Below are 95,478 nucleotides of genomic sequence, written 5' to 3'. Positions count from 1 at the left end.
AAAGTAGCAAAGACACTTAGCTTGAACGAAGAGAAAGCAGCGTCATTTAGGCGCAGTCGGTAATAAGCCCTTATAGGGCAAGAGCAAACCACCCGTTTTACGGGTGGTTATGATTTAATTAATTTGATGCTGAAAACCGAGTAATAATTGCTCTAACCCAAATTCGAAACGGCTTGTGAAATCATCGGCAAAAAGTACATATCTTGCTTGCCAAGTTTGAGGGAATTTATCTTGGACTAATTGCTCAAATGCTTCTCTTTTATTCATTAATTCTACTTTTTCAATGAGCATAACGGATTGTTGTTCAATACAACATCCTAAAATAAAATAGAGTAACGCCATTGTCATCTTGCTGGCTAATTGAGCAGAAGCACCTGACTGCATAATTGCATTAATAAAAGTATTATTTATACGTAATACATTTTCAGAAATGACATAAGTACCTGCAAATACTCTTGCTCCGTCTCGATGAAGTAAAAATGCATTTCTTAAATCAGCAGAAAGACGTGCTATATCTTTTTTCCAATCATTATGAAATTCAAAATCTATAGCAACATCGCTGACTATTCTATCCGCGATCCCTTCAATTAACGTCTGTTTGTTATCAAAGTGCCAATAGAGAGAGGCTGCTTTTATTTGTAAAGCATCCGCTAGTTTACGCATTGTTAAGCCTTCAATACCTTCTGTTTCTAGTAATGTAAGGGCGGTATCCAATACTTTCAGCCGTTCAATTTTAGGTGTTTTCATAAATAATTCTCATTTCCCTCTTTTCTATCTAACATTGTTAGTTTACCATATTTGTAAAACCTAACAATGTTAGATTGAAGATTAAATGAGTGGAAATATCGTTATTTGGGAATGAAATATGAAAAATATGCTATCAAGAAAAGAAAAAATAACAGAATTTATAATGACTTATACTCCTTGGATTGCTGTTATTTTAGTTATTGTATTGATTACAACTGCAACGTTAGATTGGGATAAATGGTGGAGTGATGCACGATATCAATCCACTGATAATGCCTACATAAAAACAGACCCTACAATATTAAAATCAAGAATGACGGGATTTATTTCTGAAATAAAAAAGGAGGATTATCAGTTTGTTAAACAAGGAGATATTATTGCTCTTATTAATAATAACGAACAGTTACTTAATAAAGAAGCTGCTATTGCCGAGTTTAAAAAAGCACAATTACAGCTTAATAATTTAAAAGAAGAGATAAAAGCGTCTGAACTTAATATCGAAACTTTACATAATCGCTATGAAGCGACTGTCATTGATGTTGCTCAAGCGAAAAGAAATCCTTTATTACGAAAAGATTTGATTCGAAGTGGGGCTATAACTCAACAAAATTACCTTGACGCTCAATCTGATTTACAACGTTTAATAAAATTACAAAGCGCAGCTAAAAATGAATGGGAGCAAGCTAAACAATCATTGGTATTACTTAAAGCTCAAGAAGAAATACGTCTAACAGAAAAAAATATTGCTCAAACACGTTATCAACAAACAGAAACAGAACTTACTTATACAAGAATAGAAGCCCCTTTTGATGCTCAGTTAAATAAAATAAAAGTCAATCTTGGTAGTTTAGTTACGCCTGGCACAGAAATAGTCACACTGACTCCTCTAAATCATATTTACATCATTGCGAATTTAAAAGAGACACAGATAAAAAAAATTCTTCCTGAACAAACTGTTTCTATCAATATAGATGCTTTTCCTAATGAAATATATCAAGGAAAAGTTCGTTATATTGGCGCGCAAAGTAGTGGAGAATCGGCACTAATTCCTGCCGATAATGCGAGTGGCAATTTTACTAAAGTTGTTCAACGTATTCCTGTTTACATCACTTTTGATAGTAATAATAAATTATTAGCAAAATTGCGTGCTGGTATGTCTGCCGAGGTAAAAATAGACACAGAAAGTTTATCTATAGAGGAGGTTGATGATGACGCTTAATTTCTTGTCAGGAGCACAAGAAAACAGGCCTTTATTTATAGTATTTTCTGTTTTTCTTGGTGCTATTTTATCTACGCTATTTATTCGTATGTTTTCTATGTCTTTAGCTGATTTACGCGGTATTTTTGCTCTAGATATAGTGCAAGGTTCTTGGTTAAACGTAGCAATTAATTCTGCTCAGTTAATCAGTATGACATTAGTACCTTGGTTTATGGTGATTTATGGTGCTGAGAAAATATTAATTAGCTCAAGCTTGTTACTTTTTTTCTGTTGTATTTTGGTCTCTAGTAGTGGTGATTTTATTGGGCTACCTTTTTTATTAATACTGCATTTTTTGATTGGTTTTTGTTTGGGAGTCTATTTGCCAATGACAATATCTTTGGCATTAAGAAGTTTAAATCCTAATGTTTGGCTAATCGTTATGGCAGCTTATAGCCTACGAGTTTCAGTCGGAATGGATGCAGGAGTAGGAATATCTGGTTCAATATTCGAAATCTTAAATTGGCGCTGGCTCTATTGGGTTTCAATGTTATTTTCGTTAGCTATTATGTTTTTTGCTTGGCGTGGAATGCCAATTACACCTATCAATAAAGAGCAACTTGCACAAAGTGATTGGGGAGGAATGACATTAAAATGTCTAGGTTTAACTCTATTATATATTAGTGTTATTCAAGGTGAATTACTTGGATGGTGGGATTCAGGACTGATTATTTCTTGTTTACTTGGTAGTGCTATTTTAATACTTACTTTTATTATTAGAGCTGTAATTTATAGCAAAAGTTTTGGATATTTAAATTGGCTTACAAATTATAATTTAAGGGTCTGTTTTGTCATTGCTTGTTTATACGGTTTTTTAATGTTGCCCAACTCATTATTTGTTCCTTCTTTTTTGAGTATTGTTGCAGGCTTTAAAGCACAACAAATAGGAGAAATAAGCAATGTTGGTTTTATTACCTATCTTCTTTGTAGTCCTCTAGCCATTATTATCGCACGTCGGCTAGAACCTCGTTTAGTGATGATGATCGGAATTACTATTATTGGTGTTTCTTGTTTACTTGGTCATCAAATTACTTATCAGTGGAGAGCGGACGATTTCTTTTTGCTTATTGTGGTACAAGCTATTGGAGAATGTATTTTATTAATTGGTTTAATTGCTTCATTTGTGACCAATATTAAACCCAGTGAAGCGTTGCATCTTGGGGCTTATATTTCAATAGCAAGAGTATTAATGCCAGCGCTAGCTGGGGCCTTAATGAATACGTATTTAAGAATATCTTATGATACACATCAAGGGTCATTAAGAGGGTATGTGCAAACAGGGGAGCAAAAACTATTAGGAAAGGGGCTTGATAACGTTCAAGATGTCATGGCTTTAATAACAAGAGAGTCTCATGTTGCATCCTTTATAGATGGATTTCATTTAATAACATGGTTTGTTGTTTTAGGATTGATTTGTCTATTTTTTTTAAAACCTTCACCTGCTAATCCTATTGTGCCAACATTATTTACTATTCAAAAATAAAATACTGCCTGTAAACGGAATACAGGCAGAGGAAAATAGCACTATCGGAGAGATATATCGCTATTAAAACAGCATTATAGTAAGAACAAACAAGTACAAAAAAACTAGTTGTAAGATTTAAATAGAGATTGGTTACCTGACTTATCAAAAGCGATAACTTGGTAAGGCTCTTTATAATCACCAGCATACATACCTAAACTTCCCGCAGGCATTCCACCAACAGCAATACCGGATTTAGATTTATCCACTAAGTCGATATTTTTTAAGCTATCAACCGGGATATGTCCGACTAAGTCTTTACCTTGATAAGTCGCAAAGTGGCAACTTAATAAATTATTAGGTACACCTGCTTGTTGGTACTTTTCCATTAATTGTGTTTCTGAAACTATATTCACTTTAACGTTAAATCCTGCTTCTTTTACACCATCAGCCCATAAAGTACAGCATCCACAACTCTCTGTTTTATAAACCTCAACAACATTATGGTTGGAAGCATAAGCTGTACTTGTAAAAGCAGAGATTGCAATAAGAGAAGGCAGTAATAACTTTTTCATTGTTTTATTCCTTTCATTAAGTTGATAGACGAAACAATAATCTTTCCCCCTACTGGAAGGTCAATTTAATTAAGGTATAAACGCGTAGAGTTTTGTAAAAAAATATTTATAGAAAACAAAGGTATAAATAATACTTTGCTTATCCTTTTTTGATGTTTTTCGAGAATATGACTTGATATAAGTAGAAAAAAAGCCTGCATAGCAGGCTTAAAATGGAGAAAACAGGGTAAACGTAGAGTAGTTAGGATGTAAACGACTATGAGGGTATCTCATGAGTTAAATCACCTCTTGTGAAGAGTAGCTGTGTTTTAACTGATAATAACTATAAACCTAAACTTAACTTGAGGTTAAAGCGGAGAAATTTGTATAAAGGATCCAATTTTATTGATTAAACTAAAATATAAAAAAGTGAAAAATAAAAAGCTAATATATTTCAATATATTAGCTTTTATAATAATTAATTTGTATTTAATTTAAAGACAAATTATTTGATGATAATTATTTAATAATAGTAATTTGTTTTACGTCGATCTCGGTACTTGTCCACTCTTTATCAACTTTACCTTCAATTCTGACAGTATTTTCTGGTGTCACTGTTTGTCCGCGCCATCTTTTATTATCAATATCTACATTGATACCGCCGGTGGTATCTTCAAAAACATACAGCTCATCACCAATTTTTTTGGTAATTTTTCCCGTCAAGATAACCCAAGTGTCATCAGAAAGATCTTTTGCTTTAGCAACGGTTGTTTCACTAATAGAAGGGCCTTTAAATCCACCTTGCTCTGTGGGGGGCTGAATAGATCCTTGAAAGCCACCTTCATGTGTTGTACTTGCTTGAGATGCAAAAGCCAAAGTACTACCGATTAATAATACAAGTATTTTTTTCATAACAAGCTCGCTTATAGGTTAATAATTAAACTAATTAATGTATTAGATTTTATTTCATTTCTATGTATAAAACCGCATTTTAAGGTAAATTTAAGTATTAATATATCAACTGATTGATATTAACATTTAAATTATAGACCTTTATTTTGCTTTGTTCTTTTTGTTGATATAAGCATCTATCACTAAATACTTATTTTCTCTAAGTTAAATCTACTAGTTATTTCTCCTTGGGATCGATGTTGGCGGTTATTCAAAAATATACCCTTTGGGATCATTGTTTTTGGATGTGTTACCTCTTATCATCCAGCGCCTTCAAATTTTTTTTAATTTTCCCCTATTATTTTTAGAGGTTTTAGGTTTTATGACTAACGAACGTATTGCCAATCCGGGTCCATTAGGTTTAATGGGTTTTGGTATGACAACGATTTTGTTGAACATACATAATGCCGGTTTTTTCCCAGTTGTCTCAGTCATTATGAGTATGGGAATTTTTTATGGTGGGATTGCTCAAGTTATTGCTGGAATTTTTGAGTTTAAAAAAGGCAACACTTTTGGCGCCACTGCATTTACCTCTTACGGCTTCTTTTGGGTAACATTGGTAGGAATTTGGTTATTACCAGTAATGGGTTTAAGCGAGCCAACAACACCTCTCTTTTTAGGTGTGTTTTTAGCGCTATGGGGAATATTTACCTTTTTCATGTTTATTGGCACGTTAAAAGCCAATAGAGCGCTACAGTTTGTCTTTTTAAGTCTGACAGTTTTATTTGCTTTACTGGCGATAGGAAATATCACCGGCAATGCACTAATTTTAAAAATTGCAGGTTTTGAAGGTATTATTTGTGGTGCCAGTGCTTTTTATCTTGCAATGGCTGAAGTATTAAATGAGATGTATGGCAGAACAATACTGCCAATTGGTCATAAGTAACTGTTTTATAGAGAAGTGGCTATTTAGCCACTTCTACTACTCGGCTTTTACGGCGAATTAGCTTTCTTGCACACCATGCATAAAGTAGCCCTGCAACAACACCTGAAATATGTGATTCTGTTGATACACCTAATTGTCCTGGGATTAATCCGTAGGCCATTGACCCATAATAGAATAGAACAAAGAGTGCGATCACTATATCGATGATTTTACGTCGAGTAAAAGCGTGAGCAATAAGCAAAGACCACAATCCAAAAATCCATCCACTTGCACCGACGTGAATAGCACTTCGTCCAAAAATCCAAACTAATAAACCGCTTACGATAATGATAAATATACTGGATAACACATATTCTCGTAGAGATTGGGTCATGGATAAAAAGCTAAGAATAAGAAGCGGGAGTAGATTACTAAATAGATGAGACCAAGATCCATGAATGAAAGGCGCGATAAAAATACCAATTAAACCTTCACCTGTTCTTGGAATAATGCCCCATTGAAGAAGAGAGATGGGGAGTAGTGAGTTAATAAGTTGAAGTAAGACTAATATGATAGTTAACCCACCAAGAAAGGTGAGTCTTTTTTTAAACCAAATCTTATCCATACCGATAGCCTTAATAATGTGATGGTGCTGATAAAACACTATAAGCTATAAATAGAAGAGCCTTTAAGAAAAAAGAAGAAAGGCTCTTTTTTATTTATCAGTCTAATAAATTAAGGCAAGCAGCTCCACGAGCGCCACCTGCATCACCATGACGTGCTTTTTCTATTAATGGAATTTGTGCATTGCCGTAAACACAGTGTGAGAGATATTCAGGTAATAGTTCATACAGGGCGTTAAATTGTGATAATCCACCACCAATAACAATCAAATGAGGGTCAAGTACAGTAAGAATATTGCTAAGGTAAATCGCAAGTACTTTCATATAGCGATCAACATGTTCTTGAGTTTTTTCATCGCCTGCATAATATTGCTCAACAATATCAACCGCTCTTTGTGGGGTATGATTGAAGGCTTTATACATACGTTCAAAACCACGGCCCGATAAATAGGTTTCAAAACACGCTTTTTTGCCACAGCCACAAATAATTTTTGGCATCGTCTCACCGATCACATTATCTGCATCTACATTCAGATTCATATGACCGATTTCACCAGCAATCCCATTCTTACCAGACAATACTTTGCCATCAATAACAAATCCGCCACCCACTCCCGTGCCTAATATAAGACCTAATACAGAAGGGTGATGACGAAACTCAGGATCCCAAGCTTCTGATAAAGCAAAGCAGTTAGCATCATTTTCGACTTTAACGGGTCTATTGAGTATATGTGCGAGATCGTGAACCATAGGTTTGTATTTAGCTGCCGGAACATTAGTGGTAAACACCGTTCCTTCTGTAGCATTCACAATACCAGGAACACCCACACCTACTTTTCCCTTACAATCTAGTTCATTGTCAGCTTCTAAAGTCAGTTCCTTAAAAACATTCAATAATGCCTGATAGTCATTTTTAGGTGTAGGAACACGTTTTTGCCATACTTGAGTCAGATCTTTATCAAAAACGGCAAGCTCAATTTTTGTGCCGCCCATATCAAAACCATAATACATATCAGTCTCTTAATTATTCTGTAAATATTATTTATAGTAACGACAAGGTTGTCGTTACATGGCCATTTCTATTTCAGTCAATACTTAAGTTATCTCTACTGCTTATATACACTAGGTTAAAGAAGAACAGTGATTGGTGACAGTTGAGTTTTCTTTATCTATTGATTACTACTTTCAATCAAAACACTACGTACACTCATTAGAGCAAAGCCTAATAAATTTAATCCATTCCAAAGAAGAGGATTGTTAATCTCGTTATCTTGCTCACTTAAACCGACTCCCCATATTTTATCAACGGGGCTTGCCTCAACAAGCACACGATTGCCTGTTGAAATCAGAAATTTACCGAGTTCTTCATTTTGGGAAAATTTTGCGATATTGGCACGAATAACAATATCCATACGGTGTTGTTCCCAAATGCTTTGGTCAAACCCTTTTACTTCTCTGCCTAATGCTTTTGCTGAGCCCGGATTAGATGTAGTGATAATCCGCTCTCTGACTTCTATATCATTAAATAATTTCGCTTTTTCAGCCATCATATAGTGTTCAGCACTGATGTAACGAACATCATCTAAGATAAAGGGTGCTGGGTACCATTGGCTAAAGCAACTTTTTGTGACTTCATCTGTTTTACTTTTGTGTCCCCAAAAGTAAACAAATTTTATTTTCTTACCTGTACGGAAATCTTTCTTTAATTGTTCTAAATCCATTTTTTTTCCATTATCACGAAGGCTTTTTGCTTATCTAATAAAGATAGCATAGAAGTAAAGAAGGATAGAGTGCCTTTTTGTGATTCTGTGAGTAGGTGAAGCGATTCCGCTATTTGATCATATTGATATAATTAAACGTCTTATTTTGATTAGTTTCTATCGAATAATAAAAAAATAGAACTTAAACTCGTAGGATTGTTCTTAAAAAAAAACATCTAAAAAGTATATTATTTTATATGATTACATAAAAAGATTATCTTAAAATGATATAACTTTATTAGTATAAAGATGTAGTTGGTTAAGTATTTTTAATATAAAAAAACATAATAATGGGTATTTATACTAATTATTAGTATATATAACTATTGTTTTGTTTGTTTAATATAAAATTCAATAGGTTAAATGAATGATAACGTATTTTTTCATTGTTACATTTATAATTTGAACTAGATCACGCTTGTTGGTTTGTTAAGCTAAATTAACAATACTGTTTTAGGTATAAAATATAACTTAAGTTAATTATCCTGAAATACGGGTTATTCTTAGTGGTATTTACTATAAGTAAATAGTGATACTACTCATAGTTAGATAATCTATTTTTGTCTGTTTTCTTAGGGTGTTTTTTCCAAAACTTAACCAACACTGATGTATTTTATTTTTTTTCAATAAAAACAGCCTATCTTTATATGATAAAAAGCAATAAATTCACCTTTTGAGTGTAAAAAATAAATCATTTTTGATGATGATCAATATGGATTAATAATATTTAACATTTTTTCTGCTCTTTTTTAGAGGGTAAATTTAATGAAAATATGAAGATTTTTTTTATTTGATCTTGAAAGGTTCTTTAGTTCTTAGAGGAAATAATATTAATTAAGGATTATTTTAGAATTTTATTTTTATAAAATTTATACAAATTGTTATTAGTTAATAGTAGTTATTATCCGGTTTTTAACCGTGTTTTTTTGGGTGAAAAATACGCTATTTTCGATGGTGATAATGAATATTAAATTAAGTAAAAATACCCAACTTTATGAAGTGAAAATGAGTAATATTTAAATTTTTATACTTTTTTTGATGTTGTCTTTTTCATTAAAATAATTATACAATTTAATTTAAATAATCATTACTCCTAATCGGATGATGCTTATTTGTAATTAAATAAATCGGTGTTTATAAGATTATTTTACCCTACATAGTTGATGTTCATTAATTGATGATTTAATGAGAGTTTAAATATGAATTTATAAAGATATATTTTTAACTTGTTGTAAAAATTATCTATAAGGTTCTCTCTTCCTTATTTTGGATGAGCATCAAATTATTGAACGAGGTTTAGAGTACAGTTATTAAAGGGGCCACACTATGTATGATGATATTAGTAACCTAAAAGATAAGTTTCAGGAAGATGCCTTTGCTTTTCAGGAGTTTTCTTCCTCTACAATACAAGATGTTGATAATAAAATAGAACCAGTAGTTATAAATAAAGAAGATAATAATAAAATTAGTAATTTAAGTAATAATACGTTTTCTGAAACTTCACTTGTTGTGAAAAACGAACCAAAACAGCCTGTTACTTCATCGTCTATCTCTTCTTATCACCAGGATGCTTTAGTTGTTAAAGCAAAGAAAGACAGTTTAATTAAGAGTAAGAAAAATTTGTTAGCAGATAATAAAATATTTGATAGCAAAGAAACAGATAGAGTTCATGCTCATGAAAATATATCACTAAAAGATATATTGTCATTTATTGCCTCTGTCTAATCTAAATAAGTAAAACTCTTTGTGTAGATAAATAATATTGACTGGTGTCAATCGTTAGCCATTGTTATTTTATTTTTTAAGATAGGTTTATTTCTTTTCGATGTTTATTAATGTCGATGGGATGCCTTTGTCTTAAGAAAAGATCTATGGCGATGACAAAGGTATGGGTTTATGAATAAAATATTTAAAACATTAATTACGGCTTTTCTATTGATAACAATGTTTTCACTCATTGTTATGCCAATGAGTGCCGAACAACAATATATATTCGGTATTATCAATATATTGCTGTTATTTGTTATCGGTTTTAAAAAATCAAAAAAACGATTGTTAACAATGGTTTTTATTTCATTGTTGATGTCAACGCGTTATCTCTACTGGCGTGCAACAAATACCTTAAATTTTAATACAACTATCGAGGCTGTTTTAGGTAGTGGTTTATTTATGGCTGAAATTTATTCTTGGATAATATTAGTCCTAGGATATTTCCAAACATCATGGCCATTAAATAGAAAAATAGCACCTTTACCTAAAGATATTTCTCAATGGCCTACTGTTGATATTTATATTCCAACCTATAACGAAAGTTTGGATGTAGTACGTGATACTGTCTTAGCTGCACAAGCTATCGATTATCCACAAGATAAAATGAAAGTTTATATATTGGATGATGGTAGCCGTGAAGAATTTAAACAATTCGCTGGTGATGTTGGTGTAACTTACATTGAACGTGAAGTTCATGATCACGCAAAAGCGGGTAACTTAAATCATGCGATGGGATTAACAGACGGTGAGCTAATTTGCGTTTTTGACTGTGACCACATTTCAACACGTATTTTCTTGCAGGCAACAGTCGGTAGCTTCCTTGAAGATCCAAAATTAGCGCTGATCCAAACACCACACTATTTCTACTCGCCAGACCCATTTGAACGTAACTTAAGTGCGGCTAAAGATGCACCGCATGAAGGTGCGCTTTTCTATGGCCCTGTTCAACGTGGTAATGATAACTGGAATGCGACATTCTTCTGTGGTTCATGTGCTGTTATGCGTCGTAGTGCCCTTGAAGAAATCGGTGGTATCGCTGTTGAAACAGTAACTGAAGATGCGCACACTGCGCTTAAATTACAACGCTTAGGCTGGAACTCTGCATTTATTGATATTCCTTTAGCTGCAGGTCTTGCGACTGAACGTTTAGCATTGCACGTTAATCAACGTATTCGTTGGGCGAGAGGAATGACACAGATATTCCGCGTAGATAACCCAATGTTAGGTCGTGGTTTAACATTCCCTCAGCGTTTATGTTACCTCAATGCCATGCTCCATTTTCAGTACGGTTTACCTCGTATCATCTTTTTGACTGCACCGTTACTGTTTATGTTATTTAACCTCAATATTATCGCTTCATCCGCCAGCATGATATTTGCCTATGCGTTACCACACTTAATCATGTCGGTTTATGTAAACTCGAAAAATATCGGTAAATACCGTTACTCTTTCTGGGGCGAAATTTATGAAACTGTTATGGCATTTAGTTTGGTGTTACCTACTTTATTGAGCTTAGTTTCACCAAAATTAGGTAAATTTAACGTAACAGATAAAGGTGATTTGCTTGATAAAAGCTATATGGATTATCTCACTGTACGTCCATTAATTATTACTGCACTTCTTCTGGTTACTGGGATTTCATGGGTTGTTATCCGTTACCTATTAAATGACTTCCAAGGTATTGATCCACTGGTTATTGTTTTAAACCTTTCTTGGGCAACTTACAGTTTATTTATCATTCTTGCCTCTATTGCAGTAGGTAAAGAGACTCGACAAATTCGTAAGCATACACGGATCAACGCGTCTCTCCCTATTACCTTACATTTTGATGATGGTGCTGAGTTAACGACAACCACTGAAGATATTTCAATGGGGGGCGTTCGCATCGCCGTGAATAAGATGTCTGAACTTCGCCAACGTAATGTCACTTCAATCACTCTGAATGTACAACGAGATGAAGTTACTGTTCCTGTTGACATGGTGAGTTTAGAAAGCAATCAACTACGTCTTGAATTCTTGCCTATTGATTTAAATCTTCGCCGTAAATTAGTGCGTATTGTCTTTGGTCGTGCTGATGCATGGATCCATCAAGCGGATTATAAAGACAAACCATTTAAAGAATTGGCAGGCATTACGCGTTGTATTTTTGAACTGTTCTTTGGTCGTCGCCAAAAAGTGAAAGCACCAGCAACAAGAACGAAAGCAAAAGCTTCACTCTCTGTGCAATCTATTAACGGGGATGACTAAGCATGAAAAAGAAACTGACATTAATGCTAAGCCTAACGGCGATGGCGATCGCAAGTATTAATCTTTCTCAAGCAGATACCGGAATGTTAGAGCTAGGAGGGGAGTTTTTACCTGACCCAACTTCTTATACACATTCGCCAGTGCAACAAAATACGAATAACCCGCTCCAACTTGAAAAGGGTGTATTGTCTGAAGCGCGTAATATCGAAGAGCAATTAACATTGGCACAGATGGGAAATCCATCACCTATCGTATTATCAGGAAGAAAATTACTTTCTGGTGTAACTTTTAATATGGCGAATGATTTATTTATTGATAACGCCACATTAACGATGAAAGTGAAAGCGTCTCAAGGATTAATTCAATCTGATCAAACACTTCACTTAATGCTAAATGGTCAACCTATGGGATTTCTGCCTTTAGAAGAAGGTGGGCAAGAGCATGAATATGTTTTAGAAATCCCTGAAATGATGTTGACGAATGTAAATAACCTCAGTTTTCGTTTAGCCAATCGTGATGCATTGGATGAAAACCAATGTATTCCTCCATTGGCAGAAGGATTAAGTCTGGTTATTTCACCAGATTCATCATTAGATTATCGAGGTCGCTGGATTAATGGCGGGTATAGTCTGGAGCGATTGCCCCTACCGTTCTTTGATCCTGACAGAATGACAGCGACCTCGTTACCCATCATATTGTCGGATAAACCTGACCATGCAGAAGTAACAACAGCAGCTATTGCTGCATCATGGTTTGGTAGTCTCAGCCATGATATTAAGCAAGTTGATTTACCTGTTTTAATGAATCAGCTACCTGAAAGTGATGGTATTTTAGTGGGCTATTCAGGACAGACTATTGCGGGTATTACACTACCTTCAGGAAATAGTGGGCAATTAACCATTGTTGATAATCCGGTCGATCCTGTTTTCAAATTATTACTGATCAGTGGTGATAATGAGAAATCTCTTCGCCAAGCAGTATGGGCGTTAAACAACGGTAAATTGCCACAAAATGATCACTTAGTGGTGCCGTCTCAAACGCTTGCTATGCGTAAAGATTATGATGCACCTCGTTGGTTAAATACCAATAAACCTGTTTCGTTAAGTCAAATTTCCAATAGTAGTGATGATTTTTCGCGTCAAGGTATTAACCATGCTCCGAACCAGTTTTCGTTTCGTGTCTCACCCGATCTCTTTTGGTGGGATGGTGATGCGTTACCTTTAGATTTGAAATATGTTTTCCCTCATTCGGATAAACTAAATAGTCGTCGCTCTTCATTAATTGTTTCTTTGAATAACCAATTCTTAGGTGCATTGTATCCGGCGCGTTCAGAACCTTTAGGTATGTTAAGACAATGGCTGGGAATGGAGAGTGAACAGCAAAATAGCACACTCTATTTAAATCCTCGTCAGATCTACAGTCAGAATCAATTGCAGTTTTATTTTGACTTACGTGAACCTGAGGATGCTCCTTGTATTTTAGCGGATGGCAGTGGTTTGATTAGCCAAATTGATCCGCAATCAACGCTGCAATTTAAAAATACTTGGCACTATTCAAGAATGCCAAACTTGGCTTATTTTTCAGGGGCGTCATTCCCATTTAGTCGTCGTGCGGATTTTTCACAAACCACACTGCTATTACCTGAAAATCCAACAATTGAAGAGCTTTATACCTTAGTGAACTTAATGGCGAGATCAGGTTATGCCACAGGTACACCAGTTTCTCATGCATCAGTTTTCTTAGGTGCTAAAGAGCTTGAGAAAAATAATCTCTCTCAACACGATGTGCTAGCGATTGGCTCATTAAGTAGTGACGGTTTTTTACCAGCACGTTTTTCACAACAAACGTTCTCATTTTTAAATAAAAACGTCGAAGTCAAACCACAATCATTGATTGATAAAGCAAAAGGTTGGATGGCTGGTGATTATTTATCTCAAAGTAGTGATGCTGCAAGTTACTTATCTTCGGTGAAAGATTGGCGTGGCATGATGAGTTTTATCTCACCTTGGGCAAGCGATAGGGTTGTCGTGTTAGTTACTGCTAAAGGTAATGATTCGATAAAAACCATTATCAATGATTTAAATTTAGCTCAAATAAATGCGGCGATTAAAGGCGATATCACTCTTATTAGTGGTAAAGATACTGTAAAAAGCTTCCATTTAGGTGAACACTTCTCGCAAGGTGACTTACCTTTCTTACAACAATTCCTTTGGTATAGCTCTAGACACGTCTATTTGCTGGGTCTTTTAGCGGTTGGTTTTTGTGCGTTGACGGGCTTCGTGACTTATTACTGGTTACAACGTCGTTCAACTCGTCGTTTACATCAGATATCACAGCATCGTTCAGACAAATAAGGGGGGATATGAGATGAAAAATCACGCACTTAATATCATCGTTCAAGTCATCTATGCAGGTTGCATTCTAGGGGCTTCAAGCCAAGTACAAGCAACCGCAGTTGAGGCAAATACAACAGCAACTGATCCAAGTATTGTCAGTTCTCTTATTGAACAAGCTAATTATTGGCATGGTAGAGCTCACGATGAACGTGCAGTAGAAGCATTACAAAAAGTTTTGATTATGGAAAGCAATAATCAGGATGCGCTGTATTTAATGGCATTCTTTACTGCACAACAAGGTAATGAAAAACAAGCAACTTATTGGCGAGAAAAACTTGCGCAAATTGCACCGCAAGATCCACGAATTGAAGGATTAAAAAACATCCGTTCATCACAATTTAGTGAACAACAATTAGGATATGCCAGAGAGTTAGCGAAAAAGGGGCAACACGCAGAAGCGATAAAAGCGTACCAACGTTTATTTGTAAGCAGTGAGCCGCCTGAAACACTGGCGTTAGAATATTATCAAACGATGGCAGGTGTACCCACAATGTTGCCTCAAGCCATTACAGGATTAAAGCAACGTGCTGCATTGATGCCTGATAATAAAGAAACGCAAAAAGCATTAGGATTAACATTGACTTATAACGAAGAGACTCGTCGTGAAGGGATAACTATTTTAGGGAATATCTCGGGTGATGAGTCGGCCAAAAAAGGTCTGCGTCAAGCACTGTTATGGTTGAATGTTCGTCCTGATGATGAAGTGTTATATAAAACTTATTTGCAAGCAAACCCGAACGATAAAGCGGTTGCAGAGCATTTCCAAGGTGCTATTCAAGGTAATGCACGCCAAGCAGGTTATACCGCATTAAACAAAGGCAAATTGAAAGAAGCCGAAGGTTATTTCAAACAAGCTTTGGCGTCAGATAACAATGATGCGCAAGCCTTAGCAGGTTTAGGTTATATCGCATTACGTTCAGGTGATTTAACCACCGGTCAGCGTTTATTAAATCAAGCTGCGCAATCGGGTGGCGAACAAGGCAGTAAATGGAAGCAACAAGCGGAAGATGCGGGTTTTTATGCGCAATTACGCAGCGCACAACAACGCGCTAAACAAGGAAATATTCAACAAGCTATTGAACAATTAGCCCCATTAACCAGTGCTTCAGGTGAAAAAGGGTTATCTGCCAATTTATTACAAGCTGACTTATTGCGAAAGCAAGGTAATTTACCTGCTGCCCACCAATTGTTGTCAGGGATTTATCAGCAAAATAGCCGTAATGAAAAAGTGATTTCTGCTTATTACTATTTATTAGTTCAGGAAGGACAGAATACGAAAGCAGAACAATTACTGGCTCAACAATCTGCTTCTTTGCGTCAAAAATTGACTGCGAATACCGATCCTTCTGAGAAATTACGCCGTGAAGCGCAAAAAGCATTAGAAAGTGGTGATCGTGTTCAAGCAAGACAATTACTTTTACAAGCACAGCGTAAAAACCCGCAAAATAACTGGGTTTACCTTGATTTAGCACGCCTAATGGTGGCGGATGGCGATAGTGTTGGTGCAAAAAATATTATTTCACAACTACAAAACCGCAGAACAAGAGATTCTGATTATGTGGCATCTCTATTTTATGTTGAGCAAAAAGAGTGGGATAAAGTTTTTAACTTACTAAGTAGCCATAATCAACAAACTGAAGCTGAAAAAGAGTTATTACAACGAGCTCGTTTCCATCGCCAACTTGCGCAAGCTGACCATTATCGTCAGGCTGGAAACCTTGTGGCCATGCGTAATATTTTACGTCCATTAATTAATCAAGTTGCTGATTATCCAAATGATGTGGGTGAATTAGCAGAGAAATTAGTTAACAGTGGATTAAACGATGAAGCGTTACAATTAGTTGAAAGTGATATTGCAAAAGGCACTAAAGGCTCGGTAGGTAACTACGCAGGTCACATCAACGTTCTCAATGAGTTAGGTCATTATACACAGGCGTCTAGCTTGATTAATGATCCTGCTTTACAACAAGAAACACCGATTGTTGAGAAAAAACGTTTAGAAGCTGCGACTAAAGTTGCGCAAGCCGATAGTTTACGTGAAAAAGGCGAAATTAAAGCGGCTTACGACACGTTAGTCGTTGCTTTAAAAGCATCACCTAATGATCCCGATTTATTAATGGCATTAAGTCGTGTTTATTTAGCGCAATCCATGCCTGAACAATCAAACAAAATTCTTTCTTACTTAGAAAAAGAGCAAGGAAAAGATAGCAAATTAATCCAAGCTCAAATTGAAGTGGCATTAGCACAGAAAGATGGAAGAAAAGCACAGCAGTTGTTGCAACAACTCCCATCTTCTTCACAGCCAGCTTATTTATTACAAGCTGCACAAATTGCGCAACTAAATGGTGAGAATCGCAAAGCATTAACGTTACTGCGTAGTGCGCAATGGCAAAATAGTGATAGCTCATTGAAAACTTCAGCAGGCCAATTAAAAGCATTAGGTGACAGTGATAATGCCACGATTGCGGGGTCTATTTATGAACGTAAAGAGATGGCATCGGTTCAACGCTCTATTCGTGAATTAGAAGAGAAAGTTTCACCTTGGGTACAAGGTGGTGTTGCTGTTCGTCATCGCAATGGTGATAAAGGATTATCTAACGTCACTGAAATTTCGGCACCAATGAGTATTTCAAGTGTACCTGGTGAAGAATTCCGTTGGGAATTTAGTGTTAACCCAGTTTCGATGACCAGTGGTTCGGTTTCTGGAGAAAGAGCTAACCGCTTTGGTACTGGTCAGCTTCAACATGCTGAACGCTTTGCTAAGAATAGCGATAACCATGATGAGAAAAACAAAATTAATGCCGATGAAGCCGGTAGCCAACGTGCTTCTGGTGTTGAATTAGGACTGCGCTTATCAGACAAGGATGTCAGCTTTGATGTGGGCTCAACGCCATTAGGTAAAGATACGGCAACGGTTGTCGGTGGCCTCACATATTCACCTCAAATTAGCCAAAATGGGCAACTAACACTGACCGCAGAGCGCAGAGCCATAAAAGATAGTCTACTTTCTTATATGGGGCGTACTGATCCAATGACTGGCGAAAGTTGGGGGCGTGTAACTCGTAACGGCGCTAAAGTTCAATATGCTTGGGATGATGGAAAAATTGGGGCTTATGCTGGTGGTGGTTTCTATAACTACGAAGGTAAAAGTGTTGCGAGTAATGATGAAGTGAAAGCGTGGATTGGCTCTTATGCTAAGTTCTATAAAGATGATCAACAAGAAGTAAAAGCCGGTGTGCATGTTGATTATATGAACTTTAGAAATAACCAAAACTACTTCTCTCTAGGACATGGTGGCTACTTTAGCCCACAAGATTATGTGTCTGTTACATTGCCTGTTGCTTATACCCGCCGTTTTGAAAAAGGTGAAGTCTCACTAAATGGTGCAATAGGGATACAAAGTTACAAACAGAAAGGCAGCGATTATTTCCCAACACATGGTTATATGCAAAACGCATTAAATAAAAAGAATGCGAGCGATCCTCGTATTAAATCTCAGTACGAAGAAGAAGACGAAACGAATTTTACTTATAGATTAGGTTTAGACGCGAAATATTATTTAAACAAAGAAACCGAGTTAGGTGTCAGCTTATCGCATGATACATCGGGTGATTATGCTGAAGATAATATGTGGTTACACTTAAAATATACCCCAGACTTCCTGTCTAAATAATTAAGGAGACAAATAATGAATAAGCATGACAGTGATATCTTACAATTACCTTTTGAAAGTGGCTGGCAAGATCTAACTCAATTATTATTTTTTCAAATCTTAAATGACAATGATATTTCTACTGCTGGAAATAAATTAAGGAATATAGGTAAAGATATTGCCTTACGTTATCCTTTACCTGAAAGCGAAAATATTCAATTACTTGAATCACATATTAATCGCGTATTAACACTTTTTAAATGGGGGTTTGTCACGATATCCCCGGCAATGAGTGAACTTTTATTGGTTCATTGTGCATGGCCTCATTTTACGCAAAGCCAAGATGATGCTCAGTGGCGTGTTGCAAGTGCCGGTGTTTTAGAAGGGTTATATGAAGGCTGGTTAACGAATCAAGGTGGTAATGACAAAATGCAAGTGCATCGTCAACCTACTGATGCAAAAGATGTCTTTATTTTCCGCTATGCGCATAACTCATCAGCCGAATAATAATATATATGCTTTATTGATGAGCATAGGAGGTCAAAAATGAATGAAATGATATTTAATGATGATAATTCTAAATGCTTATTAATAAAGCAATTTACTAATAATGTTTTCATGATGTTAGTAACAGATATTAATGGCATCATTATTTATGCAAATGAAAAATATTGCGAATTTAATAATGTTCACTTTGAAAATATAAAAGGTAAAAAATACAGCTTATTTAACTTAGTTGATGAGAATCAAATTAATTGTTGTGTAAATGGTAATAATGATAATAAGGGAGTATATCGATTAGAAGCCAAAAGAAATAACGATACACAACAAGATGTATGGGAAGATATTAGTATTATTCCTGTTTTTGATGAAAGTAATTTAATTTCTCATTATGTATTTATTAGCTTGGATATTACTGATAAGGTAGAGCTAAGAAATGAGTTATTTAATAAAAGCTATATTGACTCATTAACTGGAATATCTAATCGATTAAGTATTGTTGAAAAAATCGAAAATGAACGCTTAAATATTTCACAGCCATCTTCATTTTGTCTGGGTATTATAGATTGCGATAAATTCAAATCTATTAATGATCAATTCGGGCATCATGCTGGCGATAAAGTATTGTGTGAAATATCAAAACGATTGTCACAATTAGAAAATAGTGAAGTCTATTGTGGCCGGCTTGGTGGCGATGAATTTGCTGTGCTTTTCCCTAAAGGATTACGTTCTTGTTCTGTGATTTTGTTAGAAATAATAGAATCACTTTGGAAATCAATGGAAAAGCCTATCGATATTAATTCGGATTTTATGTTAACCCCTTCAATTAGTTTAGGTATTGCTGAATATCCTAAAGACGGAAAAACATTATCTGAATTATTAAAATCTGCAGATGAAACACTTTATTCTATAAAAGAAAAGGGTGGTAACAAATATGGATTTTATTCTGGATTTTAAATAGAAAAATTTTTAAATAAAGATATATAAAATAACGTTATCTCTTTTTAACGAAGAGGGAGGTGACTGTCTTTAAAATATATCTAGCATTCCTAATGAAATATAAGAGTAACTTTAAAATAACACTAAATATTAGTTTTAGATAAATATCTATTAGAGGATTTTATTATGATGAAAGCGGTTATCCCTGTTGCTGGATTAGGTACTCGTATGTTACCTGCAACGAAATCAATTCCTAAAGAAATGCTGCCAATCGTTGATCGCCCTTTAATTCAATATATTGTTGAAGAGTGCGCTCAGGCAGGTGTTGAGGAAATTATTTTAGTGACTCACTCTTCTAAAAATTCAATTGCGGATCACTTTGATACCAGCTTTGAATTAGAAAATATGCTGGAACAGCGTATTAAAAATAAATTATTAGAAGAAGTGCGCTCAATTTGTCCTGACAATGTCAAAATTGTTCAAATTCGTCAAGGTCATGCTTTAGGTTTAGGCCATGCAATTTGCTGTGCACGTCCAGTTATTGGCAATAATCCATTTATTGTTTTACTGCCAGATGTTTTATTAAATGCACACTATTGTGATCCTCAACATGATAATTTATCAGCAATGATAAAACGTTTTGAAAAAACAGAACGTAGCCAAATAATGGTTGAACCTGTGCCAATGAGCCAAGTGCAACAATATGGTGTTGTAGATTGTGAAGGGGTTTTCTGTCCTCAAGGTAATTGGGCTCCTATTCGTCGTATCGTAGAAAAACCAAATCCTGAAGATGCGCCTTCTAATCTTTCTGTTGTTGGCCGTTACGTTTTTTCTGAAGCTATCTGGGAATTATTAGATGGTCTACCAGCTGGCGTAGGTGGTGAAATTCAATTAACGGATGCGATTGATTTATTATTGAAAAAAGAAGTCGCTGAAGCATATACCTTAGTGGGTAAATCACATGACTGTGGTAATAAGCTAGGATATATGAAAGCCTTTGTTGAATATGGCCTACATAATTCTGTGTTAAAAGAAGAATTTGCTTCTTGGATGCAGGACTTTTGTGAAAAAACATTGTTACCCAAAACAGAAGTCATAGAAGAAGATGAAGTAAGTGAAGCACAAAAGATAGTTGCTATCTTTTGAGTTTATCTTGAAATAATATGCAATATGCCGACCGAACTAAGATGGCGGTCGGCAATAGCAGGAGAGAAAGGCAATGTCTTTTAGGCACTTATCTCGTTGTAATTTTCTATTTTCCACCTTTTTTATTTTAGGTTTGTTGCTTATGGTTTCACCCTCAATACAGGCAGCAGATACTCAATTAGGATGGCAACAGTTTAAAGAGCGCTACATTAAGGATGATGGGCGAGTTATAGACAGCGCTAACAAAAATATTTCACACTCTGAAGGTCAAGGCTATGGCATGTTAATGGCTGTGATGAGTGATGATCATGAAACATTTAATAAGTTATGGCGCTGGACAGCAGCTTCTCTTTATCGTGGCGATTTAGGCTTATTTAAATGGCGTTATGAGCCTGAAAATAGTGAACATACCCCTGATCCTAATAATGCGACAGATGGTGATATCTTAATTGCGTGGGCATTATTAAAAGCTGGCGAAAAATGGAATGATGAAAGTTACCTTTCAGCTTCTGATTCTATTCAACACGCTATTTTGGAACATACTTTAGTTAAGACAAAAAATTATACCGTACTTTTACCCGGTATTAATGGGTTTAAAACGCCAGAAGAAATTATTATTAACCCATCCTATTTTATTTTCCCTGCATGGAAAGATTTTTATCGCACAAGCCAAGATGTTCGTTGGAAAGCGTTAATTAATGATAGCCAGTCTTTACTTAGAAACATGCGATTTGGTGAATATCAATTACCCACTGACTGGGTAAGTTTATATCCAGATGGAAAGATAGAACCGAGTGAAAAATGGCCTGCACGATTTAGCTTTGATGCAATACGCATTCCACTTTATTTAGCTTGGGCACATGACGAATTAGCGCTACAACCTTTTGTGCAGTATTGGCAGCAATTTGATCGTTATAAAACCCCAGCTTGGGTAAGTATTGATGCTCAAGAGCGCGCTGAATATAACCTTACTCCCGGCATGATGGCGGTGAGAGATTTAACGATGAAAACACCTATTGAAGATGTCGATTTAAGTAAAGATACGGACTATTATTCTTCAGCTTTACATTTATTAGCGGCTTTTGCTCAAAACGGGCAATAAGTATATTTAGTTAATTTTAATGATGGATAGCTTAAATTCCTTTTAATACAGAAAGGCATTAAGTTATCTATTTTTTTATATTGATAGTGCTAAAAAAATAACTTTCTAAATTATTTATACTTATTCGATTCTAATAAGTTAATAATAATTCGTTATCTCCATATTTTTTATAACGCTATGTTTTTAAATAATAAATAAACTTTAAACCATGATCTGAAAATAATTTATTTGATGATGTTTATGCTAAAGTTATCTCAGTAATTTGATAGTGTTATTAATATGATTTCTCATCAATAATAGAATAGAGGTGAATAAATGAAAGTTTCAGCACGTAATCAGCTAGTTGGTAAAGTTGTTGATATTATTGACGGTGCCGTTAATAGCGAAGTGATTTTATCTTTAGCTCATGGTGAAAAACTTGCCACAATTATTACTAAAGAGAGCTGTGACAGTTTAAAGATCAAAAAAGATGGCGAAGCAATTGCCATTATTAAAGCGCCGTGGGTTGTTTTAGCACTACCTGATTGCGGTTTAAATTTTTCTGCACGTAACCAATTTTTAGGTAAAGTAACTCAAATCGCACAAGGTGCGGTGAACTCTACCGTTCATTTAGAAACAGCTAAAGGTCTAGAACTGACAGCTGTTATTACAAATGAAAGCTTACAAGAGATGAAACTGGCAAAAGGCAGTGATGTTTTAGCGCTAGTGAAAGCATCAAGTGTGATTGTTGCGACACGCAAATAATTGCAAGTTTATTTCTTGAAATAAAAAAGAGGCTAAATATTTAGCCTCTTTCTTTTTGATATTAATTATTTTTTTGAATTTATTATCCCGATCATCTTTTATTCAGGTAATAAAAATTAATTATCTGTACTACCTGCAACTTTCAGTTTGTCATAGATATAATTTTTATAACTGTTAACTAATTTCTCGTCTTCACAATCGTTTAATTTACCTTCACATAAATGGCGCATTTGAATGTTTGCTTTGTAGAAAGGAGATAATGGCAAACGAGCACGCTCCAGTATCATGCCACCTAAAAAGCTAATATCCGTTAACTCACCCGTTGAAAGTGATGCACCTTGCGTTAGGTTATCTCTCAATGTGAATTGAGTGATATGTGTGGGGTTAGTAAATGGTGACTGGTAATTATTTAGCTCAATATTTGGTTGATGATCACCAAAATAGAGAAACATTGTCGGTTTTTCTCTTTGGGCGACAAAATTAGAGAAATCTTTAATTGCCGGATCACTGGTAATTATTTTTTCCATATAGTGGCTAAATTTACCCGGTGCATTACTACTTTCTGTATGACCTGCAATTTGGTACATATCTCTGTGTGATTCGTCATAAGGGCCATGTTCGTACATGGTTAATGAGAATATGAATAAGGGTTTATCTGTGCGTTTCTTCAGTACTTCTTCAACGTAACCCAGCATATCTACTGTCGATATCTTCCAGAGGTTTTCCTCTAATGTTCCCGGGTAGCCAAGCTCTTGAGGTTGAATGATTTCATCAATTCCCATTTTTTCATAAGCGTAACCTGCATGGTAGGCACTACGATTAAACGGGGTGAGTAAAACGGTGTAATAGCCTTCAGCTTTTAGTTGGCGGAATAAACTTTCATTAAGATTATCGACAACAAAATAGAATACAGAGTTTTTACGCGCACCAAAATCATCCGTATTTAGCCCTGTTAATACAGAAAATTCAGAAAGCCAAGTACCACCACCAAAGGTTTGTACACGTAAAGGGCTTTGTGCACTCACACCTTCATCTTTTTGGAACATAAATAAATCAGGCAGTGCAACATCTGTATTAAATTGATAAATATGAGGGTTAACTGTCGATTCCTGTAATAAAACAATAATGTCAGGTTTTATGTCTGTCTGTGTTTCTGGTAACACGGTTTTGTTCGCTTGTTCAAGAAAGTAATCTGCATCTTCCTTGAAATAAGGAGGGTGATAAGCCGTTTGGTAGCCAGACATAATTAAATTAGTGACAGTACCTCGTCCACCCGGAAGTGTGCCTTCCCATTCAGCCTGCCATTTTTCTACGGTGAAATGGATAGTGGTAAACCCAATGACTATTAAGAGTAGACTACTTATACGTAAGGCTGGGCGTGATTTTTGGGAAAAACGCCAAGCGATGGACATATTGATAAGAAGCCATATTAGCATCGCAATCAATGCAACACCGGCTTCCCAATAATGGCCTAATGTCCCTAAATTCGAGCTATCAAAAGCCAGATCAAAGTCAGAGAACATTAATGTTTCTTTGTAATAATGGACTTTGAGCTGATTAATAAACTTAGTTATCAGGAAGAGTGTACCGGTGGTAATAGCCGAAAATAAGACACGAGCAGATAAAATAAAGCAAAGAGAAAAAAGAATAAAATAAGCACCTACAGAAAGAAGTGCAGTATAAATAAACGTTACTTTCTCAAAAACAATAAAGAGTGATGCTATAAGAATAAGTGCAAGATAAGCACTTCCTAATATTTTTTTCATATCTCTTCCGAGTATAGCGATAAAGAATAAAGGGGTATTTTACAAGTATTGTAGGAGATAACATTAAATAGGCTAAATAACTTTATTTAGCCTAAATTAACATCTGTATTTAGAATAACCCTTTGTCTCGTAAAATATGAAGATCTTTTTTGCGACGAGTAAAACCCGTGCGATCAAAATACTCTAAAATTTGCACTGCTAATTTACGCCCAACGGATAATTCATCACGGAAATCCGCTGCGGTAACACTGCCATTGCTTTCATTATATTTCACAATGATAGATGCAAATTTTTCTATTGTTTGGTGTGTATAGTAGCGATCGGCAATAATCGGAATAATTAAACCTAATTGCGCTGCTTTACGTAATAATGAGCGGATCACCTTCTCATCATTTTTCATTTCATTGGCTAGATCACGTACCCACCAAGGTTCAGATTGCTCAAAGTAGACTTTGGCATTTTGCCATAACGCATCTTGTTCTGGGGAAAAAGCAAGACCATGAGTTGGGAGATGAAGCCAACCACGACTTTGACTAATAGCACCTTCTTTACGTAATTGATCTATTAAGTGATAGACCAATTCATCATGATAAGTCGGTAGTGACATCCGTTTTAAACGAGAACGACCCACACCCATTTGATCATTATGTTGTTGATGATATTCCGCAAGGGTATCGAGTAATTTCTGTTTTGCATTATCAGCATTTTCTTTAGAAAGAATAACGCCTGCAACATTGACTAAATCAAAGGTTTCTAATAATTGAGTTAGCGCACTTTCAGTTAATTGCTGAGCCCAAGCAAACTGATTTAGAGAAAGTTCACCTTTTGGTAAACATAACGCTAAATTGGCACTAACGCTGTTTGCGCTATCAAGTTGGTGTAACCAAGTTAAGAACTCAGCTTGTCGTTTACCTCTACGTGGCGAGTGCAAATGTAAGACTTTCGCAGCAGCTAAAGTGCGTTGAGCACTGATATCGCGCAAGATAAGTCTGTCGTTATCCACCAGCCAAAGGGGGTCATCAAGAATAAGCTCAGCTAACTGTGATGTTTCATTAGCATCATTTAAAAGAGCAACACGACCTGTAATATGGCGTGTACCATGGTGAATATGTACAGGCTGCCAATGCTTTAAAGGTTCATCTCCAATTAAACTGACTAATATTTTATGAGATTGATAGTTAGGTACTTGAGAAAGCAACCAGTCACCACGAGAGACGTTTTCTTTACTGACATCTCCTGTGATATTAATTGCAATACGATGACCTGCACCCGCTCTCTCTACGGGCTGATTTTGTGCATGTAAAGCTCTTATTCTTACGGGTTTATCTGCACCAGTTAGCCAAAAGGTATCACCAACAGAGATTTGTCCCGCAAGTGCGGTACCTGTGACAACTAATCCTGCCCCTTTAATGCTAAAAACACGGTCTATTGCTAAACGAAAACGCTTATGCCATTGAGGGTGTTGTTGCTCTTGCTGATGCAACTCAACAAGGTAGTCACGAAGCGCTGGAATACCTTCACCAGAAGGGGCTGAGGTGACAAAAATATCAGGTTGTTGCCAGCCTAAATTGGCTAATACATCAATTGTTTGTGAACGAACTTCTTCAATTCGCTCAGGTGTAACGCGATCTGCTTTGGTGAGAATAATGGTAACTTGAGGACAGCCAGCAAGACGTAAAATAGAAATATGTTCGATGGTTTGTGCCATAACGCCATCGTCACAAGCCACAATTAATAGTGCATGAGAGATCCCACCGACACCCGCGAGCATATTTGAAAGGAATTTTTCATGGCCGGGAACATCCACAAAACCAATTGAGGTTCCATCATCTTGACGCCAATAGGCATAACCTAAATCAATGGTCATGCCTCGTTTTTTCTCTTCAGGTAAATGGGTAGTGTCTACTCCAGTAATGGCCTGTATAAGAGTGGTTTTTCCGTGGTCTACGTGACCAGCTGTCGCAAAAATCATAGTAAAAGTGCCTGTATTAATGCATTTTCATCCTCAAGACAGCGCAGATCAAGCCACAGGCGACCATCAGTAATTCGACCAATAATCGGCTTTTCTAAATTACGCCAATGCGCAGCTAGCGCATCTAACTGGCTACCTTTTCCATCTTTGGCTTCAAAGGTAAGTGCTACGCTCGGTAAACTTTCAATAGGTAACGAACCACTGCCTATTTGAGAAGCACATGAGGATATCGTGATATGGTAGTTATCCCCATAATATGCCTGAAAATGAGGCAATAACCGTTGCGCCATATCATTAATTTCTGTTTGTGTCCGAGTTAACAAACGTAATGTCGGGATCTCAACAGCCATTTTTTCAGGTTGCTGATAAAGGCATAATGTGGCGCCTAAAGCAGCTAATGTCATTTTATCAACACGTAATGCACGCTTTAAAGGATGGCGCTGAATAGCCTCAATCCACACTTTTTTACCAAGGATTATTCCTGCTTGTGGACCACCTAATAGTTTATCACCAGAGAAGGTGACAAGGTCGATGCCTTGTTGCAGATAATCTTGTGGCATTGGCTCTGAAGGTAAACCTAAGGCAGCTAAATTAGTCATTGAGCCACTGCCTAAATCGATAGCGGTTGGTAAGTTCATCTCTTTACCAAGCGCAGCAAGTTCATCACCATGTACTTCAGCTGTAAAGCCTTGAATACAATAGTTGCTAGTATGAACTTTCATTAGCAAACCTGTATTTTCATTAATGGCGTTACGATAATCTTTAAGATGGGTTCGGTTTGTTGTACCGACTTCTTTGAGTGTACATCCTGCTTGTGTCATTACATCAGGGATACGAAAAGCACCACCTATCTCAACTAATTCACCTCGAGAAACAACAACCTCTTTATTTGGAGCCACTGTTGCAAGCATCAGTAAAACAGCCGCTGCGTTGTTATTTACGATACAGGCATCTTCTGCTCCTGTTAATTCACATAACAAGTCAGCGATAGCGCGATCACGGTGTCCTCTTGAAGCACCATCAAGAGAATACTCTAAGGTTGCTGGTGAACGCATAACTTGGCTAACGGCTTCGATGGCGGATTCTGCCATTAATGCACGCCCTAGATTGGTGTGTAAAACGGTACCTGTTAAATTGAAAACAGGTTTAATCGAAGATTTTCGTTGTAATGTAATGCGATTTTTTAATTCATCAGCCCAATGGTTGTGCCATTGTGGTAACTCGTTTTCTTGGCGAATAATGATACGCGCTTCTTCTTGTAACTTTCGTAAATGCTCTGCAATAAATGTCTGACCATAAGAAGTTACAAGGGCTTGAATGTCTGCTTGGTGCAGTAACTTATCAATAGATGGCAGTTGGCTATAAAGTGAGCGCGTATCATTTGTCATGCTAATACCTAATTATTATTCATTTGGGAACAGGAATGGATTAATGCTACTACGAGCAAAGCCTTCTTCTTCCATTTTTGCATCAAGAACAATAGACGCTAAATCATCAGCGACAGCATCCACATTGGCATCTTTTTCTTGATATAAAATTTTCAGATAGCTTCCACAATCACCACAGCTTTCTGCTTTCACAGGGGCATTTTCACTATCTAAAGACCAGTAATTTAATTTGCCGGTTAATTCACAGTTAGTGCACTTAATGCGTACGACATGCCACTGTGTTTCACATAAATTACAGTGTAAATAGCGTAAACCTTGTGTTGTGCCGATTTGTACCATGCTTGCCACTGGCATACTGTTACAAACTGGGCAGAATTGACGATTTTCACCGTATTCTGTTTTAGCTTTGCCTGGAATATTTGCTGCTAATTGTGCCCAGTAAAGAGACAGTGCTGCCCAAATAAAGACAGATTTATCTGCTGAGACTTTTGAATATTCATCATTGAGTAATGCTGTTGCCATCTCTTCTAATTCAGTTTCAGAAGCTTTAGAGAGGTTTTCTAAAGTGATAGTGGCACTTTCAGGCACAACTGGACGTAATTCAGCAATAATCGAGGCTAATAAAGCATGCCAATGTTTACTGCGTTTAAATGTTTTTCTATCTAAAGGCGCTACGCCAACTTGTTGTGCAAGGAGTGGGGCAAGATCAATGACAAGCGGATTGTCATGAAGTGCTTTTTCTTGAGCCTTGACAATTTCTGCTGCAAATTCAAGGTAGTCTGCGAAAGGATTATCTTTTGCTAGTGTTTGAAAACGTTCAGCACGACGTTGATAAAGGTTTTTCAGATTAGGGAATAATACGGGTGGAATAAAACTGATCCCTTTTTCTGATTGCTCTTTACCTAATTGCTCTTTAGGAACGATGCGAATACTCATAACGTTCTATCTTCCTATTATCATAAATTTTATAGTGAATACCCACAGGGTTTGGCTTCAGAATAAATCAAATACAGATACGAAGCCATGACAGTGGGTAATAATAGCGTGATTTTATTGTTTTTTACGCCTTAAAATCAGACGTAAATTGAATAAAAAACGGAGGCTTACAAGCCTCCGTTTGTTCAGAAATACGCTTTAGGGCATTATTTCTCTGACTGTTTTTCGGCTTCTTTTTTCTCTTCTTCGAGAATTTCACGATACCAACGAGGGTGGTGCTTTTTAGCCCAACCACGAGTTACCCAGCCTTCAATCATGCTACGAATTGAACCTTTCACCCAGAATGCCGCATAAGCGTGAACAAATACGGTGATTATCAGTAAGATTGCTGATAATGAGTGAACTAATAAGGCAATTCGGATCACTGGGATCGAGAAATACTCTGCGAAATAAGGACGCCAAATAATAACACCACTGACTGTTAGTAAGATCAGGCTGATACTTAATGTCCAGTAAATGCCTTTCTGACCTAAGTTGTAGTGGCCAATATCGCCAGCTTCTTCATTTTGCAGTACTTTATGAATGTTTTTAGCCCAGACTAAGTCATCTTTATCAATAAAGTTGTGCTTCAGATATCTGAAGAACATAAAGAGAAAGAGGAACGCCATCACGCTACCCACGAATGGGTGTAACAAACGCGACAGTTCTGGTGTACCTAAAATATTCATGAACCAGTTCAGAGATGGGAAGAAGAAACCCAATCCGCTGATAGCAGTAAACAGAAATACAATCACTACTAACCAATGGTTAATACGCTCAGAAGCGGTGTGGCGAAGAATTTTATCGCCTTTCTTCTTCATCATTTCTGCTCCTCCTTATTCACAGAGGTCTGTGTTTTAGAAGATGCTTCCATCTCTTTGAGCGCTTCTTCTTCATCTTCTTCAGTTGTACGGTTTGGACCGACACCTAAATAGTGGAAAATTGCACCCGCGAAGGTTGCGGCAAAACCAACGGCAGCCAATGGTTTCCAAATACCTTTCCAGAATTTAACGGTAGAGCTAATTTCTGGGTTTTCTGGTAAACCGTGGTACAGATTTGGTTTGTCAGCATGATGGAGAACATACATCACGTGTGTACCACCCACACCTTGTGGATCGTAAAGACCAGCGTTGTCGTAACCACGAGTTTGCAGTTCAGAAACACGCTCATTAGCAAGATTGATCATGGCTTCTTTCGAACCAAAATGAATCGCGCCGGTTGGGCAAGTTTTCACACATGCAGGCTCTTGACCGACTTCGACACGGTCAACACATAACGTACATTTGTAAGCACGGTTATCTTCTTCATTAATGCGAGGCACATCGAAAGGACAACCTGCAATACAATAACCACAACCAATACAATGTTCTGATTGGAAATCAACAATACCATTAGCGTATTGAATGATTGCACCTTCTGCTGGACAGGCTTTTAAACAGCCTGGATCAGCACAGTGCATACAACCATCTTTACGAATTAACCACTCCAGTTTGCCGTTCTCTTCAATTTCAGAGAAACGCATCACTGTCCATGATTTCGCGGTTAGGTCAGTTGGGTTATCGTAAACACCGACGTTAGTACCAATTTTATCGCGAATATCGTTCCATTCGGAACAAGCAACCTGACAGGCTTTACAGCCGATACAGGTTGTTACGTCGATAAGTTTTGCCACTTCTTCCTTGTAATCCCGCACCTGAGGCGCGGGAGTAAGGGAATTGGTAGCAGAGCGACGAATAATGTCTTGGGATTGCAGTGACATAATTTATCTCCTTACACCTTTTCCACATTAACAAGGAACGCTTTAAACTCAGGCGTTTGTGTATTCGCATCACCAACGAATGGCGTTAATGTATTCGCAATAAAGCCTTTCACTGCAACACCTTCAAAGCCCCAGTGAATAGGAATACCAATGGTATCCACTTTGCGCCCATCAACATCAAGGGTTCTAATACGTTTAGTGACCACCGCTTTCGCTTTGATATAACCACGTTTTGAGCTGACTTTAACGGTATCGCCTTGAACAATGCCTTTTTCTGCGGCTAAACGCTCACCAATTTCAATAAATTGTTGAGGCTGAATAATCGCATTTAAGCGCGCGTGTTTAGTCCAGAAGTGGAAATGTTCTGTCAGACGATAAGTCGTACCGACATATGGGAAATCTTCTGCTTTACCCATATCTTTCCAGTCATCTTTAAAGATACGCGCTGCTGGGTTTGAAACCACATTTGGATGCAGTGGGTTAGTACCCAATGGTGTTTCAATTGGCTCATAGTGTTCAGGGAATGGGCCTTCTGCCATCTTATCGATAGCAAACAGACGTCCCATACCTTCCGGCTGCATAATAAATGGACCAACATCAGAACCCGGTGCAGCGTTGCTATAGTCAGGTACATCAATACCTGTCCATTTGCTGCCATCCCATTCGATTAATTTACGTTTAGGATCCCATGGTTGACCTTGTGGGTCTGCCGATGCGCGGTTATAAATAATGCGACGGTTAAGAGGCCATGCCCATGCCCAACCTAATGTATTACCCAATCCTGATGGATCTGAGTTATCACGGTTGGCCATTTGGTTACCTTTCTCTGTCCAGCTACCAGCGAAGATCCAACAGCCACTTGCTGTTGTACCATCATCACGTAACTGAGCGAACGAGCTAAGCAGTTGACCTTTTTTCAGAATGATATTGCCATCAGCATCTTTTAAATCTACTAATGCTCTACCATTACTTTCTTGAGCCACTTCTGCCGATGTTGGATTATCAGGATCAAAGTAATCCCAAGTCATATTCAACACTTGCTCTGGCATCGCGCCGCCTTCTTCTTTATAGAGTTGGCGTAAACGATGGAAAATACCTGATAAAATCTCAGCATCAGGGATAGCAATACCTGGGGCATCACCACCTTTCCAGTGCCACTGTAACCAGCGACCAGAGTTAACGATAGAACCGTCTTCCTCTGCGAAACAGGTTGTTGGTAGACGGAAGACTTCTGTCTGGATATCTGCTGTTTTAACGTCGTTCTCTTCACCGTGGTTCTGCCAGAAACACGAAGTTTCAGTGTTTAGCGGGTCCATTGTGATAAGGAATTTCAGTTTTGATAATGAACGAACAACTTTGTTCTTATTCGGGAACGATGCAACTGGGTTAAAGCCTTGGCAGATATAGCCGTTGACTTCACCTTTATCCATCATGTCGAAATATTGTAGAACGTCGTAAGGTTTGTCCCACTTAGGTAACAGTGAGAAGCCCCAATCATTATCACGTTGAGCATTATCGCCATAGAATGTCTTCATCATACTGACGAAGAATTTAGGATAATTGCCCCAGTAGTTAACTTGTCCCGGTACTGTCGCTTTTGGCGTATTCGCAGCTAAGTAGGTTTCTAATGAAGTCTGCTTTTCAGAAGGCAGAGTCATATAGCCTGGTAAGCTTTGAGATAATAGACCGAGGTCAGTTAAGCCTTGAATATTGGAGTGACCACGTAGTGCGTTAACACCGCCACCAGCCATACCCATATTACCTAACAGTAATTGGATCATTGCCATGGTACGAATGTTTTGGGCACCAACGGTATGTTGAGTCCAGCCTAATGCGTACAGGAAAGAAGCTGTTTTATCTTTCGCCGCTGTTTCAGCAATATATTCACAGACTTTTAAGAAATCGTCTTTTGGTGTACCACAAATCTGAGTAACTACATCAGGCGTATAACGGCTAACGTGTTGTTTTAACAGATTCCAGACACAACGAGGATGTTGTAATGTGGTATCGCGTTTTGCGAAACCATTTTCATCCATCTCGTAGTTCCAAGTGGTTTTATCGTATTTACGTTTTTCTGCATCATATCCGCTGAATAAACCATCATCAAAATGATAGTCTTCACGGACAATCAAGCTAGCATTGGTATAAGCCTCAACGTATTCTTTTTGATATTTCTTATTTTCGAGCAGATATAAGATAACGCCCGATAAGAACGTAATATCAGTACCAGAACGGATAGGCGTATAGAAATCCGCAACAGCCGCAGTACGGGTGAAGCGAGGATCAATAACAATGAGCTTGGCGTTATTATGGATTTTAGCTTCCATCGCCCAGCGGAATCCCACAGGGTGTGCTTCTGCCGCATTACCGCCCATAACGACGATAAGGTTGGCATTTTTCATATCAACCCAGTGGTTGGTCATCGCACCGCGACCAAATGTTGGAGCAAGACTTGCTACCGTTGGTCCGTGTCAGACACGCGCTTGGTTATCGACAGCTAGCATCCCAAGAGCTCTTGAGAATTTCTGAGTTAAAAACCCAGTTTCATTGCTTGCTGCTGAGGCGCAAAGCATACCGGTTGTTAACCAACGGTTGACTTCTACACCTTCTTTATTGAATTTTTGGAAGTTGGCATCGCGGTCTTTTTTGATTAAGCGCGCAATACGATCGAATGTTTCTTCCCATGAGAGTTTTACCCATTTATCCGAGCCGGGTGCACGGTATTCAGGGTGTTTTAAACGACCTTCACTATGGATGAAATCCACAAGACCAGCACCTTTAGGGCATAATGCACCACGGTTTACTGGATGGTCTGAGTCACCTTCAATATGGAATATCGTTTCTTTTGCGTTTTTCGCGCCATCGCCCAGACTATACATTAATAGTCCACAACCGACAGAACAGTACGTACAGGTATTGCGGGTTTCGCGGGCTCTCAGTAATTTATACTGACGTGAACCTGCTAGCGCAACTGCTGGTGCAAAACCAAGCGCCGCCGCTGTAGTACCTGCCATACCGCCAGCACAGATCTTAAAGAACTGCCTTCTGCTGACCTGCATGGGGTCTCTCCTCATCATACATTGCTTTTACTGACTCTGATTTTCTTCACGAAAATGGAGCTGATTGTTTTTTTATTCCTATTATCCTTAATAGGATCAGGTTCATTGCCTGATAGGTAGTGTAAAATCGTTTTACCCGTATTGTTATTATGTATTAATAAATTTAGGAATTCATCTTATGGATGAAACAAAATCGACAAAATTGTTAACTAAACGTGTAATCGTTGGCGTAGATCAAACAATTGTGCAACACAAAGGATCGCTTAACAGACAAGAAGACGATTATATTGCACTCGAAGTTCCTGTTGCATTAGTGTACAACGGAATTTCTCACGTTGTTATGATGGCTAGCCCTAAAAATTTAGAGTTGTTTGCTGTCGGATTTTCTTTATCCGAAGGCATTATAGAGTCTTCTAATGAAATTCGCAGTATCGAAATTGTGGAAAGTTGTAACGGAGGCATTGAAGTTCAAGTTGAATTATCAAGCCGACGTTTTATGGGATTAAAAGAGCGTCGCCGCAATATGACTGGCCGTACTGGCTGTGGTATTTGTGGAACTGAACAACTGGAAGAGATTTTTCGACCGATTACGCCGTTACCTTTTACACAAACGTTTTCACTTTCAAACCTTGATAAAGCTTTAGAGCAGATGACAACTGTTCAAGAAATCGGTGAATTAACCGGCTGTACTCATGCGGCTGTTTGGTTATCACCAGAAGGTGAAATGCAAGGGGGATGTGAAGATGTGGGTCGTCATGTCGCACTTGATAAGCTGTTAGGTATGAAAGCACAAGAAAAATGGAAAGAAGGTGCGGTATTAGTCTCTAGTCGTGCCAGTTATGAAATGGTGCAAAAAGCCGCTATGTGTGGTGCAGAAATTTTATTCGCTGTTTCTGCGGCAACCTCTTTAGCTGTTGAAGTGGCTAATAAATATAATGTTACACTGGTGGGTTTTTGCCGTCGCGGAAGAGCAACGGTGTTTACTCATCCACAACGACTGACTGACTAATTAATATCGTGGAACATCCAAAGATTGGGTTCAAGATAAGTACCAGATTGGCGTTGAGTATCAATACTAACCGGTGCAAGCCCCATAGGAATGGCATAATCACCACTCATTGGAAATTGTAGCGAAGTCCATTGCTCCCATGTTTCTTTCGTGGCTTCGATTTTCATAGACTGTGGGGCTATTTTGATAATCGTTGCACCTAATCGCCAATGTGTACGTATCCAAGGATCAAAAGGTTCATTATTATTATTCTGCCACTGGCAATATTCTTCAAAAGAGTGCAGTGGATAGCGGTGTTTTAATGTGGGTCGAACGGGAACCACAACACCTAGATAGCCTTGTTTTTTTGCGTAGGCTTTTAAGGCATTAATTAAATGCTGAGGAATACCTTGGCCACGATAACGGCTATCAACGGTTACGGATAATGCTGAAATAAGTTGGCATGGGAGCTGTTTTTCATCAGCTTGCATACCTAATTCAAATACACAATCCCAGCCATTATCAGGAAGAGCATCAAAACTATTATGTTCCCAAGGTAAAGCGACAGCGTTTATTACACCAACGACTTCTTCTTGATCGTTTTCTTTTAATACTGCGAGAAATTGATAATAAGAAAAAGGAGGTGCATATAAGCGATCCCAATAGCTTTCATTAATCGATGTTCCCATCATAAAAGCTGGCCAATGAGCAGCTATCATTTTTTCTGCTTTTTCGAGTAAATCAGTACGAGACTGAAAATGTGTAATTACGATATTCTTCATAGTTAATTAACTTATTAATAAACGTAGCCAGCCGATTATGGCCACAATGCACCTAATTTATAATCCCACTCTTTAGGTTTGATGGGGATACGTCCTGCATTTGGAGTAAAGGTCATTTCGCTGAAGATCAGCCTATTTTCAGACATTAAAAAATCAACTCGGCAATAATTAAAGTCACTTGCCATTTTAGTGGCTAATTGCAACATATTTTCAAATTGAGCTGGTTTTTCAACATATTCTGGAGTGTTGGGATCTTCTAATGTTATAGGTTGTAACTGCCAATTTGTATCATACACATTAATGTACTCATTCCCTTTGGTGTCAGAAATATCAATTTCAGCATAATGAGGTTGGCCATTAAAACAGTGAAGACGACAAGTCGTTGGTATCATTGGTTTTTTTGTATCAAATAAATCAATATATTCTTCGCAGAGAATTTGTGCCTTGATATTTTTATAATGCCATTCGCGCGTGACAGGATAGAGATTACGTTTTAAATGAAACTGAAGCTTTTTCTTTGCTTTTTCAAAATCAAAAGTGGCTTTATCAAGGCAGATGATTGTACTACCACTGTCATGATTACATTTGAGTACAAAACGTGAAGGAAGTTGAGTAATATCGATTTCATCAGGATGAGAATAGGTGTTAATAATTGGAACAAGATAGTGTGGGCCAATCTTTTCTATCACATAATCTCTGACTTTGATTTTATCAGCTAAGCGCGTATAAATTGGATTTCTATCGAATAGCATACGAGCATTAATTTTTTCATTAAGTGATGTCGGTATTTTAAAGTTAGGCTGATAACCTAAGTTACGTATAAACTTATTCTTTAAGTACACACGATCAGGTAATGCGATAGTGCGAAACTGTTTGAAATAATATTCTATGATTTTCATAAGCTAATGATTATTTTAAATAGATAAGTGAAATAAAAACTAACTTTTCTTTGAATTAAACTTCTATATAAAGAAATAATTAAATTAAATAGAAATTAAGAGAATAATGTCAGTTATTGATATTCTTATATTGTTTATTTATGTAAACTTAGAAAGTATTAACGTAGGTTAATATTCAAAGTACTTATTTTAATAAAAGAAAAAATGACGACATTAAGAGAGAGTTAACAAAAATGAATATTAATTAAGAGTATATTAATTTGATGACCATTTAGTTATATGAATTGGTTTATCCCAATTATTAAAGCGTAATCCTTTGCCGGTTCTATTTCCGTGAGCATCTAATATCTCATAATACTCTTCAACGATTTGGCTACGGCCACGTTGCCATTCATTGGTTGTTGCAAAAGGATCTATCAAATAGATATCGCCAACAACGGTATATAGTTCACCTAAATAGCGAATTTTTTTCGTACTACTATTTGAATAGTGAGAAAACATAATTTGGTAGGTTTTGTAGTGTTCTGGTTGACCATAAGGGCCATATTTCATTGCAATATAACGAATGCCTTGAGGAGGAGTTGAATGGCTTGCACCACCCGGAACGGGCATATCTGGTGTGATATTAAAAAGTGTATATCGAGAACTTGCCGTTGGCTGTCTTAATGCTTGCCGATAGTTTTGTGTATCTAATCCAGAAGCTGGCCATGTTCTATCCACTAAGCCATCTCCTGCCAAACAGGAAACAGATAATCCTAACAATGAAAGAATTATAAATAGGGACTTGGCTGACATAAATACTCCTTTATTGCCATTATGATGCCAAAAAATAAGGTAATTGTTCCGTGAAACAGAGGTGTATAACCCTGTTATTTCTTGCTGTTATCTAATTTCATTCCAAAAGGTTATCAAAAATAGAGAATAAGTGATTATCTTTTAAGCAATAAATACGTTTTTATATTGATAGAGATATCAGGCTTAATAGGTGAAACGTATGAATACATCTAAAACATTACGCGTTGCTACAGTGCAGTTTCAGCATAAAGCAAACGACAAAGCTTATAATTTAGCGAAAATCCATCAATTTATAGATAGTGCAGCCAGTCAGCAGGTGAATGTATTAGTGCTTCCTGAAATGTGTATTACTGGATATTGGCATGTTCCTCAATTGCCAGAACATGCAGTCTATGCATTAAGCGAGCGTGTTTCTGATAGTGAGTCTTTAGCGTTAATCAAACAAAAAGCGATAGCGCATCAAATGGCGATAGGTGTCGGGCTTATTGAGCAAGCAGAAGACAATACACTCTATAATACATGGGTTGTTTGTATGCCTGATGGCTCTTTACATAAGCATCGGAAATTACATGCTTTCGAACATCCAATCATCAAAAGTGGTGAGCAATACACTGTCTTTGAAACCCCTTGGGGCGTTAAAATGGGAGTATTAATTTGTTGGGATAATAACTTGGTAGAAAATGCACGCGCTAATGCATTATTAGGTGCTGATATTTTACTCGCCCCTCATCAAACAGGTGGAACAAATTCACGTAGTCCACATAGTATGAAGCCGATCCCTATGACACTTTGGGAAAATCGACATCAAGACCCCACATCATTACAAGAAGCATTTCAAGGAGAGCATGGAAGAGGTTGGTTAATGCGTTGGTTACCAGCAAGAGCCCATGATAACGGCATGTTTGTGTTATTTAGTAATGGTGTAGGCCGTGATGAGGAAGAAATTCGCACAGGTAATGCGATGATCATTGACCCTTATGGACGAGTAATAAAAGAGAGCAAAGCAATTGATGATGATATGGTGATTGCAGATCTTGATCTTACATTATTAGAAAACTCAACAGGAAGACGCTGGCTAACAGGGCGAAGACCTGAACTTTATTCGATATTAACGACAAGATTAGGAAATGAACAAGATCCTATTTCAGTTCGATTTGGTAAAGAGTAATTCAATAAAAAAACAGCTTTCATTTTGTTGGCTGTTTTTGTTTTGGTTAAAGAATAATCTCAATTTAATTTATTTGTTTTACTTATTAATGTATTGCTGTTGGTTATTAATTTTATTTATTTATTCTATGTTAGAATAATAAAAGGAAAAATAAGATAGGATCAATAATTAATCATGGATACCCGTTTATTGAATGCATTTGTTGTTTTAGCTGAAACAGAACATTTTGGTGAAGCTTCATCAAGGCTTTTTATTAGCCAACCCGCACTCACTAAACAGATAAAAACATTAGAATCTCAGTTGGGTGTCACTCTTTTTCAGCGTGGGCGTCACGGCGCAAAATTAACCCCTGAAGGACAGTATTTACTGAGTCAATCTCAGTCAGTCTTAAGAGAAGCCCGTATTCTAGAAAAACAAGCTCGCCAATTAAGTGCACCTCAAAAAGTAGAGCTGTATGCAGGATTTGGTCTGTCCTCATTAAATTTTATTACACCATTATTGGCAAAATTTAATCGTGTTCACCCTGATATTACTGTTCACATTGATGATATGCCTTCTAACACAATGGAAGACAAATTACTTTTGGGTGAGCTTGATCTGGCATTTTCACGTTTACCAGTTACAGAGCCACTAAAAAGTATTTCATTAGTGCAAGAGCGATTAATGTTAGCAATCCCCACGCAAACTATTATGGTGCTAGAGGCTGATGATGATCCACTCTACTACTTTAATACGCTTGGGCTTATTCAGTTGTCTCCTGAAAAAGGAAAAAAACTGTATCAACAAATCCATGATTTTCTGAAATATCATCAAATCAAACCTCGTGTATTACAACAATCACAAGATATTCAAACGCAGTTAGCATTAGTTGCGGCAGGATTAGGTATGGCATTGGTGCCTAAAAATGCAGAACTTATTTGTGACAAACAAAAAGTCACTTTATTGCCACTATCTGGCTTGTATACACAATGGGAAATAGGTGTTATTTGGAATAATAATATTCAGAATAAAGATCGTGATATCTTTATAAAAATAATTTCTGAGGAAATAAATAAAATATAGTGAATGAAAAAGATTTTTAATTTGAGTAATGATTATATTTATAATATATAATTTATAATAAAGCTAAAATACCTAATAAATATTAATTAGTCTTAAAATGAATAAAGATAAATAATTGCGAGACTGTTCACAGAAATAAACATGAAATATTTATTGGTTTTTTATGTGTTTAAATAAAAAATCAAAGTAAATCATTTAATTAATTTAATTTTCATAACATAAATAGGGTTAATTAAAATCTCTCTAATTAAAATGTGTTATTTACAATAAAAGAGATTTATTTAATATTACCTACGAACAACACAGCAAACTTTATATTCGTAAGTGAAGCTGGAACGATAGATAAAATATCAATATTTCTGTAAGTGGCTACTTGTTATTTCTATTTATAATAAGTAGCCACACCCTTCAATGAATAATAAGGAAGTTATTATGAATAAACGTAATAAATTAGTCTGCGCATTATTTATATTAATGGGCTCTCATACTGTACATGCTGAAATTCACTCTAATCAAAGTGGCCCTTTAACAACGATGGAAGTGGGAGCAAGTGATGCAGTTAATCGAGGTCCTCATCAATCAGCTGGAGGAGAACCGGGTGTTGGTATTAGCACAGTAGGAGGCGGGAAAAAAATTGGTTTTGCTTCGTTAACATCAGCAAGGATGAGTGGTGGAGCGGATAGTAATGGGATTTATACAGTCCAATCCAATCATCAACATAGTGATATGGGTGTTTTCCATTTTGCCAAAATTACTGATGCTAATGTCTATTTTGGTGACTGGGCAAAAACAACATCAACGACAGATGCGACACACCAAACCTATTATATCGGTAAAGATGTTACAACCACATTACCAACAGATAGCGCTACTTATACGGTAACGGGTATTAGTCAATATAGCGGCAGTAACTTACTTTCAGGTACGTTTGATGTTGATTTTTCACAGAAGAAAATCGAAGGTTCGCTGACTAATAGTCAACGTACGGTTGATTTAGCAGGAGGAAATCTTTATACCGCAAATAATGAAGTGACGTTTTCTGCAGATGCAAATGAAGGGTCAACATCAGGGGTTGTTGAAGGCGCTTTCTTTGGTGAAAGTGCTGAAGGATTAGCAGGTATTGTGGTGTTTAGTTCAGACCATAAAAAAGATATTGGTTTTGGTGGTATGAAAAATAGCAGTGACAGTGAATAAATGACAGCAGGCATGAATGCTTCTTGATTTTTTCAAAAATAATATTATAGCTTTATTTGATAAAACAATCGGTTAATTCTTTAAAAGTGGTATTAGTGGTCATTACGCTAAATGTTAGCAACAGATAATCTGGTATAGGGTTATCTGTTTTTTTTTATCTAAATTAAGCCGATTTAAAGGAATTGTTCTTTTGTTTTTATAAGGATATACCATGAATTATTATCGACCTTTAATAAGAGGATTATTGGCTTTATTGCTTATTTTATTTTCATTTAATGGGAGTGCAAAAGAGAGCCGTGACAAGCCATTTTATTATCTTGAAACAACGAATACAGCTGAAATTGGTCAGCAACTTTATCACTATTTGCAACAACAACAGTGGCAAAAAGCAGAAAGATTATTGCTTTATTATCAACAACAATCTCAACATGAAGTATTACTTGTTAATTATGCAAAGGCGTTATTGGCACAAAACAGAGGTGATTTTTTAAACGCTGAATTTTATTATCGGCAACAACTTAAGCAAAAAGCCGATTTTATCCCAGCCCAAACCGGGCTAATTCAACTTTATTTTCATTTACGAGAATATAAAAAAGCACAGCAACAACTTAATCAACTGAGCAATATTGTTGATTTATCTAAAGATATTATCCAGTCTATTGAGTTTTATAAGGTTAAGTTAGCCTCTTATTTTCAAGGCCAACGTTTCTATCAACTTGGCTTTTTTTATGACGATAATATTAATCATGCACCTTACTTATCTGAAAAAATTGTCTCTCAATCCACTCAAGGGAAAACGACGCTAAGAGGTGCAAAACCTATTGCATCTACAGGAATTACCCATTATTTTTCTTTTTATCAACCTTTTATTATTTATTCTCACCATGCTTTTTCTTCTTATACTTATGCTCGATATATAGATTATCACTCTCATCGTAACGCCAATTTTTTTGCATTATATACACAACTGGGTTATCGCTATCAAAAACCTCAATATCAGTGGTCAATAACACCTTATTACGAAATAAAATCATCACGGGAACAATATGAATATCAAGCATGGGGGAATGAAACACAGCTTTCTTATTTTATTAATAAAAAGCAAACTATTAATTTAAGCTTGGATTATAAAATAAAGAAATATCAAAAATCGTTAAATAATTTAAATGATAAGAGAGTAAGTTATAGTGCTTACCATAACTATTATTTTAATAATGGAATACACTTAGTTAATCAATTAAATTATCAGTTAGATCGTAAAAAAAACACTTTATTAAATTATCAGCTGTATGGTATAAAAACTGGCATTTATTATCCATTGTCAGCTAATTGGCATATTTCTCTTTTTTTACAGTATCAATTTAAATGCTTTAATAACTATAATCCTTTATTAAAAAAGAGAAGAAAAGATAATAGTATTTCTTTTACAACCAGTATTAAAAATAAATCACCTTTTATTTTAGGGTTTTATCCCACAATAGAGTTACGTTATACCCGAAGATTAAGCAATGTGGATTGGTTATATCAATATCAGCAACATGAAGTGTTATTTAAATTAGAAAAACAATTTTAATTAAATAAGTGACTTCCTTTATTAATTGAATAGGTAAAACAATGCATGTAATGCTTTTTAAAAAGCGAAAAATTGTTTCAATCTTCGTTTCTCTATCGCTATTTTCACCTTGCTTTTATCTGCAAGCCAAAGAAGATAAAACCGATCTTGGTCATATTCAAATTTCTGATAATAAAGAAAAAGATAAACAAGGTTATTCACAAGTATATGAAAAAGATGTTTCTAATGTTTATTTAGGAAAAGAGCTATTAGAGCGTTATCAAGGTGTTTCTCCCGCTGATTTACTAAAAAGCGCCATTGGTGTTTATAGTGGTGAGGCGCGTAATGGGGGGGCGCTTGATCCTAATATTCGAGGTATTCAAGGGCAAGGCCGAATACCTGTGACTGTCGATGGGACAGAGCAGGCAATTACCGTTTATCGAGGTTATAGTGGTGCATCTAATCGTAACTATATTGATTCTAATCTGATTAGCAGTATCTATATTGAAAAAGGTCCCTCATTAACACCTGATATGAAAACAGGTATTGGTGGCGGTATTGCGATAAAAACCTTAGATATTCGAGATATTGTACCTATAGGTGATTCTTTTGGGATTAATTTTAAAGGAGATATTAGTAATAACTCCACACGATATAAAGAAGTCTATTTAGATATGCTCGGAGATTATCGCAATTATCCTTATTTCTATCATCATGGTTCAAGGGTCGTTGATCCTGCTTTAGAAATAACACCTCAAAAAAATAAAGATTGGAATTTTCATGACCACTCATTTCGACTTGGGGTTGGTTTTGAAGAAGAAAAATTTAATTTATTATTTGCTTATGCATTACGAGAAAAAGGAAATTATTTAGCAGGAAAAAGAAATACAAAAGCTTATCTAGAAACGGATGATATGAAGGCAATCCATTCTATTGATTATAAATTAAGGCTAACGCCTTATGTTCCTTTTATTGCTCATATTTATCGTCCTGGAAATGAAGTCCCTAATACCTCCAGTCGTAATCGTTCCTTTTTAGTAAAAGGAACATTATTCCCTGAATCAACACATCGTTTTTCAATTAACTATCGATACACAGACTTACTGTTTGGCGATATTATGCCTCTGAGATTAGAGTGGGCTCGTTACGAAAAAAATGTCGTGACTCAATGGCCATTAGCAACGATTAATCAACAGGCGGGAATATTAACTTATCAGTGGAAACCAGAAGATAAGCAAGCGGATGTACTGTTACGTTTATGGGGTAATTTAACTTCTGGGCATACGAATACTCGTGGTGGTGAACCCAGAGTCTCAAAGGAGGTTGATTATGAAGAACGGTATTTATCTAAATGGGATGCAAAAGTAGATACCCGTTTTATTGATACAGCATCTCTTTATCAAGAGAATAACCGCTATGGCGTGGATTTATCTTCGATATTTAAATTATCACCTCAATTTTCTATTTCATTTTCTAGTAATTATCAATTTGAAAAATTAGACAGTGATGAATTGGAAGTACCTACAGGACTTGATTTTGTTACCTCAGGGCGAGCAGGGCAGCGTCATGAAATTAATTTAGCCCTTTCCACAGATTGGAAGCCACTTTCTTGGTTAGCCATTACTGCGGGTGGGAAATACCATTATTATCATTTAACAGATACTTTTTTAAATAATAAGCGAAGGAATAACGTAAAAGGTTATGAGAAAACTCCCTCTATTAGAGGATATATAGTAAGTTATAAAAGAACATTGACACAGGAAGAGTGTTATTTAGTTGGCACTCTATGTGGAATTACGGAACAACAGTTACCAGAAAAATATAAAAGAGTAATAAGAGATCCTGAACTTAGAGAAAAAAGAAGGATAGTACAAGCGTATAAATTAACTCATCCAGAGTATGAAAAACTACCTGATAATATAAAAAAAGAAATTAATCGTAAAATAAAAATCTCAAAACAAATGCATTTTGAAAATAGAACATATCTCCGTGATGAGAATGGAAATGTTGTTTTCAACTCTACTACTATGAGACCAATGAAAACAGAGTTATTATATTGGGGTTTTGATGAATATGGAGAGTTATTAAAAAGCAATAATATTTTGTTAAACGGTTATATTAATATTAATGAAAAAGTACCTGATCCAATTACAGGTGAATTAGTTAATAAATATGAAATGGGCGTTTCTAATCCAATACCTATTTATCTTGATGATGATAAAGATAGTTTTGCACCAGAGGCCAGCTATCATCATGGCGCATTTTCACCCTTAGTGTCTGCGACGATATATGCCAACGATATATTGCGTTTTTATGGACGTTATACCGAGCAACTAAGGTTACCTAGTTTATTTGAAGACACCAGTGGTTTTTCTGGGTCAAAAGCGCGTTATTACGGTTTTAAATTAAAACCCGAGCGTGCGAAAAGTGCTGAGTTAGGTGTTGTGTTTGATTTGACTGATTGGCTTAATGTGGATCGCCATGCCGATATTAAAATTAATTATTTTCGTACCAATATTGAAAATGTGTTTGATAGAGATGCGAATTGGCAAATTAGGCAATTTGAAAAGCAAATATTAGAGGGGTTAGAGGTTCAAGCTCGCTTTGATAATGGCTTTATTTTTATGGATACGGCTTTAGTTTATAGTCATAAAAATAAAGTATGTGATAAAAATGCTTTTAGTAACTACGATCCATTTGGTTTCTTGGGTATTAAAGAGTGTATGACGGGCGGTTATCCTGGTGGTTTTTTACGTACCTCTCTTCAACCTAAATATTCGGTTAATTTACATTTAGGTACTCGTTGGTTAGATAATAAATTAGAAATTGGTAGTCGCTGGCTTTATTCATCAGAAGTGGAAAATAAAGATGAAAAATGGCTAAAAGAAAAATTACCACGAGAAATGTATGGCAGAAATAACAACCCAATGCGTTGGGCAAAAGTCTTTACCGTTGATGCTTACATTAACTATCAATATAGCTCTAATTTATCTTTTGAAATAACGGGCAGTAATTTATTAAACGAATACTACATTGATCCTTTAACGCGATCAGGTATGCCTGCGCCGGGAAGAACATTCCGATTAGGTGTGACTGCACAATTTTAATTAAAAGAGAGTAAGGAGCTTTTATTTATGTTGGCACTTTCTGTCAGGCATCCGTTTAATATTTATTATTGGCTGATTGGCATATCGTTAGTTTATATCGCTATATTAAGTTGGGTGTTGCGTTCACTTTCTATGACAGAAAGTGCACACCATATTCATCAGCGACAAGAAAATACATTATCCGTTTACCAAGTGGTATTTTCACCGCCTCAACAATCTACAGTGGTACCCGAGCCTATTGAAGAAATTGGATCTCAGGATACGGCTATTATTTTACCGAGCGCTCAACAAGGCGAATTTGTTGAAGTACAAAAAAAGCCTCCTGAAAAAATAAAAGAAAAACCCATACCTCTAAAACCAAAACAAATTACACCCGTAAAAAAACAGGTGGTGCAAGAAAAAGTAGAGCCGACAGAACAACGTGATTTAGAAAGCCAAATAGCGCAAACGACATCAGATGCATCGGCAGAAAGTTTAACGCAATATACGGCAAGCTCGTTAGCAGGAAGAAGTCATGCATTAAGCGAGAAAGGGATAGGGCAAGGCGAATCTGATAATCACTACCTTAGCTCACTGCGTCGAGAAATAGAGCGTCATAAACGTTACCCATCACAAGCACGTCGTATGCAACATGAAGGTCAGGTGGTGGTGACTTTTTCACTCACATCTGAAGGTGCGATTTCAAGGGTTGAGATAGAAAGTACTTCTGGTATTTCTTCTCTTGATAATGCGGCTATTGCTGCGGTTAAACGCGTAAAACCCATAGGTCCTAAACCCGAAAACTTATTGAACCCTTTGATTGTTTCATTAGATTTCGAATTAAATTGAGGTTTGTCTAAAACACCTAAGTTTACATCGTACTTAGGTGTTTTTTAGGAACAATTATTAGAACATAACAGTAATATCTGCTAATACCGTATTCGGTTTAGAAAAGTGTAAATAGAAATAAAGATTTGATTCATTCTCATGAGTAAATGAACAATCTAATTCAAGCTGATAGGTACGAAAATAGGCTTTATTATTTGTGATAGGGTGATTAAGTAACGGTTTTATATTATAAATAATATTGTCTTGGTTAAGCATAAGAGAAAACTCGTTTGAGGCAATCAATGAACCATTAATCGCGTTACCCGTTCTTATAAATACTGATAATTGTTGTTCGCTTTCAGCTGCACACTGTAATAATATTTTTATCTTCTGGGCGGAGTTGGCTTTACCTATGGGTTCTTCTGAAGGTAAGCAGAAATAAGCATCTTGATTTAATAAAATACAGTTTTTACCTACCAGCATATCGCTATAACCAGATTGGGCGTTACTTAACTTTGTATCAAACCCATGATTTAAATCTAACTCATAGCTTTTTTGCGGTACAGGTAAATGGTTTTCAATTTCTAATAAAAGAGATGCATAGCCATCATAAAAACGAAATATTGGTGCTGACTCTGTTAGCCAAGCACCAGAATCATCATGGCATTGTTTACCATTATGTCGGCTTAAATAAAGGTTTACACCATTAAAACAGTAACCTGGAATATTGAGATAGGATTTGTTCTCTCTGTTACCTTGTCCAAGAGTAAAGCTATTATTATTTACATCATCAAGCACCATATAATGTAAAGCGCCCCAAGGTGTATCAGAAATATAGCGAACAGAAGGTAAAATTTGAGAGGGCGATAAATAGGCTTTATTACTATCAGGTGTGAAGAATGTTTTTGTTTTTACGACATCTTGATTATCACCCGTCACACCATAACAGCCTTCATATTGAAAACTATCAGCTACTTTTTCAACGCTGAAATAGTTGTGTTTAATGCGAATAATGGCATCAATATGGGAATACGTTTCGATACTTTGCAACATTGATGTTCGGTATAATATGTCTTTTCCTATATCAAAATAAGCGTTGTAATAACTGATTTTGGGATCATGACTATAGTCGTTTCCATATAACTCTAAGCTATTCCAGCGAGAAAATGGAGTATTTAACTCAATGGCAAAACTGCGTTTTACCCAAGCCTGATAAAAAGAGAGGCCGGAGGTATAGATACCAGATAAAAAAGTATTACTTTTATTGTAATCATCTTTAAATATCCCAGAGGTTTGCTGATAAATTGCAGTATGAATTTCACGATTAAACTTATCTATACTTTCTCTTAATGTTCTTAGATTACTTTTAAAGTAATTATCACTTAATCCTAGGCTATCTTTATTGGTTAGAATATCGCAGTGTGCTGCAACAAAAAGTGCGCAACAGTGACAGTAAAAAGGGAGTCCTGCTGATTGTGCTAAATTTAAAACCAGCGGTTGTTGAGAAACAACCGTCGTAATAACATCATCGAAACGGTTTAGTACTTGTTCTTGTAAGTCTTTTTTTTGTTGCTCAGAATAATTCGCGTTATGATCAAGATAACGGGAGAGAGTATCAGAAAATAGTTGGTAAACATCAGAAATTCCTTCCGTAGTTAACTTGATAATTTTGACATTATTGTCAGTAATTTTTGCATCAATAATATGAGAGACATGTTCAATAATCTGCTCAGCGAGTGATCTATCTTTCATATTTTTATTCATCATATTAAAGAGCGCTGCAGTGACTTTGGATAATACACCACCAACAATAGGTACTAAGCCAATAATATGTCCAATAACTGTTTGCCCGACAATAATGGGGGCATTGAGTGGATCTTGTTCATTAAATTTATCTACAATTGTAGGCAATACATTACTGTTACGATTAATCATGTCTAACATACCATCTTGTAATTCTTGATAATCGATACAATGTAATGGCTGTGTAGCGGGTAATGATGACGGACTCATGGCGATTTTTAATGGGTTTAAATTCATAACTGAGATTCCTTGTTTGCACTAATTCCAATGCTCGATTAACTTGGGTTGTCCTGATAATCCGTTATAAACCGCAATAGAAAATTGAGAGCCCCGGATGCCGACAGCTAAGTAATCACCTTTAAATAAAGCGCCACTGTTATAAACAGGAATATCACCAAAGATCTCACTTTTCCCATAGAGATTATCCTGCCCAACATAATGGGTATGACCAACAAATACAGCTTTTACACCATAATGCTCAAGCATGTATTTAAAGAATGAGAGTTCCTCTTGTGAAGAGTTTTCAGGAAAGTGTTGGTTACCATCATGAAAGTTTAACACGATGGTTTTATTACGATTTCGTGCTTGAATTAAATCTTTTTCTAACCAATCAATTGAATCGGTGACTGTAATTGTGGATGCGGCCCAGTGATCAAGTACAACATGATAGGTAGGATAGTTTTGTAATTGTACAAAATGAATATCACCATAGTCCCAAGAATAAGCTTTACTGCCGGAATATTCGCTACTATCAGCTTTAAAGTTTTCAGATGTTGCATAATGTTGATATTCTTCAATACGGTAGTGCATATCAAATACCATGCCACGAGCACAGGCATTCATACTGTAATCAGAATTACCCGGCTCAGCGCAATCACCAACATTATTTTGATAGTCATGGTTACCAAGGCCGACATAGGTGTTAAATCCTAATGGGGATGGGGCAAAAAGAGAACGAAAACTTTCTCGTTGGTAACGACGACCAAATTCGGTTAAATCACCATTGATAATGCCAAAAGCAAATGATTTTTCATGGTGTAATAATTTGATGCTATCTCTGACTTTTCTAACGGTAGACTCCCAACGATCTTGGTCATTATTGGGGTCGTTATTATCTAGATCTAGTCGCCAAGGTTGAGGGTCAGACATGACGATAATGTTGTAATCTGTCGATTTTGGGGATGTCATTTCTATATTCCTTTTTACTGAAGTTGAGAACCTCCTTTTTGACTCAATAGATAAATAACTACAATTTCAAAGTTTGTTAGTAATATATGGAAAAAGAAAATAGAAGAAAAATAAAAAGCAATACTTATTATGCGTACCGCTTTTTATTTATATGATAAAAAAATTAAATTACATTTTTTTGTGATTTATTCGCAATCCAAAGCCCACTCATTTTCATGGCATAACCAAATAAAACACCGACAATTAATGAAGGGATGGTTTGAGAAAGATCCCCTTGAGCGGCAAATATAGTGCATGCTCCAATAAAGGTGCCGGGAATATAAGCAAGTAGTACACTTTTAGCTTGAATACACATCACAAAGGCAATAACACCAGTGACAGCATAGCCAAAAATAGAAATATCACTAAAGACTTGGCTACCGTAAATAATCGCCAATGCCCAAATCACGCCACTCATAATGGTAGCCATAGTGACAGCTAATCCTTTAATACCTTCTTTAGGATAAGCAAAATAGGCGGTGCAACCCAAAAAGCCAGCCCAGCTTAATAAGCCAAATTGATTAGCCACAAATGCCCAAATGGCAGAAAGAATGCCAGTTGTCAGCGCAGTAAAATAAAGCGTTCTCACGATAGACTCTTAAATATAAGGGGAATATTTACCCTGTTAACTAAAAACGAAGTTTAGCATTGTCATTGACTGATTTTCTATATTTAGATCATTAAAAAGTACATTTAATAATGGTATTAATACGTGTTGGATATATTGATCTTTATTCAAGATAGAAAAAGCAAAAAGTAAACGATTGCGCTATTTGATCTATGGTTAAATAAAAAATAACTAGATACATCGTTTGATATTTATTATTAATAGTTTAATTAAAGAATGGTATTAAATAATATAAAAATAAAAGAAGATAAGTAATTTATCTTACTCTTTTTGAGAGAGTTTATTAGCTAAGTTGAATGCGCATCTATCATCTTTACCTGCTATAACCGTTAAATTGAAGTTTACACGGTATAGCAGGTAAATGGCTATATGTTGGCTAATCTTGCAGAGCGTGTTTTCATTCCATCCAATATTTTATTGCTAATTTCAGAAGGAAAATCATCAGGTAGTTGTTGTTTTACGCGTTTGATGGCATCGTCCATTTCTTTATAAAAATAACGAAGAATATCTGTCATCAATAAAGGATCGAAACTGGCTGCTTCAGCTGTTTGGTAAAAATGACGAGGAAAAATTTGCTCTATGGCATATTTTTTGCCTCGGCTTGCCTGTAATCCCATAGCGAGTTTTGCATCTCGTGGATTAAGTCCTCGTCCTCCAAAATTGGGATAGATAGACATGATGTCATAAAGAGGTGTGAGGTGAAAACGTCCTTCTTGATTGATAAAAACAGAAAAATTCTTTGCATGTCCATCTGTTGCAGCCAAAAGCCAAAATAGTACTTGTGCCTTCATAAAATGAAAACGGTCTTGATCAGCATTTGATGAACCAAGCAAATAATTCATAATATCAATAATACCAGGGTCCCCTTCATTTTCATATTTTAGAGCTGAAGGTATATTTAGAATTTGGCAAAAATCTTCTTGGGGTAAGCGTATTATCCACGATTTATCTGATGAGTATTTTCTATCAAAGCGTTCTACAGCAAGCGCTTTAATATTTTTTGTTTTAACAATAAAACAGTGAGGAACAGGAAGATCAAATTCTTTGGCAATTAAGGTACAAAGATATTCATTTTCTACACTATCGGACAAATCCATTGTATAGGAATGCCCTTCAATAACACCAATGGGGAGCTTAATAATATGTGTAGTCGGCGTATTACTGTGTGGCACACACCAATGATCATCTTTTAAAAGTAACGCTGTTTTTTCTTGCGCACCAGCAATAGAAATTCTGAAATCAGTATATTCTTCAAGCATACCGAGTGGTGTATTGGATTGATATCCTAATAGTATTTTTTCAAGTTCAGCGTTATCAAGTTTGTTATATTCTATTTTTTTTATATTAGCTGGCGTACTACCACTAGGAAGTAACCGTAATGCACCAACCGTATCTGCACCCACGGCAGTTAATAGATCAAATGGTTGATTTGAGTTTGCATTATAGCGACTCACAATACGATTTCTAATTTCAGGATTATCAGGTAAAAGATTATCAAAGAAATTATAGACACAATCTCCTTGATATTCTTGAAGTTGTAGTGGCATAGAAAGAGATATAGGGCGACTTCCTGGTTGATTAACCCAATCTTCAGCATATTGGAATGAATGTGCACCTGAGCTTTTTTTAGTAAAAATGCCCACATAATATTCATTCATATACACATCAAGGCTCGCCATTTACCACTCCTCTTTCCATTCACTTTTGTGTGCTAAATTATTTTTAGCATCTTTAGGATGAATCTCCATCTCTAAATTTAGTGCGGAGAGTAGTTTAAAAAAAGTTTCTAGCTTGGTGGAATTAGGATTAAGTTCAAAATTGGACACAGTGTCTTGTCGAATTCCCACTTTTTGGGCGACTTTACCTTGAGAAAGTTTTTTTGTTAATCGGACATCTTTTAGATGTACGCTGAGTTGATAGGCGTTAATTATAATCATCATCTTCTACCGGTTATAGGCGTTAACATCTAATATACCGGTTATAGCGTGTAGTTCAAGATTTAGTGGTTATAGCGTGTAAAACAGATTTTACCTGCTATAACCGTTAAGCTAAGGTTTACACGGTATAGCAGGTAAGATTTAATGGTTACTTCCCAATACAGAAGCTTGAGAAAATACGGCCTAATAAGTCATCTGAAGTAAATTCACCAGTGATCTCACTTAATGCTTGCTGAGCCAGTCTTAACTCTTCTGCCAACAATTCACCGGATTTTGCATAAACCAATTGTTCATGGCCTTGCTGTAAATGCTCCGCAGCAGTATTTAATGCCTGTAAGTGGCGGCGGCGAGCCAAGAAACCACCTTCTGTATTGCTATTAAAGCCCATGGCTTCTTTTAGGTGATCACGCAGTAACTCAATACCCATTCCATCACGAGCAGATAAGCGGATCATCGGGTAGTTACCTTGTGCCGTGATCTCGACATTTTCCCCTGTTAAATCCGACTTGTTACGAATAACAGTGACAGGCAAGGTATTTGGTAAACGAGCCATAAATTCAGGCCAGATATCTTCAGGTGTTGTAGCATCGGTTGTGGTGCTATCAACCATAAACAGTACTCTGTCTGCTTGCTCAATCTCTTTCCAAGCACGTTCAATACCAATGCGTTCAACTTCATCACTGGCTTCACGTAAGCCGGCTGTGTCGATAATATGCAAAGGCATACCATCAATATGAATATGCTCACGCAATACATCACGAGTTGTACCCGCAATATCCGTGACAATAGCTGCTTCTCGACCTGCTAATGCATTTAATAGGCTTGATTTACCTGCATTAGGCCGACCTGCGATAACTACTTTCATTCCTTCACGTAACAGGCTACCTTGGCGAGCTTGAGCACGAACGTCATCTAATTCAGCAATAACGGCGTTAAGTTTTCCTTCGATGATACCGTCAGAAAGAAAATCAATCTCTTCATCAGGGAAATCAATGGCTGCTTCAACATAGATACGTAAGTGAGTTAATGACTCTACCATCTCGTTAATATGAGAGGAAAATGCACCTTGTAGCGAATTAATTGCTGAACGAGCTGCTTGTTCTGAGCTGGCATCAATTAAATCGGCAATCGCTTCTGCTTGTGCTAAATCGAGTTTGTCATTTAAAAACGCACGTTCAGAAAATTCACCAGGATTAGCAATACGCACACCAGGGATTTGTAAAATACGTTTTAGCAATAAATCTAAAATAACGGGGCCACCATGGCCTTGTAGTTCTAGAACATCTTCACCTGTAAATGAGTTTGGATTAGGGAAGAAAAGGGCGATACCCTGATCAAGTACTGAGTTGTCATCATTGCGAAATGGCAGATAATCGGCATAACGAGGTTTAGGCAACTTGCCTAAAATGGTTTGTGCTACAAGGGCAGCTTTAGGGCCAGAAACGCGTAGGATACCAACACCGCCTCTTCCCGGAGGTGTGGCCTGAGCGACGATAGTATCAGTGCTATGCATGGTGTACTCGCTTAATCAGAATAATCATATCAATATAAAAAACAGAAGGCGGTCATGGTAGACCGCCTTCGCTATTTTATGTCACTTTCCTTTGAATGTAACCAAGGAAGAGGTTTTCCCTCATGTAACCTTATTTTTTGTCTCTGCTGTGTAAACCACGTTTTTCCAGACCGCGGTAAATTAACTGCTGCTGGATAATGGTCACTAAGTTACTGACGATATAGTACAGAACCAGACCTGATGGGAACCACAGGAAGAATACGGTAAACACAACCGGCATAAAGGTCATGATTTTTTGTTGCATCGGATCAGTTACTGCTGTTGGAGACAGTTTCTGAATGATGAACATTGTCACACCCATTAATAATGGCAGGATGTAGTACGGATCTTGTGCAGATAAGTCTTGGATCCATAACATGAATGGTGCATGACGTAATTCAACAGAGCCCATCAGCATGTAATACAACGCAAGGAAGATTGGCATCTGGATAATCAGTGGTAAACAACCACCCAGAGGATTCACTTTCTCTTGTTTGTATAACGCCATCATTTCTTGGCTCATACGCTGTTTGTCATCACCAATACGCTCACGCAGTGCAGCCAGTTTTGGTTGCAGTAAACGCATTTTCGCCATGGAGGTGTACTGTGCTTTAGTCAGCGGGTACATGATACCACGAACGATAAAGGTGATCATGATGATGGAGAAGCCCCAGTTACCGATAAAGCTGTGAAGGAATTTCAACAGTTTAAACAGTGGCTGAGAGATAAACCATAACCAACCGTAGTCTACAGACAGGTCTAAATGTGGCGCAATGGCTGACATTTCTGACTGAATTTCAGGGCCAACCCATAATGTTGAGCTGATATCAGCACTGCTATTTGGTGCAATTGTCACCGGTGCTGATTTATAACCAATCAGAGCAATAGATTTGTTTTCTAAAGTGATAGAGTAGAAGCTATTGTTCTGACTATCTTTAGAAGGAATCCATGCTGTTGCAAAGTATTGTTGTAACATTGCAACCCAACCATTATTAGTGGTTAGAGATAAGTTTTTATCTTCGATATCACCAAAACTATATTTTTTATAGTTGGTTTCATCTGATGAGTATGCCGCACCACGATAAGTGTGTAGTGCAAAGTTGCTACTACCTGTATCACGGCTTTCTGGCAATTTAACAGATTGTTTTAACTGGCCGTAGAAGTTCATGGTCAGCGTTTTATCTGTTGTATTCTCAATTTTGTAATCAATACCGATATCGTACTGACCTTTCTTCAGAATGAAGGTTTTGACGAATTTCACGCCTTCTTCATTTACGAAAGTCATAGGTACACGTAATTCATCTTGGTTTTCACCAAGTACGAATTCGTTTTTATCAGCACTATAAACTGGGCGAGATTTCTGATCTGGACCATCTGGGCCGATTAAGCCACTTTGAGCCTGATACAGGAATTGTGGTGTAGTTTCCAGTAAACGGAAAGGTGTCTGTGAATTAAGCTCGGCGGGATAGGCTAACAAATCAGCCTCATCGATAGTACCGCCCTGAGTATTGATACGAATATCAAGTACGTCAGTTTTTACGGTAATCAATTTTGCCTGCTCATTGCTGTTACCAGTTACAGCAAGACTATCACTGCTTGGCACGTCCGCTTGTTGCGAGACCTGAGCGGTAGTGGTGGTGTTTTGTGAAACTTTATCACCCTCCCACTGCTGCCAGATCAGGAAAGAAACGAACAGCAAAGCGATGAATAGAAGATTGCGTTGCGAATCCATCGTTAATTTTCTCTGTTATCGTCGTTTTTTCTAGGTGGGACAGGATCATCACCACCTTCGTGTAAAGGGTGGCATTTTAATATGCGTTTCACTGTTAACCAACTACCTTTTATCATTCCAAACCTGCGTAATGCCTCAATTCCGTAATTAGAGCATGTAGGATTAAAACGACAACGAGGCCCCAACAGAGGACTAATCCCCAGTTGATAGCCCCTAATCAGCAAGATCAGGACTTTTGAGCCAAGCGACAATGACGACGCCATAATTTACCCAATACTTCCGTCAATTGATGGTTATCAAGTTCAGCAACCCCTTTTCTTACTAATAGCACAAAATCCATCGGCGGTAATTCATGCTGATGTAAACGAAAGTATTCACGGGCTAATCGTTTAATGCGATTACGCTCATGAGCACGTTTAACGTTTTTCTTTGCGATTGTTAGACCGATGCGGGGATGCCCCAGCTCATTCTGGCGACCCAAAATAGTAACTTCTGGAGAACTCGCACGTTGTGGTTGCTGGAAAACAAAATTGAAATGCTTGGGAGTTAACAAACGTAACTCCCTTGGAAAAGCGAGCTTAACCACGGAATGGTTAGCTTTTATTATTTCGAAGAAACGGTCAGACGAGCGCGGCCTTTCGCACGACGGCGAGCCAGAACCTGACGACCATTTTTAGTGGCCATACGAGCGCGGAAGCCGTGGTTACGGTTGCGCTTCAGTACAGACGGTTGAAAAGTGCGTTTCATGGCGATTTCTACCTACTTAATATTATTACTGATTCAGCAAATGCGTTGACAGACTGGCGTGCAATAAATAAACAAACCGGTACTTCAATCGCAGCATCAATGATGGAAAGATGCGGGATTGTAATAAAATCACTCAAATGCGTCAATGAAGATGACGCTTTAAGTACCGATTTTTGTCGTCTTTTTAGCAAACCCGATAATCAATCCTGACTTATGCGCAACGAGTACGCTTATTAGTGACCTAAATAAAGTCTTAATAAGTGACTTTGTTGGTACAAGCACGCAGGGTGCAAGATTATACGGACTCATGGTGAAAGCGCAAGGATCTTTAGTGGATCAAATGAGAGATATTTGATCACTTACTATAAGAAAGGGAGATTTATGCAAAGAGAAAGTTATCCCCAATTGCTATTTATAGGACGACTCAAGTACACTAGAATGCCTTTGCATATTTCATTTGGTGAATTATCGTAAATCAGCAAGCCTGTGGATAAAAACCATAAAAACTGTGCAAAAGAAAGAGGATCTTCGTTTCATTTTGCGATATGATCCCCCGTCACGATCAGAATAGCCAGTCTGCGATCGTGAGTCACGATGTAAAAAAATCGTTGTCACCAAGAGTTGTTCCTTATTAAGAATTGAAGAGGAACGGTGTTGTGCACTTTGTATTTAGGCACACAGTGTTTAACTGCATTTTTCCTGTTTATTTTTTAGTCTTGTTTTTTTAGGGGAGTCCGCCGTGTCACTTTCGCTTTGGCAGCATTGTCTTGCCCGATTGCAGGATGAGTTACCTGCCACTGAATTTAGTATGTGGATACGTCCCTTGCAGGCAGAACTAAGCGATGATACGCTGGCGCTGTATGCACCTAATCGTTTTGTTTTAGATTGGGTGAGAGAAAAATACATTAATAATATCAACGCATTATTAGTGGATTTTTGTGGCTCTGAAGTCCCTTCTTTACGTTTTGAAGTCGGTAATAAACCCGCATCAGCACGTACTACGGAAAGTATTCCTAAAGCGGTTGTACATCCAACGGTGAATACGGCTCCTACGCATAGTCAGCCTATTCGCCCAAGTTGGGATAATCAACCAGCTTCTCAATTGCCTGAACTTAATTATCGTTCTAACGTTAACCCTAAACATAAATTTGATAACTTCGTTGAAGGTAAATCAAACCAGTTAGCAAGAGCTGCTGCAAGACAAGTTGCTGATAACCCCGGTGGTGCTTATAACCCACTCTTTTTATATGGCGGAACAGGGCTTGGTAAAACGCACTTATTGCACGCAGTGGGTAACAGCATTATGGAACGTAAAGCGAATGCAAAAGTCGTTTATATGCATTCTGAACGTTTCGTACAAGATATGGTAAAAGCGTTACAAAATAATGCGATAGAAGACTTTAAACGCTATTACCGTTCTGTGGATGCACTATTAATTGATGATATTCAATTTTTTGCCAATAAAGAGCGTTCACAAGAAGAATTTTTTCATACCTTTAACGCATTGTTAGAGGGGAATCAGCAAATTATTTTAACGTCAGACCGTTATCCTAAAGAGATAAATGGTGTTGAAGATAGATTAAAATCACGCTTTGGTTGGGGGTTAACGGTTGCTATTGAGCCGCCTGAACTTGAAACCCGAGTGGCGATTTTGATGAAAAAAGCGGATGAAAACCAAATTCAATTACCTGACGAAGTGGCTTTTTTTATTGCCAAAAGACTTCGTTCTAACGTCCGTGAGCTTGAAGGTGCATTAAACCGAGTGATTGCTAACGCAAACTTTACAGGTCGTGCGATTACTATCGACTTTGTACGTGAAGCATTGCGCGATCTGCTCGCCTTGCAGGAAAAATTAGTCACTATTGATAATATTCAAAAAACAGTTGCTGAATATTATAAAATTAAAGTTGCTGATTTACTGTCAAAGCGGAGATCTCGATCGGTTGCCCGTCCGAGGCAAATGGCAATGGCGCTGGCGAAGGAATTAACAAACCACAGCTTGCCTGAAATCGGGGATGCCTTTGGGGGTCGTGATCATACAACTGTACTTCATGCGTGCCGAAAAATAGAGCAATTGCGTGAAGAGAGTCATGACATCAAAGAAGATTTTTCTAACTTAATCAGAACATTATCATCCTAGCGCTATGAAATTTATCATTGAACGTGAACAGCTTCTTAAGCCGCTACAACAAGTAAGTGGCCCTTTAGGTGGTCGTCCAACATTACCTATTTTAGGTAACCTATTACTTAAGGTAACTGAAAACACCTTATCGCTAACGGGGACCGACCTTGAAATGGAGATGGTGGCAAGAGTTAATCTTAGCCAATCTCATGAAATTGGCGCCACAACTGTTCCTGCGCGTAAGTTTTTTGATATTTGGCGTGGGCTACCAGAAGGCGCAGAAATCAGTGTTGAGCTCGACGGTGATCGCCTCTTAGTGCGTTCAGGTCGTAGCCGTTTTTCTTTATCAACATTACCTGCGTCTGATTTTCCTAATTTAGATGACTGGCAAAGTGAGGTTGAATTTACTTTGCCTCAAGCAACATTAAAACGTCTGATTGAGTCCACTCAGTTTTCAATGGCGCATCAAGATGTGCGTTATTACCTCAACGGTATGTTGTTTGAAACTGAAAATACAGAGTTACGCACAGTTGCAACAGATGGACACCGTTTAGCGGTATGTTCAATGGATATTGGACAATCTTTACCGGGACATTCTGTTATTGTTCCTCGTAAAGGTGTCATTGAATTGATGCGTTTACTTGATGGCGGTGGTGAAAGCTCACTGCAATTGCAAATCGGTAGTAACAATATCCGTGCCCATGTAGGTGATTTTATTTTCACCTCGAAGTTGGTTGATGGTCGTTTCCCTGACTATCGTCGTGTATTACCGAAAAACCCAACAAAAACAGTGACCGCGGGTTGTGATATTCTTAAACAGGCATTTTCTCGTGCTGCAATTTTATCTAATGAAAAATTCCGTGGTGTGCGTATAAACCTCACCAATGGTCAATTGAAGATTACAGCGAATAACCCTGAGCAAGAAGAAGCAGAAGAGATTGTTGATGTTCAATATCAAGGTGAAGAAATGGAAATTGGCTTTAATGTCAGTTATCTCCTTGATGTACTTAATACATTGAAATGTGAAGAAGTTAAGCTGCTGCTAACAGATGCTGTTTCAAGTGTTCAAGTGGAGAATGTGGCAAGTTCTGCGGCTGCTTATGTTGTTATGCCAATGCGTTTATAATAGTCACTAACATGATTTTATCCCGTTTATTGATCCGTCATTTTAGAAATATTGAACAGGCGGATCTGCCATTAGCGGATGGCTTTAATTTTCTTGTTGGGCCTAACGGGAGTGGTAAAACAAGTATACTTGAAGCGATTTACACTCTAGGTCATGGGCGTGCATTTCGTAGCTCTCAAGCTAATCGCGTGATCCAGCATGATGAAAATGAATTTATTCTTCATGGCCGCTTAAGTGGACTAAATGAAGAGAGCCGTGGTTATGCGATTGGATTAAGTAAAGATCGCGAAGGAAATAGTACAGTTCGTATTGATGGCAGCGATGGTCATAAAATTGCAGAGTTAGCAAAATTGTTACCCATGCAATTAATAACACCTGAAGGCTTTACACTACTGAATGGTGGGCCTAAATATCGCCGCGCTTTTATTGATTGGGGTTGTTTTCATAATGAACCTCGATTTTTTGCTGCATGGTCAGATTTAAAACGTGTATTAAAACAACGTAATGCAGCACTGAGGCAAGCAACGTCATATCGACAACTGATGCCTTGGGATAAAGAACTTATCTCATTAACAGAACAGATAAGTGAATGGCGAGCTCAATATACCGAAGATATTGCTAAAGATATTGAAGAAACGTGTCGTCTGTTTTTGCCTGAGTTTTTGTTGAAAGTGAGCTTTCAACGTGGATGGGATAAAGAAACAGATTATGGTGAGTTGCTAGCACGTCAATTTGAACGTGATAAAATGCTAGCGTATACCTCACTTGGTGCTCATAAAGCGGATTTACGTATTAGAGCAAACGGCACACCAGTAGAAGATATGTTGTCACGAGGTCAGCTCAAGTTATTGATGTGTGCTTTGAGACTGGCACAAGGTGAATATTTCACTCGTAAGAATGGGCAAAGATGCCTGTATCTGCTCGATGATTTTGCTTCCGAATTAGATGCAAGTCGGCGTCAGTTGTTAGCCGAGCGTCTAAAATCTACGCAAGCTCAGGTGTTTGTCAGTGCGATAACACAAGGGCAAGTGAAAGATATGCTAGATGTAAATAGCAGGCTATTTAGCGTAGAACGTGGCAAAATAGAGGTTAAACCATAGGAATAAAGCGAGAAACGTTGATGTCGAATACATATGACTCCTCAAGTATCAAAGTATTAAAAGGGCTGGATGCGGTGCGTAAGCGCCCGGGGATGTATATCGGGGATACAGATGATGGAACCGGTCTGCATCACATGGTCTTCGAGGTGGTCGACAACGCAATCGACGAAGCCCTCGCGGGTTTCTGTGATGAGATTATTGTCACTATCCATTCAGATAACTCCGTCTCTGTTCGAGATGATGGTCGTGGAATTCCAACCGGCATTCACCAAGAAGAGGGTATTTCAGCAGCAGAAGTTATTATGACGGTTCTGCATGCTGGGGGGAAATTCGATGATAACTCCTATAAAGTCTCTGGTGGACTTCATGGTGTAGGGGTTTCTGTTGTTAATGCGTTGTCTGAAAAACTCGAACTGACTATTCATCGCGATGGAAAAATCCATCAGCAAATTTATCGTCATGGTGTACCTGATGATCGCTTAAAAGTGATTGGTGATACTGAAAAATCAGGAACATTTGTTCGCTTCTGGCCAAGTCTTGAAACTTTTAAAGGTGAGACTGAATTCCAGTATGACATTTTAGCAAAACGTCTTCGTGAGTTGTCATTCTTAAACTCAGGCGTTTCTATCCGTTTAATTGATAAACGTGATAACCGTGAAGATCATTTCCACTATGAAGGCGGTATTAAGGCATTTGTTGAATACTTAAGCCGTAACAAAACGCCGATTCACCAAAATGTATTCTATTTCTCAACTGAAAAAGATGGCATCGGTGTTGAAGTGGGGATGCTGTGGAATGATGGTTTCCAAGAGAATGTTTATTGTTTTACCAACAACATTCCACAACGTGATGGTGGTACCCACTTAGTTGGTTTCCGTACTGCTATGACACGTACGTTAAACAACTATATGGATAAAGAAGGTTTTAATAAGAAGTCAAAAATCAGTGCTACGGGTGATGATGCTCGTGAAGGCTTGATTGCGGTTGTTTCTGTTAAAGTACCCGATCCTAAATTCTCATCACAAACAAAAGATAAACTGGTTTCTTCAGAAGTGAAAACAGCGGTAGAAACGCTGATGAATGAGAAGCTGGTGGAATACCTGTTAGAAAATCCAAACGACGCGAAAATTGTTGTTGGTAAAATTATTGACGCCGCTCGTGCTCGTGAAGCAGCGCGTAAAGCACGTGAGATGACACGTCGTAAAGGCGCATTAGATTTAGGTGGTTTACCAGGTAAATTAGCGGACTGTTCTGAACGAGATCCTGCTTTCTCTGAACTGTACTTAGTGGAAGGGGACTCTGCGGGTGGCTCTGCAAAACAAGGGCGTAACCGTAAAACGCAGGCTATTCTTCCGTTAAAAGGTAAAATCTTAAACGTTGAGAAAGCGCGCTTTGATAAAATGTTGGCTTCTCAAGAAGTTGCAACGTTAATCACTGCATTAGGTTGTGGTATCGGTCGTGATGAATATAACCCAGATAAACTGCGTTATCACAGTATTATCATCATGACGGATGCGGACGTCGATGGTTCTCACATTCGTACTCTGTTACTGACATTCTTCTATCGTCAAATGCCAGAAATTATCGAACGTGGTCATATCTTTATTGCTCAGCCACCACTTTACAAAGTGAAGAAAGGTAAACAAGAGCAATACATCAAAGATGACGACGCAATGGATGAATATCTGATGTCGATCGCGCTTGATGGAGCAGCACTTTATGTGAGTGAACACGCACCAGCAATGCACGGTGAGCAACTTGAAAAACTGGTTGTTGATTACCATGTAGCGCACAAGATTATTCGTCGAATGGAGCGTATCTATCCACTTAGCATGTTAAACAGCTTGGTATATCATTCAACGCTAACAGAAGATGCGTTATTAGATAAAGCTAAAGTTGAAGAGTGGATGAGTGGCTTGGTCAACCGTTTAAATAATGCGGAAGAGCAAAGTAGTACTTATAGTTATACCATCACTCAAAACGATGAAAACCGTTTATTTGAGCCAGTATTACGTATCCGTACTTATGGTATTGATACAGACTATAAACTGGATTATGACTTTATCCACAGTAGTGAATATCAACGTATTACCCATTTAGGTGACATTATTGGTAACCTAATTGAAGAGGGTGCGTTTATTGAGCGTGGAGAGCGTCGTCAGGCGATTTCAAGCTTTGAAGAAGCACTTGAGTGGTTAACAAAAGAATCTCGTCGTGGCCTTGCTGTACAGCGTTATAAAGGTCTTGGTGAAATGAACCCAGAGCAATTATGGGAAACCACCATGAATCCAGATACACGCCGTATGATGCAAGTTACAGTGAAAGATGCGATTGCAACCGATGAATTATTTACCACCTTAATGGGTGATGCGGTTGAACCTCGTCGTGCCTTTATCGAAGAGAATGCGCTGAAAGCTGCAAATATTGATATCTAGTTTTAGATTAAGTTAGATAAAAAAGCGGAGCCATGAAAATGGTTCCGCTTTTTTGTTGGCTAAAACAATAACGCTTATCCGCGTTGTCCGACCAATCGACACAGCATTTCTGTTACTAAATAGCTCTTTTCAAATGAGCTAACAGGTAAAAACTCAAAACGAGAGTGAAAATTCAGTGCACCAGTAAAATAGTTTGGTGTTAGTAATCCTCTTGCAGAAAGTGCAGAGCCATCTGTGCCGCCTCGCATTGGGATCACATTAGGTTGAATATCTAATTGTTTTAATGCCTCAAAAATAAGTTCGATAGCTGTGCGATCTTCCCCTATCGAATCACTGATATTGCTATACACATCGACAATCTCGTAATCGATTTGCGCACGAGGGTGGCGAGCTTGGATCAAAGCAACAGATTGCTTAATAAACTGTTTACGGGCTTCATAACTTTGTTTATCAAAATCACGAATGGCCATTTTAATCACCGCATTATCAGGGTTGGCGATTAAATCAGTGACATAGAAATAACCTTCGCGATGTTCGGTGTGCTCTGGTGTATCAAAGCGGTCAAAACAGCCAATAAAATCATGAGCAACACGAATTGGGTTTAATAATACGTTTTTCGCTGACATTGGGTGCGCAGTAATACCTTTTACAGACACTTTAATTGATGCCGCATTAAAGGTTTCATACACTACTTCGCCTAATGCACAGCAATCTATGGTGTAAGCAAAATCAACGTTGAAGCGAGATAAATCCATCAGTTTAGAACCGCGTAATCCAATCTCTTCATCAGGTACAAACGCAACATAGATATCGCCACAATCAAAATCAGCATGTTGAAGTTTATCCATTAACTCCATAACCACGGTGATCGCTGCTTTATTATCAGCACCTAATACGCTTGTACCATCACTGAAGATAATCTCTTCACCAATATAAGGTTCTGCTTCAGGGTGTTCTTGAGCTTTAAACCAGACATCCTTTTCTTTATTTAAGCAGAGATCTTTTCCTTCATAACGCAGTGTTTGAGGGTGAATATCAGGCGAAATACCCACATCAACAGTATCAAGGTGAGCAACAAACCCAACTTTAGGGGCATTGGGTTTAGTACCCGGTCTCATTGCATATAAAATGGCATGAGAATCGATATAGATATCTTTTAGTCCATAAGTTTCTAGCTCTTTAGCCAGTAACTTTGCTAACTCAAGTTGCCCTTGCGTGCTGGGTACAACAGAAGCAGATGCATCACTTTGGCTTTCAATTGCCAGATAACGGAAGAAACGCTGTTCTAACTTTTGACCTAGGGTGTTCATTATAATGTTGTTCCTAATACAGTTGTTTTTATAAGCGTGAGTTATGATGCCGGTTGCCATGTATATCCACTGTCAAAGCCAAGAGGAATATCGAGTCCCCAGAAGACAAACAGTGTTGTCGTTAACACAATAAGCAAGCCAATAGTGAAAGGGATCATCATTGAGCATAGTGTACCGATACCAGCCCCTTTATAGTATTTTTGGCAATACATCAAAATCAGTGGGTAGAATGGGAACATCGGTGTACTCACATTCATTGCGGAATCACTGACACGGAACGCAGCTTGCGTTAATTCAGGTGAAATTCCGACAGCCATTAACATTGGCACTAATACCGGTGCAATAACAGCCCATTTTGATGTTGCTGAGGTGATCATGATATTTAAAATAGCAGTCAGCAAAATCACACCTAATACCGTCATACCTGAAGGCATATTAAGCGTACGCAGTAACTCTGCACCTGATAGCGCTAATAAAGTTCCTAAATTCGAGTGTTGGAAAGAGTAAAGAAACTGAGCTGCAAAAAAGGCAAAAACGATAAATGGGATCAGCGATTTAGTGATATTTTCCATTGCTTTGACGATATCTTTTGTGGAAGCAAAAGACTTGGTCATATAGCCATAGATTAAACCGGGTACAGAGAAGAAGATAAACAGTAAAGGCACCACAATTTGCATAATTGGCGCTTTAGGGCTGGTTAAGCTCCCTTCTGGTGAACGTAATGGCGAAGTTTCTGGTAATAACAGGGCAAATAAACCAATTCCCATCAACACAACCGCCCAACCAGCAAAACGGAATGCGCGTTTTTCTATTGGTGTGATTTCACCCAACTCCGCATCCTTGGTATCAATCCCTGAAGAGACTGGGCAGTTTTTGTTTAACCAAGGCTCGACAATTTTTTCAGTGATATACCAACAAGTTAAAATAACACCAAATGTACCACCTACACTAAAAAAGTAGTTACATAAAACGTTAACGCTATATCCCGGAGCCATAATTTGCGCCGCTTCTTGAGTAAAGCTTTGCATTATTGGATCAATGATTGACGGTGTATAACTTGCGGTAAATCCACCTGCTAAACCTGCAAATGAGGCGGCGATCCCAGCTAAAGGATGACGACCACTAGCATAGAACATCATCGCAGAGACAGGCATAAGAATAACGTAAGCTGAGTCAGACGCTAAGTGCGCAACAATACCAACAAAGACAACCGTTGGTGTTAGCATTTTAGGAGAAATAAACGAAAGCATCTTTTTTAAAGCTGTTTTAATAAAGCCACTGCTTTCTGCAATACCAATTCCTAATGTTGCAACAATCGTTATTCCAAGTGGCGGAAAGCTAATGAAATTTTTTACCGCACTTGTCACAAATAATATGATTTCTTCATATTGAAACATATTAATAACGGTGATTTTCTCTTTAGTCACTGGATGGAAATAATCAAAATGTACAAAAGAGAGGAGAAATGAAAATATCCAGCAGATCACTAGGGCGTAAACGAACAGCATCGTAACATCAGGCATGACATTACCAATACGTTCTACTCGGTTTAAAAAACCTTTTTTATTGGGTTGTGTTTGTGTTGTCATATTTATAATGCATCTTTTTATAAAAGTAATAAAAATAACCATAAATAAATGACAATATAAAGTAAATTTATTTTTAAATAATAAGTAGTTACCGCAACCTCTCTTTAATAAAGAGAAAAGGGATAATATATTAGAAATTGTTATAATTGGATTTTCTTCGTCATTACTTTTCAGTTGTTAAAAAATACTTTATTTATTTTTGCGCTCTATTTTAAATAAAAATAGGTGAATTATTCTGAATAACCTGACTGAATTCTTTAGCGTTATTTTTGAAAGTATTGTAGGAAACGTATTTTATAAATCGCCATAAAATTAAAAATAAATAAAATATGAAAATTTAAAAAATAGTTTTGTGAAAAAAGAAGAGGAGGGGAAATAAGAAATAAAGCTAATAGCTATTGAGAATAAGAATACCAACCATTTCTATTTTCTAAAAATGGCCGATATTCCAAATAATTAATATTAACGCAGAATATTCAGCATACGACGTAAAGGCTCTGCGGCACCCCATAACAGTTGGTCACCCACTGTAAAGGCTGAAATAAATTCAGGGCCCATATTCAGTTTACGAATACGGCCTACTGGTGTGCTCAATGTACCGGTAACTGCGGCAGGTGTTAATTCACGTATAGTTAACTCACGATCATTAGGAATGACTTTTACCCAATCATTATGGCTTGCGAGTAACTGTTCAATCTCAGTAACAGGTAAGTCTTTCTTCAGTTTTAAGGTAAATGCTTGGCTATGGCAGCGTAATGCGCCAATACGAACGCAAAGACCATCCACAGGAATGATATTTGAACCTGTATTGAGGATCTTGTTAGTTTCTGCTTGTCCTTTCCACTCTTCGCGGCTTTGACCATTTTCTAATTGTTTATCAATCCAAGGGATCAAGCTACCTGCTAGAGGAACACCAAATTGTTCAGTGGGCATCGCACCACTGCGTGTAAAGTTAGTGACTTTACGTTCAATATCTAAGATTGCTGATGCTGGGTTTTCTAGCTCTTTAACCACTTGATTATGTAAAGAACCCATCTGTGACAGTAACTCTCTCATATGGCGAGCGCCGGCCCCAGAAGCCGCTTGATAAGTGGATACGCTTGCCCATTCCACTAAATTGTTAGCAAACAGACCACCTAATGACATCAGCATTAAACTGACGGTGCAGTTACCGCCGACAAAGGCTTTAATACCTTTATTTAAGCTGTCTTGAATATGCTGTCCATTAACAGGATCGAGAATAATCACGGCATCATCATTCATACGCAGTGCGGATGCTGCATCAATCCAGTAACCTTGCCAACCTGCTTGACGCAGTTTTGGATAGATTTCATTGGTGTAGTCACCACCTTGGCAACTAATAATAATATCGAGTGATGCTAAGGTATCAATATCATAAGCATCTTGCAGAGTGCTACGGTGATTACCATAAGCGGGTGCTGCTTCACCTAATTGAGATGTGGTGAAGAAAACAGGGTTTATCCCATCAAAATCACGTTCTTCAACCATTCTTTGCATTAAAACGGAGCCGACCATACCACGCCAGCCCACAAAACCAACATTTTTCATTGTAATTACCCTGTCTTTATCTGTAGGAATAGTGAGAGACCTCACACTAACCTGACAAAATATAGAGATGGGTGCAAGTTAATTTATTGATTATTTACCAAAGAATTAGAAGTGTTTCTTATAGTCTGCGTAGAGTTAACAAAAGAAAGCCACAGAACGAACAAATATCAATGAGTTGTTAAAAAAGAAAATGAACCAACCATAAAAGTGTAAGAATAATCTGCTATATCTTATTTTCTTTTTTAGGATAAATAAAAATATATTCTTGTTTAAGAAAATAGAGTAAAAATAGAAAAATGTAAAATAGTGTAATATATAAGAAAAACGTATTTACTTAGAGATGACTCCAAGCTTTATACTGAAAGTCATTATTCAATAGATGATGTATTTTCATAAATAAAAATAATGATGAATGTTCTTCATTTAATCTAAATTTTATTTTACCTTAATTAAAAGGCACTAGGAGGCGAAGATGGATATATCCACATTCATTCCATTATCTACATACTACTCATATTTAAAACGGTTTGTGATCTCACCAACCACGATGGGTACTATCGCGCCTTCATCTCGTTGGTTATGCTACGAAATGTTAGATAAACTCAATTGGCAACAGGACATTCAGGTTGCTGAGTTAGGTGCCGGTACAGGGGTTATTACTCAACAGATCTTAAAAAGAATGTCGTTGAATTCTTCATTAGATGTTTTTGAAATAGAACCCAGCTTTGCGACAGAATTAGATAAAATTAACGATAAGCGATTAAGGGTCTATACCGCATCAGCAGAAAAATTAAATAGCCATTATAATATGATTATTTCAGGGCTACCTTTTTTATCTATTCCTAAAAAAACAGGTTTAAAAGTTTTAAAACGCGTGCATAAAGAGCTATTAAAAACACAAGGTTGTTTTGTATTATTTCAATATACAACTCGATATGAAAAAACGTTATCTCGTTATTTTCATTTAGAAAAAAAATTGGTAATGCTGAATGTTCCTCCTGCTTGGGTTTATTATTGCACGCCAAAAAATAAAATAGGGTAAATGCAAAGCTTGTTCGACATTTATATTGCAAATAACAAATAAGAATAAATGTTATTTATTTAGATAATGTTTGAGCAAGCAAAATAATACTCTTTTCAATTTCAATAGGATCATGAGCCGCATACCCTAATAATACGCCTTGTTTTGGGTAGGTTTGGATGCAGTAACGGGATAAAGGCTGTATAGCTAATCCAATCTCTCGTGATTTTTTCACAATATATTCTTCTGTATAGCTAGCCTGTAACCAGCAGACAATATGGATACCTGAGTCTGTCGGTTCAACACGGAAAACATGAGATAGATGTGTTTTTATAGCATTAGTTAACACTTGATAACGTTCATAACAGGCTTTGCGTATTCGCCTAACATGACGTGCATAATGCCCTTGAGAAATAAACAGCGCCAATGTGGCTTGCTCTAAAAAGCCAGAATGTGAATCGGTATAGTATTTAGCGGCTTTAAAGGCATCAACTAAAGGTAAAGGAACCACTAAAAAGCCTAAACGAAATCCGGGATACATCATTTTTGAGAATGTACCAGCATAAATAACGCGCTGGTATTTATCTAATCCTTGGAGAGATTGAATGGGTTTAGAGTGATAGCGAAATTCACTATTGTAGTCATCTTCAAAGATCCACACATTATTGGATGACGCCCACTCTAACAACACAATACGGCGTGAAAGTGAGAGTGTATTACCCAAAGGGAATTGATGCGAAGGTGTCGTAAAAACAAGTTTTGCTTCAGGACACTTTTCTATTCCTTGAGAAATATCCATCCCATTAACATCCGAATTTATTGGATGTGATTTTATACCATAAGATGTGAAGATCCCCCGAGCACTGTCATAACCAGGATCATCTAACCAAACTGCATCACCTTCTTTTAATAATACTCTGGTGGTGAGATTAATCGCTTGCTGTGTTCCATTCACAATAATGATTTGTTCAGGTTGGCAAAAAAGCCCACGAGTTGATTGCATATATTGGCATATCATCTCTTTTAAAGGTGTGTAACCTGTTGGCGAATTAAATGTTGCGAGTGCTTTTTTCGATTGTCGCCAAACTCGCCCTAATAACCTTCCCCAAAGCTCATGTGGAAACAGATCAACACATCCAACGCCAACATGAAATATCGGATTATTATTGATATTGGGTTGTGATTGTTGCCAAAAAGCTTGTGCTTTTTGCATATTGGGGTTTAGTGTTTCTAATGGGCTTTCGATTGAGGGTGATGAAATAGAGTGGGTTGTTTTGATCCACTTATCCGAAATAATGGCATCAGGGATTGTACTTGCAACAAAAGTACCTGCACCGCGTCGAGTAAATAAATAGCCTTCATCAATTAAACGTTCAAATCCTGCAATAACAGAATTGCGGGAAATAGACATCATTTCAGCTAAGGTACGGCTTGACGGTAGACGACTACCTGATGTTAAGCGTCCATCTAAAATCGCTTTTCTAATCGCGTGATAAACCTGAGAACCAATAGGTCCTTCTTCTAAAACAAGGTTAGGGAAATAAGCTGTTTTTTTCTGTTTCATAAAGTGGACCCTATAAAAACACAAAAAGTGTACCTTATTGAGAACCAAAATTAAACGTACCATGACCACGATTAAAGGCAGGTGATACCTTTTTATAGCATTTATGAAAGTAGAAGGAAGTGAAGAGATGAGCACAACACCAATCGCTGTTTCAATTCAATTTGTTGAACAAGAGCATTATGCTCAATGGTTGCCACATTGGTTAAATTATCAAGCATTTTATAAAGTTGAGTTATCAGAAGAGACAACATTAAAAACATGGACACGTTTTTTTGATGAAAAAGAACCTGTTTATTGTGCTGTAGCGATGGAAGGTGAAAAGGTATTAGGCTTTGTACATTACCTTTTTCATCGTTCAACATGGGCAGAAAGTGATTTTTGTTATTTAGAAGATTTATTTGTTTCACCAGATACACGTGGTCGCCATGTAGGTAAACAACTTATTGAGTTTGTTAATCAACAAGCAAAACAGCGTAATTGTGCTCGTTTATATTGGCATACACAGGAAACTAATTTACGTGGTCAGCGCTTATATAATTGGGTAGCAGAAAAACCAGGCGTGATTGAATACCGTATGGCGCTATAAAAGAACGTTAGGTAGGACAGACAGGGTATAAAAGAGATGGCGATATTTACCATCTCTTTTCTGAGTTAGGGTGATTTATTAGATTTTGGGTTAATTAAACGCTTGTTGGCAATAAAACTCATTGCCAACTTTTTTTGCTTCTTCACAAGCTTGTTGCATTAATTCATCTGCTTTTTGTTTGTTTGGCTCGATAATATAATATTGACCAGAGAACATAAAAGAAGCCATTGCTTGAGCAAATCCTTCAAAAGTCATTTCATTAGCTTTTGCAAACCACATATTCGCTTTTTCAGTATCTACAGGCACATTACCAACTCCACTATAAAGAACACCTAGCCAAATCGGAGCGTAAACAAGCTCTGGTTGATGAGTTGTTGCAGCTTCTTCTAATAATGTAATTGCTTTTTTGTAATCTGTTTCACCAGATAAAGGTGCTATAAGAGCCGTTGCTAAACTTATTTTTCCTCTTATGCTTCCTTTATTTGCTGCGATTGTTGCTAATTTTCTCGCTTCAACATAATAATTTTTAAAGTAAGGGTCCGCATTAAATAAATAGAGATCAGCAAGTAATGCATAGGCATCAGCATAGTCGTTTTTTATTGCCTCATTTGCCCATAATTGGGCATTAAGAACATTTTTTTCGACACCTGTTCCCATTAAATACATTTCAGCTAATTGATATTGAGCTGGTGCATTGTGATTTAGTGCTTCTTTGCGAGTATCTTCAAATTTTCTTTTGTCTTGCTCTTCAAAATTAGCATGTAAAGAAAAGGAGAAAAAAAGTGTAATTAGGCTGATAAAGGTCGAAATATATTTAATAAGTGTCATGTAGGGTACCGTTTGTAATGATTTTGAAAATCTTACCAATAATAATGGTATAAAAGCAGTTTATTTCTTCGACTTAATCAAATAAATAACAATATTGGGAGCGCGATAATGGCGATTGACCTTAGCAATCTTGTCACAGAAAGTAGAAATCATAACAGTGAAAATATAGACACGCTTTCAACCTTCGATATGCTAAAAGTCATTAATAATGAAGATAAAAAAGTGCCATTAGCCGTCGAGAAAACGTTACCTGAAATTACTCAATTGGTTGATAAAGTTGCGATTGCTTTTTCTCAAGGTGGTCGTCTTATTTATTGTGGCGCCGGTACATCGGGGCGATTAGGGATTTTAGATGCCAGTGAATGCCCTCCAACTTATGGTACACCTCATGAAATGGTGATTGGATTAATTGCTGGTGGACACAAGGCTATTTTTCAAGCTGTCGAGAATGCAGAAGATAATACTCAATTAGGCGAACAAGATTTACGCCAACTTAATTTTAACGAGAAAGATGTTTTAGTGGGTATTGCTGCAAGTGGTAGAACACCGTATGTGATAGGTGCTTTGCAGTATGCGAAATCATTAGGTGCAACAACAGGGGGGATAAGTTGCAATCCAGAAAGCCCGATTGCCAAACTTGCTGACATTGCCATTACACCTATTGTGGGTGCTGAAGTGGTAACAGGTTCATCGCGTATGAAAGCCGGCACAGCACAAAAACTTATCTTAAATATGATAACAACAGGCGCGATGATAAAAATCGGCAAAGTTTTTGGTAATTTAATGGTGGATGTTGAAGCGACTAATGCCAAATTGGTTGAACGCCAAATTCGCATTGTAATGCAAGCAACTGAGTGTGAAAGAGCTATAGCTGAAGAAGCATTATCACAATGTCATCGTCATTGTAAAACGGCGATTTTAATGATCTTAGCAAATGTAGATGCACCGCAAGCCACACAGATGCTTAATCAAAACAAAGGATTTATTAGAAAGGCGTTGGGTGAGTGATTTAATGTATAATTTATAAAAATGAAGCCAATAAAAATTAGAAACTTATTATAAAAAAGCCAGCAAATACAAGGTATCTACTGACTTAATGATGGGCTGTAAACCGCTAAGAAATCTTACTCAATATTTTGAATTTGCTCGTGGATTAGAATGTGTGTTCCAATAAAAATCAACTACTTAGGTTGATTTTTTGCCGTGATTCAATCTTCACACTTACCAGTTCACTCACCATTTGGCAAAAGTGAAACAATACCAGTTTAGAGCATCATTCATGCACAATCATACAGCAAGACTTGCCTTTATTCTGTTACTTCTGCATCCATGCCAACAGGTCCGACAACAGCCATACTGTACTGCCGCCAACTCTTTTCCTTTTGGGTACTTGACCAGCTTTTTCTAGTCTCCACCAGGTTGTTCTGCTGATCGATGTAATGCGCTCTCGCTCGTTCTCTTTTACAAAACGTTCGGACTCACGATAGTCGCTGAGGAGTGCTCCACGCTCGTCTGCTCGCGGGGGAGAGAATCGGTTCACCTGTGTCATGAGGCTTCCCCTTGCTTGTTACGCAGCAACCACTGGTCTATTTCTGTGCGCTTGAAGTAGACCCTTTTTCCCATCGGCTTGAAAAACGGGATCTCTTTCTTGGATGTCAACTTGTAAAGGTACGAGGTGGACAGGCCTGTGTAGATGGCACAGTCATTAATGGTCATGATTTCTTTCGCAGGAATGGCCATTGATTGGATTTTTTCCAGCATGGATACCAGTTGATTCTCGGTCATAATCTTTCTCTTGGGTGGTCAGGAGTTGTTGTTATTTTCTCCTGATCACCTTTCGAGGCTGACCTCTGGAATTGCCTTTTTTGGACAATTTGAGCGTTATTTGGCTCAGTGCTTATCCCGCTTACTGTAAAGGTACAGACTACCTATAGTGACTATTGTAAAGAAGGCAAATAATCCCAAAATCCCCCAGATCAACGGCGTCATCCGTCATTCCTCTCGTTATCTAATATCTATCGTTTATAATAGCTTGGTCTTAAAAGGAGGTCATTATGGCAAGAACGTTAGAGCAGATTCTAGAGCAGGAGAAACCAGATGTTGTTCAGCAAGCTAATGAAAAGGCAAAGGAAATTATAAAAGATATTGATGAGAAGGCTGAGGCGTCAGCCGCTAAGGAGCAATCCGACGGCTGACGATGAAGTGGATATAAAAACTTTTCTAATCTCTAGTACCCGTTTAACTTATGGCCTCACGGGCACAAAGCCGTTTAATTATCTACACCTTTAAAAATAAAGGCGCCCTCATGTTCAAGCTGCTCCAGCTCAGTAGAAAATGCCTCCTCAAGGTTCAGTTCTGCCTGAGCGGTACGTTTCTTACCATTAAAATAAGCCCAGAACGAATTGATAAAAAACTCCTTCTGCAATTTAGAAATCATAGGCTTAACGCCGTCCTGATAAATAATTGTCGGCTTTTGTGTCATCCAGTCGTGCCACTCAATCTCAACCTTACTCAGCACTTGAACAATTAGAGGCTTAACATCCTCAATAGCACTCAAAACTTCTTCATCCTCTGCGCAAGGGTGCGCTGATATAGGAAGAAGAAGGCCTTGGATTGTCTCTTGAGTTGACCAAGCTTGCTCGGAATAAAAATACTCTTTTTTTTCAAAATCAAGATGTAAATGATATGCCATGACCAATCTCCAATTTGTTTAACACAGAGCTATTTTTACTCATAAATTAGTCATAGTTGGCACGCCAAAGTGCCCATTTTGGACAAATCGGTCACTTTTGGTACTAGAAAACTTTCACATGTGAAAGTTTTTAGCCGGTTTTAACTCAGGTTCTTCCACAACCTTGACCTTGCGTCCAGCCGGTGCATAAAACAGATACCATCCCCCAAACTCAGTGGTTTGTTCCGCTAGAACATCTCCCTTTTCAGCGTCAACGAGAGCGACTCGAATTCCGTCTCGATCAAGCTGGCCTTCAACTTCTCTAATTTCAGTTAACGGTAAACGTAACCTATTTACTCCGCCTCTAATCAATCTTGTTGATTCAACTGCTTTGTAACGAGGGGACAAGTTAAAGCCGCTACCTACCTGAATGGTGTAACTTTGATAAGGTGTGAGTGAACCAATGATGGCTGGTGTTACTACTTCCCGCCCAGCGACTGTTGCTTTAATGCCTTCAACTTCTGGCTCAGATGGTTCACAGATGCCGTTAAGGTTTAAATCTTCACAGGTTGATAGCTCCAACTGAGCTTGATTTCGCTGAGGCGTTCTTGAGAATCCCGTGCGGCCAAAGCTACCACTGATTGATAAAGTAATGTTGTTACCCCCACCAGACAAATGATTGAACGAAGCTGACACAGTTGCAAATTTCCAGTTCCAAAGATCAGAACGTAGGCTTTGTTGCTGACCTTCCCACCCATGACCAAAATTGCTTGCCGTGTAGCGGTAGGTGATCCGCCCCAAGCTGAATCGTTTTGATACCTCTCCACTGAAGCGTTCTATATCTCCAATACCATCAAGATCTTTATTTTCACGCTCATAAGACGCCAAAACCTGCCAACCTTCTGCCATGCTAGCAAGCATCCGCCCTCCAAAGATGTTGGATCTGACACCATTGGTTAAACGATTCGAATAGTATGGAGATAAAGAAATTAATGTATTCAGTGCCTCAATGCGCGTGCTGTGATACGTGCGTAGCGTCGTTTCCTGAGTTTCATAGCCGTCGTGCGTGCGGGAGGAGTACTGAATAGTTGGTTGAAACAGAGAGCGTGATGAAACACTAACAGAGCGTAATTGATAGTTGTCTAAATCACTTAGTTGTCCAAAGATCGAAAGATCGTCATCCTGCCAAGAACCGCTCAGAGCGTATCCACTACTGCCATACCAAGCAGGCTCAAATGAAAAGTTATCACTTGAATATAAAGCGGAAAAATACTGTCTTTCCTGCTCATCCTGACCAGCGAAAAGTGACAATTCACTGGTCATCCCGTAGCTCAAGCGTCCAATTAACTTGCTTTCATCAGTGGTTGGAGACTTGCCTAGAGCCACTTGATAGTTGAGCCCTCCTACGGGTGCAAGTCGTCCCGAAATGGCTCTTTCTACTGTTTTGGTGTCCGTTGTGCCATCGGGCAATACAGCGTCAAATTTATATTGATTATTGCTGTAATCCAGTTCGATTTTGTAAGAGAACGGCTCACTATCCAGAACCAAGGATTGTAAATAGGTCCCGTCACGGTATACATCTACCCTTGTTCCAACAGGCCAATAAAGCTCAATTTGGTCATTAGAAAATGATCCAGTGGCAAGGCTACTTTCATTCGTGAGTGAGAAACCATCCAGCCCGTAGCGCTGAACACGACCGACTTCAATGTCTTTGACGTTGCTGTTCTCCTCGTCGTGCCACTGGCTGGAGAAATATGACTCTTGCCCTCCTAGTCCAGCTCTAATATCTGCATCGAGGTTTCCGACTCGGCCTGTTCCCGTGATGCTCCCCGAAATATCACCTTTGCTTTGATAGGTGAGAAAGTAGTCAAAGGATTTTACATCGAGACTGGATACATCTGGCTCAATTGTAACCTCTGGGTTGACCTTTCTGGCTTTGGCTACGCTGTTACGAGGGTAAAAGTAGATGGTTTGTTCTGACCAAACAATTTTGGCATGACCAATGTTGTTTAGCCTTTCCAAGGGAAGTGATGCTGTTGTGTTTACACCAGCTGCTTGCCATAGCCCTGGCTCAGCCGTGATGCTATCTACTTCACGAGAAACAAGGTATTCCCCCTTGTTTTGTCCGTTCACGACAAACTTCATCAGGTAGTCATCCGCACGAGTTGGTGAAGATGTGAGTGTGAAAGCTGCGGCCAACAAGACTGTGGGCACAAAAACTTTCACATGTGAAAGTTTTTTCTTCATCGAGAAACCTCCCTCACCGGGAGTCTCAGCGTGATTCTTGAGTGAACGCCTTGTTTTTCTTCGCTTTGTACGGCATAGGAAAATGCCATCTTTGCATTTTGAGATAAGACTTTCCCATCTCTCTCTCGTGCTTTTACTACTTGCCGCTCTCCTGGCAGCAGTTGGAAGCGTCGGGGAAATACTTGTACCCCATCTGGTGGGGTGATTTTCACTATTATTGGCGAATTTAGGGTATTTGATACTGGGATTTCAGTCGTTGACTTACGACTGATCTCTACGTCATGGGCTTTAAGTTGAAATGCAGTCGCGGGTGCTGATAGAAGAACTGCTAGCGTCACCATCATGATTGAATTAGTAAAGGGCTTCATGAGGACCTCAGTGAATAGCAATGGTCAGGGCCAACGATTTGCTGGCCCTGACACTTTGGAATTATTGGTAATCGACGGTGATATCGACCGTTCCGGAAAAGGTCCCTTCTTCCCATGCACTGAGCTGCATGAATCCTGATGAGGCTGTGGCGGGTTGGCGATACGACCAGGCGATATAAAGCTCGCCAGAAGATGAAGTAGTTGATGTAACTGGTGCCGCGTTTATACCGACGCCTGTACTTGTTTTGGAAATCGCATCTGCGCAGTCAACAGTTGAAGTAGTTAGGTTGATTTTTGGTGTTCCAGAGAAGCTTAAGGTTGCTCCACCCGGCGCTGTGGGATTTGACAGGTTAGTGATGGTAATCCCGACCGATTTATCCATATCTCCTGTCACTTTTAAGCAGCCGGGCTGTACTGTGTCCTCCGGATTTTGCGCCAGATAAGTCGCCCAACTTTTTAAAGAGAACCCGCCTGTTGGGGCGGCTCCGGGCAGGCGTTCCAACGTCATCGTGTACGGCTGAACTTCGACCACAGACAAAGCTGGCGGTGTTGCTGAAATTTGAGAAGTTCCCGTCCCTGTACCAGCAAAAGCGGCAGCGGACGACAGGAAAATAACGGTAGTGAGGGTGGCGTATTTAAAAATTTGCATTTGTTATATCTCCATTTTGAATAGAAAATGCGTTTTCGCATGGAGAATTGTGTATTCAGAAGACTGACATATACGCACGCCAAACTGCCCTTTTTGGACAAAATGGAAAAAAGATTAGGGTTACGAGAATTACGGTATTATCGTAATTATGATAATTACAGTAATGGAAATTTGTTCTGACGGAACAAACTTAACTGAATGAAATGATTGACTAATTTTGGCTTTGGAGTTGTTGACAACTCCCTTCTTCTTGCTATTATTTAGATAGGTAGCTGGCCTTTAAACAGCATATTATTTTAGCTGAGTTCAACTCAGCCCATTCAAGTAGCCTATTCACAATTTGTGATTAGGACATCAGGAAGGCATGGGGTCTTTACCTGTTCATCGTTTAACACTTTGAGCGGGGGCTTTATGCAATCCAACATCTTCAAACCATTACCATTTTTACCAGCTCGACATCATCTTAACCGATGGGCGTTTGGCTATTACCTTGTAAAAAAAGGGTTTTCTACTTGCATTGTCATGGAGGAAACATCCTTTACTTATAAGCAAATCAGAAAAATAAGAGAAGATTTAGCCATCAAGGAGCGTCGCCGAGCGAGTTATGGGCAGGATATCCTGTCAAAGGAGGATTGGATAAAGTACTCGGCGGCAATTAATGTTTATGTTGAACTTAGTGAAAAAATGGCTCACATGGAAGCTGTTATAAAAGCATGTGAGTGGTTAAGAAGTGAAAAAGACTTTGATATATCTGGCTTTTACAAAGCATGTAAAGAAATAAAAAGTGGTGAGGCTTTTTTTGTTGAATGTGTACATTGTCAGAGTGAAGTTTTTAGTGGGCCTGGATTGAGAGATAAAGTTGTCAGTAAATGCTGTCCTACTTGTGGAAAGAGTAATTGGGAGCATCCCAAAGCAGATCATCGCATTGGACATATTGCTACCTGTCCTAAACCTGGTGACCAACAACCGTTGTTTTGAGGAGATTTGTTATGTACACACAAATTACCAAGGTTGAAATGATTATTGCTGGCACAGTAATCGCAAGTTTGTTTGGAGTGGACATTATTAAAATTGTTGGCAAGATTGTGTCAGCAATCCTTGTATCCAGCTTTTAATCGCTTGCGGTAGCTGGCCGCTATATAAAAACAGCATACTAATTTGGGTCAGCGGCCATAGTTTCCCGCCGCAAGTCTCCCCATATGGCGCAGGGAGGCGGACATTACCTGAGAAATCAGTATGCTCTCATGACTCTCGTGCAACAGCGAGAACCCGCGCCTCAACCATATACTGTTGAGGTTTGTCATGAACGTACAAATTCACCCTTCTTATTTCCGCAAGATTGTTTCGTCGGAATCATTTTCATTGATGCTCGATGTGGCGGCTGCAAGTGGCTATTCTTCTCATCGTGCTTATGTGTGCTTATCCATTGCTCGTGCAACAAAACTGTCCACCGCATGTGTAAATCTAGCCGTAGAAGCTGAAATTAATCGTCGTATCAAGACATCCTCTATCCAAGCTGCAAAAGCTGGAGGTGTTGCATGAGCGAATTCATGGAAAATTTTTCGTGGCTCGACCTGCGACACGCCGTAGAACATGAGCCTGCCCCGCTCGATTTTGTATTGCCAGGTTTCAAATCAGGTACTGTGGGGGCACTTGTATCGCCTGGCGCGACAGGGAAAACGATGCTTGCATTACAAGCTGCCATCACAGTATCAGGTGGCCCTGACATGCTTGATTTCTCTGGCATGGACACAGCATGGCAGCGAACTGCTGGCCGAGTTGTATTCCTCACAGGTGAAGATCCATCCGATGTGCTTAATGGGCGTTTTTATTCCATCGGTGAACGCCTTAAAGAAATAGAGAAGGAAACAGTATTTACTAACCTACATGTCGCTCCCCTTGTTGGCTGTGGCGTGGATGTGATGACGATAGAATGGCGGCGCTGGCTTGCCAACGTCACTCGTAATGCACGGCTAGTCATCTTTGATACGTTGCGGCGCTTTCACAAACTGGATGAGAATGACGGCGGCCATATGGCTGGACTGCTAGCCTACATGGAACAACTTTGCCGTGAGAACTCAACAACAGTGCTATTTCTTCACCACACCAGCAAAGCTGGAGCACTGAATGGTGGTGATGCTCAGCAAGCCAGTAGGGGCAGCTCAGTTCTGACAGATAACGCTCGATTTCAGGCGAATTTGATCGGAATGACTCTAGAGCAGGCTAAACAATTCAACATCGATGAAAATTGCCGCCGTAACTTTGTACGACTGTCATTCCCAAAGATCAATTATTCCGCACCGATAGAAGATCGATGGTTCCAAAGGGGTCCTGGGGGTGTGCTACAACCAGCGCAGCTTTCGTATGGGGGCTCTTCAAAATCGACGATGAAGGAGAAATATGGGAAGCCGCGTTTAAGCAAAGTTGTTGGAGGTGATAATGACTGGTAATGAAGTCGTGCCTACCAGCACAGTATTACAAGCGCGAGTCATGTTATATCAGCCGTCGTTACGCCCAAGGGAAATGCAAGGCGATTGGATCACAACATCGTTCGGTCGTTGTCGCGTCAATGGCCGCTTAGGGCAACGACATGCTGATGTGGTTGAGGCAATAATGTACACAGCAGAGCGTAAGAGAGAGATTTCTGACGGGGGTATTGAGTTATTGGTTGACCCCGCCAAAGTCCGTCGAATTTTGTCTGATCATAACTACAGTTTGTCTCGTCTACAGTCGTTGTTAAAAGACCTTAGAAGTGCAACAGTTGAAATTGTCACGCCAGAGTTTGAGCTGTCAGGAGATCGGATTATTGGTGGGCTGATCGATCACGTGATCCCTTCACCTAAAACGCGTTACAACCCACTTACAGGTGGTGAGCGCCACCTCTGGCGAGTAAGACTAGGCATTGCTCTAGTAATGCTCCTAGAGCGAGACCTCAATCTATACTACTCACCTGGACCTATAGCACGACTTCAACATGGGGTTAGTCAAGCTGTAGCTCGTCATGTGTTAACCCATCAAAACAATCCAAGTGGTGGCTGGTACACTGACACTCTACTGCGAGCTGTGTATGGACAGAATATTACAAGCATGGATCTGCGCAATGGCCGACGACGGTTGAAGGAAGATAGAGAGGGTTTAAAGATGGTGGGCATTGAGTTATGCGAAACCGCAACTCGGATAATGCGTGCCACAGCGGCCTGATTGGATTTATTGTGCTGAGAAGATGCTGAGAAAAACGTGTCACAACGGCCCGATAGCGTGTCACTGCGGCCCGATAGCGTGCCATAGTGGCCCGGTTGTGTGCCACAACGGCCCGATTTTGGCAGTATCTTTAGGATATTCAGTATATTCAGGGCGGCATAGCCTTCCGCCTTTATGGCGTTCGGCTAACCGCTAAGCTCTCTGGCCTTGCAAAGCCTTTCCCCTTACCATACTGGCTAGGGGGATTCTTCGAACTTCTCAAACGGTTGAAAAGAATGCTGAAGGGCGGTAAATGATCGCCCTTTATTCGCTAGGCTCTGTAATTTTCACGCCTTATATTTTCTTGTAATTCAATAACTTGAAATCTGAAGTTACTATATTTCTCACTGACCAAATGGAGCCTTTTCTCTGTAATGTCTGAGATTTTATTAAACCCCATTTTTCTTGCTAGATGTTTGACTGGAATTTCACAGTCAGATTCCATCAGAATACATCTTCTTTTCGCGCTGTCAGTTTCATTCAGTTCCGCAACTGCGTGAGCAGTCGTCCCCGAACCAGCAAAAAAGTCGAGGATAAGGGCATTATCAGATGAGCAAACATCAATTATTTTTTTTATGTAAGAAAGTGGTTTAGGCGTATCAAACACCTTCCCGCCGAATAGCTTATTAATTTCATTTGTAGCTCTCTCTGTGTAGAAGTCCGTCTCACTCCAAAGAGAGCGAACTTTCGTTCTCTTTTCCTTCGCAGCATCTCCAGAGTAATTTTTTACGTAAATAACTCCATTTTTACTAGCGTAAAGCTGCCAAGCTCTTTCTCTCGCAGTGTCGGCTCCCCAGAGCCAGCGTCTATCGATACCTTTTGAATCTACGGGATAGGTGATCTTCCATCCATCAACAGGATCAACTGAAACCTCCCCACTTTCAGGATTATAATAAAGTGGGTAGAACATATTTGGTCTATCTGATTTTAGGCTAGCTTCCCCCTTCTTACGGAAAAGTCCATCGACGCGATATTTACCAAATTTATCTTGCTTATCGTAGCTTGTTGCATCAGCCTGGCCGCGAAGATATGCTTTGTCCGATTTTCCATAAATCATCAAATACTCATGGGCGGATGCAAGATTCTTTTTGCTTCCTTTACCATTTTTCGATCTACATACGATTACATTACCGATGAAGTTTTCCTCTCCAAAGATGCAATCCATAAGTATCTTAAGGTAGGCGCATTCATAGTCATCAATACTAATAGCTATAACGCCTGAGTCCTTTAATATCTCTCTAGCAGCAACTAGACGAGGCAGCATAAACATCATCCAACCCGAGTGAGTACCAAAATGCCCACTAGAATCAGATTTCCTAGAATCATTGTATAGAAATTTCGAGCCTGTATTGTACGGAGGATCAATGTAACAAAAGTCCACAATCCCAGAGCGGTGTAACGCCATTTCTTTAAGATATGGCAAGTTGTCGCCAACAAAGAGGGTTGTGTCAGCTTCGCGCAGTTCTTGTACAGCATCGCAGACTTCCCTCTCACGAAGAGGCAGGTGATGCTGAGGCTCAAACCCAAGATCTCTCTCTAACTTGCTGATTTTTAAATCTATTATTGATAACATGTCAAACCCTCTCTATTCGGGCTATTATAGCAAGATTTAGTTCTAATTTTAACAGAAGGATAAAGGATGCGGCTTCGTACTAAAAATCTTGAAACTTCGGAGCAGTTAGCGGAGTTTGATCAATGGCTTACTGCGAAGCTCGAGAGAATCAAAGATAGTGAAAAATTCAACACTGAGATAAATTCTCTCTGCGAGTGTATCCAATCGATATCATGTTACCTTGATAACTTCTCTAGCTATCAATCGTGCAATATTGAGAACTTGTGTGATGCAGTAATAAGTGCCAGCAATGAACTAATTGTTGGTGAATCATTTATTGATGATGAACAAAATATAGCTAATTTTTATGAATCATTTTTTAATCTGCTATTTTTGACGTCTGGTGCTACAGATAATAACCTTAAAAATCACTTTCTTATAAAGCTGAAAGAAGATGATATAAAACCTCTGATTCCAAAGAGAGGTTCGTCATCAAAGGTGGTTAAGTATCGGTTGAATGAAATTCCATCAACAACAAAATCTGATTTTATTGCAAAATCTCTAGCCTCATGCTTTGTCGGCTCTCACACAAAATATGCTTCCTCGGTTAGAACAGAGCCTGTGTTTGACTTGAAACTTTATCTACGAATATTGCTTAAAGAGTATACAAGCCTTATCCTGGAAGATTATGAAGAAGCAATGCAGTTTTGGGCAATTTGCCGCTCTTATATGGACTTGAATAGGCTTCCGAGCGAGTTACCACTAGGAAAATATCTTCTTAACTCTTGTACAATCTTCAAAGTCAGAGGGAGTGTGTCTGCTTCTGGTGGTCACATTACAGAAGATATTCTTCGAGAAAAACTCGTAGGAATGGGCCTTCGCCCTAACTCTGACTTCAACGTTAATGATGTAACCATAGGCGAGGAAGAAATTGTTGAAGATGGCAAAAGGAAAAAGAAGACACGTGCATATGATTTTATACTTCCATATAAAATAGACGGCTGGGAGCCTAGGCCTAAGCTATTTATTCAATCACAGTTTTATGCGGGTGATTCTGGAAGCGTTTCTCATAAAGTTGTAGACCAAACACAAAGCTCTAGAACATTCACTTTAGAGAAATATCCATCCGCTAGATTTGTGGAATATCTTGATGGCGCAGGTTATTACGCATCATTACGTGGCGACCTTGCTCATATGTTGTCATTTGAAGATACTGCCTCTTTTTTCCAAGTGAAAAGCATTTTAGTAAGGTTGCGACGAGAGTTACAAAATATTGAGTTTCTAACTCCTGTAGAGTTTGAACACGCAATTCTAATGAGTGAAGATGGCTCAAAAGAATCTGTTACTTTCGCACTAAAAGAAGATGGTTATCCGGTCGAAGAAATAAATCGGATAGCGTCTGTATGTAATGATCATGGTTATGTTTTAGAAAATGGAAATAGGTTGGAAATTGTTCCGAGTAGAATAGACATAGCCAGAAGACTGTTAATTTTGGATGTCGCTGCGAATAATTCATACGAAATAACCGATGTTCAAAGAGCGACTCTTAAATACTTGCTTGTACCTGGCTATGGCGCAAATCAAGCTATACTTGAGTCAGAACTGTCTCATCTTGTTTGTTCTATATGCAAACAATGTTTAATCACAGCACCAGTTTTCTCTGATGATATTGAATGGCTGTTAGATGAGGGGGTCTTTAAGCGACGGTAGTTAAAATAGAAAATATTGTAGGCTAAGCAACTCATTTTTAGTGTTGCTTAGCGTTTAACAAAATCATTTATTTTTCACGTCACTAATTACAGAACTCTATTTAGAATTTGGATCGATAGCTGATATCCAAGCTGTTTTCTCTAAGAGTTTTTCAAGTTCTTTAGCTGATAATCCTTCCACATGAATGGTTTTGTGTTCCTTAGTTGTGATGATTACCTTACGGCCATTCCTGGCTTTTATGAATGCTATCAGTACTGCGGCAATTGATGCCCAAGCACTTGCATTTAAGGCTACCTCAAGAATGCCAGATGAAGCTAGGATCTCTCCTGAACGTTGTTGCTTCATGGACCAATTAAGACCTTCTTCCCTCAAAAGCGCGGTTACAGGCTGGAAACTGCTTTTAAAAACGTGAATTTCAAGTACAGCCATAGCCATATAGTCACTCCTTAGTCATTCATTGTTTCGATCATACTTCTACTAATACCCAGTTACACACAAAAAACAACCAGTAGGGATATTTTTGATGACTTTGAGGTCTAGGGGGGGGCCTAACCTTTCAGAATGCAACCGAAACACCACCAATAGGTGGCTTTTCGATGACTCTGAGGGACTGAGACGGCCTAAACTCTGCTGAATACCACCAAAACACCACCAATAGGTTGCTTTTCGATGACGACCAAGGAAAGTTGTGGCTGCGCTACATCAGAAAGCCATCAAAAGGTGGTTTTTGGATGATACCTGCCTATTTTTACCTAGCTTCTTATTTGTCCAAATTGGGCAGTTTGGCGTGCCAACAATGACTCCCCTCTAAGTAAAAATAATCCTGATTTTAATCAATCAGGAGATAAACCAATGAAATTGATCACTTTAACTACTGCGCTCGTCGCTGTCGGTATGCTGGCTGGTTGTACAACCAAAAGCATTGATTCAATCACGATGCACCACTACTTCCTTAATGCCCGCGACCTGTTCGTTATTGACGAAAAAAACGGAAATGTGTCATGCATCGTGTCTCACGATACTGGCAACTCGGATCAATTTAAGAAAGATCTTGGTGAGATTCGGGAGACCATTTACAAGTATCAGTGTGACTCCATAGTGATTCATGGCCGGTATCTTAATCCTGAAGTTAAATTTCAATGGGATAATCGAGGTAAGAGACCTGTTTGCTCAGTAACATTAAAAGCTAAAAATGAAGGTAAACATGGTTTATGGCCAGATGAACCAGCAGCCATCAGTCGGTCTTATGAATCAATGGCGGAGCTCAATTTACCAAACTGTGATTCCATTGATATCCGATGGCAGGAGGCTAAGTGATGCGTAATCAATTTAGTCTTAGCAACCCTTATACCTGCCTGCATTGCTGCGGTAGCAGCTATCTAAAAATATTAGAGATCGCTGCTGAATCTAGTACCGCCGTTGATGCAATCAATACCATAGCTTCTCAGTTGGCAGTTTTGGCAGCAGAGCGACGCGAATATTCTACCAGAAAACTAGCGGAACTATTTTCTTCAATCACCCCGAGCTTAGCGCTCGGGGACCCCATCTCACAGCAAGAAAAAACCGTGCTTTGCCCGGATTTTTCTCCACACCCCACTCACCGCGAGTGGTCTGTCTCATCCGGCGCAGTAGCGCCTTCTGAGGGGACTCCCTGCACCTCTGTACACACAGAGTTGCAAGGGAGTTACACGCAAGAGAATCAGGGATAAGGGGGACTACAATGGGAGTTTCTAAGGCGTATCGCGTACAAATATATCCACCTAGGCAAGTACATATTTTGTTGAAGGAATTAGCTAAAGAATCGGGGCAAACGGTTAGTAAAACGGCGGTGTCTTTGATCGAACAGGCGTTAAATAATGACTCAACATTGAGCGAAATCAGAAATGTACAAGTGGATCAGAAGGAGATTTATCAGCAGTTAATTAACCTGCTGTCGATCAACGTGGCAACCACAGATTTTCTGCTCAAAAAGACCTGCTCTGAGGATGAAATGGCTGAGGCTAAACAGGTCATTTCAGCGCGCACAAATGCTCTGCGTTCTCACTTTATTGGAGGGGACGATAATGGCAACGATTAGAAAAGGTCGAGTCGGTGACTTTGTTCGTGGTGCGGACACATGGCTTCATAGCCAGCAGATGTTGTTATTCAGCGGAGTTTGGATCTTTCTGCCTGGTGTTTTGTTGGCGATTGTCGGTGGCCTGTTATACATCGGGATAGACGCTGATAAATGTGTCTTGCAAAACGCTAATACATATATTTGGGCACAATTGAAGGGACTAGTACAACCATTTTCAAGCGTAACTGTAGGAACCTGTGTTGCCCTAGATGGGCGCGACTCTCTGCCATCCTCTGTGGTGATAAATGAACCACTATTCCGGGAAGCTGCTGTTAAGCTTCTCAAATCCTTTGGATGGGCTTTCATTTCGCTCTTTGTATTGTACTTGCCTATTGGTGTTTATCTTGTTGTGAAGGCAGTTAAGAGAGGTGAGGAGATCAAAGAAGACAAATATATTCGAGGTGCGAAACTTGTTTCAGCCGAAAAATTGAAAGGAGAAATCGTAGAAAAGCATGGTGTTTCTGATTTAACCCTCGGCGATTTCCCTTTACCCACAGGATTTTCAAAAAAGCATGCCTTGATTAGTGGCACCACCGGGGCAGGTAAATCTACAGCACTTACTCATTTGCTTAAAGCTATTCGCGCTCGTGGAGACCGAGCCGTGGTGTATGACAAGAAAGGCGAGTTCGTAGAGATGTTCTATCGGGACGGAATTGATCACATACTCAATCCGGCAGATAGCCGCTCACACCAATGGACTCCATGGGAAGAAATGGCCTCACCATTTGATGCAGACTGGATAGCTGAGACACTTTTACCTAGTTCTAATAGTAACAGTGGTTCTGATAAATTCTTCACATCCGCAGCCAGAGCAGTTGTTTCTGCCGCACTTCAGAATTTATATCTAGACGGACCGAAGTCATTGCTTTCACTTCTTCGGGCGACAGCGTGGAATGATCTTGAGTTACTCAAAGAACTAGTTGCAGGTACTCCAGCAGCGACATATTTCAATGAAGATAACGAGAGAACTCTCGAAAGTATTCGTTCAACCATCGTAGATGGTGTTCGTCCACTTCGCCTGTTGAAAGAAGAGAATAAAAAGGGGTTCTTTTCTATAAGAGATTGGATAGCAGAAGGCGATGAACCTAATGCCGATGATAGTTGGTTATTCTTACCAGTACGTGAATCTGAAATAGAAATACAGAAACCTCTCATCTCAACGTGGATACAAGCTGCGGCCAAAGGGTTGATGGCGCGTGGGGTTAATAACGAGCGAACTCTTTGGATTGTTGTCGATGAGCTACCAAGCCTCAAAAAAATTCCTGCTCTTTCAATGTTGATGGCCGAAGGGCGGGGCTTCGGTGCGGCTGTTGTTTTGGGTATTCAGGAAATAAACCAGCTAGAGGAAGAGTTTGGAAGAAATACCTCTAAAACCATACTTGGCCTGTGCTCCACACAGTTTCATTTTCGTTTGAATAATGCCGACACAGCTGAGTGGGTCTCCAAAGTACTTGGTGAAGCTGAGCGTGAGGAAGTTGATGAAGACTTAAACTACTCCGCCGATGACATTCGAGACGGTGTTCGGGTCAGTTCTAAACGCCAAAACCGAAAAATTGTTCTTCCCAGTGAAATCATGGACCTGCCTGATTTGTCTTGTTTTGCCAAAATTTGGGGCGTGGAGAGTAAAGCCCGTATTGATATTCCTTTCTTGAGACTTCCAAAGATCGCTGACGGTTTTATTCAAGGTGATGAGAATGAGACTGTTGGTATGCGTCTGCTCAATGCCGCAAGAACAATGAAAATGGAATCTGATACTGACTTTGTTCCGAAAGAACTTTCTAACGCGCAGGCTACTGATGAGCCTAAAGAGCAAGTGCCAAGCCCAAGTGACATTGAGCAGGAAGTACATTCAGTATTGGGAACGGTCGGAATGGATGATGATTTGGTATTTGGTCTGCTTGGGAAAGGAGGCAAAAAATCATGATGTCACCCAAAGCAATAAAAAGTGCCTCGCAGGCAGGTCATTACTTTGAAAAAGACGATTATTATGTCGATGGCCTGTCTCCGTCTGAGTGGGTTGGCTCGGGAGCAGAAGCGTTAGGTTTATCAGGAGACGTGCAGCGAGAAACTTTCAAATCTCTTTTGGAAGGCCAGCTTCCCGATGGGCAGAGAGTTGGAACTATCAGAGATGGTGAGTGGAAGCATCAACCAGGAACGGATGTAACCTTCTCAGCGCCCAAGAGTGTTTCTATTCTGGCTGAAATTGCTGGTGATCAAAGGTTACTGAGCGCCCACGATAAGGCCGTGCACGCCGCTCTGCGCTATATAGAACAGGAATATATTGTTACTAGGAACCGTAACCGGTTCGAGAATAGAGTCGAGTACGAAAAAACCGGCTCGATGGTGGCCGCCACCTTCAAGCACACAACCAGTCGCGCCCTCGACCCACAGCTCCATACTCATTGCGTCCTGATGAACATAACACAGCGCGGTGATGGGCAGTGGCGTTCCACTGAGAACAAGCCCCTCTTTGTTGATCAGAAGTACTTAGGCCTCGTTTATCGGCAATATCTCGCTGAAGAGGTGCGCTCTTTGGGGTATAGCCTGGATCATGCAAAAGATGGAACTTGGGAAATTACAGGCCTTGATAAAGATGTTGTCCATGAATTCTCGAAGCGTTCAGAGGCTATTGGGGATGCCTTGGAAGCCCGTGGAAAAACCAGAGACACGGCTACAGCCGCCGAGAAAGAGGCTGCTACTCTAGACACTCGGGATAGAAAGGTTCAGGCAGAACGGGGTGAACTTCTTGAACGCTGGCATGCTGAAATCAGCTCTGAGAAGCTGACCGAGTTGAAAGAAGTAATAGCTCTGTCACGGAAGAACATTCCAAGCCTAGAGCGGCAATCCGAGGCGATTTTGGCGCGGGTTCAATTAGCCAACGAAGCCGTCATGTGGGCGACTGAGCACCTTGGAGAACGTGATACGTCTTGGGCACACCACGATCTAGTCAAAGTGGCTAGCCGTTATGCCGGATCGCGAGTATTACTTTCTGATGTAACGAATGCAATTGATGCTGCAATTCGCAGTGGTCAGCTCATAGAGAAGTCGGTTAGAACCTTTAATAAGGTCAGCAAGCAAGAGATTGATGTGCGGGGATATACGTCGAAAGCGGCCATCGCCATCGAGGATGAGGTGATCAAGGAGGAATACCTTGGCCGCGACCGAGTTCAGGCATTGTGCAGCCGGGAACAGGCGGCTGAGGCCATTTCTAATGCCGAGGAGAAAGCCAACGAATTGGGATACGAGTGGAACGCTGACCAAAGGAAAGCTACAGAGGGCATTCTTCTCTCCGAGAATCGGATCGTTGGAGTGCAAGGATTAGCTGGTACAGCTAAAACCAACTCCGTGCTCAGCACTGTTGCTGGAAAAGCACGAGTTATGGGGTACGAAGTAAGAGGTCTTACTCCAACTAACTCGGCTGCTCAAAGTTTATCTGAGGGCGCGAATATTCCCTCCAGTACAATCCAAAGTTTTCTGGGACAAAATCGCAATGAATGGGTAGAAGAGAAACGACTGATCGCCCAAGTAGAGAGAATAGACAGACGGCTGGATCGGATCAAGAAGGCCCTTGAAAACCCAGGAGTAGACCTAAAAACTGGTGCTCAGATCCCTAAAACCTCTCCCATTTACCAAAAGCGACTCGATGAACTTTGTTACGAACAAACAGAGTTAAAAAGTCAACGGGAGGAGTTAGCTAAGGGAATGCAGCGGTCCCCTCAACTTTGGATTGTTGATGAAGCATCTATGATCGGTACAAAATTGATGCGCGATCTACTTCAAAGAGCTAGACAGGTCGGTGCTAGGGTTGTGTTGACTGGTGACGTCCGCCAGCTTGCTTCTGTGGAGGCTGGTGCTGCCTTTCGTCAGCTTCAGGCTCATGGAATGGAAACATATCGACTAGAGGAAATCGTTCGGCAGACGAACCGAGGCACAAGGGATGCGGTATATCTCTCCCTAATGAAAAAAGCCTCTAATGCTCTCTCTCGGTTACAGGAGAGTGGCAGCACGATAAAAGAATTGGTCGCGCATAAGAAAAGTGGAAAAATTGACCATGAGAAAAGCGGTGAAGTCCGCAGACAAGAGCTTGTGAAGGACTACATGGCTCTTGCGCCGGATGAACGAGCCAAAAGTATTATCCTCGAACCAAGCCGTGAGGGCCGACGTCGCACGAATGAATTAGTTCGTGATGCCCTTAAAAAAGAAGGTGCTCTGGGCGAAGAGCTGCATACTAACCAGCTATCACCAGTCGATGCAACCGAAGCTGAACGGCGTGTGGTGACATCGTATCAAAATGGGCAAATCGTCCGGTTTGCGCGTAGCTTCAAGCGTGAGGGCATCAAGAAGGGCCTGTATTATCAGGTTGTTGGTCGAGATAACCACGATATCTTGCTTAAGAAGTTCGGGGCCAATGAGCAGGCTGAGCTGATTCGCTTCTCTCCTGAAAACTATGCGGCCAAGAACATCCAGTTGTTCGAACTAACTGAAAGTGGCTTGGCCGTTGGTGAGAAGATCGTGTGGCGTGATAATGATAAGCCAACTGGACGATTGAACAATGACACGGCCACAGTTGAGAAGATAGAAGGCACGAACGTAACCTTCAGACTTTCAAATGGTAAAACTGGTGAGTTTGACATGTCCAAACTGGCTAATTCCCATTGGGATCACGGTTACGCCATGACGGTTCATGCTGCCCAAGGTAAGACAGCCCAGAACGTGTTTGTGCACGCCGAAACCAACCGGGAAGCTTTATTGAACACGGAACAGTTCTACGTGCAGATATCAAGAGCAAAGGACCGCGTGTATCTATACACCGATTCAACGGAAGGGTTTGTCCGAGCTGTGGAGCAGCGTTCAGGTCAAAAACAGACGGCTAAGGAAAGCCGTTACCAGTCTCTGGAACCGCTGGATCACTTGATTGATAAGCTATGGCAACAACCAGAGTCAGGACGCTCGTCAACGCAGACAACTGGTAAATCTCAGGCTAAAGGTATATCAAGAGGCGACAGTGAACGCAGTCTAACAAGATAATTGCAGTCCATTGTCCAAAAAGGGCAGTTTGGCGTACTAGCTAGACTGCCCTTTTATTTAAAAATGGAATGGATACAGAACCAAAAGGGAGATCTAAAAGTGAAAGTTCTTTTTACGTCAATCGTTGTAATGACTGCACTGGCAGGTTGCTCCGCGACCATGCCTAACATCGCCGGCAAGACTAAGACAGATACGTCGGTCCAAAAAACTGAAAAAACAGAGCCTGACATCCAGGCGGCACTAACCGACATGAAACTCGTTGGATTCAGACAGGAAGACTTCGGCAGTGAGGAGGCATTCAACTCAGCAGCTAAGATGGTGGCAAATTTAGGTGCCGAGTGGCAAACCTTCAATTCTTGGACCGAGGCGTTGCTAGAGCCCGGTTATCAATCAGCAGCCCTGGAGTGCATTCGTACAGCCAACGATGAGCGACGCCAAATAGAAAGGAAGGTGAATTTTTCAAAAATAGATCGCTATTCCGACGAAGCAGATAAGGGCATGGAGTACGGATTCCATGATTGCTTCAATGATTCTGGTCAAATGTTCTCAGTAGACGATTTCATCAGCCATTATGCGCTTACCAATGTTGCCTCTTTCAAAAGCACGGTTGAGCTTTATGAGCGTTGTCTAATTAACGGAGGTAGTGAGTGTACGGAGAACGGTCAGGAACTGAGCTTGGATAAATTCTTGGTGAACCACAATACAGCCGCTCCACAAGCGCGTAAGGATCTAGCCTTTAATGAATATTACGAATACTGTGCAGTGCGGACTCCTGTTTCATCTGTTCAATACACTATCTCGGCTCATGATAATGATGTGATGGGCAGCCTTATTGCGGCAGCGGCGTCGCGGGTTGGTTGGGATAGTGCGCTTAAAATGTCTCGTGATGTGTTAAACATGCAATCCAGATCTGGAGCAATGAATATGATTGCTGCCAACTTCTATAATTATCAACGAACTGGCTACTTTGATGCGTTTGATATCAGACCGTTCGCAATTGGGCGCTCCAGTGTCATCTCCGTAATGCACGTGGGTGGTATGTGTGCAGCGTTTGGTACAGGTAGTAGCAGCCAGGATAGTGACATCGAAATTGATGAGCTCGCTATCGCGCTGGGAGCTAAACCTCGTCAAACGAATGGGGGTTACCACTGTTTGAAATGGACAGACGGTAACTGGAAACGTGTTGCTGATTACATTGCTGGCGAAAGCGAGGGTCTTCGTGGGTTTATGTCGGTGTACTCTCCTGCATTCAACAACTATCAGGTGCCGTATTGGAGCTATCCCGGTCCGTACCAGCACAACTCAACTATTCAGACTCAACTCCAGAAAAAAGGAAGTGGTATTGCAAGTTACACAGAGAAAGTCATGGAGCGGGAAACCTGCTCTACATATGCGGCAGGCCATTCAGGACTCGCAACGTGGTCTTATCCTGCCTGTGATTACCTAGAAAAGGCAAGCGAGTCAATGAAGGCCAAGGAAAAAATGATGCAAGCCGCAGGTCGGTTTGATGCCTACATATGCAGCAGATCAGAGGCTGTGAATGGTTATGGAAAACCGGATCTGTCACGTTGTCCCACTGTCTTTTCTCGCGAACAGATAGAAGCTGGCGAACACAAACGCTAGATCATCGAATTCAACTTCTCCACTCATTCTTTTAGGGGCTCAGGCCCCTTTCTTTTTTGTCCAAATTGGGCACTTTGGCGTGCCATCTAAAGCTTGCTCACCTGAGAAAATATTAGCTCAAAGAGAGTAGAGATAAATGAGGACACTATGGCGGCAGAGATTCAATTGAACGGACTGGTACTTCCAATAAATGATGCTCACATTCATCAAAGACGAGGCGTAACCGCTGCAAGAGCAGCGTCTGGTGAACCTCTTCATTTCACTGTATTGAAGTGTCTCGATGGTCGATACACGAAAACATATTGTGGACTTGCCAGAGTCGATAACACCGATGACTTTTTGAAGATCATGGAGTGGGGAGATCACTTCGAACCTATTGCTTCTTGGTATCAAGGCGGCACTCAATGATTACCAGTATTTTCAGAAAAATCTTCAGAAGAGAGCCCAAGCCTGATCTGTACTCTCAACTATCCAACCTTGTGGCTGAAATTCGGAATTATCAGGCTGAGATCGAGCGCTTTCATGCAGATATAGAGGCGTCAGCTAGCCACTTTGAACACATTACCGAGCCCAATAATTTCATTAGCGCAGAGTGGGTTAATGGAAATCTACATGTAAAACATCGTCATTAAGAGGTAACTGGAATGGAATTGAACGAAAAAGCGAAAGTTGCGGCGCTCTATCAAGAACTTAGCAAAGCTGATGTCTCTGACCCTAACAAGTTGGTTGGACAGCTTGAATCGGCGGCTAAGTCAATTGTGCAAAGTATGAATAGTCATCCTATTAAAGATGAGCAGATTAAAACTAGCGTTTTTGATCATGCTCACATGAATGAGCAGTATCGACAGCTATCTGAGCAGCAGATGAAAATTGTTGATTCTGTCCAGTTGCTAATGAAGCAGGTTGAAAGCATGGGGCTCGATAAACCAACTCAAGATAACTGGCTATCTAAAACGCTTTCTAACTATCAAAGAGGTTATCTGGAGAACGATATTTTCACTGAAGCAGCAGGAGCCATGGTGTGGATGGCTGCAAAGGCTATCCAGAAAATCTTTTTTGAGTCAGATAACGCTAAGCAGCAACAAGCTGCCCAGGAGCTAAAAAAAGATATTGGGAAAATGACAAAGGCGCTAGGTGTTGAGTTATCCCGCCTTCGACTAGAGGTCAAAACAGAACAGCGGCATGAACTGATGTCAGATGCGATAAGCAATGCCAAACGGTTGGAACAAAGCGGCCAACAGAAGGAGGCTGATAAGCTGATAGTTAGTACCTATAACAAGCTATCTCATTCTGCCAAGAAAGAGTACAGCCAATATCAACCTCGCCCAGAACATCAAAAATCCATATCCCAGGCTCAATCGAGAGAAAAAGAACGCCAAGCTGCATCGTCAATTCAGCACCAGCAACACAGTGAAAAAAGAATCGACCGCGACAAAAACCAGTCAATTGGTCGTTGAGAATTACATTCAAGAAAATGAGGAAACTGAAATGAAAAAAGCAATCTTAGCAGTGGCTACCGCATCTATGCTCTCTTTGGCTGGGTGTGCGACAAAGCCTGGAATTAACGACGCTTCACTTATGGTTTTTAAGTTCCCAGCAAGTGGTGACACTATTAATGTTACTTACAAGATTGAGCATGGAAAAGACTGTCTTATTACCATGGCGCTCGGCCCTCAAAGTAATGAAGAGAAATATATGGCTGCTCTTGATATGGAATCTCGACATTGCCTGGAGGATGTAACCGGAGAGAGCCAAGTGGGATTACATCTGGACCTCTCTGATGTTCGTTACAATAATCCGGCTGTGATTAATTATAGCTTGACAGGGCCAAGCCCATTAGAGGAACTTGTAGCGCTCAAACCGGATAAGGCAAAATAATAATCATTCCCATCCCACTTTAAAAAGGCAGATTAACCTGCCTTTTTTGTCATTTATGGTGGCTTAAAATTTATCCGGCTTTGGTGTATGTTCGAGTAAAGGTGCTTCTAATGACCATAATATGAGGATTGCCGTGCCAAAGAACTATAGATCTAAGGTAAGCAAAGCAGTTGCTTACAAAAAGCTGCAAGGTGTTTTAGAAAGGCTAAATGATTGGAATGAGCTTTACTCTTCCTACTATGAAATAGAAGAGGCTGCATTAGTCGGCAGTTTGGCTAGAGGTGGTGAAAAATTTGGTGATATAGATGTGTGCTTAAAAATAAGGCGCAGCCAGCAGTTTAGTTACAGTGATTGTAAAAACGACTACATAAAATGGCGGGAGCAAGTTTTAGGGTATAAACCACCTGCTCCGTATTCATCAGCAGAACGATGTATGTTTGAAACGGATGTTAGCCGGTTTATTAAAAGTAGTGATGGACGAATTGAAATGTTGCGCTGGGACCAGTTCGAGCCAATATGCTTAACCTTACAGCCATTTATAAAATTAGTAGAAAATGGCCGCGTGATCGTTGCCAATGTTGAAGAGTTGGAAACTCATAGAATAACTTTCACCGCAGAACAAGCTCTGGATATAGTAAAGAGTGGTGTGCCAGAAAATCCAAGAGGAACAGAAGGCATATACTGGGAGTCTTACTGTGCTGCACTTAAGCTATATCCTGCGTTTATAAGAGACGCAATATTAGAGCGGGACGCATACTGTGCCGCATATCGTTCATTTACTGAAAAGAATGAAACATAGATAAAATTGGAAGGCCACATTCCGTTTACTACTACATATAGGCAGAAGGTAAGAATGTGGCTTTTGATTTAATTTTTATCAGCTTCCTTTAACGCTTTTCTCATCTCTGCTAAGTCTCCTTTGAGGTCATCCATTGACTCACCGTTATCCGCTTCCAATTGAGAGCGAAGTTTTTTGAGCTGTTTTATTCGCTCGTTTCGTTCAGCATTTTCCGACGAGAGAAGGGCCTTATCATGCTGGTTGGGTAGATCAAACTCAGCCCAGGCCTTGGAGAAGTCACGATGAAACTCTTCCGAGCGAATTTGTTGTTGAACTTCATGTGTTTTTTGTTGGATAAGAACTTCCTGCCTACCAGTTAAGGCAAAGTAGATCACGATGGCTGTTATTGGGCAGGCAATGATGATGCCATACAGTACAGATTTCATTTTTAATTACCCCCTTTTATGCCTGGCTGAGACACTGTGAAGCTTGCCTCCGTGGAATTGCTGAGATTGGATGCTTCCTCAGTTTGTAAGCGCTCGGAAGTTCTCATTGAAAGATTACGGGACTTGGATGAGCGGTTGTCGGTACTTGCATAATGAGCATTAGACGTTGATGCTTCTTTTGAGTTAGTTCTGGTAGTCGATAATGAAAAAAGAGTGTCGTGATTTAATGATGTCTCCAACTCCCATGACTCTCCAAAGAGTGAGTTTCCTCGGCCAAAGACAGTGAACTCGCCGATTGAAGCTGAC

Annotated in this window: 84 protein-coding genes (1 of these 84 running past the window's edge); 44 read left to right on the top strand and 40 right to left on the bottom strand. The window is 39.0% G+C overall.

Annotated elements, in window-relative coordinates:
* Window positions 1-114: 114 nt before the first annotated feature.
* Entirely contained in the window at window positions 115-747 is a 633-nt protein-coding gene (locus DK857_RS10990) for a TetR/AcrR family transcriptional regulator C-terminal domain-containing protein (protein ID WP_109402193.1), read from the bottom strand.
* A gap of 118 nt (window positions 748-865) precedes the next feature.
* On the opposite strand from DK857_RS10990, the gene DK857_RS10985 reads away from it, so the two are divergent.
* Together DK857_RS10985 and DK857_RS10980 are read left to right on the top strand one after the other, a co-directional pair.
* Window positions 866-1,966, top strand: coding sequence for an HlyD family secretion protein (locus tag DK857_RS10985; protein WP_109402192.1), 1,101 nt, complete (start codon window positions 866-868; stop codon window positions 1,964-1,966).
* Window positions 1,953-3,488, top strand: coding sequence for an MFS transporter (locus DK857_RS10980; RefSeq protein ID WP_227003158.1), 1,536 nt, complete (start codon window positions 1,953-1,955; stop codon window positions 3,486-3,488). The genes DK857_RS10985 and DK857_RS10980 overlap by 14 nt, the downstream gene beginning before the upstream one ends.
* A 104-nt stretch (window positions 3,489-3,592) precedes the next feature.
* Here DK857_RS10980 and DK857_RS10975 read toward each other — a convergent pair whose 3' ends face one another.
* Both DK857_RS10975 and DK857_RS10970 read right to left on the bottom strand, forming a co-directional pair.
* Entirely contained in the window at window positions 3,593-4,042 is a 450-nt protein-coding gene (locus tag DK857_RS10975) for a DUF411 domain-containing protein (protein ID WP_109394503.1), read from the bottom strand.
* A gap of 498 nt (window positions 4,043-4,540) precedes the next feature.
* A complete protein-coding gene (locus DK857_RS10970; RefSeq protein WP_375804076.1) occupies window positions 4,541-4,948 on the bottom strand; it encodes a YgiW/YdeI family stress tolerance OB fold protein in 408 nt (135 codons plus the stop codon).
* A gap of 346 nt (window positions 4,949-5,294) precedes the next feature.
* Between DK857_RS10970 and satP the strand changes: the two genes are divergently transcribed.
* Window positions 5,295-5,858, top strand: coding sequence for an acetate uptake transporter (gene satP / locus DK857_RS10965; RefSeq protein ID WP_098944031.1), 564 nt, complete (start codon window positions 5,295-5,297; stop codon window positions 5,856-5,858).
* Window positions 5,859-5,877: 19 nt separating this feature from the next.
* Here satP and DK857_RS10960 read toward each other — a convergent pair whose 3' ends face one another.
* From DK857_RS10960 to DK857_RS10950, 3 genes are all read right to left on the bottom strand, one after another.
* Entirely contained in the window at window positions 5,878-6,462 is a 585-nt protein-coding gene (locus DK857_RS10960; RefSeq protein ID WP_109394499.1) for a rhomboid family intramembrane serine protease, read from the bottom strand.
* 97 nt (window positions 6,463-6,559) lie between these two features.
* Window positions 6,560-7,471, bottom strand: coding sequence for an N-acetylglucosamine kinase (nagK, locus tag DK857_RS10955; protein WP_109402190.1), 912 nt, complete (start codon window positions 7,469-7,471; stop codon window positions 6,560-6,562).
* Window positions 7,472-7,629: 158 nt separating this feature from the next.
* Window positions 7,630-8,181, bottom strand: coding sequence for an NADAR family protein (locus tag DK857_RS10950; protein WP_109402189.1), 552 nt, complete (start codon window positions 8,179-8,181; stop codon window positions 7,630-7,632).
* Window positions 8,182-9,546: 1,365 nt separating this feature from the next.
* Between DK857_RS10950 and DK857_RS10945 the strand changes: the two genes are divergently transcribed.
* The 9 genes from DK857_RS10945 to DK857_RS10905 all read left to right on the top strand — a co-directional run bounded on the left by DK857_RS10945 (window position 9,547) and on the right by DK857_RS10905 (window position 22,717).
* Window positions 9,547-9,945 (top strand): hypothetical protein, encoded by a 399-nt coding sequence (locus DK857_RS10945; RefSeq protein WP_109394494.1) that lies wholly within the window; start codon window positions 9,547-9,549, stop codon window positions 9,943-9,945.
* Between the two features lie 171 nt (window positions 9,946-10,116).
* The gene (gene bcsA / locus DK857_RS10940; RefSeq protein ID WP_109394492.1) at window positions 10,117-12,237 is read left to right on the top strand and encodes a UDP-forming cellulose synthase catalytic subunit; all 2,121 of its coding nucleotides are present in this window, start codon (window positions 10,117-10,119) and stop codon (window positions 12,235-12,237) included.
* A 2-nt stretch (window positions 12,238-12,239) separates the two neighbouring features.
* Window positions 12,240-14,591 carry a cellulose biosynthesis cyclic di-GMP-binding regulatory protein BcsB gene (bcsB, locus tag DK857_RS10935; protein WP_109402188.1) on the top strand — a complete coding sequence of 784 codons (2,352 nt, stop codon included), beginning with the start codon at window positions 12,240-12,242 and terminating at the stop codon, window positions 14,589-14,591.
* Window positions 14,592-14,604: 13 nt separating this feature from the next.
* Window positions 14,605-18,306 carry a cellulose biosynthesis protein BcsC gene (locus tag DK857_RS10930; protein ID WP_109402187.1) on the top strand — a complete coding sequence of 1,234 codons (3,702 nt, stop codon included), beginning with the start codon at window positions 14,605-14,607 and terminating at the stop codon, window positions 18,304-18,306.
* Between the two features lie 15 nt (window positions 18,307-18,321).
* The gene (gene bcsD, locus DK857_RS10925) at window positions 18,322-18,792 is read left to right on the top strand and encodes a cellulose biosynthesis protein BcsD (RefSeq protein WP_109394486.1); all 471 of its coding nucleotides are present in this window, start codon (window positions 18,322-18,324) and stop codon (window positions 18,790-18,792) included.
* Window positions 18,793-18,831: 39 nt separating this feature from the next.
* A complete protein-coding gene (locus DK857_RS10920) occupies window positions 18,832-19,743 on the top strand; it encodes a sensor domain-containing diguanylate cyclase (RefSeq protein WP_109394484.1) in 912 nt (303 codons plus the stop codon).
* Between the two features lie 168 nt (window positions 19,744-19,911).
* Window positions 19,912-20,871 carry a UTP--glucose-1-phosphate uridylyltransferase GalU gene (gene galU / locus DK857_RS10915; protein ID WP_227003157.1) on the top strand — a complete coding sequence of 320 codons (960 nt, stop codon included), beginning with the start codon at window positions 19,912-19,914 and terminating at the stop codon, window positions 20,869-20,871.
* 73 nt (window positions 20,872-20,944) lie between these two features.
* Complete coding sequence (locus DK857_RS10910) at window positions 20,945-21,973, top strand: glycosyl hydrolase family 8 (RefSeq protein WP_109394482.1); 1,029 nt, start codon at window positions 20,945-20,947, stop codon at window positions 21,971-21,973.
* 315 nt (window positions 21,974-22,288) lie between these two features.
* Entirely contained in the window at window positions 22,289-22,717 is a 429-nt protein-coding gene (locus DK857_RS10905) for a TOBE domain-containing protein (RefSeq protein ID WP_109394481.1), read from the top strand.
* A gap of 116 nt (window positions 22,718-22,833) precedes the next feature.
* Here the strand turns inward: DK857_RS10905 and DK857_RS10900 are convergent, their stop codons facing one another.
* From DK857_RS10900 to fdnG, 7 genes are all read right to left on the bottom strand, one after another.
* Window positions 22,834-24,483, bottom strand: coding sequence for an LTA synthase family protein (locus DK857_RS10900; protein ID WP_109402186.1), 1,650 nt, complete (start codon window positions 24,481-24,483; stop codon window positions 22,834-22,836).
* 109 nt (window positions 24,484-24,592) lie between these two features.
* Entirely contained in the window at window positions 24,593-26,455 is a 1,863-nt protein-coding gene (gene selB, locus DK857_RS10895) for a selenocysteine-specific translation elongation factor (RefSeq protein ID WP_109402185.1), read from the bottom strand.
* On the bottom strand, window positions 26,452-27,843 hold the full coding sequence (selA, locus tag DK857_RS10890; protein ID WP_109394475.1) for an L-seryl-tRNA(Sec) selenium transferase: 1,392 nt from the start codon (window positions 27,841-27,843) through the stop codon (window positions 26,452-26,454). Before selA ends, selB begins: the two co-directional genes overlap by 4 nt.
* A 15-nt stretch (window positions 27,844-27,858) precedes the next feature.
* A complete protein-coding gene (gene fdhE, locus DK857_RS10885) occupies window positions 27,859-28,779 on the bottom strand; it encodes a formate dehydrogenase accessory protein FdhE (protein WP_075673731.1) in 921 nt (306 codons plus the stop codon).
* Between the two features lie 206 nt (window positions 28,780-28,985).
* Window positions 28,986-29,642, bottom strand: coding sequence for a formate dehydrogenase cytochrome b556 subunit (gene fdoI, locus DK857_RS10880; RefSeq protein WP_075673730.1), 657 nt, complete (start codon window positions 29,640-29,642; stop codon window positions 28,986-28,988).
* A complete protein-coding gene (gene fdxH, locus DK857_RS10875) occupies window positions 29,639-30,577 on the bottom strand; it encodes a formate dehydrogenase subunit beta (RefSeq protein WP_109402184.1) in 939 nt (312 codons plus the stop codon). Before fdxH ends, fdoI begins: the two co-directional genes overlap by 4 nt.
* Before the next feature lie 11 nt (window positions 30,578-30,588).
* A complete protein-coding gene (gene fdnG / locus DK857_RS10870) occupies window positions 30,589-33,636 on the bottom strand; it encodes a formate dehydrogenase-N subunit alpha (RefSeq protein ID WP_157957605.1) in 3,048 nt (1,015 codons plus the stop codon).
* A gap of 178 nt (window positions 33,637-33,814) precedes the next feature.
* Here fdnG and fdhD point away from each other — a divergent pair, with 178 nt between their 5' ends.
* Window positions 33,815-34,645 (top strand): formate dehydrogenase accessory sulfurtransferase FdhD, encoded by an 831-nt coding sequence (gene fdhD, locus DK857_RS10860; protein WP_109394471.1) that lies wholly within the window; start codon window positions 33,815-33,817, stop codon window positions 34,643-34,645.
* On the opposite strand, the gene DK857_RS10855 is transcribed toward fdhD, so the two are convergent.
* The 3 genes from DK857_RS10855 to umoA form a co-directional block, all read right to left on the bottom strand.
* Window positions 34,642-35,406: a GNAT family N-acetyltransferase gene (locus DK857_RS10855; RefSeq protein ID WP_109402183.1), complete on the bottom strand. Its 765-nt coding sequence runs from the start codon at window positions 35,404-35,406 to the stop codon at window positions 34,642-34,644. The genes fdhD and DK857_RS10855 overlap by 4 nt on opposite strands.
* Window positions 35,407-35,441: 35 nt before the next feature.
* A complete protein-coding gene (locus tag DK857_RS10850; protein ID WP_109394467.1) occupies window positions 35,442-36,305 on the bottom strand; it encodes an ATP-grasp fold amidoligase family protein in 864 nt (287 codons plus the stop codon).
* A gap of 255 nt (window positions 36,306-36,560) precedes the next feature.
* On the bottom strand, window positions 36,561-37,100 hold the full coding sequence (gene umoA / locus DK857_RS10845) for a UmoA family flagellar biogenesis regulator (RefSeq protein WP_109402182.1): 540 nt from the start codon (window positions 37,098-37,100) through the stop codon (window positions 36,561-36,563).
* A 199-nt stretch (window positions 37,101-37,299) separates the two neighbouring features.
* On the opposite strand from umoA, the gene DK857_RS10840 reads away from it, so the two are divergent.
* The 6 genes from DK857_RS10840 to DK857_RS10815 all read left to right on the top strand — a co-directional run bounded on the left by DK857_RS10840 (window position 37,300) and on the right by DK857_RS10815 (window position 46,011).
* Window positions 37,300-38,268 (top strand): nitrilase family protein, encoded by a 969-nt coding sequence (locus DK857_RS10840; protein WP_109402181.1) that lies wholly within the window; start codon window positions 37,300-37,302, stop codon window positions 38,266-38,268.
* 174 nt (window positions 38,269-38,442) lie between these two features.
* A complete protein-coding gene (locus DK857_RS10835; protein ID WP_109402180.1) occupies window positions 38,443-39,330 on the top strand; it encodes a LysR family transcriptional regulator in 888 nt (295 codons plus the stop codon).
* A 432-nt stretch (window positions 39,331-39,762) separates the two neighbouring features.
* Window positions 39,763-40,524: a Slam-dependent surface lipoprotein gene (locus DK857_RS10830; protein ID WP_157957604.1), complete on the top strand. Its 762-nt coding sequence runs from the start codon at window positions 39,763-39,765 to the stop codon at window positions 40,522-40,524.
* 211 nt (window positions 40,525-40,735) lie between these two features.
* Complete coding sequence (locus DK857_RS10825; protein WP_109402179.1) at window positions 40,736-42,097, top strand: porin family protein; 1,362 nt, start codon at window positions 40,736-40,738, stop codon at window positions 42,095-42,097.
* Window positions 42,098-42,138: 41 nt separating this feature from the next.
* Window positions 42,139-45,183 carry a TonB-dependent receptor domain-containing protein gene (locus tag DK857_RS10820; RefSeq protein WP_109402178.1) on the top strand — a complete coding sequence of 1,015 codons (3,045 nt, stop codon included), beginning with the start codon at window positions 42,139-42,141 and terminating at the stop codon, window positions 45,181-45,183.
* 27 nt (window positions 45,184-45,210) lie between these two features.
* Window positions 45,211-46,011, top strand: a complete 801-nt coding sequence (locus DK857_RS10815; protein WP_109402177.1) for an energy transducer TonB — start codon at window positions 45,211-45,213, stop codon at window positions 46,009-46,011.
* A 57-nt stretch (window positions 46,012-46,068) separates the two neighbouring features.
* Here the strand turns inward: DK857_RS10815 and DK857_RS10810 are convergent, their stop codons facing one another.
* The 10 genes from DK857_RS10810 to rpmH all read right to left on the bottom strand — a co-directional run bounded on the left by DK857_RS10810 (window position 46,069) and on the right by rpmH (window position 55,616).
* Complete coding sequence (locus tag DK857_RS10810; protein ID WP_109402176.1) at window positions 46,069-48,030, bottom strand: insecticidal delta-endotoxin Cry8Ea1 family protein; 1,962 nt, start codon at window positions 48,028-48,030, stop codon at window positions 46,069-46,071.
* Window positions 48,031-48,051: 21 nt separating this feature from the next.
* Window positions 48,052-48,981, bottom strand: coding sequence for a metallophosphoesterase (locus tag DK857_RS10805; protein ID WP_109402175.1), 930 nt, complete (start codon window positions 48,979-48,981; stop codon window positions 48,052-48,054).
* A gap of 163 nt (window positions 48,982-49,144) precedes the next feature.
* On the bottom strand, window positions 49,145-49,609 hold the full coding sequence (locus DK857_RS10800; RefSeq protein ID WP_109402174.1) for a DUF1097 domain-containing protein: 465 nt from the start codon (window positions 49,607-49,609) through the stop codon (window positions 49,145-49,147).
* 404 nt (window positions 49,610-50,013) lie between these two features.
* On the bottom strand, window positions 50,014-51,327 hold the full coding sequence (locus DK857_RS10795) for a type II toxin-antitoxin system HipA family toxin (RefSeq protein WP_109402173.1): 1,314 nt from the start codon (window positions 51,325-51,327) through the stop codon (window positions 50,014-50,016).
* The gene (locus DK857_RS10790; protein WP_072070485.1) at window positions 51,328-51,585 is read right to left on the bottom strand and encodes a helix-turn-helix domain-containing protein; all 258 of its coding nucleotides are present in this window, start codon (window positions 51,583-51,585) and stop codon (window positions 51,328-51,330) included.
* A 148-nt stretch (window positions 51,586-51,733) separates the two neighbouring features.
* The gene (gene mnmE / locus DK857_RS10785; protein WP_109394447.1) at window positions 51,734-53,098 is read right to left on the bottom strand and encodes a tRNA uridine-5-carboxymethylaminomethyl(34) synthesis GTPase MnmE; all 1,365 of its coding nucleotides are present in this window, start codon (window positions 53,096-53,098) and stop codon (window positions 51,734-51,736) included.
* 130 nt (window positions 53,099-53,228) lie between these two features.
* On the bottom strand, window positions 53,229-54,869 hold the full coding sequence (gene yidC / locus DK857_RS10780) for a membrane protein insertase YidC (RefSeq protein ID WP_109394445.1): 1,641 nt from the start codon (window positions 54,867-54,869) through the stop codon (window positions 53,229-53,231).
* A gap of 2 nt (window positions 54,870-54,871) precedes the next feature.
* A complete protein-coding gene (gene yidD / locus DK857_RS10775; RefSeq protein ID WP_072064717.1) occupies window positions 54,872-55,132 on the bottom strand; it encodes a membrane protein insertion efficiency factor YidD in 261 nt (86 codons plus the stop codon).
* Complete coding sequence (rnpA, locus tag DK857_RS10770) at window positions 55,096-55,455, bottom strand: ribonuclease P protein component (protein ID WP_071788569.1); 360 nt, start codon at window positions 55,453-55,455, stop codon at window positions 55,096-55,098. Before rnpA ends, yidD begins: the two co-directional genes overlap by 37 nt.
* A 17-nt stretch (window positions 55,456-55,472) precedes the next feature.
* On the bottom strand, window positions 55,473-55,616 hold the full coding sequence (gene rpmH / locus DK857_RS10765) for a 50S ribosomal protein L34 (RefSeq protein ID WP_004246509.1): 144 nt from the start codon (window positions 55,614-55,616) through the stop codon (window positions 55,473-55,475).
* On the opposite strand from rpmH, the gene DK857_RS19250 reads away from it, so the two are divergent.
* The 5 genes from DK857_RS19250 (at window position 55,599) to gyrB (ending at window position 62,399) form a co-directional block, all read left to right on the top strand.
* Window positions 55,599-55,826: a hypothetical protein gene (locus tag DK857_RS19250; protein ID WP_167394835.1), complete on the top strand. Its 228-nt coding sequence runs from the start codon at window positions 55,599-55,601 to the stop codon at window positions 55,824-55,826. The genes rpmH and DK857_RS19250 overlap by 18 nt on opposite strands.
* Before the next feature lie 529 nt (window positions 55,827-56,355).
* Window positions 56,356-57,756: a chromosomal replication initiator protein DnaA gene (gene dnaA / locus DK857_RS10755; RefSeq protein ID WP_109394444.1), complete on the top strand. Its 1,401-nt coding sequence runs from the start codon at window positions 56,356-56,358 to the stop codon at window positions 57,754-57,756.
* A gap of 4 nt (window positions 57,757-57,760) precedes the next feature.
* Window positions 57,761-58,864 (top strand): DNA polymerase III subunit beta, encoded by a 1,104-nt coding sequence (gene dnaN, locus DK857_RS10750; RefSeq protein WP_075673270.1) that lies wholly within the window; start codon window positions 57,761-57,763, stop codon window positions 58,862-58,864.
* A gap of 11 nt (window positions 58,865-58,875) precedes the next feature.
* On the top strand, window positions 58,876-59,964 hold the full coding sequence (gene recF, locus DK857_RS10745) for a DNA replication/repair protein RecF (protein ID WP_109394442.1): 1,089 nt from the start codon (window positions 58,876-58,878) through the stop codon (window positions 59,962-59,964).
* Window positions 59,965-59,984: 20 nt separating this feature from the next.
* Window positions 59,985-62,399, top strand: a complete 2,415-nt coding sequence (gene gyrB / locus DK857_RS10740) for a DNA topoisomerase (ATP-hydrolyzing) subunit B (protein ID WP_109402171.1) — start codon at window positions 59,985-59,987, stop codon at window positions 62,397-62,399.
* A 74-nt stretch (window positions 62,400-62,473) separates the two neighbouring features.
* Here the strand turns inward: gyrB and pepT are convergent, their stop codons facing one another.
* The 3 genes from pepT to asd form a co-directional block, all read right to left on the bottom strand.
* Window positions 62,474-63,709 carry a peptidase T gene (gene pepT, locus DK857_RS10735; RefSeq protein ID WP_109394438.1) on the bottom strand — a complete coding sequence of 412 codons (1,236 nt, stop codon included), beginning with the start codon at window positions 63,707-63,709 and terminating at the stop codon, window positions 62,474-62,476.
* Between the two features lie 41 nt (window positions 63,710-63,750).
* On the bottom strand, window positions 63,751-65,298 hold the full coding sequence (locus DK857_RS10730; protein ID WP_109402170.1) for an AbgT family transporter: 1,548 nt from the start codon (window positions 65,296-65,298) through the stop codon (window positions 63,751-63,753).
* A 462-nt stretch (window positions 65,299-65,760) separates the two neighbouring features.
* On the bottom strand, window positions 65,761-66,867 hold the full coding sequence (gene asd, locus DK857_RS10725; RefSeq protein WP_109402169.1) for an aspartate-semialdehyde dehydrogenase: 1,107 nt from the start codon (window positions 66,865-66,867) through the stop codon (window positions 65,761-65,763).
* A gap of 472 nt (window positions 66,868-67,339) precedes the next feature.
* On the opposite strand from asd, the gene DK857_RS10720 reads away from it, so the two are divergent.
* Window positions 67,340-67,909 (top strand): class I SAM-dependent methyltransferase, encoded by a 570-nt coding sequence (locus DK857_RS10720; protein ID WP_109402168.1) that lies wholly within the window; start codon window positions 67,340-67,342, stop codon window positions 67,907-67,909.
* Window positions 67,910-67,964: 55 nt separating this feature from the next.
* Here DK857_RS10720 and pdxR read toward each other — a convergent pair whose 3' ends face one another.
* On the bottom strand, window positions 67,965-69,452 hold the full coding sequence (gene pdxR / locus DK857_RS10715) for a MocR-like pyridoxine biosynthesis transcription factor PdxR (protein ID WP_109402167.1): 1,488 nt from the start codon (window positions 69,450-69,452) through the stop codon (window positions 67,965-67,967).
* Between the two features lie 127 nt (window positions 69,453-69,579).
* Here pdxR and DK857_RS10710 point away from each other — a divergent pair, with 127 nt between their 5' ends.
* The gene (locus DK857_RS10710) at window positions 69,580-70,038 is read left to right on the top strand and encodes a GNAT family N-acetyltransferase (RefSeq protein WP_109394545.1); all 459 of its coding nucleotides are present in this window, start codon (window positions 69,580-69,582) and stop codon (window positions 70,036-70,038) included.
* Window positions 70,039-70,128: 90 nt separating this feature from the next.
* Here the strand turns inward: DK857_RS10710 and DK857_RS10705 are convergent, their stop codons facing one another.
* A complete protein-coding gene (locus DK857_RS10705; protein ID WP_109394430.1) occupies window positions 70,129-70,866 on the bottom strand; it encodes a tetratricopeptide repeat protein in 738 nt (245 codons plus the stop codon).
* A 108-nt stretch (window positions 70,867-70,974) separates the two neighbouring features.
* Here DK857_RS10705 and murQ point away from each other — a divergent pair, with 108 nt between their 5' ends.
* Window positions 70,975-71,874 (top strand): N-acetylmuramic acid 6-phosphate etherase, encoded by a 900-nt coding sequence (gene murQ, locus DK857_RS10700; RefSeq protein WP_109394428.1) that lies wholly within the window; start codon window positions 70,975-70,977, stop codon window positions 71,872-71,874.
* A gap of 307 nt (window positions 71,875-72,181) precedes the next feature.
* Here murQ and DK857_RS10695 read toward each other — a convergent pair whose 3' ends face one another.
* Window positions 72,182-72,415 carry a helix-turn-helix transcriptional regulator gene (locus DK857_RS10695; protein WP_099659534.1) on the bottom strand — a complete coding sequence of 78 codons (234 nt, stop codon included), beginning with the start codon at window positions 72,413-72,415 and terminating at the stop codon, window positions 72,182-72,184.
* Window positions 72,412-72,651 carry a helix-turn-helix transcriptional regulator gene (locus tag DK857_RS10690; protein ID WP_099659533.1) on the bottom strand — a complete coding sequence of 80 codons (240 nt, stop codon included), beginning with the start codon at window positions 72,649-72,651 and terminating at the stop codon, window positions 72,412-72,414. The genes DK857_RS10695 and DK857_RS10690 overlap by 4 nt, the downstream gene beginning before the upstream one ends.
* 269 nt (window positions 72,652-72,920) lie before the next feature.
* Here DK857_RS10690 and DK857_RS19245 point away from each other — a divergent pair, with 269 nt between their 5' ends.
* Window positions 72,921-73,061, top strand: a complete 141-nt coding sequence (locus DK857_RS19245) for a hypothetical protein (protein ID WP_164484779.1) — start codon at window positions 72,921-72,923, stop codon at window positions 73,059-73,061.
* A gap of 74 nt (window positions 73,062-73,135) precedes the next feature.
* On the opposite strand, the gene DK857_RS10685 is transcribed toward DK857_RS19245, so the two are convergent.
* From DK857_RS10685 to DK857_RS10670, 3 genes are all read right to left on the bottom strand, one after another.
* Window positions 73,136-73,558 (bottom strand): hypothetical protein, encoded by a 423-nt coding sequence (locus tag DK857_RS10685; protein ID WP_099659532.1) that lies wholly within the window; start codon window positions 73,556-73,558, stop codon window positions 73,136-73,138.
* 114 nt (window positions 73,559-73,672) lie between these two features.
* Window positions 73,673-75,784, bottom strand: coding sequence for a hypothetical protein (locus tag DK857_RS10680; protein WP_099659531.1), 2,112 nt, complete (start codon window positions 75,782-75,784; stop codon window positions 73,673-73,675).
* Window positions 75,785-76,213: 429 nt separating this feature from the next.
* Complete coding sequence (locus tag DK857_RS10670) at window positions 76,214-76,801, bottom strand: hypothetical protein (protein WP_109402166.1); 588 nt, start codon at window positions 76,799-76,801, stop codon at window positions 76,214-76,216.
* Between the two features lie 411 nt (window positions 76,802-77,212).
* On the opposite strand from DK857_RS10670, the gene DK857_RS10665 reads away from it, so the two are divergent.
* The 5 genes from DK857_RS10665 to DK857_RS10650 all read left to right on the top strand — a co-directional run bounded on the left by DK857_RS10665 (window position 77,213) and on the right by DK857_RS10650 (window position 80,002).
* Window positions 77,213-77,779, top strand: coding sequence for a hypothetical protein (locus DK857_RS10665; RefSeq protein ID WP_109402165.1), 567 nt, complete (start codon window positions 77,213-77,215; stop codon window positions 77,777-77,779).
* Window positions 77,780-77,790: 11 nt separating this feature from the next.
* Window positions 77,791-77,916: a hypothetical protein gene (locus DK857_RS19490; protein WP_264371818.1), complete on the top strand. Its 126-nt coding sequence runs from the start codon at window positions 77,791-77,793 to the stop codon at window positions 77,914-77,916.
* A gap of 187 nt (window positions 77,917-78,103) precedes the next feature.
* On the top strand, window positions 78,104-78,343 hold the full coding sequence (locus tag DK857_RS10660; protein WP_109402164.1) for a hypothetical protein: 240 nt from the start codon (window positions 78,104-78,106) through the stop codon (window positions 78,341-78,343).
* Entirely contained in the window at window positions 78,340-79,251 is a 912-nt protein-coding gene (locus DK857_RS10655) for a helicase RepA family protein (protein ID WP_227003155.1), read from the top strand. Before DK857_RS10660 ends, DK857_RS10655 begins: the two co-directional genes overlap by 4 nt.
* Complete coding sequence (locus DK857_RS10650) at window positions 79,238-80,002, top strand: hypothetical protein (RefSeq protein ID WP_039508500.1); 765 nt, start codon at window positions 79,238-79,240, stop codon at window positions 80,000-80,002. The genes DK857_RS10655 and DK857_RS10650 overlap by 14 nt, the downstream gene beginning before the upstream one ends.
* Before the next feature lie 310 nt (window positions 80,003-80,312).
* Here the strand turns inward: DK857_RS10650 and DK857_RS10645 are convergent, their stop codons facing one another.
* Window positions 80,313-81,614 carry a site-specific DNA-methyltransferase gene (locus tag DK857_RS10645; RefSeq protein ID WP_109402163.1) on the bottom strand — a complete coding sequence of 434 codons (1,302 nt, stop codon included), beginning with the start codon at window positions 81,612-81,614 and terminating at the stop codon, window positions 80,313-80,315.
* Window positions 81,615-81,680: 66 nt separating this feature from the next.
* Here DK857_RS10645 and DK857_RS10640 point away from each other — a divergent pair, with 66 nt between their 5' ends.
* Window positions 81,681-83,303 (top strand): hypothetical protein, encoded by a 1,623-nt coding sequence (locus DK857_RS10640; protein ID WP_109402162.1) that lies wholly within the window; start codon window positions 81,681-81,683, stop codon window positions 83,301-83,303.
* A gap of 96 nt (window positions 83,304-83,399) precedes the next feature.
* Here DK857_RS10640 and DK857_RS10635 read toward each other — a convergent pair whose 3' ends face one another.
* Window positions 83,400-83,738, bottom strand: a complete 339-nt coding sequence (locus tag DK857_RS10635) for a hypothetical protein (protein ID WP_109402161.1) — start codon at window positions 83,736-83,738, stop codon at window positions 83,400-83,402.
* A gap of 417 nt (window positions 83,739-84,155) precedes the next feature.
* Between DK857_RS10635 and DK857_RS10630 the strand changes: the two genes are divergently transcribed.
* From DK857_RS10630 to DK857_RS10580, 10 genes are all read left to right on the top strand, one after another.
* Window positions 84,156-84,620 (top strand): hypothetical protein, encoded by a 465-nt coding sequence (locus DK857_RS10630; protein ID WP_039036071.1) that lies wholly within the window; start codon window positions 84,156-84,158, stop codon window positions 84,618-84,620.
* Window positions 84,620-85,012: a hypothetical protein gene (locus DK857_RS10625; RefSeq protein WP_109402160.1), complete on the top strand. Its 393-nt coding sequence runs from the start codon at window positions 84,620-84,622 to the stop codon at window positions 85,010-85,012. Before DK857_RS10630 ends, DK857_RS10625 begins: the two co-directional genes overlap by 1 nt.
* Before the next feature lie 11 nt (window positions 85,013-85,023).
* Window positions 85,024-85,380: a hypothetical protein gene (locus tag DK857_RS10620; RefSeq protein ID WP_101095840.1), complete on the top strand. Its 357-nt coding sequence runs from the start codon at window positions 85,024-85,026 to the stop codon at window positions 85,378-85,380.
* Window positions 85,367-87,343: a type IV secretion system DNA-binding domain-containing protein gene (locus tag DK857_RS10615; protein ID WP_109402159.1), complete on the top strand. Its 1,977-nt coding sequence runs from the start codon at window positions 85,367-85,369 to the stop codon at window positions 87,341-87,343. The genes DK857_RS10620 and DK857_RS10615 overlap by 14 nt, the downstream gene beginning before the upstream one ends.
* Window positions 87,340-90,447: a MobF family relaxase gene (mobF, locus tag DK857_RS10610; RefSeq protein WP_109402158.1), complete on the top strand. Its 3,108-nt coding sequence runs from the start codon at window positions 87,340-87,342 to the stop codon at window positions 90,445-90,447. The genes DK857_RS10615 and mobF overlap by 4 nt, the downstream gene beginning before the upstream one ends.
* Before the next feature lie 99 nt (window positions 90,448-90,546).
* Complete coding sequence (locus DK857_RS10605) at window positions 90,547-92,070, top strand: hypothetical protein (protein WP_227003154.1); 1,524 nt, start codon at window positions 90,547-90,549, stop codon at window positions 92,068-92,070.
* 147 nt (window positions 92,071-92,217) lie between these two features.
* The gene (locus DK857_RS10600) at window positions 92,218-92,478 is read left to right on the top strand and encodes a vWA domain-containing protein (RefSeq protein ID WP_099659518.1); all 261 of its coding nucleotides are present in this window, start codon (window positions 92,218-92,220) and stop codon (window positions 92,476-92,478) included.
* 236 nt (window positions 92,479-92,714) lie between these two features.
* Window positions 92,715-93,527: a hypothetical protein gene (locus DK857_RS10590; protein WP_109402156.1), complete on the top strand. Its 813-nt coding sequence runs from the start codon at window positions 92,715-92,717 to the stop codon at window positions 93,525-93,527.
* A gap of 31 nt (window positions 93,528-93,558) precedes the next feature.
* The gene (locus tag DK857_RS10585; protein WP_153674022.1) at window positions 93,559-93,948 is read left to right on the top strand and encodes a hypothetical protein; all 390 of its coding nucleotides are present in this window, start codon (window positions 93,559-93,561) and stop codon (window positions 93,946-93,948) included.
* Between the two features lie 133 nt (window positions 93,949-94,081).
* Window positions 94,082-94,747, top strand: coding sequence for a hypothetical protein (locus tag DK857_RS10580; RefSeq protein WP_109402154.1), 666 nt, complete (start codon window positions 94,082-94,084; stop codon window positions 94,745-94,747).
* Window positions 94,748-94,815: 68 nt separating this feature from the next.
* Here DK857_RS10580 and DK857_RS10575 read toward each other — a convergent pair whose 3' ends face one another.
* The gene (locus DK857_RS10575) at window positions 94,816-95,172 is read right to left on the bottom strand and encodes a hypothetical protein (RefSeq protein ID WP_109402153.1); all 357 of its coding nucleotides are present in this window, start codon (window positions 95,170-95,172) and stop codon (window positions 94,816-94,818) included.
* A gap of 2 nt (window positions 95,173-95,174) precedes the next feature.
* Window positions 95,175-95,478, bottom strand: the final stretch of a protein-coding gene (locus tag DK857_RS10570) for a hypothetical protein (protein WP_109402152.1). Its footprint extends 860 nt past the window's final position; only the last 304 of its 1,164 coding nucleotides appear in the window; the start codon falls outside the window, past its right edge — the gene reads right to left on this strand; the stop codon is at window positions 95,175-95,177.

The organism is Proteus terrae (assembly GCF_003144325.1).
GTDB classification, from domain to species: Bacteria; Pseudomonadota; Gammaproteobacteria; order Enterobacterales; family Enterobacteriaceae; genus Proteus; species Proteus terrae.
Note: the sequence above shows the minus strand (reverse complement) of the source record. Positions and strands in the feature narration are given on the sequence as shown.

Coding starts and splice junctions, on each gene's coding strand:
- DK857_RS19490 (WP_264371818.1), top strand. CDS start 77,791: ATGTACACACAAATTACCAAGGTTGAAATGATTATTGCTGGCACAGTA.
- DK857_RS10730 (WP_109402170.1), bottom strand. CDS start 65,298: ATGACAACACAAACACAACCCAATAAAAAAGGTTTTTTAAACCGAGTA.
- DK857_RS10670 (WP_109402166.1), bottom strand. CDS start 76,801: ATGCAAATTTTTAAATACGCCACCCTCACTACCGTTATTTTCCTGTCG.
- DK857_RS10640 (WP_109402162.1), top strand. CDS start 81,681: ATGCGGCTTCGTACTAAAAATCTTGAAACTTCGGAGCAGTTAGCGGAG.
- DK857_RS10830 (WP_157957604.1), top strand. CDS start 39,763: ATGAATAAACGTAATAAATTAGTCTGCGCATTATTTATATTAATGGGC.
- DK857_RS10930 (WP_109402187.1), top strand. CDS start 14,605: ATGAAAAATCACGCACTTAATATCATCGTTCAAGTCATCTATGCAGGT.
- DK857_RS10840 (WP_109402181.1), top strand. CDS start 37,300: ATGAATACATCTAAAACATTACGCGTTGCTACAGTGCAGTTTCAGCAT.
- recF (WP_109394442.1), top strand. CDS start 58,876: ATGATTTTATCCCGTTTATTGATCCGTCATTTTAGAAATATTGAACAG.
- DK857_RS10585 (WP_153674022.1), top strand. CDS start 93,559: ATGAAAAAAGCAATCTTAGCAGTGGCTACCGCATCTATGCTCTCTTTG.
- DK857_RS10960 (WP_109394499.1), bottom strand. CDS start 6,462: ATGGATAAGATTTGGTTTAAAAAAAGACTCACCTTTCTTGGTGGGTTA.
- DK857_RS10625 (WP_109402160.1), top strand. CDS start 84,620: ATGCGTAATCAATTTAGTCTTAGCAACCCTTATACCTGCCTGCATTGC.
- DK857_RS10690 (WP_099659533.1), bottom strand. CDS start 72,651: ATGACCGAGAATCAACTGGTATCCATGCTGGAAAAAATCCAATCAATG.
- DK857_RS10600 (WP_099659518.1), top strand. CDS start 92,218: ATGGCGGCAGAGATTCAATTGAACGGACTGGTACTTCCAATAAATGAT.
- DK857_RS10900 (WP_109402186.1), bottom strand. CDS start 24,483: ATGAAAAAAATATTAGGAAGTGCTTATCTTGCACTTATTCTTATAGCA.
- DK857_RS10810 (WP_109402176.1), bottom strand. CDS start 48,030: ATGAATTTAAACCCATTAAAAATCGCCATGAGTCCGTCATCATTACCC.
- DK857_RS10615 (WP_109402159.1), top strand. CDS start 85,367: ATGGCAACGATTAGAAAAGGTCGAGTCGGTGACTTTGTTCGTGGTGCG.
- DK857_RS10705 (WP_109394430.1), bottom strand. CDS start 70,866: ATGACACTTATTAAATATATTTCGACCTTTATCAGCCTAATTACACTT.
- DK857_RS10805 (WP_109402175.1), bottom strand. CDS start 48,981: ATGACATCCCCAAAATCGACAGATTACAACATTATCGTCATGTCTGAC.
- DK857_RS10695 (WP_099659534.1), bottom strand. CDS start 72,415: ATGACACAGGTGAACCGATTCTCTCCCCCGCGAGCAGACGAGCGTGGA.
- DK857_RS10680 (WP_099659531.1), bottom strand. CDS start 75,784: ATGAAGAAAAAACTTTCACATGTGAAAGTTTTTGTGCCCACAGTCTTG.
- DK857_RS10790 (WP_072070485.1), bottom strand. CDS start 51,585: ATGATTATAATTAACGCCTATCAACTCAGCGTACATCTAAAAGATGTC.
- DK857_RS10655 (WP_227003155.1), top strand. CDS start 78,340: ATGAGCGAATTCATGGAAAATTTTTCGTGGCTCGACCTGCGACACGCC.
- DK857_RS10575 (WP_109402153.1), bottom strand. CDS start 95,172: ATGAAATCTGTACTGTATGGCATCATCATTGCCTGCCCAATAACAGCC.
- DK857_RS10630 (WP_039036071.1), top strand. CDS start 84,156: ATGAAATTGATCACTTTAACTACTGCGCTCGTCGCTGTCGGTATGCTG.
- DK857_RS10985 (WP_109402192.1), top strand. CDS start 866: ATGAAAAATATGCTATCAAGAAAAGAAAAAATAACAGAATTTATAATG.
- rpmH (WP_004246509.1), bottom strand. CDS start 55,616: ATGAAACGCACTTTTCAACCGTCTGTACTGAAGCGCAACCGTAACCAC.
- DK857_RS10920 (WP_109394484.1), top strand. CDS start 18,832: ATGAATGAAATGATATTTAATGATGATAATTCTAAATGCTTATTAATA.
- nagK (WP_109402190.1), bottom strand. CDS start 7,471: ATGTATTATGGTTTTGATATGGGCGGCACAAAAATTGAGCTTGCCGTT.
- asd (WP_109402169.1), bottom strand. CDS start 66,867: ATGAAAAATGTTGGTTTTGTGGGCTGGCGTGGTATGGTCGGCTCCGTT.
- DK857_RS19245 (WP_164484779.1), top strand. CDS start 72,921: ATGGCAAGAACGTTAGAGCAGATTCTAGAGCAGGAGAAACCAGATGTT.
- galU (WP_227003157.1), top strand. CDS start 19,912: ATGATGAAAGCGGTTATCCCTGTTGCTGGATTAGGTACTCGTATGTTA.
- mobF (WP_109402158.1), top strand. CDS start 87,340: ATGATGTCACCCAAAGCAATAAAAAGTGCCTCGCAGGCAGGTCATTAC.
- DK857_RS10945 (WP_109394494.1), top strand. CDS start 9,547: ATGTATGATGATATTAGTAACCTAAAAGATAAGTTTCAGGAAGATGCC.
- DK857_RS10795 (WP_109402173.1), bottom strand. CDS start 51,327: ATGGCGAGCCTTGATGTGTATATGAATGAATATTATGTGGGCATTTTT.
- DK857_RS10910 (WP_109394482.1), top strand. CDS start 20,945: ATGTCTTTTAGGCACTTATCTCGTTGTAATTTTCTATTTTCCACCTTT.
- murQ (WP_109394428.1), top strand. CDS start 70,975: ATGGCGATTGACCTTAGCAATCTTGTCACAGAAAGTAGAAATCATAAC.
- yidC (WP_109394445.1), bottom strand. CDS start 54,869: ATGGATTCGCAACGCAATCTTCTATTCATCGCTTTGCTGTTCGTTTCT.
- DK857_RS10815 (WP_109402177.1), top strand. CDS start 45,211: ATGTTGGCACTTTCTGTCAGGCATCCGTTTAATATTTATTATTGGCTG.
- fdxH (WP_109402184.1), bottom strand. CDS start 30,577: ATGTCACTGCAATCCCAAGACATTATTCGTCGCTCTGCTACCAATTCC.
- DK857_RS10905 (WP_109394481.1), top strand. CDS start 22,289: ATGAAAGTTTCAGCACGTAATCAGCTAGTTGGTAAAGTTGTTGATATT.
- DK857_RS10990 (WP_109402193.1), bottom strand. CDS start 747: ATGAAAACACCTAAAATTGAACGGCTGAAAGTATTGGATACCGCCCTT.
- bcsB (WP_109402188.1), top strand. CDS start 12,240: ATGAAAAAGAAACTGACATTAATGCTAAGCCTAACGGCGATGGCGATC.
- bcsA (WP_109394492.1), top strand. CDS start 10,117: ATGAATAAAATATTTAAAACATTAATTACGGCTTTTCTATTGATAACA.
- DK857_RS10980 (WP_227003158.1), top strand. CDS start 1,953: ATGATGACGCTTAATTTCTTGTCAGGAGCACAAGAAAACAGGCCTTTA.
- yidD (WP_072064717.1), bottom strand. CDS start 55,132: ATGGCGTCGTCATTGTCGCTTGGCTCAAAAGTCCTGATCTTGCTGATT.
- selB (WP_109402185.1), bottom strand. CDS start 26,455: ATGATTTTTGCGACAGCTGGTCACGTAGACCACGGAAAAACCACTCTT.
- dnaN (WP_075673270.1), top strand. CDS start 57,761: ATGAAATTTATCATTGAACGTGAACAGCTTCTTAAGCCGCTACAACAA.
- umoA (WP_109402182.1), bottom strand. CDS start 37,100: ATGTCAGCCAAGTCCCTATTTATAATTCTTTCATTGTTAGGATTATCT.
- fdoI (WP_075673730.1), bottom strand. CDS start 29,642: ATGATGAAGAAGAAAGGCGATAAAATTCTTCGCCACACCGCTTCTGAG.
- selA (WP_109394475.1), bottom strand. CDS start 27,843: ATGACAAATGATACGCGCTCACTTTATAGCCAACTGCCATCTATTGAT.
- pepT (WP_109394438.1), bottom strand. CDS start 63,709: ATGAACACCCTAGGTCAAAAGTTAGAACAGCGTTTCTTCCGTTATCTG.
- mnmE (WP_109394447.1), bottom strand. CDS start 53,098: ATGCATAGCACTGATACTATCGTCGCTCAGGCCACACCTCCGGGAAGA.
- DK857_RS10665 (WP_109402165.1), top strand. CDS start 77,213: ATGCAATCCAACATCTTCAAACCATTACCATTTTTACCAGCTCGACAT.
- DK857_RS10975 (WP_109394503.1), bottom strand. CDS start 4,042: ATGAAAAAGTTATTACTGCCTTCTCTTATTGCAATCTCTGCTTTTACA.
- satP (WP_098944031.1), top strand. CDS start 5,295: ATGACTAACGAACGTATTGCCAATCCGGGTCCATTAGGTTTAATGGGT.
- DK857_RS10850 (WP_109394467.1), bottom strand. CDS start 36,305: ATGAAAATCATAGAATATTATTTCAAACAGTTTCGCACTATCGCATTA.
- DK857_RS10660 (WP_109402164.1), top strand. CDS start 78,104: ATGAACGTACAAATTCACCCTTCTTATTTCCGCAAGATTGTTTCGTCG.
- DK857_RS10685 (WP_099659532.1), bottom strand. CDS start 73,558: ATGGCATATCATTTACATCTTGATTTTGAAAAAAAAGAGTATTTTTAT.
- DK857_RS10835 (WP_109402180.1), top strand. CDS start 38,443: ATGGATACCCGTTTATTGAATGCATTTGTTGTTTTAGCTGAAACAGAA.
- DK857_RS10825 (WP_109402179.1), top strand. CDS start 40,736: ATGAATTATTATCGACCTTTAATAAGAGGATTATTGGCTTTATTGCTT.
- DK857_RS10710 (WP_109394545.1), top strand. CDS start 69,580: ATGAGCACAACACCAATCGCTGTTTCAATTCAATTTGTTGAACAAGAG.
- DK857_RS10620 (WP_101095840.1), top strand. CDS start 85,024: ATGGGAGTTTCTAAGGCGTATCGCGTACAAATATATCCACCTAGGCAA.
- fdhD (WP_109394471.1), top strand. CDS start 33,815: ATGGATGAAACAAAATCGACAAAATTGTTAACTAAACGTGTAATCGTT.
- pdxR (WP_109402167.1), bottom strand. CDS start 69,452: ATGAAACAGAAAAAAACAGCTTATTTCCCTAACCTTGTTTTAGAAGAA.
- DK857_RS10645 (WP_109402163.1), bottom strand. CDS start 81,614: ATGTTATCAATAATAGATTTAAAAATCAGCAAGTTAGAGAGAGATCTT.
- DK857_RS10590 (WP_109402156.1), top strand. CDS start 92,715: ATGGAATTGAACGAAAAAGCGAAAGTTGCGGCGCTCTATCAAGAACTT.
- DK857_RS10720 (WP_109402168.1), top strand. CDS start 67,340: ATGGATATATCCACATTCATTCCATTATCTACATACTACTCATATTTA.
- DK857_RS10820 (WP_109402178.1), top strand. CDS start 42,139: ATGCATGTAATGCTTTTTAAAAAGCGAAAAATTGTTTCAATCTTCGTT.
- bcsD (WP_109394486.1), top strand. CDS start 18,322: ATGAATAAGCATGACAGTGATATCTTACAATTACCTTTTGAAAGTGGC.
- DK857_RS10635 (WP_109402161.1), bottom strand. CDS start 83,738: ATGGCTATGGCTGTACTTGAAATTCACGTTTTTAAAAGCAGTTTCCAG.
- DK857_RS10950 (WP_109402189.1), bottom strand. CDS start 8,181: ATGGATTTAGAACAATTAAAGAAAGATTTCCGTACAGGTAAGAAAATA.
- gyrB (WP_109402171.1), top strand. CDS start 59,985: ATGTCGAATACATATGACTCCTCAAGTATCAAAGTATTAAAAGGGCTG.
- DK857_RS10855 (WP_109402183.1), bottom strand. CDS start 35,406: ATGAAGAATATCGTAATTACACATTTTCAGTCTCGTACTGATTTACTC.
- fdhE (WP_075673731.1), bottom strand. CDS start 28,779: ATGAGTATTCGCATCGTTCCTAAAGAGCAATTAGGTAAAGAGCAATCA.